We start from the raw sequence: 115,036 nt of genomic DNA, 5'->3' as shown, positions 1-115,036 counted from the left end.
CCCACAGGTCCAGCGGTTGCGGGTATTCGATACCGGGTTGCGGAAAGACGATCTTGACGTACCGGTCCACATAGTCATTGTTGACGTACCCGGCGAACCCTGGTCCGCCTGCGATGATCCGGACCATGTGCGGGGAAAGTTGTTCTCTGCGCAGGACCGTCAGGTCGGTCTGGGGACGCGAGTTCCGGGTGGCGGTGGTGGCGGCGGGGACGGAAGTCATGCAGCTAAGCCTAACCAAGAACCCTGGCCGGGAGCTCCGGATGGAAGCCTGTTACGGCAGCGGCGGCAGTTCCCAGTCGACCGTCCCGTTGCCCTGCTCCTGCAGCAGGGCGTTGGCTCGGCTAAAGGGCCGCGATCCGAAGAACCCGCGCGAGGCCGAGAGCGGGCTGGGGTGGGCGCTGGCGATCACGGCAGCGGAGCCCAGCAGCGGCCGCACGGATTCGGCATCCTTCCCCCACAGGATCACCACAAGGGGAGCGCGGCCAGCGCCGGAGGCGGACGGGCGGTCCGCGACTGCCCGGATGGCCGCCGCTGTGACAGCCTCCCAGCCCTTGTTCCGGTGCGAGCCAGCCGCGCCTGCCCGGACACTGAGCACCCTGTTCAGCAGCAGTACGCCCTGCTCCGACCAGCGGCTAAGGTCCCCGTGGACGCGCGGCGGGACGCCGAGATCGGCCTGAAGTTCCTTGTAGATGTTTGCCAGGCTGCGGGGGATCGGCCGGGTGGCGCCGTCCACGGCGAAGGACAGCCCTACGGCGTGCCCCGGCGTCGGATAGGGATCCTGCCCTACTACCAGCACCCGGACACCGGCGAGCGGCTGGCGGAAGGCCCGCAGCAGGTCTGGCGGCGACGGCAGCACACCATGCCCGGCGGCCATTTCGCCGGCGAGGAAGGTGAGCGCCTCCCGCAACTGTGCCTCGACCGGTGCCAGCGCTTCCGCCCAGTCCGGAGCGACCAGCTCGGTCAGCGGCCGGTGCGCCAGGTCCGCGAACCGGATGCCGTCTGCGGCTTCGGGTTCCAGCTCGAACAGCGCGTCGGAATTAGATTCGGAGGGAAGTTCGGAATTGGACACAGCCCCCATTCTTCCGCAACTGCCGTCCGCTCCGGCACCCCGCCAAATGACAACCCTGTTATTCGGCCGTAGCATGGGATTGACTTTTACCGGACTCTTACCGGAACCAGCAAGTTTTTTCGGAATCAACCAGGAGTGTGCCGTGGCCGAAACAGCGCAAGAGCACGTGCCCGCGGAGGATTCCGCCGGATTCCCCGCTGCCGGCGGGGACCTGGGTGGGGTGTCTGCGGAGTCTCCGCTCAGCGTCCGCGACCAGCAGATGCTGGCCCTGGAGCGGCAGTGGTGGAAGTACGCGGGGGCCAAGGAACAGGCCATCCGCGAGCTGTTCGATCTGTCCGCCACGCACTACTACCAGATCCTCAATGCCCTCATCGACACCGAGGACGCTCTGGCCCACGATCCCATGCTGGTCAAGAGATTGCGTAGACTACGTACATCACGCCAACGTGCCCGCACTGCCCGCCGTCTGGGAACAGATTCGTAAAGTAGCGTCACGAGCAGCCGGATACGCACGTCCTGTTGCGTCCGTTCCGGCCTCGGGCACCCCGTATGAAATCAGCAAGGACGTCGTTTCACCATGACCAAATACGCTCGGGATGAATTTGATCGGGTCCCGGAGACCTCTACCCGGCAGGGTGTCCACCGGGCCGTCGCCGGATCACGCCGGCGGAGCCTGGCGCCCATCTTGGCGGCCGGCTTTGTGGCCCTGGCCATTGGCCTGGTTGCCTTTCTGATCCTGCCGAAGCTTGGTTTCTCCGGAGGCCAGGCCGCGGCCGTGACAGCCGGTGACAGCGCGTCAGCATTTGCCAGCAGCAGCGCGTCCGCATCGAGCCCTGCTAGCCCCAGCCCCGCGCAGACGAGCCCGGAACCCGCCGGCGCAACGCCGTCGGCAACGCCTTCAGCGACGCCCAGCGCCACAGCCGCCGGTGTGGACAAGGCGCAGCCGGTGACGATCTACAACGGGACCACCACCGCTGGCCTCGCCACCCGCGTCGGCGGCACCGTCAGCTCTGCCGGCTGGACCGTCGGCCAGACAGGGAACTGGGGCGGTGTCCCGCAGCAGACGTCGGTGATTTTCTACAACGGCGTGGAGCAAAAGGGCAATGCCGAGGCGCTCGGAACGCTCCTGGGCATCGACACGCTCGTGGACTCCGCCGAGTTCAACTTGCCCCTCGTCGTTGTGCTGGGACCCGGCTTCCAGTAGTCATTTCCGGTTACGCCTCAATAACTATTCGACGGCGGACCTGCCCGCCGTCGGCGTTCCTGAGGGACGCTGTGGGTACAGTATCTGCGGATTTCTCTTCGCAGTCCGCGGCGCACATCGAGGTGGGCCGCACGCAAGCTAGCTGAAAGTGTGGACACCATGGCACTGGGAACCGTCAAATGGTTCAACGCCGAGAAGGGCTACGGCTTCATCACCGTGGACGGTTCCGAGAACGACGTCTTCGTGCACTGGTCCGCGATCGTCGGGGAAGGCTACCGCGCCCTGGACGAGGGCCAGCGGGTGGAGCTGGAAGTCGGCGAGGGCGAAAAGGGCCCGCAGGCTGAAAGTGTCCGGCCCGCCTAGTGGCACTTGCTTTCGTTAAGAACGCCCCGCGGGACGCGGCAGGTCGCCCAGGAAGAACTTTGCCGCTGCGCCGCGCCCTAGTGGCTGGCACACTCGCGGCCGTGTCCCTGACGGGCTGCCTGGGACCTGCAGGCAGCGCCCGCGTGGCCAGCGCCGACGCCAGCGGCGACGGCACCCTGCGCATAGGGCTGATCCTGGACAACACGGGGCGGCAGGCCTTCCTCAACGCCCCACAGTTGGCGGCCGCCAAACTCGCCGTCAAGGAGATCAACGCGGCCGGTGGCCACAAGGGCAAGCTTGTGGAGCTGCTACCGGAAACCATCAGCACGGACACGGCTGCCCAGGCGAAAGCGCTGGTCGCCAGCAAAGCCGACGTCGTCATCGGTCCGACCGATTCCAGCCGCGCCCCTGCCGCGATCGACGTGCTGGCCAACGCCAAGGTAGCCGTCATCTCGCCGGCCAACTCTGCCAGCGGGCTCAGCAACTACAAGAGCGGCGGCTACTATTTCCGCACCTCGGCGGCCGACATCGCACAGGCCTCCGTCCTCGCCAAGCTGGCCCAAGACGGCGGCGCCAAGACCCTGGCCGTGCTACACGAGGAAGGCGACTACGGCAAGGTCGTCGCCTCCGCCGTCGCCGGTGCGGCGAAACAGTCCGGGCTCGACGTCGTGGCGGACGCGGAGTTCACTCCCGGCCAGGCACAGCAGGCTGCCGCCACCGCCAAGGCCGCAAATCCCGACGCCGTCGTCCTGGTCTCACGCGACGGCGCGCAGGGTGCCATCGCCGAACTGAACAACGCCGGTCTGGCCGGGAAAAAACTTGTCCTCAGCGACGCGGCCGTCAGCCGGTACGGCTCCGGAGTGGGCACGCGGGCGCTGGAGGGCGCACGCGGGGTCCTGCCCGGCGTGTTCCCCTCCGCCAGCTTCCAGAAGGACCTTGTTGCCGTTGACCCCGGGCTGAAGGACATGGTGTTTGCCGCCGAGACGTACGACGCCGTCATCCTCGCCGCCGTCGCTGCCGCCGCGGCCGAAGACGACGCCGGAACCTCCATTGCGGCATCCCTCGTCGGGGTCTCCGGCGGAACGGCGGCAGCTGGCGGAAATGCCGCGGGCGCCGGTCAGCCCGCCGGCCAGCCGCCGAGTGAGTCGTGCACGAGCTACCAGGCCTGCGTGGACGTCCTCCATGCGGGCAAGCGCCCGGACTATGACGGCCAGTCCGGACGGATCAAGTTTGATTCCCACGGGGACATCACCGAAGCGAACTACATGGTCTACACCTACGGCGAGGACAACCTGCCCACAATGACCGGCACGGAGAGCGCCAGCAGCAGTGGCGGCTGATCGCTCCTAGCGTATTGTGCCCGCGTGGCGGGCGGTTTGGGCCGGGCACTGCTTGCACTCTCCCCGGGGGAGTGCTAATTATTGATTTAGCACTCCAGCGCACTGACTGCTAACACGACGCCCGGTTCGCCCGGCCGTGAAGTGGGGCAGCCGGTCCAGGAGCTAAAGGAACACCTTGCTGGGGTGAGATCCCGGACCCAGCGGCATACAGAGGCCGCGGGGTAGGGATCGTCCGTCGCGGGCACCACAGCGAAGGTTCATTCTTAACGACTGTCCCGAAAGGACTACTGCCGTTATGGCCAAGATCATTGCATTTGATGAAGAGGCACGCCGCGGTCTTGAGCGGGGCCTGAACATCCTCGCCGACGCCGTCAAGGTCACCCTCGGCCCGCGGGGACGCAACGTCGTCCTCGAAAAGAAGTGGGGCGCCCCCACGATCACCAACGATGGTGTTTCCATCGCCAAGGAGATCGAGCTGGACGACCCTTACGAGAAGATCGGCGCCGAGCTGGTCAAGGAAGTTGCCAAGAAGACGGATGACGTCGCAGGCGACGGCACCACCACGGCAACTGTGCTCGCACAGGCCCTGGTCAAGGAAGGCCTGCGCAACGTCGCGGCCGGCGCTGACCCGCTGTCCCTCAAGCGCGGCATCGAGAAGGCTGTTGACGCCGTGACGGTCGAGCTCCTGGCGTCCGCCAAGGAAATCGAGACCAAGGAAGAGATCGCCGCCACCGCGTCCATCTCCGCTGGCGACAACGAGATCGGCGCCCTGATCGCCGAAGCCCTCGACAAGGTCGGCAAGGAAGGCGTCATCACGGTCGAGGAGTCGAACACGTTCGGCCTCGAGCTGGAGCTGACCGAAGGCATGCGCTTCGACAAGGGCTACATCTCCGCCTACTTCGTCACCGACGCCGAGCGCCAGGAAACGGTCCTTGAGGATCCGTACATCCTGATCGTCAACTCCAAGATCTCCAACGTCAAGGAACTGGTTGCTGTCCTGGAAAAGGTCATGCAGTCTTCCAAGCCGCTGCTGATCATTGCCGAAGACATCGAGGGCGAGGCCCTGGCCACCCTGATCGTCAACAAGATCCGCGGCACCTTCAAGTCCGTCGCCGTCAAGGCCCCGGGCTTCGGCGACCGTCGCAAGGCGCAGCTGGCCGACATCGCCATCCTCACCGGTGGCCAGGTCATCTCCGAGGAAGTCGGCCTCAAGCTTGAGACCGCCGGACTCGAACTCCTTGGCAAGGCCCGCAAGGTTGTTGTCACCAAGGACGAGACCACGATCGTCGAAGGTGCCGGCGACGCCGACCAGATCGCCGGCCGCGTGTCCCAGATCCGCGCCGAGATCGAGAACTCGGATTCCGACTACGACCGCGAGAAGCTGCAGGAGCGCCTGGCCAAGCTGGCCGGCGGCGTTGCAGTCATCAAGGCCGGTGCCGCAACCGAGGTCGAGCTCAAGGAACGCAAGCACCGCATTGAGGACGCTGTCCGCAACGCCAAGGCTGCTGTCGAAGAGGGCATCGTCGCCGGCGGTGGCGTTGCCCTGATCCAGGCCGGCGCCAAGGCGTTCGCGAACCTGCAGCTCTCCGGTGACGAGGCAACGGGCGCGAACATCGTCCGCGTTGCCATCGACGCGCCGCTGAAGCAGATCGCCTTCAACGCCGGCCTCGAGCCCGGCGTCGTGGTGGACAAGGTCCGCGGCCTGCCCGCAGGCCACGGCCTCAACGCAGCCACCGGCGAGTACGTCGACCTGCTGGCCGCTGGCATCAACGACCCGGTCAAGGTAACCCGCTCTGCCCTTCAGAACGCGGCTTCCATCGCCGGCCTGTTCCTCACCACCGAGGCCGTTGTAGCCGACAAGCCCGAGAAGGCTGGCGCCCAGATGGGCGGCGGCGACGACATGGGCGGCATGGGCGGCATGGGCGGTTTCTAACCACCCGCGCTAGCCTCCACCGGCTGTTCGACGACGGCGGTCCCACCTTCGGGTGGGGCCGCTGTTGGCTTTAATGCAGCCCCGGCCAGCAACCTTCCGCCGTTGTTGCGGTGGGTGTCGGCAGGGTCTGGCAGGATAGGTCAGTGACGATTACAGCAGCGGCCGACGGTTCGGCCTTAGGAAATCCCGGCCCGGCCGGCTGGGCCTGGTACGTGAACGACGACTGCTGGCGGGCCGGCGGGTGGCCCCACGGTACGAACAACCAGGGCGAACTGATGGCGGTGCTTGACCTGTTCCGGGCCACGGCACACATGCCCGGGGAAGACCTGCTGATCCTCTGTGACAGCCAGTACGTCATCAATGCGGTGACCAAGTGGATGCCGGGCTGGAAGCGCAAGGGCTGGCGCAAGGCCGACGGCAAGCCGGTTCTGAACGTGGACCTCCTCAAGGACATCGACCAGGCGCTCGTGGGCCGCAAGTACACCTTCGAGTGGGTGCGGGGCCATGCCGGGCACGAGCTCAACGAAGCGGCCGACGTCCGTGCCCGGGCAGCGGCCACGGCGTACCAGCAGGGCGTGGCGGTCCGGCAGGGTCCCGGGTTCGGGACGCCCGAGGGCCAGCCGCCGGAGGGCAAGGCACAGCAGGACCAGACCCGGCAGGGCGAGACGACGCCGGCCGGCCAGGCTGGTTCCGCGATGCCGCAGGCCACCCAGCAGACGGCCCCAAGGACAGCCCCAGCGCAGGCCGCAACCCGCGCGCAGTCGGCCCCGGCGCCTTCCGGCCAGCAGGAACTCTTTGGCGCACCAGGGAGCTACGACGAACCGGACCTCTTCAGCGAACTCGAAGAGGAACCGGCCGTGACCCTGGCGGAGACCAGCCCCGAAGCCGTCGTCGAGTCCCTCGAGCGCGAACTGCTCCGCCCGGAAACCCGGGCGGACCTGGGCCGCACAGGCGTCCTGCTCCATCCGGACTTCACCGAGATCGGCAGCTCCGGCCGGCTCTGGACTCGCGACGCCATGATGATGTCCCTTGAGGACAACCCGGGCGGGCCCGTGGAGCTCGAGCTGCTGGGCGCGGACCGGCTGGGCGAGAAGACCATGCTCCTGACCTACCGCAGCCACACCCGCGAGGGATCAGCCCTACGGAGCTCCCTGTGGGTCCTTGAAGGCGCGCAATGGCGGCTGCGCTTCCACCAGGGCACACCCGAAGCCTGACGCCCCGAGAGGCTCACGTGAAGCGCTGCGCATTGCCCAGTTCCGCCTGCGCATAGGTGGCGGCGGCGGAATTCAGCGCGAGGTTTATGGACGCCAGGGAAGCCTCGACCCTGCCCTGGGTCAGCGTCCACTCGGCCACCAGGGTTTGGAAATTTGTCGCCGCGGAGCCGCGCCAGCTGCCCTGGAGTTCGTCCAGCCCTCGTTTCATGGCCTGTACGTCGGCGCTGATCCGCTCCACCGTGGCCTGCACGTTGGCGGACTTGAGCTGCAGGAGCTCCGTATCGACGGAGATGATGCTCATGGGATTGCCTCTCGAAATGGTCGGGAGGCAGCCGCAGGCCCGGCGGAGCACGGTGAACGTCAGCAGTGGGGTCTGTGATGTGAGTCTGCAGTGAAGGCGTGTGGGGGAGCGGCTGCCTCGTCCGGAATTTCCGGACACCTCGAGCGTATGCGGGCAGTGCACCGGCCGGACACCGCCGCCGGCCCCTATGTGGACAAACCTGCTGCGGACAGTTCCGTGGCGTCTTCGTCCAGGAACGGGATGCTGACCACCAGTGTGGCACCGCCCCCGTCAGTCTCCCCGACCTGCACGGACCCGGAATGCGAGCCGACGATGGCGGCCACGATCGCCAGGCCAAGTCCGCTGCCGCCGGTCTCCCTGGTCCGGGACGTGTCCGCCCGGTAGAAGCGCTCAAAAATGCGGGCCGCCTCGTCCTCCGGGACACCCGGTCCGTGGTCTCGTACCTCGATCACGGACTGCCGTGCTCCGTCCGGTGCAGTCCGGGTCCCGACGCCAATTTCGATCGGCGTGCCTTCCGGCGTGTACCGCAGGGCATTGCCGACCAGGTTGCTGACCACCTGGCGCAGCTTGGCTTCGTCCCCCAGTACCGGGGCGGGGGCGGGGGCCGCGCCGTCGAGCCCGGTGAGGGTGATGGTGCGGCTGCGGTCGCTCGCCTGGGTGTCCACCACGGCGTCGTTGGCCAGCAGCAGCAGATCTGCGGGTTTCTGCTGCAGCGGGCGCTGCTCATCGATCCTGGCCAGAAGGAGCAGGTCTTCCACCATGGCCCCCATGCGCTTGGCTTCGCTTTCGATCCGCCCCATCGCCGTGGCCACGTCCTCCGGGGTGGACAGCGCCCCGTGCCGGTACAGCTCGGAGAACCCGCGAATGGTCACCAGCGGGGTGCGCAGCTCGTGCGAAGCGTCGGCGGCGAAGCGACGCATCCGTTCCTCGGACGCCATCCGCGCGGCGAACGCTGTCTCAATGTGCGCGAGCATGGCATTGAGCGAACTGCCCAGCCTCCCCACCTCGGTGTTGGGGTTTTCGATTTCCACGCGTCTGGAGAGGTCTCCGGCGGCGATCGCGGCGGCCGTCTTCTCCACCCGGGCCAGCGGCCGGAAAGAGCGCGAGACGGTCCACGTGGCGATGAAGAAAGCCAGCACAAGCGTCAGCAGACCCACCCCCACCACCACCAGGGCCGCATGTTCCATGACGGAATCGACGGGATCCAGGGGCAGCCCGATGACCACCACCGCGCTGCGCTGGTTGTTGTCCACGACGCTCAGGGCTACCACCCTCCAGTTGCCGCCCTCGGTCCCGCGGACCTGGAAGGGTATCTGCTGGCGTTCCCGGGCCTCGACCGCGGAAAAAGTGCTGATGGCGGGGTGGGAGTCCTTGTCGCCGCCAAACGGGATTGCTGGGAGGCCCGGGCTGAGGAGCATCAGTGAGTAGTCGGTGGGAATGGTGGAGCTGGCCTCCTGCAGCTGGGTGAAGGACTTCTCCAGCCGCACGGAGTCGACGGCGGCCCGGAGTTTGTCATCCACCTGTCCCTGCAGGAAGCTGTGGAGCAGCGTCAGCGTGCCCGCCCCAGTGGCCGTGAGGGCCACCAGCATCAGCGCCATCATGATGGCCACGAGCTGCGACCGCAGCGAGGCCGATTTCCAGCGGTGCAGCAAGGTCAGCGCTTCTCGGCGGTCCGCAGAACGTAGCCGACGCCGCGCTTGGTTTGGATTAGTGCCGGGGCATCGGGATCGATATCCACCTTGCGGCGCAGGTAGGAGATGTAGGACTCCACGATCGAGGCATCGCCGTTGAAGTCGTACTCCCACACATGGTCGAGGATCTGGGCCTTGGACAGGACCCGGTTCGGGTTGAGCATGAGGTAGCGCAGGAGCTTGAACTCGGTGGGGGACAGCTCGATCACGGTGCCGCCGCGGCGGACCTCGTGGGCGTCGTCGTCGAGCTGGAGGTCATCGACCCGGATCACGGCGTCGTCGTCGACCTGGGGCTGCGTGCGCCGGAGCACCGCGCGGATGCGGGCCACCACCTCGTCGAGGCTGAAGGGTTTGGTGACGTAATCGTCCCCGCCCACGGTCAGGCCCGTGACCTTGTCCTCGGTGTCGTCCTTGGCTGTGAGGAACAGGACCGGGAAGTGTTTGCCGGCGGCGCGCAGGCGGCGGGTGACGGTGAAGCCGTCCATGTCCGGCAGCATGACGTCAAGAACTGCCAGATCGGGGGCGTGCAGCTCCGCGGCGGCAAGGGCCTCGCGCCCGCTGCCAGCCGAGACAACTTCAAAACCGGCGAAGCGCAGGGACGTTGATAGCAGCTCGCGGATGTTCGGTTCATCATCGACGACGAGCAGCTTGGCTTCGGGTCCGTTCTTTTTCATGTTCCCATGATGCTCCCAGACTCTGGGAGTTTTCTGAACGGCGGATGGGTGTTGCATGGGTCGTGCCTGTTGCGGCACGCCCAGGCGCCACCCGGGGCCCGGGCCTTCTGACTAGCCGGCGGTGCCGACGTCCTTGGCGTCCATGATCCTGTAGGCATAGCCCTGCTCGGCGAGGAAACGCTGCCGCTTCGCGGCGAAGTCCTGATCGAGGGTGTCGCGGGCCACCAGCGAGTAGAACCGCGCGGATCGGCCGTCTTTCTTCGGACGCAGCAGCCGGCCTAGGCGCTGGGCCTCCTCCTGGCGGGAACCGAACGAACCGGAGACCTGGATCGCCACCGACGCCTCGGGCAGGTCAATGGAGAAGTTGGCCACCTTGGACACCACCAGGGTCTGCACCTCGCCGGCGCGGAAGGCATCGAAGAGCCGCTGGCGTTCCTTGACCGACGTGTCGCCCTTGATGACCGGCGCGTTGAGGCGCTCGCCGATCTCGTCGAGCTGGTCGATGTACTGCCCGATCACCAGGAGCTGCTCGCCGGCGTGTTCGGCGACAAGTTCTTCCACCACCCGGGTCTTGGTCTCGGAGGTGGCGCACAGGCGGTATTTGTCGGCGTCCTCTGCCATGGCATAGGCCACCCGTTCGTCGCGGGGCAGGTCCACCCGGACCTCCACGCAATCGGCGGGGGCGATATAGCCCTGGTTCTCGATGTCCTTCCACGGCGCGTCGTAGCGCTTCGGGCCGATCAGGCTGAAGACCTCGCCCTCCCGCCCGTCCTCCCGCACCAACGTGGCGGTGAGCCCGAGCCGGCGCCGGGCCTGCAGGTCCGCCGTCATCCGGAAGATAGGCGCCGGCAGCAGGTGGACCTCGTCGTAGATGATCAGGCCCCAGTCGTTGCCGTCCACGAGCTCCAGGTGCGGGTACAGGCCGCCGCGCTTCGTGGTCAGGACCTGGTAGGTGGCGATCGTGACTGGACGGACTTCCTTGACGGAGCCGGAGTACTCGCCGATCTCCTCCTCGGTCAGCGACGTGCGCTTGATGAGTTCGTCCTTCCACTGCCGCGCGGCGACGGTGTTGGTCACCAGGATCAGCGTGGTGGTGGAGCTAGTCGCCATGGCGGCAGCCCCGACCAGCGTCTTGCCGGCGCCGCAGGGCAGGACGACGACGCCGCTGCCGCCGGCCCAGAAGTTCTCCGCTGCCAGTTGCTGGTAGGGCCGCAGCTTCCAGCCCGATTCGTTGAGCATGATGGGGTGCGGCGTGCCGTCCACGTAGCCGGCCAGGTCTTCAGCCGGCCAGCCAATCTTGAGCAGCAGCTGCTTGAGCTGGCCGCGCTGGGAAGAATGCACCACCACCGTCTCGCCGTCGATCCGCGGCCCGAGCAACGGGGCGATCTTCTTGGCGCGGCTGACTTCTTCCAGCACCGGGTAGTCGGACGTGCGCATGACCAGGCCGTGCTGCGGGTCCTTTTCCAGCCGGAGCCGGCCGTACCGGGACATGGTTTCTTCGACGTCGATCAGCAGGGAATGCGGCACCGGGAACCGGGAGTACGTGAGCAGGGTGTCCAGCACCTTTTCGGCGTCCAGCCCCGCCGCCCGGGCGTTCCACAGCCCCAGCGGCGTCAACCGGTAGCTGTGTACATGCTCCGGCGCACGTTCCAGCTCGGCGAAGGCCGCGATGGCGTGCCGGGCCTCGGTTGCGAGTTCGTGGTCGACCTCCAGCAGGATGGTCTTGTCACTCTGGACGATCAGGGGCCCGTCATTCACTGAAACAATTCCTCTGTAGCTTCTACGTCGATAATCCGGTGGATGGACAGGACCCGCTCGATCTCCTTCTCCGGATCGAACACCCGCACCCGCCCGCCGTTCACAGCTACCGGAACAACCGTCTCGCGGCTGGCATTCCCCATGCTGTCCACGACATTCATGACCACCCGCTGCCTGAGGCGGATCGCCTTCAGGAGCGTTTCCAGTCCCAGCTGCGTCGCTTCCTCGCTGCCGGGGGCAGCCGCCGGCGAGTGAGCCCCGGGACCACGCGCCCGGGACCCGTCACCGCGCAACACGGCCAGTTGGGCGTCGATGTCGGCCTCCGGCGGAGCGGTCCGCGGGGCCGTGTAGACCGGCCGGCCGCTGCCGGCGCCCGAGGTGCTGCGGCGCAGCCCGACGACGGCGGATACTGCTTCCTCCAGGACGGGGGCGAGGCCCAGGCCCCTGAGGATCTGGGCGGTTTCCCGGGGTGCGGCGTGTGAGACCACCACGGTGGGCGCGATACGCACCAGCCCGAGGCCGGCGGCGGCCGGGGCATTGAGCAGTTCGAGCAGGGCAGTCTCGTCCTCGCATTGGATAAAACTGGCCGCCGCCCCCACGCGGAGCCGGGAGTGCCGCGCGGCGGTGTCTTCGATGAGGTACTGGAGTGGCTGCGGGACGGCGGTGGCCGAATGCTGGCGCAGGAAGCCCAGGATCGCCGCGGCATCCTGGCCGGCGTCGAGGGCCCGGCGGACGGAGGGGACGGAGAAACGGTAGATGGTGGCCGGTCCCTGCCCCTCGGCCGTGGCCATAGTCAGGAGCCGTTCGCTCAGTTCGGGGTCGAGGTAGCCCGGCGCCACCGCCGTCAGATCCGCCTGTAGCAACACGTGCTGCAGCGCTGCCGGCAAGTGCTCACCCAGGATCCCCAACGCCTCATCCGGCTGTTCGGCGGCGATCGCGGCCCCCAGCTGGCTGAGGGCGCCGGAACCGATCAGGCCCAGCATCTCGGCTTCTGTGAGGATGCCGCGGATCAGCGAGCTGAAACGCCGGGCCATCCGGGGCTGCGTCCACTCGGCCCGCTCCAGCACAGCGGCGGCATTGAGGACCGGGGCCTGCCCGTCGGGTGCCGCGGCTTCGAGGGTAAGTTCATGCAGGATTTCCAGGACCCGTTTGCGGACCACCGGCGCGTCAGGCCGCTGCGCCTCGGCAGAGAGCGCATTGATGGTGGTCCCGGCCGCGCCCCGGTGGCCTGCCATGCCCTGGACAGCAGCATTCACGGGCTGGCCCACGAGGGAGGGCGCGCGCTCGCTGGCCAGCCAGGCATTGACCAGCCACAGCCATTGTTCCTGCCGCGGCAACGCCAGCCACTCCAGCTGCGGCGGCTGCACCCATGCAGAACTGTCGACGTCCAGCCGCAGCAGGCCGCCCATGGCGCAGAACTCCGCCAGAAGGCCGGCCTCGTGCACGTCGATCCGGAGCGAGTCTGCCAGCCGCTTCATCTCCCGGACCCCGACGCCCCCGCTGCGCAGCGTCGCCAGGGGCTGTTCGCGCACGGCATAGAGCACTTCGCCCACCAGCCGCAGAGTCTCGGCAATAGCTCCCAACGCGGCGTTCCGGCGCAGCCCTGCGCTCGTGTGGCCAAGGTGGGGGAGAGGCGGCGCCAGGGAAAAACTCTCGACGACGAACCCGCCGCGCAGCGAGACTCCGACGCTATGGGGAAGTTCGACGTGCGCGGCGTCCAGCGGCACCAGCAGCCCCCGGGCCAGCAGCCAGTCCACAGGGCCGACGTCGGAGCTTTCGTGGAGCACGGACGCCCGGCGCTGTGCCTGCGGAACGGCGCCCATGGCCCAGTTTCCGAACCTGGCCAGCAAGGCGCCCGTCCGATCCGGCGCGGTGGTCAGGATTTGCTGCAGCGATTCCGGTGTTGCCGTCCAGTGCTGCAGGGACAGGGCCGCCTCCATCGGCGTCGTAGCGGGGGAGATGGACGCCCCGCCGCGGTGCAGTTCCCCCACCAGCTGCACCACGCGCTGCGCAAATGCCGGCTGGAGCCGCACGAGTTCGGTGTAGCTGCGCCCCAGCCCCGCAGGGTAGATGCCGATCACATCCTTGAGGCTGCCCACCGGAAGGTAGTGGCGCTGCCTGGCGGCGGCGGGAGCGGCACCGTGCGGCGGGTCGGCGCGGTGGACCAGGGCCAGTTCCTGCAGGGAATGGAGCAGGCGGTCGATGGCGGCAGCGGAGGAGCCGCAAATCAGTTTCTTCAGCATCGCCGCGGAGGCGCTGTGCCCGGTATCGGAGTTGGTGCACAGGTGCAGGGTTTCCAGGACCTGCATCTGCGGGCGGTTGAGCCGCTCGAGCGCCCGCTGGACGCTGACTCGTCCGCTGGCGCGGGCTGCGAGGGCGGCGAAGTCCGGGACGCCGGGAGAAATCAGGTCCGGCCGCGCGGAAAACAGGGCCCGCAACGATTCGTCGCTTCGTGCCTGAAGTTCCTTGCTCAGCGCGCGGATGAGGGACATCGCTCCAACGTTACCTTTCGCCGGGCCTGCGCGGGCGGCGCCGTGCTGCCACCGCGTCCACAACGAGGGCCAGCATGAGCAGGAATGCCACCGGGAGCCCGTAGAGGGCAGCCGAGGTAATCCAGGCAGGCGCCACGACATTGTTCGACGCCATGGCCATGACAGCGCCGACGGCAGCGAGGGACAGCACAGCAAGCGTGGCCGCGATGATCATCAGAGGCCGCCGGGATCGCATGAGTGTCATGTGGGCAACGCTAACAGTCCAGCATCGCCCGCGCCTCAAGCCGCTATATTGAACCAGGCAGGATAACCTTGGAGATACAGACCAACACGGTCCGGGCAGTCATACCCTGAACCCGCGTATCCATGCGGATGCGGTGACCGCCGGCCGTGTCCCCGCAGAACGAAGAAGGTTGATTACGTGCCTACCGGCAAGGTCAAGTGGTATGACAAGGAAAAAGGCTTCGGATTCCTCGCGGGCGAGGACGGCCAGGAAGTCTTCCTGCCCAAGTCCGCGCTGCCCGAGGGCATCACGGAACTCAAGGCCGGAACGCGCGTTGAATTTGGTGTAGCCGACGGCCGCAAGGGCGCCCAGGCGCTCGGCCTGCGCGTGCTGGACAAGACGCCGTCCATCGCCAAGGCAAAGCGGCCCAGTGCCAGGGACCTTGCCCCGCTGGTGCAGGACCTCGTCAGCGTGCTGGACAACCTGTCCGGAACCTTGTCCGCGGGCAAGTACCCGGAAGGCAACAAGGGCAAGGCGATCGCAGCGGCCCTCCGCAAGGTTGCCGACGAGCTGGATGTATAAGGCTCTTGATGACTCAGGAACCTGATCAGTTGCCGGCGTCGGATGCCGGATCCGCCCTGCCCGCCGATTCCAAGGGAACCGGCTCAAAGCAGGGAAACCGCCCCCGCGCCGGCGTGCCCGTCTGGCGCACCGGCAAGCCTGACGCCTTCCTGGCCGCCGCCGTCGACGTCGCCCGCACTGCGGTGGAAGGCATTGCCCCCGCAGAGCAGGTCGGCGAGCACCTCGGTGCCCGCAGCGAAGGCGACCGCCTGGTGACCCACCTCTTCGAATCCAGGCTGCCCGGGTATCTGGGCTGGCAGTGGTACGCCGTGCTGACCCGCAACTCGCGGTCCAAGGTGGTCACGGTGGACGAACTCGGCCTCCTGCCGTCCGAAGACTCCATCCTGGCGCCGGCCTGGATTCCGTGGGCTGAGCGGGTCCGCCCGGAAGACGCGCAAGATGACGAGGCCGCCGACGAGGCGTCCGGCTCAGAAACGCCGTCGCAGGCATCCGACACCGGCGCCGACCCGCAGAACGATGCGGTGACCGACGAGCCCGACGACGACGAGACCGAAGGCGCGGAAACCGACGACGACGAGCGGGAACGCTCCGCGGACGAGGCCGACTAGCGGTTGACAGCGTCTAGGAGCGTGTCTGGGGAGGGCTGGGGCTGATGTCCACGTTCAAGTCCCTGCACATCCTGAACTATCGCATCTGGTTCCTCGGTGCGCTCATCTCCAACATCGGCACCTGGATGCAGCGCACTGCCCAGGACTGGCTGGTGTTCGCCCACCTGACGGCGCACGATGCCGGCGCGGTGGGGATCACCATGGCACTGCAGCTGGGTCCGCAGCTCTTCCTGGCGCCCGTAGCCGGACTTCTCGCCGATCGCTTCAACCGTAAGCGGCTCCTGGTGCTGACCCAATCTGCCATGGCGCTGCTGAGCGCCGGACTGGGCGTCCTGGTGGTCTCGGGCGCCGCCCAACTCTGGCACGTCTACGCTTTCGCCCTCATGCTCGGGGTGGTCTCCGCCCTGGACGCTCCCGTGCGGCAGACCTTCGTTTCGGAACTGGTCCGGGACGACTACCTCCCCAACGCCGTGGCACTGAACAGCGCTTCCTTTAACGTCGCCCGGATGATCGGCCCGGCAGTCGCCGGCGTGCTCACTGCCGTCGTGGGGCCCGGCTGGGTCTTCCTCATCAACACGCTGACCTTCGTCGCCATGTTGCTGAGCCTGGCGAAAATCCCTGCCGCGTCGCTGCGGCAGCTGCCTCGGGCACGGGCGGGCAAGGGCAGGATCCGGGAGGGCCTGCGCTACGTCCGGTTCCGCCCGGACCTCATCGTGGTGCTCGTGGCGATCTTCATCGTGGGAACCCTGGGGCTGAATTTCGCCCTGTTTATCGCGGCCATGGTGGGTACGGAATTCGGCCTCGACGCCGGGGCCTTCGGCCTGATGAATTCCATCATGGCCATCGGTTCGGTCGCCGGCGCGCTGTTGTCCGCCGGCCGCGGCAAGCCACGGATGCGGTTCATCTTCGGGGCGGCGGGGGCTTTCGGCGTGACCTCGGGCATCGCCGCAATGGCCCCAAACTACTTCTGGTACGGCGTCGCACTGGTGCCCGTGGGGCTGTTCGCGATCACCATGATGACGAGCGCCAACGCGTACGTCCAGACCACCACGGACCCCGCGATGCGGGGCCGGGTGATGGCGCTCTATATGGCAATATTCATGGGCGGAACCCCCATTGGGGCGCCGCTGGTCGGCTGGGTGGCAAACACCGCCGGCCCCCGCTGGTCCATGGCGGTTGCGGCGGGATCCGGTCTGCTGGCGGCCCTGATCGGGCTGGTGTGGATCATCCGGGCCAAGCACCTGCGGATCCACTTCAACCGCCGAGCACACGGGCTGCGGTACCTTCGCGTCGAAAGCGGGACCGGCGCCGCCAGCCCGGGTTCCCGGCAGGCCGGGCCGCAGGGTGGGCCGCCGGCCGGACGTGCCTGAAAACGACGGCGGCGCCGCCACAGCCTACGTTTTGATAGGCCGTGAGGACGCCGCCGGACGCGGAGGCTACTTCTTCAGTTCCGCCACGACGAAATCGATGCACTCGAGCAGCGCCGAGACATCGTCCGGCTCGATCGCCACAAAGGTGGCGATGCGCAGTTGGTTGCGGCCCAGCTTGCGGTACGGCTCGGTGTCGACGACGCCGTTTGCGCGCAGCACCTTGGCGATGGCCGAGGCATCGATCGATTCGTCGAAGTCGATCGTGGCGATCACGTTGGACCGGTCCTCGGCCTTGGCCACGAACGGCGTGGCGTAGCCGGACGCCTCGGCCCAGCGGTAGATGCGGCCGGCGGAATCCGCGGTGCGGCCGGCTGCGAAGTCCAGGCCGCCGTTGGCGTTGAGCCACTGCACCTGGGCATCCAGGGTCACCAGGGTGGCCAGCGCCGGGGTGTTGTAGGTCTGGTTCAGCCGGGAGTTGTCGATCGCCGTCTGGAGGTCCAGGAAGTCGGGGATCCAGCGGCTGCCTGCCTTGATCCGGGCCGCCCGCTCAAGCGCCGCGGGGGAGAATAGGCCAAGCCACAGGCCGCCGTCGGACGCGAAGTTCTTCTGCGGCGCAAAGTAGTACACATCGGACTCCGCCACGTCCACGTCCAGCCCTCCCGCGGCCGATGTCGCGTCGACCAGCACCAGCGAGCCCTCGTCAGCGCCCGCCACGCGCTGGACGGGGGCCGCCACGCCGGTTGAGGTTTCGTTCTGCGGCCACGCATAGACGTCGACGCCGGCCTCCGCCCGGGGGGAGGGGCGGGTGCCGGGTTCGGCCTTGATGATGGAGGACTCTGCGAGGAATGGCGCCTTGTTGGTGGCGGAGGCAAATTTTGAGCCGAACTCACCAAAGGACAGGTGCTGCGCCCTGTTCTCCACGAGTCCGAAGCTGGCAATGTCCCAGAACGCGGTGGATCCGCCCACGCCGAGCACCACTTCGTACCCTTCGGGCGCGCGGAAGAATTCGCTGAGGCCGCTGCGTACCGAGCCGACCAGGTTCTTTACCGGTGCCTGGCGGTGCGAAGTCCCCAGCAGCTTCGCCGATGCGGCGAGGGCGTCCAGCTGTTCCGGTCGGACCTTGGACGGACCGGCGCCGAACCGTCCGTCCTTGGGCAGGAGGTTGGCGGGGATCGTGATGCTGGTGTTGCTCACAGTGGCTCCAATATTCGGCTGGTTCGTGGCGTGGCTGAGAGGTGGCCTGGCAGGGATGGCTACAACGGACACCCCTTTTCATTCTTCCTGTTTTATTCTGCCTGACAGCCCACTGCGATTCGGAAATAGCCCTGTCATAGTCCTGTCATTGAGACGCCCGGAAACGGCCGGACTGCGGCACCGGGAGGGCAGCCCCGGTCCGAACGAAATATTATCCGGAGTAATTCAAAATAGGCTAGGCTGGCATGCGAACGTACGCGGTTCTCGCCAGGGCGCATCCTGCATGCAGCCCGCACGCGGTACGGTGGGAATGACGCTAGGACTGCGCTCGAGGAGCTGAGCTGAATGACGGATCTGATCGATACCACGGAGATGTATCTTCGGACCATTCTGGAACTTGAAGAAGAAAACATCGTTGCCCTCCGCGCCCGCATCGCAGAACGGCTTCGCCACTCCGGCCCCACTGTTTCCCAGACCATCGGCCGCATGGAACGTGACGGGCTTGTGGTTGTTTCGGGCGACCGGCATCTTGAACTGACCGAAACAGGGCGGAAACGCGCAATCGGCGTCATGCGCAAGCACCGCCTTGCGGAGCGCCTGCTCGCGGACGTGATCGGACTCGACTGGGCCTACGTCCATGAGGAAGCGTGCCGCTGGGAGCATGTCATGAGCGAACGCGTCGAGCGCAGAATCTTCGAGATGCTCGACCACCCGACCGTTTCGCCCTACGGAAACCCCATTCCGGGGCTTGCGGATCTTGGTGGTGTGCCCAATGGTGCTCCCACGGATAGGGCCGTGAACCTGCTGGAGGCCATGGCCGGCTACGGTGCTGGTTCGCGGATCACGGTCAACCGGCTCGCGGAACCGATCCAGGTGGAGCCGGAGCTTCTTACCCAGCTCGACGAGGGTGGAATCCGCCCCGGTGCCCTTCTCTCGCTGGAGCGGGTGGGGGAGTACATCTCGGTCCGCGTCCCCGATATCGAGGGCGCACTGGAGCTGCCGCCCGAGGTTGCCGCGCACGTCTTCGTAACTGTGGCCTGACCAGCAATAACTCGTCGGTCATGGGACGACCCATGAGTTCTGCACAATTGCGATTACGGATTTATTACCGGGCGGCTTAATCGCCTATAGTTAGTGGCCAGTACCGATACCAAAGCGTTACCTGATCCGAAGCCGAGCCCTGCCAGCGGATCAGTCGCGGAACCATCTCCTGGCAGGGGCGGGGGAACCACTTTCGGCTGCTACTTCAGCAGCCTTGGGGTGAAGTCCGTCAGCGGCAAGCAGCTTCCACCGAAGGATCCCCTGGGATGCCCCTGTGCCTGGCTGCTTGCAACGGCGGACCGGGTCTTTGATCTCTCTGACCCGAATCCGACAGCTAACTTCGCAGGCTCTCCAGAGAGGAACCGTTCTTGACCACCCAGACCGCCAGGGGCCGTCGCCGCGCGACCGGTCCCGCTCCGGAGCCGCGTCCCGTCGTCGAGCATATGGCCGAACGCCCGCGCGACGCGCACCGCGATGAACGGCGTCGCCGGCGCAGTCCGTTCCGCCAGGTAACGGAGTTTGCCTCGGCCAGCGGGGTCGGCCAGAAGGCCGGTATTGCCCTGGCCGCAACCGGTCTGGTTCTTACGGTGACGGTCCCCGTCACGAGCCCGGTGATGGCCTCCAACACCGCCGGATCCGGCGCTCTGTCCGCTGCCGTGCAGCCCGATGTCACGGCCGCCGCGGCCGCAAAGGTCGACTTCAGCCGGACCGCCGTCACCACCAAGGGCGATCCGGATGGGAAGCTAAAGCAGCTGCTCAGCGCCCAGTCTGTGGGCAGTATCACTCGCGCGGCTTCGGCAGGCACCCTTGGCGCGCCGCTGGATCATCTGGTCACGGCTTCGCCCTTCGGCTACCGTGTCAGCCCGATCACCGGGGGCGCGGGGGAGTTCCACCGCGGCCAGGATTTCGCTGCCCAGTGCGGCACGGCGGTCCATGCGGCTGCCAGCGGCACTGTGACGTTCAACGGATGGCATCCCTTCGGCGGTGGAAACCGGGTGGTCATTGACCACGGCAACGGCCTGGAGACCACGTACAACCACCTGTCCTCGGCCTCGGTCAAGGTCGGCCAGAAGGTGTCGCGCGGTGACGTCATCGCGATGAGCGGGACCACCGGCGCCTCCACGGGCTGCCACCTCCACTTTGAAGTGATGGTCAACGGCGAAGTCGTTGACCCCCTCGGCTGGCTCTAAATAGACGATGGGCCGCTCTCAAGTGCTTGTGACACGCCGTGATCTGAATGTGACATTGGGCCCGGACTCCTGTAGGGTTTGAAGCACGCCAACTTTTCCGAAGTTGGCGCTCTTGAGTGGATTGCCTAGCTCTGCCACCGCTCAAGGTCCGTTCGCATTACATCGTCTGGCAGGGGCGGGGGAACCAATTTTGGCCTTCGAAAGAAGGCCTTGGGGTTAAGTCGCAAAGCTTCCCAGGAAGCAGCGCGGCCGGGTGACTCCCATCCGAATCCGACAGCTCACCTCGTAGGCATTGGGAGAGGCTACTTTCGTGTCTTCACGCCACAATTCTGCGCGCATGCGCACCGGCGAGGTTCTTTCGAGCCCGCTGGAATCCACATCACGTGCCGCCCTTGTCGGCGCCCGGATTGGATCACGTTCCGCAGGCTCAATCTCTACCGAGTCCGGACCGCATGCAGTTTCCGCTTTTGGCGCGTCTTCGCAGTACACCCTTCGCTAAGTAACCCATTTCGGGGCGATCCGGCGTACCCCCAAGATGCCGGAGCGTCCTCAAACCGTGCCCGAAAGCGCGCGGTCCAAGGATCACGAAAGAGAGAACTTAATGACTACTCGTGCAACCGTTGCACGGCACCGCGCCGAGGTCACCAAGACCAACTCGCTGGCTGTTATTGCCAAGGCTGTCGGCGACAACGCCGGCGGCATGGGCCGTCAGGCCGCGGTCATCGCCGCAGCCTCCGGTCTGGTTCTGACCAGCGGAATCGCAGCCAACGCTGCTGAGACCAATGTTCAGCGCGAATCCACCTCCGCTTCGGCCCTGGAAGTCCAGTCCGCTGCTCCGGCCACCATCTCGGCCGCGTCCACCATCGCGATCTCCTACGAGAAGCCCGCTGTGACCACGTCGCCGGCTCCGGTCGTCGAGGCTCCCAAGCCCGTCGTGAAGGTCCAGGACTCCACTGCCACCCGCGCCGGTGGCACCGCGCTGGGCGTCAGCGGCGGCGTCGCTGCCCAGGCTCCCGCCGGCATCGGAAGCGGCGCCGGCGCGACCATCGCTGCCGCTGCCTACGCACAGCTCGGCGTGGCGCAGGACTGCACCGCCCTCGCCACCAACGCCCTGGCCGCGGCCGGCATCCACTACCACGGCTGGCCGGCAGGCTACCTGTCCCTCGGCCGCACCGTCAGCGCTGCCGAGGCACGCCCGGGCGACCTCGCCTACTACCAGAACGGCGGCGTGGGCATGGCTCACATCGCGGTTTACGTCGGCAACGGCATGGCAGTCCACGGCGGCTGGAACGGCGGCACCACCGCGCTGTACAGCGTAAACGTCGGCTCCGGCCCGGTCTTCATCCGCGTCGGCGGCTAAGTAAGACCCGCAGCACCTTCGAAAGACCCCCGCCTGTTGGCGGGGGTCTTTTGCGTTGCCGTGCAGTGAACTTTCCGCGCTGAGGACATCACCGACGAAAAAATATTCGGTGATCCGGCACCCGAGTGTTTACTCTTGTGTAATCGATCCATAGCCCGACCATGCAGAGGGCAGCCGGCCCTCGTGCCGCTGGCGGGTGCGGCCGTGAAGAGGTATGCGGATGCGCACTCTCGTTCTGAATGCTGGATATGAACCCCTGGCGGTCATCACCTTCCGCCGGGCGCTCGTCCTTGTCCTCACCGGAAAGGCCAGCGTGGTGGCCGAAGGGGACGACCCCGTTGTCGGACCCCAGGACATTCTGGGCCGCCCGTCCGTGATCCTGCTCAACCGCTACATCCGGCCGAGATACAACACCATGACAACGGTGAGCCGTCGCGGTGTGCTCCGACGCGATGCCCACCGCTGCGCCTACTGCGGCAAGGCTGCCCACACCATCGACCACGTCCAGCCAAAATCCCGGGGCGGGGCCGATTCCTGGGAGAACCTGGTGGCGGCGTGCCTGCGGTGCAACAACGCCAAGAGCGACCACACGCCAGCGGAGATGGGCTGGAAGCTTGGGTTTGTTCCGGGCCCACCCAAGGGCGCCATCTGGCAGATCAAAGAACTCGAGAAGCCGACGCCGGCCTGGGATCCGTTCCTGCTGCCTGAATCAGCTGCCTGAACAGTTGTTCCCTGACCCAGCTCCCTGAACTGTGTTGCCCGTACTGCCGCCTGAACGTCTGAGGGGCCCGCCACGCCTCATTCGCCGGCAGCGGCCGCCGCGCTAGGCTGAACCGGTGGAATTCGATGCCATCATTCTCGCCGGGGGGCGGTCCTCCCGCCTGGGCGGCGTGCCCAAATCCGGGCTGATCTACGACGGCGCAACCCTCCTTGAGCGGTCACTGCGCGCCGCGGGCGCTGCGGGACGCATCGTCGTCGTCGGGCCCGACCCCGGCGACCTGCCCGAAGGCGTGCTGACCTGCAGGGAAGACCCGCCCTTCGCGGGGCCCGCCGCGGCCATCGCCGCGGGCCTGGCCGCGCTGGCCGCCCACCAGGCCGGCGGGGACCAAGCAGCCGCACCGTCACCGTTCACCCTGGTTCTTGCCTGTGACATGCCGCGCTCGGCCGAGGCGGTCCGCGCCCTGGCCGCAGCACTGGGCGAACCGCTGGCCGCCTCTGCCGCAGTCGCGCCGGAACGGGCGCCGGAACGGGCGCCAGAACGGGAAGGCAGCGACGGGGTCATGGCCGTCTCGACCGACGGCCGGAAGCAACCACTCGCAGGGTTTTATGGCACGGCCGTGCTACAACGTTGCGTCGCGGACGCCGCGGGCAGGAGCGGCCTGGAAAACGCGTCCGTCTTCGCCCTTCTTGCTAGGCTGGACGTGCGGGAAGTTCGCGTTCCCCCCGGTTCCACAGATGATGTTGACACCTGGGATGACGCGTCCGCATTGGGGGTATCCGGGAGGATTCCAGACCACGGTCCGGGCCCCGGTCTGGAACTCCGCAGCTGAACTCGACCATGGAGGCAAACGGTGAAGAGCCAGGATGAAACGCTTGAAGACTGGTGCCGTGCCCTGCTCCAGGCCCTGGAGCTGGAAGGCGTTGAGATTGACGTGAACGAGGTTCTCGCCTTGGCCGGGGTGGCCGCCCACTCCGTGGTGCGCCCGGCGGCGCCGCTGACCACATTCATTGCCGGCTTTGCCGCCGGTCTGGCCTCCGGCTCGGGGCAGGCCACGGATTCGGTGTCCATGGAGGCCGCGATGGCCGTGGCGCGCCGGCTCGCCAAAGACTACGCAGCCGCCGAAGCTTCCGGGGCATGACGGATACGGCCCCGGACGGCAGCGGACCCCTCGCCGCCGCAGGGGGTGATGCAGTCAGAGATGGCGGTGGAGATGCAGGCGGAAATGGAGTCAGAGATGGGGTCCGAGGCGGCCTCGAAGACGGCCCCATAGGCCCCGGCATCCAGACGGATCCAGACATCGCGGAGGGGTACACTGCCGGCCAGGACACGACGGACCAGAATGCAGGGGACCCGGACGCGGCGGATACTGGCCAGGACACAGTCGACGACGACGAGTCAGAGGAGCCGCACAGGCACCTGGCCCACACGTGGCAGGAGGCCCGGCAACTCGCGTTCGACTGTGCCGCTCCCATCCCGGCCGCCCCCGTCCCGCTCCGGCAGGCGCTGGGCCGGACCCTCGCCGCGGACGTCGTCGCCCTGCAGGACATGCCCCATTACGCCTCCTCTGCCATGGACGGCTGGGCGGTCAACGGCAGCGGTCCCTGGATCCTGGCCGAACCCATCCAGAGGCTGGCACCCCATCAGGCAAGCCCGATTGCCACCGGCGGCCTCATTCCGGCCGGGGCCAAGGCGGTGCTGCGCAGCGAAAGCGGCGTCATCGACGCCGACGAGGACGGCCTGCCCGTCCTGAAACTGGGCGGCTCCGCGAAACCCGGCGACCCTCGGAACGGGGACCACATCAGGAAAGCGGGGGAGGAAGCCGCCGCCGGAGACCTCCTGATTAGAGGTGGCACCGTCCTGAATCCCGCGCATCTGGCTCTCGCCGCGCTGGCCGGAAGCGACACCCTTCCGGTGCTCGGCAGGGCCGTGGTGCGGCTCGTCCTCACCGGCTCGGAGGTCGTGACGTCCGGGATGCCGGCTCCCGGTCAGGTTCGGGACACCTTCGGACCCCAACTGGCAGCCGTGGTGGGAGTGCTCGGCGGGATCTGCACCGAGGAAGTGAAAATCGGCGACACCTACGCCGAATGGCTCGCCGCGCTCGAGGATACAGATCCTGCCGCAGAGAGCCTGCCTGCCGACGTCGTCATCACCACCGGCGGCACGGGCCGCTCCGGAACGGACCACCTCCGGCGTTCGGTCGCCGAGCTCGGCGGACGCCTGCTGATCGACGGGGTGGCCATGCGCCCGGGCCACCCCGCCGTGCTGGCCGAACTGCCGGACGGCCGGTACATTCTCGGCCTACCGGGAAACCCGCTAGCGGCCATGATGGCACTGTCCACGATCGGAGCCCCGCTCCTCGCGGCCTTGGGGCACGGGCCCATCCCACCACTCAGCGAGGTGCCCTGCGGCTCGACGATTGACGCCGATCCGGGCCGGACGCGGCTCATGCCCTTCCGGCTGCTCTATGGGATGGCGTCGCCGGCGCAGCACACCGGCCCGGGCATGATGCGGGGCTTGGCCGCCGCCGACGGCGTGCTGGTTGTCCAGCCCCACGGCGTGCAGCTGGGGGAACTGGTCCCCGCCTTCGCACTCCCGTGGGGTGCGCCGCTGCCTGACCCTGCGCCCGCGCCCGCCGCGCAGAAGCCGGCGGCGAAGCGGACCGCCAGGAAGACCACGGCCAGCGACGGGCCGGTGGACTGGAGCGCCCTCCTGGGCTGAGCCCAGGTTGAACTCTGGTTGAGCTCTGGTGGAGCTCTGGCCCGCTGCGCTGGCTTCAGGATCAGGCACTTACAATGATGGAACCAGCCAAAGAATCACCACAACCGCACAACATGTTGCATAGGAGCACCGGATGGGCCGTGTCACGCAGCGCCGCAAGGTGCACAAGATCGTCCTCGACGGGTCCCCGCAGGCCCTCGAATTCCCGGTCCGGCACCGGGAAGACGTCCTCGCCGTCGAGGAACCGCTGGAAATCCGGCTCGGAAATATGTCTTTTTCCGTCACCATGCGGACGCCGGGCAATGACTTCGACCTCGTCGCAGGGTTCCTCGTCTCAGAAGGGATCATCTGGGCCCCCGAACAGCTGGTCTCGCTCAGGTTTTGCGCCGGCGAAGACGCCGACGGCATTCAAACCTTCAACGTCGTGGAGGCTCAACTCCGGCCCGACGTCGTCCGGCCTGAGACCGGACGAAACGTCTTTACCTCCAGTTCCTGCGGGATATGCGGGACGGACTCGATCGATGCCGTGCGCAAGTCCTCGCACTACAGCCCGGCACAGGATCCGTTGACAGTTCCGGTGGAAACGCTCGCGGCCCTCCCGGACACCCTCAGGTCCGCCCAGGAGGTCTTTGACGTCACCGGTGGCGTGCACGCCGCCGGACTCTTCAGGATTTCCGACGACGGCTCGGCCGAGCTGCTGTGCCTGCGCGAAGACGTCGGACGGCACAACGCGGTGGACAAGGTGGTGGGCTGGGCGCTCCGCGAAGGCCTGCTGCCGCTCCGGGGCACCGTGCTACAGGTGTCCGGCAGGGCATCGTTCGAGCTCGTCCAAAAGGCGGCCCTCGCCGGAATCCCGGTCCTTGCCGCCGTCAGTGCCCCCTCCAGCCTGGCCGTCGAGCTGGCCGACGCCAGCGGTATGACACTGGCCGGCTTCAGCCGCCGGACCAGCCTAAACGTCTACGCTGGCCAGCAGCGCGTCGCGGTTCCGGCCCCCGCGGCCGGCTGACGGCAACACTTGGCCAACAGGTTCCCCACGGCGTAAGTTTTATCCATCGATTGGAGCCAATCGGACCACCAGCGCTGAAGAGGATCACATTGCACGACGACCGCCGTCTTACGGAAGTCCGGCTGGACCGCTTTCTGCGTGACCGCATCGCCCCGGCCGTCTACCCGCGCAGCATCCCGTTGACCCTGAGCAGCTGGGACGCGCCGGACGAACCCGTGCCGGCGCTGGAGGCCCTGCGGCAGGAGTTCACGGCGCAGGAACACGGCGCGGCGTGGGGCCGGCCCTGGAGCACCAAGTGGCTCCGGCTCCGGGGTGAGGTGCCGGAGGGTTGGGGAACCACAGCTGGCACGTCGGTGGAAATCCTCGTTGACCTGGGTTTCAGGGGCGATCTCCCGGGCTTCCAGTGCGAAGGCATCGCCTGGCGGTCCGACGGGACCATCATCAAGGCCATTTCGCCACGGAACCAGTACATCCCGCTCAAGCTCCTGGGCTCGGGCATGGCGGTCGACTTCTACGTCGAAGCCGCGGCCAACCCCGACCTGTCCCAGAACTGGACCTTCGCCGCCACCCCCTACGGCGACAAAGCGACGTCGGGCAATGAACCGAAATACCGGCTCGGCCGGATCGCCATCGCCGAACGCAACCAGACCGTCTGGGAACTGCAGCAGGACATCCTCACCCTGGCCGGGCTGATGCACGAGCTGCCCATGGAGCTGCCCCGCCGCCACGAAATCCTGCGGGCGCTCGAACGCATGCTGGACATCATGGACCCCGACGACGTTGCCGGTACCGCAGCGGCCGGACGGACGGCCCTCACCGACGTTCTGTCCCGGCCGGCCTACGCCTCGGCGCACCAACTCGTGGCCACGGGCCATGCCCACATCGATTCGGCCTGGTTGTGGCCGGTACGGGAAACAATCCGCAAGTGCGCCCGGACGTTCTCCAACGTCGTCGCGCTGATGGACGAGCATCCCGATTTCATTTTTTCGTGTTCCTCGGCCCAACAGCTCGCGTGGATGAAAGAGTACTATCCGGAACTCTTCGGGCGCATCCGGGACAAGGTCCGCGCCGGACAGTTCGTTCCCGTCGGCGGGATGTGGGTCGAATCAGACTCCAACATGCCCGGCGGCGAGGCCATGGCACGGCAGTTCCTCGAGGGCAAGAGCTTTTTCCTGGCCGAATTCGGGGTGGAATGCGAGGAAGCGTGGCTCCCGGACACGTTCGGGTATTCCGCGGCGCTGCCGCAGATCATCAAGGCCGCGGGCAGCCGCTGGTTCCTGACGCAGAAGATCTCATGGAACCAGGTCAACAAGATGCCCCACCACACCTTCAACTGGGAGGGAATCGACGGCTCCCGTATCTTCACCCATTTCCCGCCGGTGGACACCTACAACTCCGATCTCGGTGCCCGGGACTTGGCGCACGCAGAACGGAACTACCGGGACCACGGCCGCGGAGGCACCTCGCTGGTTCCGTTCGGCTACGGCGACGGCGGCGGCGGGCCAACACGCGAGATGCTGGCCGCGGCACAGCGCACGGCGGACCTGGAGGGGGCCCCGAAAGTGCGGCTCGGCTCGGCAGCCAGCTTCTTTGGCCAGGCCCAGGCCGAGTATGAGCCCCTGCCGGTCTGGGTGGGGGAGATGTATCTGGAACTGCACCGCGGCACCTACACCAGCCAGGCCAGGACCAAGCTGGGAAACCGGCGCAGCGAGCACCTTCTCCGGGAGGCAGAACTCTGGTGCGCCACCGCGGCAGTGCGTGCCGGGCACAACTACCCGGCGGCGGAGCTCAAGCGCCTCTGGCAACTGGTCCTGCTGCAGCAGTTCCATGACATCCTGCCTGGAAGTTCCATCGCATGGGTCCACCAGGACGCCGAACGGAACTACGCCGCCGTCGAACGGGGTCTTGAAGCGATCATCGCCGACGCTGCGGCTGCGGCGCTCGGCTCCGGCAGCCGGGAGTTCCTCCTCAACGCTGCCCCGCAGGAGCGCCGGGGCGTGCCTGCCCTGGCCGTTGCGGAGCCGGTCCGGCCCGGGCAGCCGGTAGAGGTCACCGAAGCGGACGGCGGCTACATCCTGGACAACGGCATCATCCGGGCAGTGGTGGATGCCAACGGACTGCTGGCCTCGCTCACAGACCGCGCCACGGGACGCGAGGCGATTGCTCCCGGTGAGTTCGGCAACCTCCTGGAACTCCACCGGGACACACCGAATGAATGGGACGCGTGGGACATCGACGCCTTCTACCGCAGGAACGTTGTCCGACTGGTCGGGGCGCATTCGGTGACACTGGAGCGCGACCCCCGAGCGGAAAGCCCCGACGCCGTCGTGGTGGTGGAGCGGTTGGCAGGCTCCTCGCCTCTGACCCAACGGATAACACTCGCGGCGGGCGCCGACTCGCTCGCGATCACCACTGAGGTGGACTGGCAGGAGAGAGAAAAACTGCTCAAGCTGGGATTTGCCTTGGACGTCAAAGCAGACCGCTCGGCGGCAGAGACGCAGTTCGGGCACGTGTTCCGCCCCACCCATGTCAACACGTCCTGGGAAGCTGCGAAATTCGAGATCTGCGCCCACCGCTGGATCCACGTCGCCGAGCCCGGCTACGGGGTGGCCATCTCCAACGCTTCCAGCTACGGCCACGACGTCACCCGCAACGTCCGGGAGGACGACGGCGGGACCACCACCACAGTGCGGCTTTCGCTCCTGCGGGCCCCGCAGTTCCCGGATCCGTCCGCGGACCAGGGCAGGCACGAGCTTCGCGTCACGATCCGCCCGGGCGCCACCATCGCGGACGCCGTCGAGGAGGGCTACCGCACCAATCTGGCCCCGCGGGTGGTGCAGGGGGCCCACGGTGTGGAGCCGCTGGTAACCGTGGTCAACCGGGCCCTCGTGGTTGAAGCGGTCAAACTCGCTGAAGACGGCTCCGGCGACGTGATTGTCCGGGTGTACGAATCCTTGGGAGAGCGCTCAACAGGTCTCCTGAAGGCTAATTTCCCGGTCCGCGGGCTGCACGCCGTGGACCTGTTGGAACGGCCCGTCGACGCCCCGGGCGTGACGGCAGGCCCCGACTCCGCCGAGCTCACGCTGCGGCCGTTCCAGCTGGTCACGCTTCGGTTTGTCCGCTGACGGCTTGGGGCCGACTGTCCCGACCTCCCGCAGGGACAAGCCCGCCGGGACAACACCCGCCGGGACAACACCCGAGGGTAAAACCTGAAACTCCCTTAAACAGGCTGAGTGGGAGCGGTCCTTGCGGACCGCTACCACTCATCCCCCCAATGGCGCTTGGACGGCTGCCTCTGCCTCGCACGGCTGACTTCCGTACACGAAGCGATTGCCGCTTTCACACATTCATGATTCTTTCACGGTCTAATGATTTTGTGAATGCCTATCGCTGGTTCTTGCGTAATGTTGCGCCATTGTTGCCAGTTTTCTTGGCGGCGAGCCCGGAAGCCCAGAACAGACCGAGGCCCAGGACATAGCCCACGACGGCCAAATAGTTGACGGTCTGCTGCGCGAGGAGCCAGGTTTCGGGGCCGAAGGAGGCGGGGAGGCTCAAAGTGGTGGCGATGGCGCCGAGGCATGTCAGGAGGGCTGCGGCACGCACCAGCCGCGGCAACTGGCTCCTGGTGGTGGCTAGCAATGCCGGCAGCAGTGCGAGGGAAACGAAGGCAGGATAAGTGCGCCCTGCCGCGGCATAGAACGGCGCCAGGACGGCGTTGCGTCCACCGTTGTCCGTGATGCCGAGCATGCCGGCCGAGGACCCGCGGGTGTCCATGAGGAAGAAGGTCAGGGCCACGGCGGCAGCACTGACCGCCAGGGCCCAGCGTCCGGGCGGCCCCGCGATGAGGTGGTAGCCGCGCTCGTCTGTCAGTCCCTGCGCCACGCGCAAACCGACCAGCAGGACGGCGGCGAACACGAGGAAACGCAAGATCAGGTGGGTGAGGTTCCATCCGCCCAGCGCCGCGTCGATCGCCACGTAGGGGCCGGGCACCGAGAGCAGGCTGCACAGGGTGGCGAGAAACAGTATCCAGAAAACGGTCCTGTTGCGCCCCCGGATCGCATCCGGGAGGCGGAGCAGGAGCACCACGGTACAGATGATCAGCGTGCCCCACTGGAGGGTTGCAATCATTCCGTGTTCTCCCACATCGCTTGCCTGCTCAGCCCCAAGATGGTCAGGTCATGCCAGCTTGCTTCTTAGTCGCCCGCTTAGCAAGCGTCTTGGCCAACCAGATCAGGGACAGTCCCAGGACGATGCACAGGACGGCCGAGTAGTTCAGGACGAACCGCATGAATCCGAGGGACGGGGGAATGACCGGAGAGAGCAGGCTCAGGGTGATGGCCACGGTGCCCAGCGCGAGCAATGCCGCGCTGGACCGGACGAGGACCGGGAGGCGGCTGCGCAGGGTCCGCACCATGGCCGGAAATAGGGCCACGGTGATGAACGCCGGGTAGAGTCGCCCGGCGGCCCCGTAATACTCCACCAGGGCGGCATTGCGGTCACTCTTGGCGGCCAGGGCCACCAGCCCGGCCGAGGAGCCGGCAGTGTCCATCATGAAGAAGACGGCCGCCACCGCGGCCGAGGCACCCGCGGCTACTACGATTCCAATAGGGCCGGTGATGAGCCGCAGGGCGTCGTCGGCGCTGAAGCCCCGGGCCAGCCGGAATCCCAGGAAGAAGATGCCGGCGAAAATGATGAAGCGCAGCACCAGGTTGGCGATGTTCAGGCCTCCCAGGACGTGGTCCACGGCCTCATACGGGGCATCGATGCTGAGCAGGATTGCCAAGGTCATTAGCGCAAAGATGGCGAACAGGGACCGGTTTTCGCCTCGGAGGACGCTGGGCACGCGGGCGAGCGTGGCGGCGCTGCAGACCCCCAGCGTGGTCCACTGCAGCGTCGTGATCATCCGAGGTTCTCCCAAATTTTTTCTGTTTGTGCTTGCTCCTGCTCGTGGCGCCGCAGCGCTTTGCCGAGCGCCTGAAGCCGCTCCCCGGCCAGGACACTAAGTTCTCCATCGGAGAGGGCATCCAACGCGGCCTGCTTGGCCCCTGGCGTCCAGCCGGCCTCAGCCTCTGTTATCAAGCCCGTGGCGACGAGCCCGCCCGTGAAGCCTACGCCCGCCGCTCGGGCGGTCGCGACCGCCAGCTCGGGGGAGAGCCTGTTGGCTGTGAGCTGGGCCGAGTAATTTTGCGGTGCGACGCCGGTGGCAGCCGAAACCCGGTGACGCAACTCACCGTCGTCAATCGCGTCCACCCAGTTCCGGACGGAAGTGGCGTGCGGGGCGGGTGTCAACGCCGGGGTCATGGAGCTGCCGTGGTCGCCGTAGCCTCCGTAGGCGGGGGAGGAACGGGAAATGACTCCGCGCAAGAGGTCCATGGTGGCAACCTGGCTGACGAGTTCGGCCGGGGTGGGTTGCTGCGGCGCGGCGGTGAGGTCCGCATAGTGGTCGAAGGAGCCGAGTTCCACCAGCGGACTCAAATCCAGGGCCCGGCTGATGCTGACCAGGGTGGATTCGGCCACTTTCCCGCGCACTAGCTGCTGGGCAAGGGTGGTGCGCTTGATCCCGGAGATCCTACAGATATCGGCTGTGCTCGCCGATGGGGCAACCCGATGAAGCCAGAGTTGGAACGCCTTTGCGGGTAGTGGCATCTAGGGCTTCCTGCGGAGTCGATGGGCAGTATGGCTACTGGCATGCGGTGGGGCAGCGGAGATTGAGGCGGGGCGTGGAAGCGGTGCGGCGGTGTGGGCTGTGATTTTACGTGAGGTCCTAATTCAACTATGCTAAATGGTCGAACCCGCTGGTCCGTACACCCCCCAAGTCCGGACCGGCGGGTTCTTCTATGCCCGGCTGGTTTTCGGCCGCCGGGACGGGCGGGTTCTGCCCGTCGGGGCGGTCCGTTTGGGCCGCAGTGAGAGGATTAACTAATGACTGCAACCCTTGTTGCCAAGGACCTTTCCGGTGGTCACGATCACCGCACACTCTTCTCAAAGCTGTCCCTGACCGTAGCACCCGGAGACGTCGTCGGCGTCGTGGGCGCCAACGGTGCCGGTAAGTCCACCCTGCTGCGCCTGCTGGCCGGCGTCGACGATCCGCAGGAAGGCACCGTGAGCCTGGCACCCTCCGACGCCTTCGTGGGCTGGCTGCCGCAGGAACACGAACGGATCGCCGGCGAAACCGTCGGCGAATATATCGCCCGGCGCACAGGCTGCGCGCAGGCCACCCTGGAGATGGAGTCCACCGCAGAGGCGCTGGGCTCCGGCGCGCCCGGCTCCGATGACGCCTACTCGCTGGCCTTCGACCGCTGGATGGCCTCCGGCGCCGCCGACCTGGAGGACCGCATCCCGTCCGTCCTGGCGGACCTTGGCCTTGAGGTGGGGCCCGACGCCGGAATGACCGGACTCTCCGGCGGCCAGGCGGCCCGCGTGGCGCTCGCCGCCCTGCTGCTGAGCCGGTTCGACATCGTGCTCCTGGACGAACCCACCAATGACCTGGACCTGAACGGCCTGGCCAAGCTGGAGGCCTTCGTGCAGGGCCTCCGCGGCGGCGCCGTCCTGGTCTCGCATGACCGCGAGTTCCTGGCACGCTGCGTCACCACCATCGTGGAACTGGACCTCGCCCAGAACTCGGTGGCGGTCTACGACGGCGGCTACGAGGCTTACCTGGAGGAACGCGCCGTGGCCCGCCGGCACGCCCGGGAACGCTTCGAGGAATACGCCAACACCAAGGCCGACCTCGTTTCCCGGGCCCGCACACAGCGCGAATGGAGCTCCCAGGGCGTGCGGAATGCCATGAAGAAAAACCCGGACAATGACAAGATCCGGCGCGCCGCCAGCACCGAGTCCTCCGAGAAGCAGGGCCAGAAGGTCCGGCAGATGGAGTCCCGCATCGCGCGGCTTGAAGAAGTTGAAGAGCCGCGCAAGGAATGGCAGCTGCAGTTCAGCATCGGGGCGGCCCCCCGCTCCAGCGCCGTCGTGGCCACCCTGCGCGACGCCGTCGCACAGCAGGGCGGCTTCACCCTGGGCCCGGTGAACCTGCAGCTGAACGCGGGGGAGCGGATCGGGATCACCGGCCCCAACGGCGCCGGCAAATCCACCCTGCTCCGGCTCCTGCTCGGCGTCCAGCAGCCCGACTCCGGTGACGCCTCCATGGGTGCGTCCGTGGCCGTCGGCGAGATCGACCAGGCGCGTGGCCTGCTGGCCGGCGAGCTATTGCTGTCAGACGCCGTCGAAGCCGTGCTGACCGAGCAGACCCCGGCGGAGGTGCGCACCCTGCTGGCCAAGTTCGGCCTCAAAGCCGATCACACCGGCCGGTCCGTCGATTCCCTCTCACCGGGGGAACGGACCCGGGCAGCCCTGGCGCTGCTGCAGGCCCGCGGCGTGAACCTGCTGGTGCTGGACGAACCCACCAACCACCTCGACCTGCCGGCCATTGAACAGCTCGAGGAAGCCCTCGACAGTTACGACGGCGCACTGCTGCTGGTCACCCACGACCGCCGGCTGCTGGAAAACGTCCGCCTCGACGCGCGCTGGAACGTCACGAACGGCGTCGTCACCGAACTGCACTCCGATGCCCCGAAAGGCAACACCAAATGAGCATGGACCGGGTCGCCTGGAGTTCCCTCTACAACATCACCCGCGCCTCCAGCGGGTCCAAGCCGTTCTCCAAGGAGACGCTGAAGCGCGTCTTCAGTTTTGCCCGCCCCCACCGCGGCAAACTGATCGCATTCGTGCTGCTGTCCATCGTGATGGCGTTCCTGGCTGTCGCCACCCCGGTCCTCGCCGGGCAGGTGGTTGACGAGATCATCGCCCACGCGGATACCGGAACGGTGATCTGGCTTGCTGTCCTGATCGCCATCGTCGCCGTGGCAGAGGCGGGGCTGGGCCTCGTGACGCGCTGGCTGTCCTCCACGATCGGCGAAGGCGTGATCGTGGACCTGCGTACCAAGGTCTTCGACCACGTCCAGAAGATGCCGATCGCGTTCTTCACCAGAACGCGGACTGGGGCCCTGGTCAGCCGGCTGAACAACGATGTCATTGGTGCGCAGTCGGCCTTCGCCGGCACGCTCTCCGGCGTGGTCAGCAATGTCGTGGCCCTGGCGCTGACCCTTGCGGTGATGCTGAACAAGTCGTGGCTGGTGACAGTGCTCGCCATGATCCTGCTGCCGATCTTCCTGATCCCGGCCCGCCGCATGGGCTCCAAACTGGCCGATCTGCGGCGCGAAGCCGCCGAACACAACGCCACCATGGGCACCCAGATGACCGAGCGCTTCTCCGCGCCCGGCGCCACCCTGGTCAAGCTCTTCGGCCGCCCAGACGAGGAATCTCGAGAGTTCGCCCTCCGGGCCGGCCGGGTCCGGGACATCGGCGTCCGCACCGCCATGCTGCAGTTCACCTTTGTCACGGCGTTGACGCTGGTCTCGGCCCTGGCCCTGGCCCTGGTCTACGGACTGGGTGGCTCGCTGGCACTCTCCGGGCAACTGGCCGCGGGCGACGTCGTGGTGCTCGCGCTGCTGCTCACCCGCCTGTACGCGCCGCTTACGGCACTGTCGAGCGCACGGGTGGAAGTCATGAGCGCCCTGGTCAGCTTCGAGCGCGTCTTTGAGATCCTGGACCTCAAGCCGCTCATCCAGCAGAAGCCGGACGCCGTGGCTTCCCCGCCGGGTCCGCTCTCGGTGGAGTTCGACGATGTCCGTTTCGCCTACCCCTCGGCAGAGAAGGTCTCGCTGGCCTCCCTGGAGGATGTGCTGACCCTGGACACCCGAGGCGGCGAGGAAGTGCTGCACGGCATCAGCTTCCGGGTGGAGCCCGGGCAGACGGTGGCCCTGGTCGGCTCCTCGGGAGCGGGCAAGTCCACCATCGCGCAGCTCCTTTCGCGCCTGTACGACGTCGACTCCGGCGCCATCCGCTTCGGCGGCACCACGCCCGGCACCGACGTGGACGTCCGCGACCTCACGTTCGACTCGATGCGCGCCACGCTCGGCATGGTGACGCAGGACGGGCATCTGTTCCACGAGAGCATCGCCTCCAACCTGCGCCTGGCCCGGCCGGAGGCCACCGAGGAGCAGATGTGGGATGCGCTGCGGCGTGCCCGGCTCGAAGACATGATCCGTTCCCTGCCCGATGGCCTGGACACCGTGGTGGGGGAGCGCGGCTACCGGCTCTCGGGCGGCGAGCGGCAACGCCTGACGATCGCCCGGCTGCTCATCGCGCAGCCTCGGGTGGTCATCCTGGACGAGGCCACCGCCGCGCTGGACTCCACCAACGAGGCCGCCGTCCAGGAGGCGCTGGGCGCCGCGCTGGAAGGCCGCACAGCCGTCGTGATCGCGCACAGGCTCTCGACGATCCGCGCAGCCGACGCGATCCTCGTAGTGGAGGACGGATCGATCGTGGAGCGCGGTACGCACCGGGAGCTCCTCGCCGCCGGGGGCCGCTATGCGGAGCTGTACCGGACACAGTTCTCCGAGGCCACTGCTGTCGCCGAGGAGGCTGTGCCCGGGTAACTGGGCTGGGGTGCTTGGAGGCCGGCGCCCGGGGGCCGTTTTGGGGACCCGTGCGGTGCCGGGCCTAGCCCGCTGACGGTTTGGCGGACAGGGCAGGCAGCACATGGTCGGTCAGCAGTGGTGCGAGGTCGCCGGGCAGCTCGGCGGCGAGGTCCAGCCAGCGGATCTCGGCGATTTCGGCCGACGGCCGGGCGCTCCACACCCCGGGAGCGGTGAAGACGGTGGCCTCAATCTGGGTGGCCGCCTCGTTGGCGGCGTCCGCCAGCCAGCAGCCCAGCAGGTCCAGCCGGTCCGGGGCGAGCACGATCCCGACTTCTTCCTGGAGCTCACGGGCCGCAGCCTGGGCCGCCGTTTCGCCCGGCTCGGGTTTGCCGCCGGGATGCATGAACTTGTCCGTGCCCCGTTTGCGCACGGTCAGGAGCCGTCCGGAGCGATCAAAGACGCAGACGGCCGAAACGACGATGCGCGGGTTCACTCCGCGCCCCTTGCGTCCTGAGCTGCATCGAGTGCTGCACCGTGCGATGCGTCGGGTGCCGGGCCTGGTCCTGCTTCCAGCCGTTGCAGGACGGACTCCAGCAGCTGGTCCTTGGCGGGCCCGGTGACGTCCCAGCGGTAGCCGCATTCGTCTGGCCCGACGAACTTGTACGTCACGCGGTACGTGTCAGGGTCGCACCAGTGCATGTCATGGTTGGCCTGCCCGGCGAAGCCCATGCGGTGGAAAGGGCGGCCGTCAGGGAAAAACACCTCCAGCACATCGGGCGTGTCGGCCGGCTGCAACAGATATTCCCGGCTCGCCGGGCCGGTGAACGGCGCACGGCCCAAGGATGCCCCGTCCAAGGGTTCCCACTGCACGGTGCCCTCTTCACGCCACAACAGGCCGCCGTCGTCGAGGGCAGTGAAGCGGACGACGCCGGTGAAGGTTCCGCTTATCCCGGTGCTGCGGTCCAGCAGGGTGCGGGCGACGGACCAGGAGCCGCGCAGGTAGGCGCGGAGGTCAAAGCCCGGGCCCGTGTCCGGGGTTTCGTCCGGGGCAGGAATGTTCAAGTGCCCTCGATTGGAATCGAACCAACGACACCGGCTTTAGGAGAGCCGTGCTCTATCCACTGAGCTACGAGGGCGGGCATCCGCGTGCGGGCGGCCAGGGGCCGGTCCGGTCGGACACGGATATAAGCATACAAGGTGAGCGCGCGTACTACGCTCTTGGCATGACTGCAGGAACCACCGAGCTTTCCGCCGGAGCCCTCTACTACCCGGATGTGGCCGCGACACGGTTTTACGTCGGTGCCTTGGCGAAGCTGAGCGTGCTGCAGTATTTCGTGGCGGAGGCGGCCGTGATCGGCGCCTGGGCGGGAGAGGAACCATACAGCCGCCGCACCGGCTACATCAGCGACCTCGGGGCCCTGGCGTGCGGGGATTTCGGCGGCCGGGACGTCTGCTCGCCGGCGCATCTGCTGGTGAACGCGTCCTTTGTGATTCAAGGCCTCGGCATGGTGGTCGGTGCCCTGCTGCTCGGCTCGGCGCTGATGTGCTGTGCTGCGCGGCCCGGCGTGCCCATCCGGCGCGGCCGGGGGCCGGGCCGGGCGCGCTGGGGCGCCGGGGTGGTGGCAGCGGCCGCTGCCCGGATGCTGACCGGCACCGCCGGGGCAGGAACGATCATCGTGGGCCTGGTGCCAGAAGACACGGGATCGGCTTGGCATGTGGCCGGCGCCCTGATGTACTTCGCGGCCGGGGCCCTGGCGCTCCTGGTCCTCGGCTGGCTTTGGCTGCGGCAGACGCCACTCGGGTGGTTCATCCTGGCCTGCGGCGCCGTGTCACTGGCGGCACTCATTGCGGGCGGGCTGACGGGCATGCACGTGCCGGAACCAGGCACCCTGGAGCGGCTCATGGGATACCCCATAACGCTTGGCATCGCAGCGGCCGGCCTCGTCATCGCCCAGCGGGTCCAGCACGAACGCACAGTGCGCAAGCTTGCTCGGGCCCAGGCCCGCTGAGGCGGGCCCCCGCCGATCCGGGGTCTGACGCGCGTCAGCGGGCCCACAAGGGGCCCTGACGCGCGTCAGCGGGCCTGCTGACGCAGGCCCSCCGACGATAGCCGGATGGAGCCGGGCCTCTAGGGAGCCGGCGCAGCAGTCGCCGTCGCCTTGGCCATGATCTTCATGAGTTCCTCGTCCCGCAGCTTGGACCACGGCGACTCCGGCGATCCCTGCAGCGCAGCCTCGGGACTGTCGGTTTGGGTCCACCATTTTGCTTCGAAGACCCGGCCTTCGAACAGCACCCGGTCGCCCTTGCGGTAGACCTTGGCCGGCTGCCACGCCGGGGCCGTGCCGGCCGGGGCCGTCAGCTGCGGCGTCGGCCTGTCTGCGGCCAGGACCGGACCAATGATGCGCCAGGGGGTCGCGGTGCCTTGCAGGACGGGATCATCCGGGGTGTCAGCGCGGGTCCACCATTTGGCCTCGTACACGTTTGAATGCCACACGATCCGCTCGCCAGCGGCGTAGGCGGTGTTTTCTGACCACACCGGATACGGGCTGGTGGAGGGGTTGTCGCTGACAGCCGGGACCGGGGTCTGGGCAGCCGCAGCGGCCGGGGACGCTGACGGGCTGGCCATGACGCCCGCGCCGAGGATCGTGGCGAAGGATGAGCTTCCCTGGTCCACGCCGCTGCAGCCATCTGAGACCTTCGTGACGTCGGGGAAATTCTGGCTGCAGGTGCGGTCACGGTTCAGGGACCACATGGAAAGCCTGCCGATTCCGTGGGCGCTTGTGTACGCGCTGAGCTCCTGCGCGTCTTTGAGTGTGAAAATCTCGCCGGCGATGTCGTTCTGGCCGATCATCGGCGTCAGGCCGACCTTGCGCCATACGGTTTCGCTGCCGAGTTCGCTGCCGGCCGCCTGGTACAAACCGGTCAGCTGCCGGTGGGTGGCTTCCGCGGCGGACGCCGCGTTCTCAAACATGGACCGGCCCGGCAACTTGCTCCCGCCGTAGTCCATGGTCATGGCGTTCACTCCGGCGAGGTCGACGCCTGCGGCAATCATCCGTTTCACGGCGTCTGTGCCCGCCGTCGTGAGGCCGTTGGGATCAGCCGGCAGGGTCAGCCAGACGCTCAGGGACTTGCCGTCGCGCTGGCGGTCCTTCTGCAGCGCGGCGACGGCGGTGGACCGCCGTTCTATGGCTGCCGCGTTGGAAAGGGCCTCGCCTTCCACGTCCAGATCGATGCTGCTGACGTTGTAGCGGTCGACGACGGTGCCGTAGGCCGCCTTCAGCTTGGCAGGATCTGTGCAGCTCACGGCAAGTTCCTGGTTGGTCAGGCCGCCAAAGGATACGGCCACGGTGCCGCCGAGTTGCTGCAGGCGTGCCACGCGCCGGTCCAAGTCCAGCGCGGACGCGGCGTCGGAGGGTGAGTAGGCGGCGCCCCAGGAAGGCGCGCACGGATCCTTGGGGTCGGCGACAACGAAGGACAGTACGACGTTTTGGGCTTCCTTGGAGACCGGGGCCTCGAAGGCGTACCGCGGGGTGGCTGTGACGTCCACATATCCGGAGAAAACGGACGGGATGGCCTCGGCTGCCCTTACATCCTGGAAGTTGCCCCACGCGGCCACGCCGCTGGCGGCGGCAGCAACCACGGCGCCAATGAGCACGCCCAGCCGGACTGCCGATAGTTTGCGGCCTGGGAATCGTTCGGACACAGGGCCCCCCTCGTGCGTCTTTAGTTGGACAGCCGGGCACGCGCCCGCTGCCGGTATAAGCCTGTGTAATTTCCGGGGTGTCTGATGTCCGGCAAGCGTCTGACCTTGCATTATCATAAGGGCACTCACCGGAACATTCCGGTGCGGCGTGCGGGTTTTGCCGTAGGCGCGCGCCAATCTGCCGACTTTGCAGTCTTATGGGGACTAATGCCAGATCAGCTTGTCTTGCCGCGCGTAGAAGCGGAAAGCGTTATCACCGAACAAAAGGGTGCGGTCCGGCGCCGTCAATGGGGGGCCGAGCGGCGTTCCGAGCCGCTGTCCATTGTTCATCCGAGACCGTCCCGGCGCAAAATAATCCTTGGCCGACTGGGAATTCTCACCACGCTGGCGGCCTGGATAACTTACGTCATTTCGACAATTCTGAAAGAACTCGCTGACAACCCCAATGCAGGTTTCAGGTTTCAGTTTGAGACGGTTTCCTATCTTGTCGTCGTAACATTCCTGACATTTTCTGCCCTCATGTATCTCCTGGCCCGGCAGGGGGCCCTTTATCGGTTCCGCGACCACAGCAGGGTGCCGCGCGGCGAGCTGGACCGGCACTTCGCCGACTATTCCGAGGGCATCACGGTGTTGGTGCCCTCGTACGCGGAAGAACCCCAGGTGGTGCGCGCCACGCTCTGGTCCGCGGCCCTGCAAGAGTTCCCGGATCTCAAGGTGGTCCTGCTCCTCGATGATCCGCCGCACCCCTCGGACCTCGGCGACGCGGCCCGGCTGGACAAAACCCGTGCGCTGACCGCGGAGATCGCCGCCGAGCTCAGCGTCCCGGCCGCCCGCTTCAACGCCGCCCTGGCCGATTTCCGGCGCCGGGGTAAGCCGGCCGGACCCGGCCAGGCTGCCGAGGTGGCTCTGCTGATCGCCGAATATGAGGCAGCCGCCGCATGGCTTGAATCGATGGCGGCCGGCGAAACAGTCGAGGACCACGTCGACGAATTCTTTGTCGACCTCGTACTGATGGGCCTGGCCCGCGAGCTGAGGCTCGTGCTCCTGGGACTGAACGGCGCACTGGCCCAGCAGACCTCGCCGCCGCGCTCGCGGATCGAAGAGTTGTACCTGCGGCTGACCTGGATCTTCAACGTCTCCACCGAAACGTTCGAACGCAAGAAGTACGCCAGCCTGTCACACGAGGCGAACAAGGCCATGAACCTCAACGCCTACATTTCGCTGATGGGCCACACCTGGCACAAGGAAACCACCGCCGACGGCGTGGTCCTGCGCAAGGTGGCGGACGGCGTCGTTCCTGCCACGGACGCCGAGATGATGGAGGTCCGTGACACGACCTATCTGTTGACGCTCGACGCCGATTCGCTGCTTCTGCGGGACTACTGCCTCCGGCTGGTCTACTTCCTGGAATCGGCCGGGAACGAGCGCGTCGCGGTGACCCAGACGCCGTACTCTTCCTTCCGTGGCGCCCCCACCCGCATCGAGCGGGTCGCCGGAGCCACGACTGACCTCCAGCACATCCTCCACCAGGGCATGAGCTATTACGGTGCGACCTTCTGGGTGGGCGCCAACGCCGTCATCCGCAAGCGCTCCCTGGAGGACATCGTCGAGGTGGAGACCACTGGCGGCTTCGAGATCCGGACCTACATCCAGGACCGGACCGTCATTGAAGACACCGAGTCCAGCATCGACCTCGGCCAGCACGGCTGGACCCTGGTGAACTATCCGGAACGGCTCAGCTACAGCGCCACGCCCCCGGACTTCGGCTCGCTCGTGGTCCAGCGCCGGCGCTGGGCAAATGGCGGCCTGCTGATCCTGCCCAAGCTGTGGGTCCAGCTCCGGCAGCACAGGTCCGAGCGCCGCGCGATCCTGTTCCGGGAGGTGCTGCTCCGGGTGAACTACATGGCGTCCATCGCCTGGGCAAGCTTCGGCCTCGTCTTCCTCCTGGCCTACCCCTATGACAGCCGGCTGCTGAGCCCGATCGTGTTCCTCGCGGCCCTGCCGTACTTCCTCGCCATGGGCAGCGACCTGCGCGATTGCGGGCACCGCTTCAGCGACATCCTCCGGATCTACGGCTTCAACCTGGTGCTGCTGCCGGTCAACCTGGCGGGCGTGCTGAAGTCGCTGCAGCAGGCAGTCACCGGTGACAAGATTCCCTTCGCCCGCACCCCCAAGGTCAAGGACCGCACAGCGGCCCCGGCAATCTACGTCCTCACGCCGTATGCGATTGTCGCCTTCTCATTGCTGACCGTCTGGCGCGACGCGCAAGTAGGGAACTGGGGCAACGTGGCCTTCGCCACCGTCAACGCCGTCCTGGCCGCGGGCGCGATCCGGGCCTACATCGGAGTCTTCAACTCCGCGGTGGATATCTTCCTCGGGATGGTTAACTGGCTGTATGTCAGCCCCCGGCCCAAGAAAGTGCAGGAGAGCCCCGTGATTGCCAAGACTGCAGAGGAAGTCGACTGGGAAACGATTCTCTATCACGGCGACCGACGGCTGAACCGTGACCTCCGGGGCTCCGCGGACCGCCGACGTCGGATTGCGGTCCGATGACGCTCGAGGCCCTGGCCGGGCCGGACGAACGGCTGCCGGAGGGGGCGCTGGCTGATGAGCAGTTGCCTGAGGCGGCGTCGCCTGAGGCGGCGTCGCCCGACGAGGCAGCCGGCGCCGCGGTCGGCGCCGTCGCCGGCACCATCCCGGGTCCGGCGGCCGTTGCAGCGGCCCGGGCGATCGACGGGGCCTTCGTGGATGGCCTTGCCAGCCGTGCCATCGGCGTGCGGATGCTCGACGGCGGAATCATCGAGGTCCTGCTGCCCGCCAACCAAGAGATCGAGGGTCCCGAGGCGCGCATCGCCGGTGAAACCGTCCGTTCCCTCGCCGCGGGACGGCGGATGCCGGTGCTCTTGGTGATCACCGGCGTCGTCGGCGTCAATATGGAGGCGCGGCAGGTTTACAGCGGTTCCATAGCGGCAACGGCGTTCGCGCTGGTAGGCGAGAGCCCGGTGGACCGGGTCATTGCCCACTACCTCCTGCGATCCAGAAGCGAGACGATCCCCGCGCAGTTCTTCACCTCAGAGTCCGCGGCCGTCGAATGGCTAAGGCAGCATGTCCGTGAAGAATGAGGCGCCGGACCCCAGGCTGCACGCCCTCGTGGAAGGCATCGTGCGGATCGCCGGGGGCGATCTGAGCACCAGGATCCCGCATTCCGGAGCGCGTGACGACGTGGCCGCGGTCATTGCCGGCATTAACTTGATGGCCGATGACCTGCAGACCATCTACCAGGAGCTGGAGGACCGGGTCGAAAGCCGCACGGCCATGCTGCGGGCCGCGCAGGTGGAACTCGAACGCATGGCGCTCACTGACCCCCTGACCCAACTCGCCAACCGGACTGCACTGAACTCGGTCCTGAGCCATGCCCTGGCGGAGTCCTCGCGCGGCGAGATGCCGCCGGCACTGCTGATTCTCGATCTCGATTCCTTCAAGGGCATTAACGACACTCTGGGGCACAGTGCCGGCGACGACGTCCTGCGGGTCATCGCGCGCCGCCTCCAGAACGCCGTCCGCGAGACGGATACCGTGGCGCGCCTCGGCGGCGACGAATTCGCCGTCATGCTGCCGAAGTCCAATCTGGTCCGGGCACGGAGAGTGGCGAACAGGATCCTCACGGCGCTCAGTGAGAGCCTCGACGTCGGTGACCTGAAAATCACCTGCGGAACGAGCATCGGCCTGCGGATCGCGGAACCCGGCCAGTCCGTTGACGATCTGGTCATGGAGGCCGACACGGCGATGTACGCGGCCAAGGCACAGCCGCACAGCAGCATCAAAGTGTTCGAACCCGCCCTGCTGTACGCCCGCCGGCTGCAGAGCGTCATGATTACGGAAATGCGCGAAGCCATCCTGCAGGACCAGCTGACCCTGCACTACCAGCCGGTGGTGGACCTCGCCTCGGGCCGGATCGAGGGCGTCGAGGCGCTGGTCCGGTGGAACCATCCGGAACGTGGTCTTCTCATGCCGGATCAGTTTATTCCCCTGGCCGAGGAAACCGGCATGATCGTTGACCTGGGCCACTGGGTGCTGCGCAATGCAGTGCGTCAATTACGGCAATGGCAGCAGGAACAGCAGGTGGACAGCACGTTCAACGTCCGCGTCAACATTTCCACCACCGAACTTCAAAATCTCGAACTGATCGAACATGTGCGCGACATCCTCAGGGAGACTGGCGTGGATGCATCAAACCTGATCGTGGAACTGACGGAGTCGATGGCCGTCAACGGCGGGGACGTGGACCAGTATTCGCTCAACGGCCTGCGGCGCCTCGGGGTCCAGCTCGAGATCGATGACTTCGGCACCGGCTATTCCTCCATCAGCTACCTGCGCAAGCTGCCGGTGAACGTGGTCAAGATCGACCGGAGCCTGATCAGCGGCCTGGGCGACGACGAGGAGCAGCGGGACTTCGTGGCCGCGGTGCTGCATCTGATCCACGCCTGCGGACTCAAGGCGCTGGCCGAGGGCATCGAGACGGCGGAGCAGGCCGACGTGCTCCGGGAGATGGGCTGCGGCAGCGGCCAGGGCTACTATTTCGGCCGGCCGGCCCCGGCGGCGGAGATTATGGCGTTGATTGGCGGGGGTAAATAGCGTTTGTGGCTCCGGGCCTGATGGTTGTTGCGCGATGCAGGCCGAAGGTTAAACAACGACGGCGGGTGTCGGAATCAGTTCCGACACCCGCCGCCTGTCAATGCAGTCTCCGTTACTTCTTGATGGAGTCCGGCCACCAGCCGATAGCGGCGACCGTGCTCTGTCCGGAGGTGTCAGCTGCAGCAGAAATCGCTGCGGAGGCAGACAGACCAGCGGCGGCCAACGCACCGGCGACGAGGAGTGTTGCAAGGGTCTTCTTCATTAGGACTCCTGATACGTAAGAGGCTGATGTGACTCATGTGACATGTGGTGCAGATTTAGTATAGGGCTAAACGACACGCCGTTGTATAACGTTTCGTTCCGCAATGAATGGTTTCGTGTTATTCGCGCGAAGCTGCGGAAGTCCTGAGTCAATATTGCGCAGGTCTTGCTTGCGCGGTTTGTTCGTTTCCGCTCCCGCGGCAACGGATAATTGAGACATGCAACAAAGCTCCGTTTCTCCCTCGTACGCCGCTGCAGAGCTGCAGGCGCGCGAACACCGGTCCAGCCACGACTTCCGCGAGGCAGCGAACGCCGCACGGGCGGCGGCAGACATTGCCAGTGCCGAGGGTGATTCGTCTTCGTGGTGGCACATGACGTTGTTCCGGGCCGAGAGCCTCATTGCCGCCGGAGACATTGAAGCCTGTGCGGAACTTGCCGGCACGTTGATCGCGGAACCCCAGGACGGCAACCGGCAGCTCCAGGCTCAGGTGCACATCCTCCTGGCCCTGACCCGCCGGGGCATGGGTCTGCTCGAAGAGGCCGCCGACGAGGCCAGAATCGCGGCGGATCTCATGAAAGGCGAGGACGACGTCGAGATCGCAGTCAAGGCCCGGCAGGCGCTCATTGCGGCCCTCGCCGACAGCGGAAGGCTTGACGAAGCGTGGGCGGAAAGCCTCATCATGGCCGACGTCATTTCGGGTGAAGTCGATGATCAGTTGGTGGGCAAAGCGTACTGGGTCATCGGTAATGTCGCGTTTCTTTGCAGCAAAATCGCCGAGGGGCTGCATTATCACGAGCTCGCGGCCGGCACTTTTTCACCGGCTCGAAACCTCAATGTTTGGGCCAAATTCAACAAGGCCTCCGCGGCCATGCGCCTCGCCGCCGACGTTGCGGATTCGGACACGCTGCGCTGTATTGAACGTGCGGAACTCGCCACCGACGTCATTGGCGGCACCGAAGAAGATCACATATTGCTCAAGCTGAACCGCGGCCACTGGAATTTCCTGGCGGGGGATCAGAAATCGGCGGTTGATACTCTTGATGAGATTTTCCCGGTCCCCGAAAAGACGTCGCCGCAAATACTGGGCGAGGCATATCTGCTTCTGGGCCGCTCCCACGCCGCCTTAGGAAACTCGGTCGAGGCTCGAAACTATCTGCTGGAGGCCGCCGATCAGTTTGAAAAGGCAGGCGCTCCGCAGCGTGCTGAGCAGGCCCTTGAATTCCTAAACGACGTGCCCTGACCCTCCGCTGACGTGGACACGCACTCTGCTGGCCGTGAGGACTGGGCAAGCCCCTCGCACAGACGGGTGGACCTGCCCTAACCAGGGCTTAAAGCTGGACATGCTCTCCGCTGGCGATGAGGACTATGCATGTCTCAGGCACGGGTGGGTGGACGTGCCCAGTCTGGGGCTGGGGTGGACATGCCCTCCTTTGGCGGTGAGGACTGGACATAACAGCAGAATGTCCACGGGGCGGGCCTAGCATGGACATGCCCCGTGTTCTAGGCCGAGTGCGAGGGATGAGTCCAGGGGCCGCGACTAAGGCTGGACATGTCCCATGTTCTAGGCCCGAGCGCGAGGGAAGACTTCAGCGGCCGTGGCTAAGGCTGGACATGCCCCGTGGCAGGTGAAGCAGCGGCAGCTTTGCGGCCCAGGAATACGGCCGCGCCGCCGGCGACGAGGCTCAGCGCCAGGAGTGCCCAGCCGGCCACGGTGAGCATGGATGCCAGCGCGACCTGACCGCCGTCGAGGGTTCCGGCGGACATCATTGCATCGATCACGGTGTTGCCCCACAGCCTGACCGCCGCGAAGATCAGCGGCAACGCCCACAGCGCCCAGCGCAGGGATTTCCGGGCCACGTTGGTTCCGATCAGCAGCAGCCAGGTGAAGCCAAAGATCAGCGGGAAGAGCATGCCGGCCGTCTTGTGGACGTAGTTCAGTTGGCCCTTGGCGTCGGCGTCCATGGCCGCGCGCAACTGCTCCACGAAGCCCTGGTCGAAGCCGCCGATCAACGAATCCGGCATGGGCTGCCCGCCCGACAATTGCGTGAGCTGGTTGAGCGTGAGCAGGTGGAGATACCAGAACAGGAACAGGCTGGCCACGACGCCGGCGATCACAATCAGATTGCTGTTGCTCTGTGCCTTCTGCGGTGTCCGGGCGGTGCTCGGATTGATCACTGGGGGGAGGTGGTGCTGGGGGACCGCCGCGTTAGCGCCGTGCTTTTTGATCCGCTGCGCGGGTGTCTTGGCCATGGCTCCATTATCGCCCGTCCTGCACAGCCGCCCTGCACAAGCTCTCTGACGCCTCCCGGCACCGCATTCGTGCATCGGCTGTTCAGTGCCAGCGGGCGCCGATAGTCTGGGACGCGTGACCGAACTAGGAAAACACCGGCTTGGCCGGCATAGCACCGCAGATCTCGACCCGTCGCTGGACGACTACCAACTGGCCGAGGCCCTGGTCCGTGAGGCCGGCACCCTCGCGCTGTTGATGCGGCAGGCGGGGCTTGAGGGCAAGCAGAAGACGTCGGTCTCGGACGTCGTCACGGCCGCCGACCACGCCGCCGAGTCGTACGTGCTCGAACAACTTCGGCGCTGCCGGCCCGATGACTCTGTCCTGGGCGAAGAGGGCGCCTCCGTGGCGGGCAGCAGCGGCCGGACCTGGGTCATTGATCCGGTCGACGGGACTTTCAACTTCCTGCATGGGTCCACATACTGGTGCTCGGCCATTGCCCTGAAGGATTCCTCCGGTGCAGGGCTCGGCGCCATCTTCCAGCCGGAGGAGGACAAACTCTGGCTCGGCGGGACGTCCCGGGCGGCAACGCTCAACGGCGAAAAACTTGTCTCGTTCCTCCCCGGCGCATCCGGAGGCGCGGGGCGTTCTGACACGCCGCTGTCAGAACTCGGCGCGGCAACGTACATCCACCCGACCTGGCTTGCCGATCCAATGTGTGCCGTGCCCTGGCACGCAGCCGCGACGTCGGCAGCGGCGCTTCGCATGTTCGGGTCCGGCTCCTGCGATCTCGGCCGGGTCGCGGACGGTGAACTCGGGTGCTGGTTCCAGCACAGCTGCCCTGAGTGGGACTGGCTGCCCGGAAAGGCGATCGTAGAGGCGGCCGGGGGCGCCACCGACGTCGTTCGCGTCAACGGACTCAACTGGTTCATCGCGGGAGGCACGACGGCGGTGCGGCAGGTGCGTGCCGCGCTCAGTTCCGGGGCCGTGAGCTAGGCGTCCCGCCAGCTGGACCTGGCCGGAGGGCATGCTCATTCTTTGCTGCCATCTTTGTGGGACATGCTCATTCTTTGCTGCTGGGGCTGGGCATAAGGGGACTATGTCCACTGGGCGCGGGCGGCGGAGGGCATGCGCGTCGCGCCGGCTTGTGTCCGGGGGACATGCTCATTCGTCAGCGAGGTTCCATGGAATATGCTCATTCTTTGCCGCCAGGGCGGGAAGTCTCCGTGGGGGATGCTCGTTCTTCGCGGCTAGCGCTGAGCATATGGAGACTATGTCCACTGGGCGCGGGCAAGGGAGCGCATGCTCGCTCCGCCGCACACCCTCCATAGGACAAGCTCACTCTCTAGCGGAGTCTCCGTGGGAACTAGTGAACTGTCCGTGGGACATGCTCATTCTTAGAGGCCAGAGCTGTGCTTAAGGGGATTATGTCCACTCGGCGCGGGCTGCGGAGGGCATGCCCACTCCCTAGCTAAGTGTCCGGGGGACAGGCTCATTCCTAGCGGCCAGCGCTGGGCATACGGGGATTATGTCCTCTGGGCGCGGGCAGGGGAGGGCATGTCCACAGGGGCGGACGCGGCCGTCAGTGGCACCGCCTAGACTTGTTAACACCATGGATATGTTGTTTGACCCTTACGCCGACGGACCCTTCCAAGCTGCCTCCAGAACGGCGGCGGCCACAAAATCGTCCCTCGGAACAGGTGCGGCCGCGGTGGGTTCCGCTCCCGGCTGGGGCGCAAACAGCGCAGGCAACGGCCCGAGCAGCGATCGCCACGAGGGCGGCCACGAGGGGGACCGTCCGCGGCTCCCGAGCGCCAGCGAACTCCTGGAGGGGCTGAACCCCCAGCAGGAAGAAGCGGTCAAGCATGCCGGCAGTGCCCTGCTGATCGTGGCCGGTGCGGGCTCGGGCAAAACCCGCGTGCTCAGTAACCGGATCGCGTACCTTATCGCCACCCGTCGGGCGCACCACGGCGAGATCCTGGCCATCACCTTCACCAACAAGGCCGCGGCCGAAATGCGGGAACGGATCGAGGCACTGGTCGGCGGCCGGGCCAAGACCATGTGGATCTCCACCTTCCACTCCTCCTGCGTCCGGATCCTGCGCCGCGAGGCCAAGAATGTCGGGCTGAACTCCAACTTCTCGATCTACGACTCCGCGGACTCACTGCGCCTGATCACGCTGGTGGCCAAGAACCTGGATCTGGACCCCAAGCGCTTCGCACCCAAGGCCATCCAGCACAAGATTTCCGCGCTCAAGAACGAGCTGATCGACGCCGACAGCTACTCCTCCAGCGCCAACCACAACGATCCCTTCGAGCAGGCCGTCGCCGAGGTCTTCAAGGGGTATACCCAGCGCCTGCGCCAGGCCAACGCGATGGACTTCGATGACCTGATCGCCGAGACGGTCTACATGTTCCGGGCCTTCCCCGCGCTCGCCGACTCCTACCGGCGCCGCTTCCGGCACGTCCTCGTCGACGAATACCAGGACACCAACCACGCCCAGTACGCCCTGGTGCGCGAGATCGTCGGCGAGGGCCCCGACGCCGCCGAGCTCACCGTCGTCGGCGATTCCGACCAGTCCATCTACGCGTTCCGCGGCGCGGACATCCGCAACATCGTGGAGTTCGAGAAGGACTACCCGGACGCCCGCACCATCAAGCTCGAACAGAACTATCGCTCCACCCAGACCATCCTCAGCGCCGCCAACTCGGTGATCTCCCGCAATCCCAACCGGCCGGAGAAGCGGCTCTGGACGGCCGAGGGCGACGGCGAGAAGATCGTCGGCTACGTCGGCGAGAATGAACACGACGAGGCCCAGTTCATCGCGAAGGAGATCGACCGGCTCCAGGACGAGGGCAACCTGCGCCCCGGCGACGTCGCCATTTTCTACCGCACCAACGCCCAGTCCCGCTCGATCGAGGACGTCCTGGTCCGGGTGGGCCTGCCGTACAAGGTGGTCGGCGGCACCCGCTTCTACGAGCGCAAGGAGATCAAGGACGCCCTCGCCTACCTCCGGGTGCTGGTCAACCCGGACGACGACGTCAACCTCCGCCGCATCCTCAACGAACCCAAGCGCGGGATCGGTGACCGTGCCGAAGGGGCGGTGGCCTCCCTCGCGCAGCGGGACCGGATTTCCTTCATGGCCGCCGCGCGCCGCGCCGACGAGGCCCCCGGCATGGCGACACGCTCGGTCAACGCCGTGCTGGGCTTCGTGAAACTCCTCGATGACCTCGCCGAGGTGGCCTCCGGCTCCGGCGCTTCCGCGGCGCTGGAAGCCGTACTGGAACAGACCGGCTACCTCGCCGGGCTGCGTTCCAGCACCGACCCGCAGGACGAATCGCGGGTGGAGAACCTTGCCGAGCTGGTTGCCGTGGTCCGGGAATACGAACGCGACAACCCCGAAGGCTCGCTTGGAGCCTTCCTGGAGCAGGTATCGCTCGTGGCGGACGCGGACCAGATCCCGGACGCGCCCGGGGCCGACATCGATGCCGCCGTCGCCGAGGCCAAGCGGCTCGGCGTCGTCACACTGATGACCCTGCACACTGCCAAGGGCCTGGAATTCCCGGTCGTGTTCCTCACCGGCATGGAGCACGGACTGTTCCCGCACCAGCGCTCCGCCACCGATCCCAAGGAACTGGCCGAGGAACGCCGGCTGGCTTATGTGGGCCTGACCCGGGCCCGGAAGCGGCTGTACCTGACCCGCTCCGAGGTGCGCAGCATGTGGGGCCAGAGCCAGTACAACCCCGCGAGCCAGTTCATCGAGGAGATCCCGGCCGAGCTCGTCGAATGGAAGCGCGAAGGCGCCAGCCGCCAGAGCGGGGGCTGGGGGAGCGGCGCCGGGATCGGCTCCAGCCGGTACGGCGGATCGTTCTGGGGTGCCGGGACCGCCCGCGGCGCCGGTGCCGGCCCGTCCGCGGGCTTCAACGCCGAGGTACCCGCCGCGGTGGCCAAGAACAGGGTCCAGCCGCAGAAGGAAGTCGTCGCCGTCAGCGTGGGGGACAAGGTCAACCACACGGCCTTCGGCAACGGCACCGTGCTGGCGGTTGAGGGCGCAGGGGACAAGACGGTCGCCAAGGTGAAGTTCGACGTCGGCGAGAAGCGGCTGCTGTTGCGCTACGCGCCGCTGACCAAGCTGGACGCCTAGCTGGCCGCGCAGCTCGCCGCATAGGGGAGCTGGGAGCGGACCCGGGAGACGGGGCCGCGCCGGTACGCTACGCCGCCGGCGCCGCCTGCTTGCGCGTTCGTTACGAAAGCGCATCTGCAGCGGCCCCCTCGGCCTCCTGCACGCCGTCGGACACCCCAAAAACCGCGTAATCTAGCGGTTTTTCTACGCTCCATAGAATAGTGTCCTTACTCACATAACCGGTACTCTGGAACGGGCTGGTCCGATCGAAGGACTAGAGTTCCCAGAGGAGCATTGCGCCGTGTGGCTCGTTTCCAAGCTTGTCGCAGGGTGCGTTTATTCCGCAGCCCGGTAACCGCGAGTACGTGGGGTCCGGCTGTACAGAAACTACTTCGACGTAGAAGGACACTAAACCGTGGACCTGTTTGAATATCAGGCGCGCGATATGTTCGAGGCGCACGGTGTACCCGTGCTTGCTGGCATCGTGGCGCACACCCCTGAAGAAGCAAAGGCAGCTGCCGAGAAAATCGGCGGCGTAACTGTCGTAAAGGCGCAGGTCAAGGCCGGAGGCCGCGGCAAGGCCGGCGGCGTCAAGGTCGCGAAGACCGCTGACGACGCGTTTGAACACTCCACCAACATCCTCGGGATGGACATCAAGGGCCACACCGTTCACCGTGTGATGATCGCCCAGGGTGCAGACATCGCCGAGGAATACTACTTCTCGGTTCTCCTGGATCGGGCAAACCGCAACTACCTGGCCATGTGCTCGGTTGAAGGCGGCATGGAAATCGAGCAGCTCGCCGTTGAGCGCCCCGAGGCCCTTGCCAAGATCGCGATCGACCCGGCCGTAGGCATCGACCAGGCCAAGGCCGACGAAATCGTCGCCGCTGCGGGCTTCGCCGAGGAACTGCGCGGCAAGGTCGCCAGCGTAATCCTGAAGCTCTGGGACGTTTTCAAGAAGGAAGACGCCACCCTCGTGGAGGTCAACCCGCTGGTCCTGACCGGCGCCGGTGACATCGTTGCCCTCGACGGCAAGGTCTCCCTCGACGAGAACGCCGACTTCCGTCACCCCAAGCACGCTCACCTTGAAGACAAGGACGCGGCTGACCCCCTCGAGGCCAAGGCCAAGGCGCAGGACCTCAACTACGTCAAGCTGGACGGCGAAGTCGGCATCATCGGTAACGGTGCCGGCCTGGTCATGTCCACCCTCGACGTCGTTGCTTACGCCGGCGAGCACCACGGCAACGTCAAGCCCGCCAACTTCCTGGACATCGGCGGTGGAGCTTCTGCCGAGGTCATGGCAGCAGGCCTCGACGTCATCCTGGGCGACCCGCAGGTCAAGTCCGTCTTCGTCAACGTCTTCGGCGGCATTACCGCCTGTGACGCCGTCGCCAAGGGCATCGTCGGTGCACTGGCCGAGCTGGGCCACTCCGCGAACAAGCCGCTGGTAGTCCGCCTCGACGGCAACAACGTTGAGGAAGGCCGCCGCATCCTGGCCGAGGCCAACCACCCGCTGGTTACTCTGGCCGCCACCATGGACGAGGGCGCCGACAAGGCTGCCGAGCTCGCCAACGCAGCGAAGTAGAGGGACTCGACTATGTCTATTTATCTGAACAAGGACTCCAAGGTCATCGTCCAGGGCATCACCGGGGGCGAAGGCACCAAGCACACCGCACTGATGCTCAAGGCCGGCACCAACGTTGTTGGCGGCGTCAACGCCCGTAAGGCCGGCACCACGGTCCTGCACGGCGACGCCGAGATCACCGTTTTCGGCACCGTCAAGGAAGCCATGGCGGAAACCGGCGCTGACGTTTCCATCGTCTTCGTGCCGCCGGCATTCACCAAGGACGCCGTCGTTGAAGCCATCGAGGCCGGCATCGGCCTCGTCGTGGTCATCACCGAAGGCGTGCCGGTCCAGGACTCCGCCGAGTTCTGGGCACTGGCCCAGTCCAAGGTCGACGCCAACGGCAAGCAGGTCACCCGGATCATCGGACCGAACTGCCCCGGCATCATCACCCCGGGTGAGGCCCTCGTCGGCATCACGCCTGCGAACATCACGGGCAAGGGCCCCATCGGCCTCGTCTCCAAGTCCGGCACCCTGACTTACCAGATGATGTACGAACTGCGCGACCTCGGCTTCTCCACCGCCATCGGCATCGGCGGCGACCCCGTCATCGGCACCACCCACATCGATGCCCTCGAAGCCTTCGAAGCTGACCCGGAGACCAAGGCGATCGTCATGATCGGCGAAATCGGTGGCGACGCCGAAGAGCGTGCCGCCGACTACATCAAGGCGCACGTCACGAAGCCGGTTGTTGGCTACGTGGCTGGCTTCACCGCTCCGGAAGGCAAGACCATGGGCCACGCAGGCGCCATCGTTTCGGGTTCCGCGGGCACCGCGCAGGCCAAGAAGGAAGCCCTCGAGGCTGCCGGCGTCAAGGTCGGCAAGACGCCGTCCGAGACCGCCAAGCTCCTGCGCGAGGTCTTCGCGACCCTCTAGGTCCCAGCACCACAGAAATACAGCACCACAGCAAAACAGCAACGCGGGGTCACTTGCGGCCCATTCCACTCGGTGGCATGGGCGTGAAGTGACCCCGCGTTGCTTCTTTAAGTACGACGGCTCTAGTACGACGGCGGCAGGCCACCTTCCAGGCAAAGGTGGCCTGCCGCCGTCGTACTTTTTGGCTCTTTGAGTCCGGACCCGCGCGGTCCTAAACCTTCGCACCGCTGAGTAGCTCATCCAGCCGCTCGTAGCCCTCGGTCATGCCGCCCTCCATGCCGGACTGCGCCATGCCGTCGCGTGCCTCCTGCGTGGGGTAGACGGAATGGCCACGGATGCGGCTCCGTCCATTGCCGAGGTCCTCGAAGGTCAGGTACTCGATGCTCACCACGTCGGGGTAGCCATCGAATTCGAAGGTCTGGATGGCGAACTCGTTCTCGCGGACTGTGTGGAAGACTCCGTTGAAGCCGTAGGAGGTGCCGTCCGGGTCGAGGTGGGTGTAGCGGTAGCTGCCGCCGGTGCGGAAATCGTAGTGGTCGATGTCCATCTTCAGCCGCCGCGGACCGAGCCACTGGGCCACGAGCTCCGGGTCCTTGTGCGCCCGGAAGACCTCGGAAACGGGGAACTCGAATTCCCGCTGGTAATCGATGAAGGGCAGACCCTCGGGGACTGTCAGTGTCAGTGCGTTGCTCATGATGTGTCCTTTGCCTGTGTGCCGCCACGGGCGGCGCGGTTTTCAAGCACGGCGTCAAGGCTGCGAAATTGCCCTTCGCGGACCAGCCGGTACTGGTCGATCCAGGCGGTGAGCGCCTCCAGCCGTGCGGGGTTCAGATGCACGGGCCGGCGCTGGGCGTCACGGGTGCGCGTGACGAGCTGCGCCTGCTCGAGGACCTGGATGTGTTTCGAGACCGCCTGTTTGGTGATCGCGAAAGGCTCCGCCAGTTCGTTGACGGTGGCCGGGCCCCGGCTGAGCCGGGCAATGATGCGGCGGCGGACCGGATCGGCGAGGGCCAGGAAGGCCGCGTCGAGCTCGCCGTCGTCGCGTGTTTCCACTCGGTGTCCCACCTCCTCGTCCCATGGTCCGCCCAGCAGGATCTCTGCCCGGCCGGGTGCTGATCAACTCCTGCATAATCAACGATCTAGTTGATCAACCTCTAGGTTGTTAACGCTACTCCTGGCCGTTCGCCCGCGCAATACCCCAACGCGGGGTCACTTAGCGCCCATCCCGGGCTCCGCAATGGGCGCTAAGTGACCCCGCGTTGCTGTATGCCGGCGGGGACACCCTTGCCTGACTCTGCATTAGTTTGTTAGTATGTCAGGACAAACTACCGAAGGAGATGCGAGTGCCTCTCGTGCGAATCGACGTCAATCAGGGCCGCAGCGCGGAGCAGCTCCGCGGCCTCAGCCAGGGAATCCATGCCGCGATCGTGGCTGAATTTGGCATTCCGGAGCGGGACTACTTCCACGTGCTGACGGAACATCCCGCGGGGCAGATTGTCGCCCAGGATGCCGGGCTTGGCTTTGAGCGGACGCCGGATGTGGTGATGATCCAGATCTTCACCCAGGCCGGGCGCAGTCAGGCCACCAAGCAGTCCCTGTTTGCCGCCATTGCGGACCGGCTGGCCGCCGCGGGGGTCGCCGGCGGGGACGTTTTCATCGGTTATGTCGAGAACACTGCGGGGGACTGGTCGTTTGGTTTTGGGCAGGCGCAGTATGTCACCGGCGAACTTGGGGTCCCCGGCAGGTAGCCGCAGCGGCGCTTCTTGCGCCGTCACCACACCCGCGCGGCGGGGCCCATCGGACCCTCCGTGTCATGTTGTAAATATGTCAGTACAAACCTTTGACAGTACATGGATTCTAGGGCAAAGTAGTGGTTGTGGCCAGGCTCACGCCGGCCCCTAAGCACCGAAGCTCAGGCTGCGCAAAGGTACCGAGTTCACACCAGAAAGGTCCACGATCACCGTGACCCACGAACTGCTCACGATCGGGCGAATCAGTGTTGATATCTACCCGAACGACATCGGGGTGGATCTGGAGGATGTCACGTCCTTCGGAAAGTATCTTGGCGGATCCCCGTCCAACGTAGCGGTGGCCGCTGCCCGCCACGGCCGGCGCGCCGCCGTCATCACCCGCACCGGCGACGACGCCTTCGGCAAATATCTGCACCGCGAACTGCGCAAGTTCAATGTGGACGACTCCTTCGTCACGGCGGTCAAGGAATGGCCCACCGCGGTCACGTTCTGCGCGATCAAGCCGCCGGAAGACTTCCCGCTCTACTTCTACGGACGCTTCCCCACGGCACCGGACCTGCAGATCAAGGCCGAGGAGCTGGACCTGGACGCGATTAAGGACGCCGGAATCTTCTGGTCCACCGTCACCGGCCTGTGCCAGGAGCCCAGCCGTACCGCCCACCTCGCGGCCCACGAGGCGCGGCCCCGCACCAAGCTGAAGCCCGGCCAGTTCACCATCCTGGACCTCGATTACCGGCCGATGTTCTGGGCCTCCGAGGAAGAAGCGCGGGAGCAGGTCGCCAAGATCCTGCCGCATGTCACCGTCGCGATTGGCAACGACAAGGAATGCGCCGTCGCCGTCGGCGAGGGCACCCCGGACGAACAGGCGGACCGGCTGCTCGCGGCCGGCGTCGAAATTGCCGTCGTGAAGCTGGGCACGGAAGGGGTCATGGCCAAGACCCGCACCGAGCGGGTGGTCTCCGCCCCGGTGCCGGTGGAAACCGTCAACGGCCTCGGCGCCGGCGACTCCTTCGGCGGCGCCTTCTGCCACGGACTGCTCTCCGGCTGGCCGCTGGCCCAGGTCCTTGATTTTGCCAACGCCGCCGGCGCCCTTGTCGCCTCCCGCCTGTCCTGCGCCGATGCGATGCCGACTCCCGAGGAAGTCACCGGACTGCTCGCCGAGCGCGGCCGCCTGGTGCCGGGCACCTACGCCACCGAAGGAGCAGCACTGTGAGTGTCAATCCAGCCGCCGCCACCCTCTCGGTGAGCGATGATCCCCGCCGGTACGAGCACCTGAGCATCATCCGTCTCGAAGACCCGGAAGCGATCGCCCGTGCCGCCAAGGCCCGGCGCCGCCACCCCGGCGTCAGGGCACGCAGGCAGAACTTCATCGTCGCCGCCGACCATCCCGCCCGCGGAGCACTCGCGGTTGGCAGCGATCCCGTGGCCATGGCGGACCGCCGCCAGCTCCTGGACCGCCTGCAGATCGCCCTGGCCAACCCGGACGTGGATGGTGTTCTGGCTTCGCCGGACATCATGGACGATCTGCTCCTGCTCGGCGCGCTCGAGGGCAAGCTGCTCTTCGGCTCGATGAACCGTGGCGGCCTTGCCGGGCTGGTGAACGAATTCGATGACCGCTTTACCGGCCACACCGCGGCCGCGCTCAAGGCCCTGGGCGCTGACGGCGGCAAGATGCTCACCCGCATCTGCCTCGGTGACCCGGACACGGTGGCCACCCTGGAAGCGACCGCGAGGGCCATCGACTCCCTCGCCGAACGCAAGCTGATCGCCATGGTGGAACCGTTCCTCTCCGTCCGCGAGAACGGCAAGGCCCGCAACGACCTCTCCACCAACGCCGTCATCAAATCGGTGGCCATCGCCGAAGGCCTCGGCGCGACCAGCGCCTACACCTGGATGAAGCTGCCTGTGGTGGCCGAGATGGAACGTGTCATGGCGTCCACCACCATGCCCACGGTGCTCCTTGGCGGCGACCCGGAGGGCAGCCAGGACGACGTGTTCTCCAGCTGGCAGGCAGCACTCGCGTTGCCCGGAGTCCAGGGCCTCACCGTCGGCCGGACCCTGCTCTATCCGCAGGACGGCGACGTCGCCGGAGCCGTGGCAACCGCTGCCTCACTGCTGCACCAGACCAAATCCACCCGCACCGAATCCAGCCGCACCACAACCACGCACGCCGAGTCAGGCCGCACCGAGTCCGCCCGCACCGAAGAAGTATCGGAGTAACTTCCCATGGGAACCAGCACTGCCTCAGGAACACGCAGAATGACAGTCGCCCAGGCCGTCGTCGAATACCTGTCCAAGCAGTACACCGTCGATTCGGTTGGCGGCCAGGACTTCCGGGAACGCCTGATTCCCGGCACGTTCGGCATCTTTGGCCACGGCAACGTTGCCGGCGTCGGCCAGGCGCTAAAGCAGTACCAGCAGCTCGATCCGGCCATCATGCCGTACTACCAGGGCCGCAACGAACAGGCCCAGTCCCACCAGGCGGTCGGCTTCGCCCGGCACACCCGGCGCCGCCAGACGTTCGCGATCAGCACCTCGATCGGCCCGGGGTCCTCGAACCTGCTCACCGGCGCGGCGCTGGCAACCACCAACCGGCTGCCGGTCCTGCTGCTGCCGAGCGACACATTCGCCACCCGCGCCGCCGACCCCGTGCTGCAGCAGCTCGAACAGCCCTACGCCTACGACATCACCGTCAACGACGCCTTCCGGCCGCTGTCGAAGTTCTTCGACCGCGTCTCGAGGCCCGAGCAACTGTTCTCCGCGTTCCACCACGGACTCCGCGTCCTCACCGACCCGGCCGAGACAGGCGCGGTCACGATCTCGCTGCCGCAGGACGTCCAGGCCGAAGCCTTCGACGTGCCCGAGGAGTTCCTTGCCGAACGCGAATGGCGGATTCGCCGCCCGGAGGCCGACGACGAGGACATCCGCCGCGCCGCCGACGCGATCCGGGCCGCCAAGCGCCCGCTGATCATCGCCGGCGGCGGCGTGCTCTACGCCTACGCCAACGAGGAACTCGCCAAGTTCGCCGAGCTGACCGGCATCCCGGTGGGCAACACCCAGGCCGGCGTCGGCGTCCTGCCTTGGGACCACAAGTTCTCCCTCGGCGCGATCGGCTCCACCGGCACGACGGCGGCGAACGCCTTCGCCGCCGAAGCGGACCTGATCATCGGCATCGGCACCCGCTACGAGGACTTCACCACCGCGTCCCGGACGGCGTTCCAGAACCCGAGAGTGTTGTTCATCAACATCAACGTCGCCGCGATCGACGCCTACAAGCACGGCACCTCGCTGCCGATCGTCGCGGATGCCCGCAAGGCCCTGGTGAAGCTGAACCAGGCCCTCGGCGGCTACCGCATCGGCGCGGACCTCGAGCAGCAGATCGCGAACGAGAAGAAGCGCTGGGACGCCACGGTGGACGAAGCCTTCGACACCCGCTTCACGCCGCTGCCGGCGCAGAACGAGATCATCGGCGCCACAAACCGGGCCATGGACGCCCAGGACGTCGTCATCTGTGCCGCCGGCTCGCTCCCCGGGGACCTGCACAAGATGTGGCGCGTCCGGGACCCGTTCGGCTACCACGTCGAATACGCCTACTCCTGCATGGGCTACGAGATCCCGGGCGGCCTCGGCGTCAAGCGCGCGGCCCTGGCCGAAGCCGCCAAGGGCGGGGCGCAGCGCGACGTCGTGGTCATGGTGGGCGACGGCTCCTACCTGATGATGCACACCGAACTCGTCACCGCCGTCGCCGAGCGGATCAAGCTGATCGTGGTCCTGATCCAGAACCACGGCTACGCCTCGATCGGCTCGCTCTCCGAATCCCTCGGCTCCCAGCGCTTCGGCACCCAGTACCGGGCCCTGGACGAGGAGCACCACAGCTTCGACGACGGCGACCGGCTTCCGGTGGACCTGGCCCTGAACGCCGAAAGCCTCGGCGTGAAGGTGATCCGGATCGAACCGGGGGAGAAGGTCATCGCGGAGCTCGAGCAGGCTATCCGCGACGCCAAGGCTGCCCCCGAACGCGGCGGCCCCATCGTCATCCACGTCGAATCCGACCCGCTGCTGGATGCCCCCAGCTCCGAGTCGTGGTGGGACGTTCCGGTCTCCCAGGTCTCCGAGCTCGACTCCACGAAACAGGCCTTCCAGACCTACACCGACCACAAGGCCCGCCAGCGCAAGCTGCTCGGCTGAACCCCCTCGAACTTCAATCACTCAAGGAAGAGTCCCATGACTGCCACCACTGACCAGACCACCCAGACCCAGAGCACCAAAACCATCCAGCACTTCATCAACGGCGCGGAAACCGCCGGCGTGGGCACCCGCACCCAGCCCGTCTACAACCCCGCCACCGGCGCTGTCTCGGGCGAGCTGCGGCTGGCCAACCGCGAGGATCTGGACGCGACCGTCGCCGCCGCCCGCGCCGCCGCCGATTCCTGGGGCGACATCTCCCTGGCCAAGCGCACCGCCGTGCTGTTCAAGTTCCGTGAGCTCGTCGCCTCCCACGTGGACGAACTCGCCGAACTGATCACCGCCGAGCACGGCAAGGTCCTCTCCGACGCCAAGGGCGAGATCGGCCGCGGCCTGGAGGTCATCGAGTTCGCCTGCGGCATCCCGCAGCTGCTCAAGGGCGACTACTCGGACCAGGTCTCCACCGGCATCGACGTCTTCTCCTTCCGCGAGCCGCTCGGCGTCGTCGCCGGCATCACCCCGTTCAACTTCCCGGTCATGGTGCCCCTGTGGATGGCCCCGATGGCGATCGCCACCGGCAACGCCTTCATCCTCAAGCCCTCCGAACGCGACCCCTCCGCCTCCATGCTGCTCGCCAAGCTGTGGAAGGACGCGGGCCTGCCCGACGGCGTCTTCCAGGTCCTGCACGGCGACAAGGGAACCGTCGACGGCCTGCTGACCCACCCGGACGTGGACGGCATCTCCTTCGTCGGCTCCACCCCGATCGCCCGCTACGTGCACGAGACCGCCACCGCCCACGGCAAGCGCGTCCAGGCCCTGGGAGGGGCGAAGAACCACGCGATCATCCTGCCCGACGCCGATCTCGACAACGCCGCCGACCACCTCGCCGCCGCGGCCTTCGGCTCCGCCGGCGAGCGCTGCATGGCCATCTCCGTCGCCGTCGCCGTCGGCGAAGCTGCAGACCTGCTGGTCAAGAAGGTCGAAGAGCGCGCCCTGGCCGTCAAGGTCAAGAACGGCACCGAACCGGACGCGGACATGGGACCCGTCATCACCCCGGCGTCCAAGGAACGGATCGTGAAGATCGTCACCGAAGCCGAAACCGCCGGTGCCGCCATGGTGGTGGACGGCCGCGACCTCGTGGTCCCCGGCCACGAGGACGGCTTCTGGGTCGGCCCCACGGTCCTTGACCATGTCAAGACCGAAATGACCGCCTACACCGAGGAAATCTTCGGACCCGTCCTGGTCGTGGTCCGGGTGGAGGACCTCGATGCCGGCATCGCGCTGATCAACTCCAACCCTTACGGCAACGGCACCGCGATCTTCACCTCTTCCGGCGCCGCGGCCCGGAAGTTCCAGCGCTCCGTCACCGTGGGCATGATCGGCATCAACGTCCCGCTGCCGGTGCCCGTGGCCTACCACTCCTTCGGCGGCTGGAAGGCCTCGCTGTTCGGCGACAAGCACATCTACGGCCCCGAAGGCGTCTCCTTCTACACCCGAGGCAAGGTGGTCACCTCCCGCTGGCCCGAACCGACCCACGCCTCCGGCGCCTCCTACAACTTCCCGTCCAACTGACTGCGCAACTGACGCCTCGACCAACCACGATCGACTGCTCCGTAACCGTCGTTTTGAGCGTCCAAAACGGCACCTGTGGAGCAACCGATGAGAAGGAATCGACATGACTGAGAACAAGCTGATCATCGGCACCGCGCCGGACTCCTGGGGTGTCTGGTTCCCGGATGACCCCCAGCAGACACCGTGGGAGCGGTTCCTCGACGAGGTGGCCGAATCCGGCTACAAATGGATCGAACTGGGCCCCTACGGCTACCTCCCCACCGATCCGGCACGCCTCGCCGAAGAGCTCAAACAGCGCGACCTCAAGATCTCGGCCGGCACCGTTTTCACCGCCTTCCACCGCGGCCTGGATCAGTGGGACACAGCGTGGGAACCGGCCCGCAAGGTCGCCGAACTCACCGCCGCGATGGGCGGGGAACACATGGTGGTCATCCCGGCGATGTGGCGCGACGACGTCACCGGGGAAGCCGTGGAAAGCAGGACACTCAGCGACAAGGCCTGGAGCGACCTCTTCGCCGGCCACAACCGGCTGGGCAAGACGCTCCTGGAGGACTTTGGCCTGAAGCAACAGTTCCACTCGCACGCCGATTCCCACGTCGGCGCGCAGAAGGACATTGAAACCCTTCTCGCCGCCACGGACGCCAAGTACCTCAACCTCTGCCTGGATACCGGCCACGCCGAATACTGCGGAGCCTCCAGTCTCGACCTGATCAAGAACTACCCGGACCGGATCGGCTACCTGCACCTGAAGCAGATCAACCCGGACATCCTCAAAAAGGTCAACGCGGAAAACATGACCTGGGCCGCCGCCAACCTGGCCGGCGTCATGACCGAACCGCCGAACGGCCTGCCGGACCTGCGCGCCGTCATCGAAGCCGTGGAGGCGCTGAACCGGCCGATCTTTGGCATTGTGGAACAGGACATGTACCCCGTGGCCTTCGACGTCCCGATGCCGATCGCCAAGCGCACCCGCAATTACCTGCTCTCCTGCGGCTCCCGCACGGCCGTCAACTAGAACCGAAGGAAACCACCATGACAAAGATCCTCCGCGTGGCCGTCATCGGCGCCGGCCGTATGGGCGCAGACCACATCCAGCGGCTCAACACCCGCATCCACGGCGCTGAAGTCGCCGCCGTCGTCGACGTCGACCTCGCCCGGGCGCAGGCCGCCATCGAAGGCATTCCCGGCGCCGTCGCCCTCGCAGATGCCGGGGAAGCCCTCAACAACGGCGACGTCAACGCCGTACTGATCGCCACCCCCGGTTTCCTGCACGAGGACATCCTGCTCAAGGCAATCGCCCAGGACATCCCGATCCTGTGCGAGAAGCCGCTCACCCCGGATGCCGAGTCCTCCTGGAAGATGGTCGAGGCAGAGCAGAAGCTGGGCCACAAGCGCATCCAGGTCGGCTTCATGCGCCGCTTCGACGCCGAATACGCCGCCCTGGGCAAGATCATCCGCGACTCCGAACTCGGCGAGCTGCTCATGCTGCACCACCAGCACCGGAACCCCACCACCCCGGCGGGCTTCACCAACGAGATGCTGATCAACGACTCCGTGGTGCACGAATTCGACGCCATCCGCTACTTCACCGGCGAGGAAATCACGTCCGTCCAGGTCCGCCTCGGCAAGGCCACGCGGAACGCGCCGGCCGGGCAGCACGACCCGCAGCACGTGCTGATCGAGACCGAGTCCGGCGTCCTGGCCGACGTCGAGATCTACGTCAACGCGAAGTTCGGCTACGAGGTGGCCACCCAGGCCTCCTTCGAGGACGGCATCGTCAGCATCGGCGGAGACAAAGGCCCCTACACCCGCAGCAACGGCCGCTGGGGCGGCGAGGTCACCCCCGGCTTCGAGGAGCGCTTCGGTGCAGCGTACGACGTCGAGATCCAGTCCTGGGTGGACGCCGCCCTGCGCGATGAGATCGGCGGCCCCACCGCCTGGGACGGCTACGCCACGGCCGCATGCTGCGAGGCAGGCGTCGAGGCGCAGAAGAACGGCGAAAAGGTCGCCGTGAAGCTCAACGCCAAGCCCGCGCTCTACCGCTAGGAACCCTGCCGGCCGGCCGCCTTCTCCTGCAAAGAACGAAGCGCCGGCCGGCTGCACGCCCGCCAGATCCACCATGGAGTGCTTAACGTGAAAATCGCCCTTGACCCCACCCCGTTCCACCACAGCCACGGACTCCTGGAGTTTCCGCGCGTGGTGGCCGACCTCGGCTACAAGTACATGCAGCTGACCCCGCACGCCGATTTCATCCCGTTCTACAACCATCCGAAGGCCGACGACGAGCTCGTGGGCCAGCTCAAGGCGGCCTGCAACGACGCGGACATAGAAATCGCCTCGGTGCTGCCGGTGCTGCGCTGGTCGGGGCCGGATGAGGACGCACGGGAGGCCGCCGTCCGCTACTGGAAGCGCGCCATCCAGATCACGGTGGACCTGGGCGTGAGCACCATGAACACCGAGTTCAGCGGCCGGCCGGAAAAGGCCGAGGAATCCGAGCGGGCCTTCTACCGCTCCATGGAGGAACTGCTCCCCATCATCGAGCGGGAGGGGATCGACCTGCTGATCGACCCGCACCCGGACGACTTCGTCGAGGAGGGCCTGGCAGCGATCCGGGTGATCCGCGGGCTGAACTCGAAGAATGTGGGCCTGGTCTACGTGGCCTCGCACAGCTTCCACATGAAGAACGCACCGCTGGAGATCATGCGGGCCGCCGGCGACAAGCTGCGCCTGGTCCACGTCGCCGACACCATGGACCACCACGCCTCACACGGGCTCCGGTACATCACCAACCCGCCCGGGAACCCCGTCCGGGTGCACCAGCACCTGAAGATCGGCGACGGCGACGTCAACTGGGACGAGTTCTTCGGCGGCCTGCAGGAGATCGGCTTCCTGGACCGTGACGACACGGTGATGGTGTCCAGCGTCTTCGCCGAGGACGACAACGCCGCCGAAGTTTCCCGGTACCAGCTGGAGACCATGAAGCAGCGCGTCGCCAAGGCGAGCCGTTGACGTTTCCGATCGAACGGTAGAAAGCCCCGCCCCGGCACTACCCAACTGTGACTGGCAACAGGGGCCGTTATGAGGACTCATAACGGCCCCTGCTGCCAGCTGGTTGGGCGCCGCTGGGCGGGGCTTTTCTGCGTTTCGCGCGCTAGACCATGGTGGCGCTGCTGCGTTCTCGCGCTAGACCGGGGCGTGCAGGCGGGGGAGGGCGTCAACCAGCGGCGCCAGTTCCGGCACCTCCTGGGCCTCGGCCAGCGCCCGCTCCAGCGTGGCGTCGTGGACCGGCCTGCTCTGCTCGAGCAGCGTGATGCCGCTGGGGGTGAGCTCGGTGTAAATTCCGCGGCGGTCATCCGCGCACAGGATCCGAGTCAGGAGGCCGCGGTCTTCGAGCCGGTTGACCAGGCGCGTGGTGGCGCTCGCGCTCAACGCGGTGGCGCGGGCCAGCTGCTGCATCCGCATGTGCCAGCCGTCCTGCCGGCTCAGCGCGTCCAGCACGGTGTACTCCACCACGGAGAGCTGCGCCTCGCCCTGCAGGGACCGCTCCAGCTCGGACTCGATCAGCCCGTGCAGGGCCGCCAGGGTCCGCCAGCCTTGCGCCCGGACCTCGACGGCGTCGTCCTTGATGCCCATCAGGTGTTTCCCTTCAACTCGCGTGCCCGGCGGGGGTGCTGCCGGACACATCAAATAATAGTTGCTTGCGCGCTATATCTGCTTGTGCAACAATAAATAACGCGTCTGCAACTACTAGCCTACGCGCCATATCTCTTTCCGTACAGCTTTGTAAGGAGCACCTCCATGCCTGTTGGCCTGATAGCCCTCGCCCTCGGCGGGTTCGGCATCGGACTCACCGAGTTCGTCATCATGGGCCTGCTGCCGCAAGTGGCCGCAGACTTCCACGTCACCGAGGCCACCGCGGGCTGGCTCATCTCCGGCTATGCGCTCGCCGTCGTGGTCGGGGCGCTGGGCCTCACGGCGGCGGTGACGCGCTTCGAACGCAAGCCGGTGCTGGCCGTGCTGATGGTGCTCTTCATCGCGGGCAACCTCGTCTCGGCGCTCGCGCCCGATTATTCGATGATGATGACCGGCCGCATCATTGCCGCGCTCTCGCACGGCGCGTTCTTCGGCATCGGCGCGGTGGTGGCCGCCAGCATGGTGGCGCCCACCAAGAAGGCCGGCGCGATTGCCATCATGTTCACCGGCCTGACCGCCGCGAACGTGCTCGGTGTCCCGTTCGGCACCATGCTGGGCCAGGCCGCGGGCTGGCGCTCCACGTTCTGGGCGATCACGGTTATTGGCGTCCTGGCACTGGCCGGCATTCTCGCCCTGGTGCCGAAAACGGGAGCAGGCGAGACCGCAGCTGGTTCTGCCCCTGGTTCGGCCGCAAATTCGGGCGGCCTGCGCGGCGAGCTCCGGGCCTTCCGGTCCGGCCAGGTCTGGCTCTCCATCCTTGTCACCATCCTCGGCTACGGCGGCATGTTCGGCGCCTTCACCTACATTGCCTTCACCCTTACCGAGGTCACAGGCTTCTCCGCCACCATGGTCCCGTGGCTGCTGATCCTCTTCGGCCTCGGGCTCTTCATCGGCAACACCGTGGGCGGCAAGGCGGCCGACAAGAATGTGGACCGCACCCTCGTGGTAGTGCTCGCCATCCTGGTGGTGGTGCTCGTGGTCTTCGCCCTGACCGCCGGCAACCAGCCGGTGACCATCGCCTCCATGGTGTTGCTGGGCGGGTTCGGCTTCGCCACGGTTCCGGGGTTGCAGATGCGCGTCATGAAGTACGCCAGCAGCGCCCCCACCCTGGCCTCCGGCGCCAACATCGGCGCCTTCAACGTCGGCAATGCCCTGGGTGCCTGGATGGGCGGCGTCACCATCACCGCCGGCCTCGGCTACACCTCCCCCATCTGGGCCGGCGCCGGAATCACCCTGCTGGGCCTGGCGGTGATGGCGTTCGCGGCAGCCGCTGCAAAGAAGCACGACGCCGACCTGCCGGGAACCGGCGGATCAACTGTTCCCGCCGTTCCCGCCGTTGCCGGGGCGGAAACCAGCACAGACCTTCCCGTCACCGAGGCGGCAGCCGTTGCCCGCTGACCGGCCGACTACAACAACAACACCAGGAGACATCATGAACTCAATCCCGAATATCGTCCTCAACAACGGGGTGCGGATGCCACGGTTGGGCTTCGGCGTCTTTCAAATTCCCGATGCCGAGACCACCGAGGCCGTAGCCGCGGCGCTCGCGGCCGGCTACCGGAGCATCGACACGGCTGCCATCTACGGAAACGAAACCGGAACTGGCCGCGCGCTCGCCGAATCCGGCATCGCCCGGGAGGACCTTTTCATCACGTCCAAGCTCTGGATCGACGACCTCGGCTACGAGCCGGCCCTTGCCGCCTTCGACGCGAGCCTGGCCAAGCTGGGTCTCGACTACCTGGATCTTTACCTGATCCACTGGCCCGCGCCGGCGTCGGACCGGTATGCCGACTCCTGGCTGGCCCTTGAGAAACTCCTTGCCGACGGCCGGGTCAGGGCCATCGGCGTCTCCAATTTCGAGCCGGGGCACCTGCAGCGGCTCATCGACCTGGGCGGAACGGTGCCGGCCATCAACCAGGTGGAGCTGCACCCGGCCCTGCAGCAGCACGACGTGACGGTGTTCAACGCGGCGCAGGGCATTGCGACGGAGGCCTGGAGCCCGTTGGCCCAGGGTGCCCTGCTGGCAGATCCGGCCATCAGGGAGATCGCTGCCCGGCACGGCAGAACCCCGGCGCAAATCATTCTGCGCTGGCACCTGCAGCAGGGAAGGATCGTCATCCCGAAGTCAGTGACACCGGCCAGGATCCGGGAAAACCTGGAGGTGTTCGACTTTGACTTGACCGAGGCCGAACTGGCCGCCGTGAATGTCCTTGACCGGAACGGGCGCACCGGACCAGACCCGGCCACGTTTAACGGCTAACCGTCCGTGCTATCCGGGCCTGTGCGGACCTGCGACAGCCGGCCCAGCGGGCGCAGCGGTAGCCGGCCTAGCGAACTCGCGGCCTAGCGGCCAAACGGCAGCCGCGGGTCCGGGTTCTGGCCCTCCCAGGTCTGGCGGATCCAGCCATGGTGCGGATCATCGCTGATGAGCCACGCCCGGACCGGGCCCGGACCGGCCATGACGTTGAGGTAATACAGGTCGTAGCCGGGGGCGGCCATGGCAGGCCCGTGCCAGCCGTACGGCACCAGGACCACGTCGCCGGTCCGGACCTCGGCCGCAACGTCGATGGGCCGGTCGTCGGAGGCGTAGACGCGCTGGTAGCCGATGGCGTCGTCGGCGCCCGGGCGCTGCGGTGCTCCGGGCGTCACACGGGTTTCGAAGTAGTAGATCTCCTCAAGATTGGTCTCGCCGTCCTTCTCCTCGTCGTGCTTGTGCGGGGGATAGGAGGACCAGTTTCCGGCCGGGGTGAGGACCTCGCAGACGATGAAACGGTCCGCCTCCAGCGCGGCGGGGGTGCCGAAGTTGTGGACCTGGCGGGAGCAGTTGCCCGCTCCGCGCAGTTCCACCGGCGTCTCGGCGGCGGTGATGAGGCGGGTCGGGTAGGAGGCTTTGGCCGGCGCGGTGGCCACCGCCACCCGTCCGCCGTCGGGCGAAGTGATGGCTACTGCCTTGCCGGCTCCGGTGTAGAGCACATCGCTGGGGCCGCTGAAGACGCTGTCCCGGCCGGCCAGAGCGTAGTCCTGCCCGTCCACGGTGGCCACGAAGGAGCCGCCCAGCGGGATCACGATGCGTTCCTCCGCCGCGGCGTCCAGTCCGACAGCGCCGCCGGCCGCCAGCGTGGCGACCTTCAGCCCGGTGTGTGCCCAGCCGTCCACCTCCAGTCCCGAATCTGACGTCCCGATCGAAATGTCCCACTTGCCTTCGGCTGCGGTGCCGAGCGGATAGACCCAGGTGGCCATGGAAGTTGCCCTTTCGTTGTCGCGCCGGAGGAGGGCGCGTGTGTGTGCGGGGTTGGAACCGGTGGCGTTCGGAGCTGGCGCCTGACTCGACGCCCTACCGGTCGGCGCCGACCGTTGAGCTCTTATCTCTGAACTCTTACCTTTGGACCAGTGTCATTTCGAAGCTGTAGGAATCCGCCCGGTAGACGTGGTGGCCGGTTTCCACATTGCGCCCGGTGTCGTCCACGGCGGTCCGCTCCATGGTGACCAGGGCGGAGCCGGGCGTGGTCTCAAGCAGCGGCGCCTGGTAGTCGTTGGCGATCATGGCGCCGATCCGCTGCGAGGCCAGGCGGAAGTTCACGCCGCCGTTGCGCAGGATGGCGTAGAGGCCCTGCGCGCCCAGGCTTGCCTCATCGATGGCGGTGATGTCGTCCCGCACCCAGTTCTCCATCAGGGCCAGCGGCTTGCCGCCCACTTTCCGGAGCCTGGTGAAGTGGTAGACCTTGGCGCCGGCCGGAAGGTGCAGCGCCGTCCGGGTCACGGCGTCCGCCTCCTCGTGCGAGAAGCTGAGCACGTCGGTGGTGGGCTTGCTGCCGTTGTTGGTCAGGTCGTCGTAGAGGCTGGAGAGTTCCAGAGGGCGGCGGACCTGGCTGGAGACCACCTGGGTGCCGACTCCGCGCTTGCGGACCAGGAGGCCGGAGCGGACCAGCTCATCCATGGCTTTGCGCATGGTGGGCCGGGAAAGGTTCAGCTGGGCGGCCAGGTCGATCTCATTTTCCAGCCGGCTGCCGGGCTCCAGCAGCCCCGTGTGTATCGCAGCCTCGATGCCCTGCACCACCTGGTGGTACAGGGGCACCGGGGAAGAACGGTCGATCCGCAGATTTAGTTGATTCGCCACCGGGCGTGCTCCCTTGTGCTCCGCGGCGGCCGAAGGGCCAGCCGGTCTGCGTATGTCAGGCTATGTTCGCTTGATAGGACATACTGCCTTTTTCTGATAGTAGCAGGGCCGCCGCGGGGAGCCAAGGACCGCCCTGAGGGGCCAGAAGGGTAGAGGCTGGGCGGGCACTACGGGAACGCTCTGGTTCGCAAATTTGGCCATCTCTTCACGTTGCGTTACGTCAAAACATCCTAATGTCAGGACAAACTATTGACAACTGTGATTGGAGTCACCATGATCGGTGGTAGATGGCTCACAGACCGACGCGATGAAGCGGCCGGCGTGGCCCGGAATCGAAGGAGATTGATCGTGACCAAGTTCTCGTGGCGGAAAGCGACCCTCGTGGCGGCCGTTGTACCCATGCTGGCCCTGAGCGCGTGTTCCAGCACCGGCGGCAAGCCCGCTGACACAGGAAATGCAGCCGGTGGCGGCCAGGTTGCCTCGACGCCACGGATTAAGATCGCCTTAATTACCCACGCCGCAGCGGGCGACACGTTCTGGGACATTGTTCGCAAGGGCGCCGAGGAGGCATCGGCCAAGGACAACGTTGAGCTTCTCTACACGTCCGATCCGGAAGCCGGGCGCCAGGCCCAACTCATCCAGCAGGCTGTCGACCAGAAAGTCGACGGCATCGCGGTCACGCTCGCCAAGCCCGAAGCCCTCAAAGACGCCCTGAAGAAGGCCACCGACGCCGGAATCCCGATTGTGAGCCTCAACGCCGGCGAGGATGTCTCTGCGCAGCTGGGGGCGTTCACGCACTTCGGCTCGAACGAAAAGCTCGCCGGTGAGGCGGTCGGCACCCGGCTCGCGGCGGAGAACTTCAAGCACCCGGTCTGCGTGATTCAGGAGCAGGGCCACGTCGGACTTGAAGCCCGGTGCGCCGGCGTCAAGGCGAAGGTGCCCGGAACGGAGATCCTTTACGTCGACGGCAAGGACATGACCTCCGTTCAGTCCACCGCCACTGCCAAGCTCCAGGCGTCCAAGGACGCCGACGTCATCATCGGCCTCGGCGCACCCATCACCCTGACTCTCCTCAAGTCGGTCGCTGACGCCGGCAGCTCTGCCAAGGTTGCCAGTTTCGACCTGAACGCAGAACTCGCCCAGAAGATCGTGGATGGTGCAGTTCTGTTCACCGTGGATCAGCAGCCGTGGCTGCAAGGCTACGGCGCTATTGACGCGCTGTGGCAGAAAAAGCGCGGCGGCTTCAGCATCGGCGGCGGCCAGCCTGTCCTGACCGGTCCCGCGATCGTCGACAAATCAAATGCGGCCGATGTCCTGAAGTTCGCCCAGCAGGGTATCCGCTAAAAGCCCGCTGGCCGGGCCGGTGTATGCCGGCCCGGCAGCAAGGAGAATTCTCATGACCGTCACCCAGACCAAGACAGAGTCAGCGGCGCCCGATGAGCGCGTCGCCAAGCGCAGTCCGTTCCAGAAACTTCTCGGACGTCCCGAGGTCGGTGCCCTGGTGGGCGCGATCGTCCTCTTCATCTTCTTCGCGTTGGTGTCCCCGACGTTTACCCAGCCCGGTGCCCTGGCCACCATCCTGTACGGTTCCTCCACGATCGGGATCATGGCGGTGGGGGTGTCCTTGCTGATGATCGGCGGGGAGTTCGACCTTTCCACCGGCGTCGCGGTGATCACCTCGGCGCTGACGGCGTCGCTGTTCAGCTGGAACTTCAGCACGAACGTCTGGGTCGGCGTCGGCCTGGCCCTGGTGGTCTCCCTGTCCATCGGCTTCATCAACGGCTGGATCCTGATCAAGACCAAGCTGCCGTCCTTCATCGTCACCCTGGCCACGTTCCTGATGCTGACCGGCCTGAACCTGGGCCTGACCCGGCTGATCGGCGGCTCGGTCTCCTCACCCTCGATCGCCAACATGGACGGCTTCGACTCGGCCCGGGCGGTCTTCGCGTCCTCCGTGAACATCGGCGGGGTCGAGGTCAAAATCACGGTGTTCATCTGGTTCGCGCTGGTCGCGGTGGCCACCTGGGTGCTGATGCGGACCCGGGTGGGGAACTGGATCTTCGCCGTCGGCGGGGACGCGAACGCGGCCCGCGCCGTGGGCGTGCCGGTCAAGGCCACCAAGATCGGGTTGTTCATGGCCGTGGGCTTCTGCGCCTGGATCCTGGGCATGCACAACCTCTTCGCCTTCGACACCGTGCAGTCCGGCGAGGGCGTGGGCAACGAGTTCCTCTACATCATCGCCGCGGTGATCGGCGGCTGCCTCCTCACCGGCGGCTACGGCTCGGCAATCGGCGGCGCGATCGGCGCGTTCATCTTCGGTATGGCCAACAAGGGCATCGTCTACGCGCAGTGGAACCCGGACTGGTTCAAGTTCTTCCTGGGCCTGATGCTGCTGCTGGCCACCATCGTCAACCTCATCGTCAAGCGCCGCGCGGAACTCAAGTAAGGGCCGGAGAGAACCATGAATGCCAAAGAGATCGACCAGCAGACCCTGCTGCAGAACGAACAGGACCCCCTCACCCACACCCCCGTGCACCTGCTCTCCCTCGACGGGGTCGCCAAGCACTACGGCAATATCATCGCCCTGTCCGACGTCACGATGGCCGTGGACAACGGCCGCGTCACGTGCGTGCTGGGCGATAACGGCGCCGGCAAATCCACGCTGATCAAGATCATCGCCGGTCTGCATCAGCACGACGCCGGGGTGCTGAAGGTGATGGGCGAGGACCGGAAATTCGCCTCGCCCCGGGACGCCCTGGACGTCGGGATCGCCACCGTCTACCAGGACCTCGCGGTGGTGCCGCTGATGCCGATCTGGCGGAACTTCTTCCTCGGCTCCGAACTGACCTCCGGCTTTGGCCCGTTCAAGAGCATGGATGTCGAGAAGATGAAGGACATCACGCTCAAGGAACTCGCCGCGATGGGCATCGACCTGCGCGATGTGGAGCAGCCCATCGGCCAGCTCTCCGGCGGTGAACGCCAGTGCGTCGCGATCGCCCGGGCCGTGTACTTCGGCGCGAAGGTCCTGATCCTGGACGAGCCCACCGCGGCCCTGGGCGTGAAGCAGTCCGGCGTGGTGCTGCGCTACATCCTGCAGGCCCGCGACCGCGGCCTCGGCGTCATCTTCATCACCCACAACCCGCACCACGCCTTCCCCGTCGGGGACCGCTTCCTGCTGCTCAAACGCGGCAAATCGATCGGCTACTACGACAAGAAAGACATCACCCTCGACGAACTCACCGCCCAAATGGCCGGCGGCGCCGAACTCGCCGAACTCGCCCACGAACTCGAACAACTCGGCGGCCACGGCGACATCGTCAAGGAAGTCCAGGGCGACGTCGCCGACGTGTCCCAGACGACCGGCAAGACCTACGAATAACTGCCGTCCCAAACCTGAAAGGACAAGCCTTTGGCTTACCTCAACCGCAACGCGTCCGACGCCGCCCAGCCAGTGCGGATCGGGCTCATCGGCTCCGGCTGGATGGGCGCCTTCCACGCCGAGAGCATCGCCCGCCGTGTCCCCGGCGCCGTCCTTGCCGCCATCGCCGATCCCAACCTTGAATCCGCCGGGGCGCTGGCAGGTGCCCTGGGCGCCGCGAAGGTGACCGCCGACGCCGCCGATCTCCTGGCCGACCCGGAGATTGACGCCGTCGTCATCGCCAGCCCGGCGCGTTTCCACTCCTCCCTGATCGGCCAGGCCGCAGCCGCCGGGAAGCACGTCTTCTGCGAGAAGCCCTCAGGGCTGGGACTCGAGGAGCTCGACGCGGCCCTGGCCGCCGTCGACGCTGCCGGGGTGCACTTCCAGATCGGCTTCAACCGCCGGTACGCCGCGGACTTCCAAGCAGCCAAGAAGGACCTTGCCGCCGGAATCGCGGGGGAGCCGCAACTGCTGCGTTCCCTGACCCGGGACCCGGGCACCGGAAGCATAGGCCACGCCGCAAGGATCCCGGCGTGGACCATCTTCCTGGAGACCCTGATCCACGACTTCGACACCCTGAACTGGTTCAACGAGGGCGCCGAGCCCGTCGAGGTGTACGCCGTCGCTGACGCGCTCGTGGAACCGGACCTGCGCGAGAAGGGGTTCCTGGACACCGCCGTCGTGACCATCCGCTACAGCAACGGCGCGATCGCCGTCGCCGAGGCAAACTTCAGCGCGCTGTACGGCTACGACATCCGCGGGGAGGTCTTCGGCTCCAAGGGCATGGTCCAGGCCGGCCGCGCCACCGAAACCACCGCCCGCCGGTTCACCGCCGAGGGGATGTCTGCCGACACGCCACGGCTGAACGTCGAGCTCTTCCGGCAGGCCTACACTGACGAGCTCGTGGACTTCGCGGACGCCGTGCGCGCCCAGCGGGACGGCCGGCGTGACGGAACAGAGTCCGAATCGAAGACTGAGCCGGCGCCGAAGCCCTTCAGCCTCACCCCGGGAGCCTCTGACGCCCGGCGCGCGCTGGCCATGGCGCTGGCCTGCATCGAGTCGGTCAAGCAGGGCACGCCGGTGGCTGTCAACGAGAAGGCGGTCCTCTGATGCGGCTCGCCGTTTGCGCTGAAATGGTCTTCACCGACCTGCCGTTCACGGAGCGTGTGCGCCGGCTCCACGACGCCGGCTTCGACGTCGAACTCTGGGACTCGCGGTCCAAAGACATCGGCGCGCTCAAGGCCACCGGCGCGGTGTTTTCCTCCATGACCGGATACACCTCCGGCAGCCTGGTGGATCCGGATACGGCGGACGACGTGGTCCGGACTGCCGAGTCCCTGATTCCAACCGCCCGGGAGCTTGGCGTCAGCCGGCTGGTGGTCCACCCGGCGGAACTCGTCGACGGCCGCGCGGCCAGGCCGGTCTACCGGTCCAGCGGCCACATGTGGGCCACCGGCGCCCGGACCCTGGAACGGCTCGGGCAGCTCGGTGAAAAGTACGGCGTGACGTTCTGCCTCGAAAACCTCAACACCATCCGGGACCACCCCGGCATCCCGCTGGCCCGTGCCAAGGACACGCTGGCGCTCGTGCAGGCCGCCGGGCACCCTAACGCCAGGCTCATGCTGGATCTGTACCACGCCCAGATGGGGGAAGGGAACCTGGTGGAGCTCGTCCGGAGCGCCCTGCCGTACCTTGGCGAAATCCAGGTGGCCGACGTTCCCGGCCGCTGTGAACCCGGCACCGGGGAAATCAACTACGCGGCCGTCGCCAGGGCGCTCGTGGACGCAGGCTATGAAGGAACCGTGGGCATGGAAGCGTGGGCCAGTGGCGACAGTTATGCGGCCCTGGAGGCCTTCCGTTCAGCGTTCACCGTGACCGCAAAGGCAGCCGCACGAAGGACGTCGTGCTCGGACTCGTCGGGGTCGGGCGAATCGGCGTCATGCACGCCAACAACATCGCCGCCCTCAACGAGGTCCTGAACCCGCAGGGCATCAACGTCCGGCTCCGGCTCACCGACGTCGCCGAAGAGCATGCCCGGACGGTGGCCTCCGGTCTCGGCGCCGAATTCCTGCCGTCGGCCCAGGCTCTCCTTGGCTCCGGGCCGGACGGCCTCGTCATCGCCACCGGAACGGGAACCCACCCCGAGCTCATCAAGGCGGGTGTGGACGCCGGGATCCCGGTCTTTTGCGAGAAGCCCGTGGCCCTGAACGTGGCCGATGCCCTGCCAGTGCTCGACTACATCCGGGACCGGCAGGGCGTGGTGCAGATCGGGCATCAGCGCCGGTTCGACGCCGGCTATCTGGAGGCCCGCCGCGCCTACCAGGCCGGTGAGCTGGGCTGGATCCATTCCCTGCGCGCGGTCACCTGCGACATGACGCCGCCACCGGTCGAGTTCCTGGCCAGTTCAGGCGGGCTGTTCCGGGACTGCTCGGTCCACGATTTCGACATCCTGCGCTGGCTGACGGGCCGCGAAATCGTCGAGGTCTACGCCAAGGGCTCCAACAACGGGGATCCGGCCATTGGCGAGGCTGGCGATGTGGACACGGCCCTCGCGCTGGTGACGTTCGACGACGGCACCGTTGGAACGGTGTCTGCCACCCGCTACAACGGGGCGGGCCACGACGTCCGGCTGGAAATCCAGGGCTCCCGGAGTTCGCTGATGGTGGGTCTGGACGACAAGGCCGCTCTCGCCTCCGCCGAAGCGGGGATCGCGTTCCCCACCGGGAAACCGCACCTGACCTTTGCCGAGCGGTTCGAGCCGGCGTACCGGTCCGAGATGGCTGCCTTCGTCGAGCTGATCCTTGGCCGTCGGGAGAACCCCTGCACCCCGGAAGACGCCGTGGCGGCGTCCCGGGTGGCTGATGCCGCGCAGGAGTCGCTGGCCACCGGTGTCCCGGTCCGCGTGGCCCTGAGCGTCGCCCGGTGAGCGCCGCCCGGTGAGCGCCGCCCCCGGTGAGCTGCTGCGGCCGACCGCCAGCTGACCGGAGCCTCGGGATCGCATGCCCGGGATCAAGCGCAGTGAAACGGAAACCCCGGGGCCCCAGGCCCCGGGGTTTCCCGTTATCTGCCCTCAATCCCGGGTGCGGCACACGTCCACGAACGCCCGGAACGGCTCGAGCCGTTCCCCGGCCGGGAGCTCCAGTGCCTCGGGGTGCCACTGGACCGAGGCCACCCAGCGCTCCGGATCCTCCAGCGCCTCGACCGTCCCGTCCTCGGCCACCGCCGTCACCTGCAACTTTCCTGCCACCCGGGCCACGGCCTGATGGTGGCCGGAGGCGATCTTCACGCTCACGGCACCGGACCCGCCCCCGTACAGGGCGGCCACCTTGGAGCCGGCCTCGACCACTACCTCGTGCCAGGCCCACGGGCCGCACCCGTGCACCGGCGCGGGCTCGTGGTGCACCACTGCCCCCGGCGCCATGTCCTGGATCAGCGTCCCGCCGTAGAGCACGTTGAGCAGCTGATGCCCGCGGCAAATGCCGAGCACGGGCAGCCCGGCGTCGATCGCAAGACGTGCCACGGCGAGATCCAACGCGTCCTGGGCCTGGTTGACGTCGTAGCAGAGATCGGTTTGTGCCTCGCCGTAGAGGCCGGGGTCGAGGTCGCCGCCGCCGGGAAGAACGACGCCGTCAAGGGACGCCAGCGCCGCGGCGAGGCCGCCGTCGTCGGGCCCCGCAGCGGTGAGCAGCACCGGTTCGCCGCCGCCTTCACGCAGCAGCTCCACGATGCACTCGAACAATCCGTTGGCTTCCGCCACGCGCGGGTCGGGATCGGCGGAGCTGCTGAGGCGGACGGGAACGCCGATGCGCGGCCGGCCGCCGGAGAGGTTGCGGGAAGTCTGCATGCCTCATTCTGCAACATGATCCCGGACTAGGATTGCCAGATGAACGCCCGCTATCTCGTGTCCCGCAGCCGGTACATCGCCGCTGCCCCCGGTACCATCTTCGACGTACTCGCCACGCCGGCCCTGCACAGCGTGACTGACGGCTCGGGCACCGTGAAGGGCGCCCAGCCGCGCGGACCCAGGCGGCTGTACCTCGGTGCCAGGTTCGGCATGGAAATGAACATGCGGGTGAACTACAAGATCCTCAATAGGGTCTGCGAATTCGAGGAAGGCCGCCGGATCGCGTGGCGGCACTTCTACGGCCATGTGTGGCGCTACCTGCTCGAACCGTCCACGGGCCCGGACGGCACTGCCGGCACGCTGGTCACCGAACAGTGGGATGCGCGGCGTGTCCGCGGCAAGAGCATGCTCCGGCTGGCCGGTTATCTGCGCCGCCATCCGGCCAACCTGGAACAGACGTTGGCCAAGCTGGACGCCTACATGGCCGCGCACCCGGACTTGGGTAATGTGGAGGGCAGCACGAAACGCGACTGAAGGTGGGAACTGGGATGGGCCGCAGGACTCTGGTCGACGATCTCGTCGACGGCCTGCTAAACGACATCCTTGACGGAAAGCTCCAGCCCCACAGCACGATTCCGCCGGAAGCAGATATCGCCAAGGCTTACGGCGTCAGCCGGCTGACCGTGCGCGAAGCCCTCAAGGCGCTCCGCGCACAAAACATCCTCTATGTGAAGGCCGGCAGGGGAACCTTCGTCAACCCCACGGACAACTGGACCGGCCTGGACGCGATCTTCAAGGCCGCTTCCCACGGCAACGCGGCCGATCAGGTCTCGGTGGGCCTGATCGAGATGCGGCGCATGGTGGAGACCGGGGCCGCCGCGCTGGCCGCCAAACGCTACACACCGGAGCACGCCGAGCGGATGCGCGAGTGCATCGAGGACATGAAGCGCTTCCACGAGTCAGGCGACCTGGACCGCTTCGTCGAAGCGGACATTGGCTTCCACGACGCCGTCCTGAGGGCCTCCGGCAACCCGTTCGTCCGTGCCCTGTTCGGCCAGCTGGGCCAGCTTTTGTACATCACCCGCCGCGAGACGTCGGCTGTCGGTGTGATCCAGCAGCATGCCATCGATTACCACCAGCGGGTCATGGACAGCATCCTCAGCGGCGACGCCGAGCGCTCGCGGCAGGCGATGGATGAGCACATGGACCAGACCAATGCGGACTACGAACGGTACGTGCGGGGCGCCAAGTCCTGACGTCCGCCCCCGGGCCATTGACGTAACCCGAATCACATTCTAAGATCGTGCCTAGTCCTTGAATCAGATGTCTGACATCTGACTCAACAAGATTCCTGCAGCACGCGCTTCCAGGCGGGCAGGATGACCACCCCCATTCAAGCCATTTTCTGACCCGGCACAGCCGCAGGGCAGGAAAACACGTAAGAAGGTCGATGATGACTTCATTAGCCCCCAAGTCCTTCGGACTCGGCGAACTGGGCGACCGTACGCTGCGCAAGGTCCGCCGCCGCGTCATGCCCTTGATTGTCCTGCTCTACTTCGTTGCCTATTTGGACCGCAACAACGTCGGATTCGCCAAGCTCACCATGAGCGAGGACATCGGCCTGAACTCCGCCGCTTACGGTCTGGGCGCCGGCATCTTCTTCCTCGGTTACGCCCTCCTCGAGGTTCCCAGCAACGCGGGCATGTACCGGTTCGGGGCCAGGAAGTGGCTGGCCCGCATCCTGATCACGTGGGGCATCTTCGCCACCGCCATGTGCCTGGTGAACGGTGAAAGTACCTACTTCATCGTCCGGTTCCTGCTCGGTGCCGCCGAGGCCGGCTTCTTCCCTGCGATCCTGTTCTACCTGACGCTGTGGTTCCCCGCCGCGCAGCGCGTCACCGTGCTGGGCATCTTCATCCTCGCCCAGCCTGTCTCCAATGCGCTCGGCGCCCCGGTCTCCGGGCTCCTCCTGCAGATGGACGGCGTCATGGGCCTCCAGGGCTGGCAGTGGCTCTACATCATCGAAGGCATCCCGGCGATCGCGCTGGGCCTTCTGACGCCCATCCTCATGACGGACCGCCCGCGGGACGCCAAATGGCTCGACGCCGACGAGCGCAACTGGCTCACCGCCACCATGGACGCCGAACTGGCCGCCAAGTCACAGTCGGGCAAGCACAACTTCCTGGCCGGCCTCAAGGACAAGCGCACCCTGGTCTACTCGGCCCTGTACTTCGGCCTGGTGTGCGGGATCTACGGCCTGGGTCTGTGGATGCCCACCATCGTCGCGGCCCTGGGCAATTTCTCCACCGCCGAGGTCGGCTTCATCGTCTTCATCCCCTATGCCGTGGCCGCCGTATTCGTCTACTTCTGGAGCAAGCGCGCGGACCGGACGGGCAAGCGGGCCTGGCACTCCGCGGTCAGCATGGTGCTCGCAGGCGTGGGACTCCTCGCCGCCGGCTACCTGCTCCCGGTCAACCCAATCCTTGCGATGATCGGCCTGACAGTCTCGGCCATGGGGATCTACGGGGCCATCGCCCCCTTCCTCTCGATGCCCTCCGCCGCCCTGACCGGTGCGGCCGCCGCCTCCGGTCTGGCCTTGGTGAACTCCCTCGGAAACCTCGGCGGCTTCATCTCCCCGTACGCCGTCGGCCTCCTCAAGGACGCCACCGGCAGCAACCAGAGCGGGCTGCTGTTCCTGTCCCTGTGCCTGTTCCTCACCGCCGTGGCCACCTACCTCTACGCCCGCAGGCGCCCGGAGGGCGACGCCGCCCTTGACCCCGCGGTCGCAGCGGCTGCCGCCGTCGTCGCCCCGGCCAAAGCACTCTGATCCCCAAGATCCCGAACTCCCCGAAAAGGAACCTCCTTCATGACTTCAATTACCCCCTTCCCCACTGAACGCACCGTGGTCCTGACCGGTGCCGCGTCAGCCCGCGGCATTGGCCGCGCCGCCGCCGACCGTCTGGCCAGCGAGGGCTGGTCCATCGTCATCCTGGACATCAATGCCGAGGATGCTGCCGCAGCTGCCGCCGAGATCGGTTCCAACCGCGCGGTCAAGGCCATCGGCGTCGGCGCCGACGTCTCGGACGCCGCTTCGGTGGACCGGGCCATCACCGAGGTCGAGGGCGCGCTGCCCCCGATCGTGGCCCTGGCCAACCTGGCCGGTATCAGTTCCCCGACGACGTTCATGGAAACCACAGTCGAGGAATGGGACAAGGTCTTCGCCATCAACATGCGCGGATCCTTCATCGTCTCCCAGCGGGTGCTAAAGGGCATGATCGAGCGCAAGCTTGGCCGGATCGTGAGCATCTCCTCGATTTCGGCCCAGCGGGGTGGCGGCACCTACTCCAAGGTCGCGTACAGCGCTTCCAAGGCCGGGATCATCGGATTCACCCGTGCCCTGGCCCGCGAGGTGGGCGAATTCGGCGTCACCGTCAACGCCATCGCCCCCGGCCCCATCGACACCGACATCATGGGCGGCACGCTGAGCGAGGACCGCAAGGCTCAGATGTCCGAGGGCATCATGATGGGACGCGTCGGCAGCCGCGAGGAAGTGGCGGCCCTGATCGCCTTCCTGCTCGGCCCGGACGCCGGTTACATCACCGCGGCCACGTATGACATCAACGGCGGCCTCCAGGTCTCCTGACCTGCCCGCACCCAACCTGCACGCACCCCCGTTGCGGTATCACTTTGGGGTCCTAAAATCCCTGAATGGCCGCCCAGAGTGATAGCGCAACGGGTGTCAGGAGCGCAACGGGGGTCAGAGATCCTTGCGGCACTGGGCGTGGCCGAGCTGGTAGAGCCCGTTCAGGTCGCCGTCGGCAAGCCCGTCCGGGGCCCCGATCTCCGGGTACATCAGCTGGGCCGGGTCATCCACATGCTCCAGGCCCATCACGTGGCCGAGTTCGTGCAGGATCACGGCCGTGGCATAGGCCGCACCCTCGGGCCGGTCCAGGTCTTCCGCGATTTGCGGGGCGTCCAGTTCCAGGCTGCCGGTCACAAAGCTCTTGGGACCGTCGCCAAAACTGAAGTGCGTGCTGCCGCCGGTGCCGATCACCGGGCCTTTAAGCTGCGGGGCATGCTCCGGCGTGGTCCAGGCGATCAGTAGCGGCGCCCACCGGTCCCCGTAAAGATTCTTCTGGTAGGGCGCGCGGGTTGGCGAGGGCGCCTCGGATGTAGGGCCGCCATTGATGAACTTGATCCCGGTGGCCTCCGAGATCGTCCGGATGGAGTCTTCCACGAGCCGCTCGGCGCCCTGCGGGGCCAGGGCGGCATTGATGACGTAGTGCAGCGGCCGGCATGGCGAATACCCCACCGGAGTGCCGTCGCCGTTCGTCGCGAGGAACTTGTAGGAGGTGCTGGCGGTCTCCGGTTTCCGGGGCGTGCCGAGGGGTTTGTCCTGCTCCTCGAGCCCGGGCGGGGGAGTGTCCGTCCGGTCCCCATCGGCCGGCAGGGCAGGCTGGCCGGATGCCTGGCCGGACCGTGGTGCCACCGGCTGGGCACGGCCTGCGTTGTCCCCTGCTTCGTGTCCCGTTCCGCGGGGGACCTCGAAGAGGCCGGTGAATCGAGGGTCGCCGTAGACGAGCCCTGCCGTGAGGAAGGCCCCGCCGGCGATCACCGCGGCGGCGGTAAGGTTCCTGGCAACCCGCAGCGCCGTGGCGCCCCGGCTGTGTCGCGGCCCCCGGTCCCGAAATTCAGGACCTTCCACTAGCCAACCACGGCGCCAAAGGCCATGCCCAGCAAGTACGTCACGCCGGCTGCGCCCATGCCGATGGCCAGTTGGCGCAGGCCGCGGGTGGCGGGCGAGGTGCCCGAGAGCAGGCCCACGACGCCGCCGGTGAGCAGCAGCGCCAAACCGACCAGGGAAGCCGAAACCACCAGTGCGGCGATTCCCGTCATCCCCAGCAGGAAGGGAATGATGGGGATGATGGCGCCGGACGCGAAGAAGCAGAAGCTCGACGCCGCCGCGCCCCACGCGGTGCCGACAGCCTCGTGCTGGTCCCCGTTTTCGGGCAGTTCCGGGCGCAGCGATAGGCTCGGATCGCAGTCGCAGTCCAGCAGGCCCATCCGCTCCGCGACGCGGTGCTCGGCGGCCTCCCGGGACATGCCGCGCGCCAGGTAAACGAGCAAGAGCTCGTTGTGCTCGATATCCAGCAGCGGCGCCGCCGCCAACGTGATCTGGGTGGGACGCGTCGCGGCGAGGAGCTCCCGCTGCGACCGCACGGAAATGAACTCGCCTGCCCCCATGGACAGTGCGCCGGCCAGCAGCCCGGCCACTCCGCTCAGGAGCACCACCTGGCTCCCCACGCCCGAGGCCGCCATGCCCATGACGAGGGACAGGTTGCTGACCAGCCCGTCGTTGGCGCCGAAGACGGCAGCCCGGAACGTTCCCGCCAGCCGGTTGCGGCCCCGGGTGGCCAGTCCGCGGACCACTTCCTCATGGATCTGCTCGTCGGCGACCATGGCCGGGGTAGCGAACGTTTCAGTGGCGTAGGGGGAGCGGCTCTCCGCCCGCTGGGCCAGGGCCAAGACGAAGACCGAGCCAAAATGCCGGGCCAGGAAGCCCAGGAACCGGCTCCGCAGTGAGGCATGCCGGTCCTTGCCAGCGTGCTCGCCCAGCAACTGGATCCAGTGCGCCTCATGGCGTCCCTCGGCCTCGGCCAGGGCCAGCAGGATGGCGCGCTCCTCGCCGGAACGGTTCTGCGCCAGGTCCCGGTAGACGGCCGCCTCGGCACGCTCATCGGCGAGATACTGGCGCCAGCGCTTGATGTCCGCGGCGCTCGGATCTGCGCTCGGATCTGGGCTGGAAGCTGGGCTTGGTGCGGTGACGGGAGTTGCGCCGGAGGCAGGGGAGGCGTGCGGCGGGGCGGGACGCGGGTCCGTGCTGCGGGCCGAAGCGGCTTGTGTCGGGTGTTGCTGCGAAGAATCGTTGCATTCCGATTCGGTGTGCTGAGACACGAAAAACTCCTGGGTTTGGTCGGGCGTGGTCCGGCCCCATTGCGACTCCAGAGTACCCCGTAATTCCGCGCTTTTCCGGCTGGCAATCCTCAGTGGAAAGTTTAGGGAGGCCGCAACTGGCCTGCCGCGGCGGGGCCCTCTGTCGCTGCTTTCCGCCAGCAATTGTGAGCCCTTGACCGTCCGTTTTCGCGGTGGTCGAATGAAACCCAGGGCGGGTTCCCCGGGGCCTTGCCACCACCGACGCCGCATGGAGGTTGCATCATGGATAGCACCGCATCACACCCCATCCAGCCGGCCAGGGAGTCACTCGAGTCCGATCCCGCCTACGACTATGCCGAGGACGCGCCCGTCAGTGATGCCGCGGAGACCGAGGACGAGGAGCTTCTCCAGGAGGCTGATCGGCTCATTCCGCTGGACGCGGAGGACTTCCTGGGCGACGAGAAACCGGTGGTGCCTCTGGAGGGGGAAGAATTCCTGGAACCCGAAGAGAACGAGTGAATCCCGCGGACTCTTAGGTGCCTTAAAGGCCGACGGCGGCGCCCCCGGAAGGGGAGCGCCGCCGTCGACCGTTAACTCGCCGTCAGGACCCAGTGGGTCAGGACTATAGGCGTCAGGAACCTAGTGCGACGGAACCGAAATGTGTTCGCTCTCGGATGCCTCGCCGGCAACTCGCCGCTGCCAGTTCTTCATGACGGCGGAATCCGTCGGCTTAGTCAGCAGGGACACGACGATGTAGACGACAGCGGATGCCGCGAGGCCGTAGTAGATCGGCTCGTTGGCGTAGATGCCGTCCAGCGGTACTTCGGCGTTGATTTCCAGCACGATCATTGTGCCGAGCGTGATGACCGTACCGACCGCCATGGACGCGGCGGCGGCCACGCCGGTGCCGCGCTTCCAGACCAGGCCGCCGAGGATGGCCACGAGCAGGCCGCCGACCAGGATGTCGTAGGCAATGGTCAGGGCGGCGACGACGTCCTTGGTGATGATGGCGATGACGATAGCCACGATGCCGAGTCCCAGGACCCACATGCGGTTGGCGCGGACGTCGTGCTCCGGGTTGTCCGTGTCGTCGGTGTTGATGGTCTTGCCGAACCAGCCGGCGACGAACGGGACCACATCGGCGCGGGCCACGGTGGCGGCCGCGATCAAGGCGCCGGAGGCGGTGGACATCATGGCGGCGACGGCGGCGGCGAGCACGAGGCCGCCGATGCCGATGGGCAGCAGGTGGGTGGCGACCTCGGCGTAGACAACGTCCTTGCCGAGGGCCTTGACGTCGATGTTCGGCAGCGCAACCCGGGCGCCGAGGCCGATCAGGGCGCCGGCAGCGCCGTAGAGGATGCAGTAGACGCCGGCGGTGGCGCCGCCCCAGCGGGCAACAGTTGGGGTCTTGGCGGTGAAGACGCGTTGCCAGATGTCCTGGCCGATCAGCAGGCCGAGGGTGTAGACGACAAAGTAGGTGATGATCGTCTGGACGCCGATGCCGTCAATCTGGAAGAAGCTGGCGTCAACACGGGCACGGATGCCGTCGAGGCCGCCGGCGGCGTTGAGCGTGAACGGCAGCATCAGCACGAAGATGCCGACGGTCTTGATGACGAACTGGACCTGGTCGGCCAGGGTGATGGACCACATGCCGCCGATGGTCGAGTAGACCAATACGATTGCCCCGCCGACGGCGATGGCGAGGGCACGGTCCCAGCCGAAGAGCACCACGAAGATGGTGGCGTAGGCGCTGGTGGAGGTGGCGCAGAGCATCAGCGTGTAGGCGAGCATCACGATGCCGGAGGTCTGCGTGGACTTACTGCCGTAGCGCAGGGTCAGCATCTGGGACACGGTGTAGATCTTCAGCTTTTGAATGGTGGGGGCGAAGAGCAGGCTCAGCAGCAGGACGCCGGCGCCGATTGCCACGACGAGCCACATGCCGGAGATGCCGAACTTGTAGCCCAGGCCCACCCCGCCGACAGTGGAGGCGCCGCCCAGGACGACGGCGGCCATGGTGCCGGTGTAGAGGAACGGGCCGAGGCGTCGGCCGGCGACGAGGAAGTCGCTATTGTTCTTGGTGCGGGACTTGCCCCACCATCCGAACGCCAGCATGGCGGCCAGGTACACCACCACGATTGCGATGTTGACGAAACTTGCGTCCATTAAGGGCTCCTTGGAGCTGGTTGGCAGCGGATGCGCATTGCCGGGCCTCAACAGTGTGTTCGGCAAGGCTGCTGCTGCGTGAAGTGGTTGGTGGAGGATGTCCGTCGGAACCTCCGGTATTGCCCAATAGGCAACACATGTTGCCAAAAAGAGTATGTTGTGACCCCGGTAACAGTCAAGGCGCAGCGCGTGCTGCCGCCGCATCCGCGTCACGAAGGCCCGCTCCCGCTAGGATTGCTCCAATGATGGGGCCAAGCGGCCGGCCGTGAAAGGTTCCTAAATGAAGGCTCTACCAGTTGAACCGAGCAATGTTCCCGTTGCCATCGGTTCGCGGATCCGCGCCGCCAGGCAGTCCCAGCGGCTCACCATTGAACAGGTCGCAGACGCCACCGGGCTCACCAAGGGATTCCTGAGCCGGGTTGAACGGGACCTCACATCGCCCTCGGTCGCTTCCTTGGTGACGCTGTGCCAGGTCCTGTCCATCTCGATCGGCGACCTCTTTGCCGCACCCGAAACGCACCTCACGAAGCAGAACGAGGGCCCCCGCATTTCCCTCGGCGGTGAGGGAATCGTCGAGCGGCTGCTGACCGCTCGCTCCGAGCGCCGCGTCCAGATCATCCAGGCTGTGATTGAGCCGCGCGGGCGCGGCGAGTCCGAACTCTATGCCGTGGACTGCGACGTCGACGTCCTGCACGTGGTCAAGGGAAGCATCCGGCTGATCCTCACCAATGAGGAATTCGAGCTCAGCACCGGGGACACTGTGACGTTCCCCGGCCGGGAACCCCACACCTGGGTCAACCCCACCGACGACGCCGTCGAGGTTCTGTGGGTGCTGGTCCCTGCCGCCAGCCGCTGAGGTCATAGGCGGGCCTGGCTGCGTTCCGGTGCCGGGTGCCGCCGCACTCCTTCCCGGTTGCTAAGCCGACGGGGGCCGCGGGCCAGCGCCCAGTCCCGGAATCTAGCGGGTGGTCCGCGGCCGGCCCGGAGGCAAGTGGGCAGGAAAGTCACGGTCTGCGCGGGGTCCGGCTCAGCACGGCTCGAATTTCAGCGATGACACGCTCCGGCTCAAACCAGATGTGCTCCGGCATGTACCTCAGCACGGCAAACCCGTTGACCGTGGAGGCGTTGTTTCGCCCCAGGTCCCGGCGCATGGCCTCGCGGTCGGAATGGAATGCGTAGCCGTCCACTTCCACGATGAGGAATCCCTCAATCAGGAAGTCGACCCGGCCGATTCCCGGGAGCTGGACTTGGGTGTCGAAGCCGATTCCGTTTGCCTTGAAGAGATGCTGGGCATCTACCTCCACGATTGACTCGGCGCGTAAATCCACCTGCCGCAGGGCCTGGAGTACCAGACCTGACCGGTCGCCGATGAGCTGGGCCTTCAGCAATTCGAGGGGAACGCCATGTAAGCGCATGGCTGATGTCGCCAGGGCTGTTGATGCGGGCGGCCTCAAGCACGACAGGGCATGCAGCGCAACGTCCCCGACCGCGGCCACTGGCAGCTGGGCAGGGCCATCGAACCTGATGGTCCGGTGCCTGATGAAGCCGGTTCCGTGGCCGTGGTTGCAGGCCAGATGATGCTGGGCCGGAAGGTCTCTAAGCCACAGGCCGTAGTGCGCGGCCGCACTGGCACAGGTGACCCGGGCATTGTGCCGAATGGCCGCAGCAAGCTCCGGCTGGCACTCGGCGAGCATGAACACTCCTCGCCTGGGTTGGCGTGCCCCCGCCCTCGTCAGCCCGACGATGTCCGTCCGGGAGTATCCCGCGGCCAAAAACTGGCTGGTCCGGGCGACTCCGCCGAGCTGTGCAAGGTAGTTGATGGGGTCCATGTCGCCAGTCCACAGGGCCGGCCTGAACCATGGAAGACGGCAATGGGGCTATGTGGGCATGGGGTCAAGCGGACAGGGGGCTCTGCTGGCAATTCGGCGGTTGCGAATTCACCGGCGGGCGCTGCCTGCCTTCCTTCCCGGTTGCCCGGCGCGCGCGCAGCTCCGCGGCCGGGAAAAGCTCTGGATCCCGGGGCGGGGCCAGGGACGGGTGTGGAGCAACCGGGAAGGAGCGCCGACCGGCCACCTGGGGTTCTGGTGAGACTTACGTCACATGCCGGAAATCTGCCGGAAACGGCAATTTAATGCCCGGGGCCTCCATGTAACGTGCCGGCAAGAATCGGAATGCCTTCCCGAAACACGTCGTGGGTAGCGTCATCTGCGGGGGGACGCACAACAGTCCCAAAACGTCACATGGTCTCGCCGAATCGGCGCCTCGTAGCGCCGGCACTCGAGGAAGGCTCCCGCTATGAAGTTCTCTGTGCTTGCAGTAGGAATGGCAGTAGATCCGCAGGTCCTTGACCCCGGATCGACCGCGTGGATGCTCACGGCGTCCGCGCTGGTCCTCCTGATGACCCCCGGGCTTGCGTTCTTCTACGGCGGGCTCGTCAGAATGAAGTCCGTCCTCAACATCATGATGATGAGCTTCGGCGCCATGGGCGTGGTGGCCGTCGTCTGGGCCCTGTGGGGTTACGGACTGGCCTTCGGCCCGGATGCGTTGGGCGGATTCGTCGGGGATCCCTTCACTAATTTCGGCCTGAGCGGGCTGACCACCAGCATCGGCACCAAGGCCGCAGGCCTGCCGGACATGATCTTCGTCGGCTTCCAGGCCACGTTCGCCATCATCACCGTCGCGCTCATCAGCGGGGCGGTGGCCGAACGCGTCAGGTTCGGACCCTGGCTGCTCTTTGCCGCCCTCTGGGTCACACTCGTCTACGCGCCGATCGCGCACTGGGTCTGGGGCGGCGGCCTCTTTGGACCCACCGGCATCATCGGCAGCAAGATCTCTGCCCTGGACTTCGCCGGCGGCACGGTGGTCCACATGAACGCCGGCATAGCCGGACTCATGCTGGCGGTGGTTCTGGGCAAGCGGCTGGGCTTCATGAAGGACCCCAACATCCGTCCGCACAACCTGCCGTTCGTCATGCTCGGCGCGGGACTGCTCTGGTTCGGCTGGTTCGGCTTCAACGCCGGCTCGGAACTGGCCGCCGACGCCACGGCCGCCCTGGCCTGGACCAACACGCTGCTTGCCACCAGCGCCGCCCTGCTGGGCTGGCTGCTCGTCGAGCGGCTGCGCGACGGGCATGCCACCTCGCTCGGGGCCGCCTCGGGTGCCGTCGCGGGACTCGTGGCAGTCACCCCGGCCTGCGGCTTCATCGACCCCGTCGGAGCGATCCTGATCGGAGTGATCGCCGGAGTCGTCTGCGCGCTCGCCGTCGGGCTGAAATTCAAGATCGGACTCGACGACTCCCTGGACGTCGTGGCTGTGCACTTCGTTGGCGGCCTGTGGGGGACCCTGGCCCTGGGCTTCTTCGCGCTGCCGTCCGCCAAGACCGGCGGCGGCCTTTTCTACGGCGGCGGCCTGGCGCAGTTCTGGCCACAGATCCTTACCGCGCTGATTGTCACGGCATGGAGCGCCGTCATGACCACCCTGATTGGCTTCGCGATCCACAAGAGCATCGGCATGCGCGTTTCCGAGGCCAACGAGCTCTCCGGCATCGACGTGACGGAACACGCCGAAACGGCGTACGAACTCCTCATGGTCGGCGGCAGCTTCCGCCCCGGTGACCCGCATGCCAGGACAGATGCTGCCCATGCCCAGGCCGAAGGTCAGGCCCAGACCCCAGCCCACGCCCAGGCCGAAGGTGAGGCCGCGCGCGGCAAGGTGTCGTCATGAAGCTCGTGACGGCCATTGTGCGGCCGGAGCGGGTTGACGCCGTCAGCGCGGCCCTGGAGCGGTCCGGAGTCAACGGCCTGACTGTGAGCCAGGCCAGCGGCTACGGCCGGCAGCGGGGCCACATCGAGGTGTACCGGGGTGCCGAGTACAGCTCCGACCTGCTGCCAAAAGTGCGGCTGGAAGTCCTCGTCAATGAGGACGCCCTCGGCGCCGTCATGGCAGCCATTGAAGAGGGCGGACGCACGGGCCACTTCGGCGACGGCAAGATCTGGATCATTGACGTGCGCGACGCCGTCCGCGTGCGGACGGGGGAGCGGGGCGCCTCGGCCATCGCGTGAGGCCGCTGGTAACGCCATTGGTAAACAAATGATGCGCAATGCGAAACTTCGAGTGTATGATGGCTGTCACAACCGTCGGTCAATCCTCGAAGGAGAGGCTTCTTTTGGAAGAGCTGCGCATCGAGGCCAATGGCAACCTTGGCCCCATCGATTCATCCCGCGTCCCACGCTACGCCGGGGCTGCCACATATGCCCGCCTGCCGCGCCTGGACCAGGTGGCCAAGGCTGACGTCACGGTGGTCGGCGTGCCGTTCGACTCCGGCGTCTCCTACCGCCCCGGCGCCCGCTTCGGGTCCAACCACATCCGCGAGGCCAGCCGTCTGTTGCGCCCGTACAACCCGGCCTGGGACGTCAGCCCCTTCGAGAACATCCAAGTTGCCGACGCCGGTGACATGGCGGTCAACCCGTTCAACATCAACGATGCCATCGAAACCATCCAGCAGAACGCCCTGGACCTGACGGCGTCCGGCAGCAAGCTGCTGACCCTCGGCGGCGACCACACCATCGCCCTGCCGCTGCTGCGCGCCGCTGCCGAGCGCGCCGGCGGCCCCATCGCCATGCTGCACTTCGATGCCCACCTGGACACGTGGGATACCTACTTTGGTGCCGAATACACCCACGGCACCCCGTTCCGCCGCGCCGTCGAGGAAGGCATCCTGGACACCGAGGCCATCAGCCACATCGGCACCCGCGGCCCGCTTTATGGCAAGAAGGACCTCGACGACGACCACCGCTTCGGCTTCGGCATTGTCACGTCCTCGGATGTCTACTACCAGGGCGTCCTGGAGACAGTGGCCAAGGTCCGGGACCGGATCGGGAACCGCCCGCTCTACATTTCGGTGGACATCGACGTCCTTGACCCCGCGCACGCGCCCGGCACCGGCACGCCGGAAGCGGGCGGCCTCACCAGCCGCGAACTGCTGGAAATCATCCGCGGGTTCCGCGGCATGAACCTGGTCGGCGCCGACGTCGTCGAGGTCGCCCCGGCCTACGACCACGCCGAGATCACCGGCGTGGCGGCAAGCCACGTCGCCTACGAACTCGTGACCCTGATGGCGGACCTCGCCGTCGAAGGGGACCGCTTCGGCGCACCGAACGGCTACGCTGCCCAGGCCCTCGGCCAGGAATCCCGCCGCCCCGCCGGCTTCGGCTCCTCTGTGACTTCGCGATGACCGGCGTGCGCAACGGCGGAGACCTCGTCGTCGAGACCCTTGAGGCGCTCGGCGCCAAGACCGTCTTCGGCATCCCGGGCCAGCATGCCCTGGGCCTGTTCGATGCCATGGGCCGCGGAAACCTGCACTTCGTCTCCTCCCGGGTCGAGAACAACTCGGCCTTCGCCGCGGACGGCTACTCCCGCGCCACCGGCGAGGTCGGCGTGCTGTTCCTCTCCACTGGTCCCGGCGCGCTGACGTCCCTGGCCGGGCTGCAGGAGGCCTACGCCACCGGCGTGCCCATGGTCGTTGTCGCGAGCCAGATCCCGCTCGATGGCCTCGGCGCCCGCCGCAAGGGCATGCTGCACCAGCTCGATGACCAGAAGGCCTCGGCCGCGAACGTCACCAAGTCCCAACGGCTGATCCAGCACGCCTCCGGCATCCCCTCGGCCATCCAGGACGCCTGGACCGAGGCGATCTCCTCGCCGCAAGGCCCGGTTTGGCTGGAAATCCCGCAGAACGTGCTGCTGGACCCCATTATGGTGCCGCCGGTGGAGGACGCCCTCGCCGAAGCGGCCGACAACCCGCCCCGGGTGGAGCTGGTCCGGGAAGCCGTCAAATGGCTCTCGACGGCGGAACGTCCCGCCATCATCGCCGGCGGCGGCACCCGCCGCGGCCGGGCCGAGAAATCGCTGCTCTCGATTGCGGAGAAGCTGCGGGCACCGGTCATCTGCACACCCGGCGGCAACGGCGCGTTCCCCTGGAACCACGAGCTCTCGCTGCAGTCCTGGATCGAGGACCAGCACATGACGGACGTGTTGCAGGACGCCGACGTGCTGATCGTCATCGGCTCCTCCCTGGGCGAGGTCACCTCCAACTACTTCACCTTTGAACCGCGCGGACGGATCATCCAGATCGACGCCGAACCCCGGGTCCTGGAGTCCAACCGCCCCGGCCTGGGCATCCGGGCCGACGCCGGCCAGGCCCTCGCCGCCCTCGACGAGGCCCTGATCGAACCGCACGGCGAACGCGCCGACTGGCACGGCACCTCTCCCGAGGCCCTGGTCAAGGACACCTTGGCCAAGGTCACCGCCCGGCTCGAGTCCCAGGACCTCGGCAAGGAACTGAAGTTCATGGCCGACATCCGCGAGGCCGTTCCCGCGGCGATGCAGACGTTCTGGGACATGACCATCTCCGCCTACTGGGGCTGGAGCTGCTGGGACGCCCGCGAGGGCCAGTTCCACTCCGCGCAGGGCGCCGGCGGGCTGGGCTTCGGCTTCCCCGCGGCGATCGGCGGTGCCGTCGGGCTGGAAACCACCGGGACGCCCGGCGGTTCGGCCCGGGTGCTGGCCGTCTCCGGCGACGGCTCGGCCATGTACTCCATTTCCGAGCTCGCCACCGCCAAGCAGCACAACGTCCCGGTCACCTGGCTGATCGTGGACGACGGCGGCTACGGCATCCTGCGTGAATACATGGTGGGAGCCTTCGGCAAGGCCACGGCCACCGAGCTCGCCCGGCCCGACTTCGTCAAGCTGGCCGAGGCATTCGGCGTCCCGGCCGTCCGGGTGGCCCCCGAGGACGTCGGGGACGCCCTGAAAGCCGGCTTCGCCGCGGACGGCCCCAACGTCGTCGCCCCTCAYSRTGAGGGGCAGACCGGCCGGTCCGCGTTTGTCGTTAAGCCCCCTTTCGGCGCGCCACTTCGGGACCCGCATGGCACCCCCCACGGCACCTCTCACAACAGAGTTAGTTTCCCGAAGTAACCAATTTAAGATATAGTTGCCTTGGGCAAACAAAAGAGGGGTGTCCATCATGTCAGTTGAAACCAACGCTGCAGCCAAACTCGTCTACCAAATTTTCGACCTCCAGCGCGCCGTCCGCTGCGTAGCCGCCGCCAGCCTGCGCGGGCAGGACACCGGAGTGGCGCTTCAGGGCGTTCTTCGCTTTGTGGGGGAGGGCGAATCCCGGGCCACGCATCTTGCGGAACGGCTCGGCGTCAGCGCGCCGGTCCTCAGCCGGCACATCGCCGAGCTCGAGGAGCACGGCTATGTTGTCCGCCGGCCGGACCCCGAAGACGGCCGCGCACAGCTGATCGCCCTGTCCGCCACCGGCGCGGAGAAACTGCGCGTCATCGAGGACCAGCGGACGGCCGCCCTCCAGGGCTTGCTGCAGGACTGGAGCCAGGACGACGTCGAACTGACGGCGCGCACCCTCGAAAAACTTGCTGAGTCCCTCAGGACTTCAGCCCGGGCAACGACGGCCGGACCCACGAATACGACCGAAATTGTTGAGGAGTAGATATATGGCTAGCCACGCTGCCGCCACGGGGCCGGATACCGCGCCGTTGAACCCTGCGCCGCTGAACACAGCGCCGTCGGACCTGCCGCGGATGGCGCCCCGGGCATCCCACCCCGCCGCAGCACCTGCGGAGATGACCCACCGCCAGATCATGGAGGCCCTCACCGGGCTGCTGGCGGCGTTCTTCACCGCCATCCTGAGCAGCACGATCGTAGCCAACGCGCTGCCCACCATCATGTCCGAGCTCAAGGGGACCCAGACGGACTTCGCCTGGGTGATCACCGCCGCGCTCCTGGCCAACGCCGCCACCACGCCGATCTGGGGCAAGCTGGCGGACCTCTTCAACAAGAAGGTCCTTGTCCAGCTGAGCATCGTGATCTTCGTGGCCGGCTCCGTCATGGCCGGACTGTCAGAGACCATCCCGCTGCTGCTGACCGCCCGTGTCATCCAGGGCATCGCCATGGGCGGGCTCACCGCTCTGGCCCAGGCCATCATCGGCTCCATGATCCCGCCGCGTGACCGCGGAAAATACTCCGGCTACATGGGCGGCGTCATGGCCGTGGGCACTGCCGGCGGCCCGCTGCTCGGCGGCTTCATTGTCGACAGCCCGCTGGGGTGGCGCTGGACCTTCTTCGTCTGCGTCCCGCTCGCGGTGGTGGCGCTCATCCTGCTGCAGGTCACCCTGAAAATCCAGCACGTCAAGCGCCCGGCCAAGATCGACTGGCTCGGCTCCATCCTCTTGACCTCCGGCGTCAGCCTGCTGCTCATCTGGGTCTCCTTCGCCGGCAACCCGGACTACTACGACTGGTGGTCGTGGCAGTCCGTCGCCATGGTGGGCGGCGGCGTCGTGCTCCTGGGCCTGCTGGTGCTGGTGGAATCCAGGGTGGCGCAGCCCATCATCCCGCTCAACATCATCTCGGAGCGGACCACCGCCCTCGCGATCCTCGCCTCGGTGGCCGTTGGCGTGGGCATGTTCGGCTCCTCGACATTCCTCGGCCAGTACTTCCAGGTGGCACGCGGTGCGAGCCCCACCGAGGCCGGTCTGCTCACGCTGCCCATGATCGCAGGCAACCTGATCGGTTCGGTCGCCTCGGGAATGCTCATCAGCCGCACCGGCAAGTGGAAGCGGTATCTGGTGGCGGGAGCCATCCTGCTGATCGGTGGCCTCGGCCTGGCCGGCAGCATGGACCACACCACTGACCTGTGGCTGACGGGTATCTACACGGCCATCCTTGGCGTTGGTCTGGGCCTGCTGATGCAGAACCTCGTGCTCGCTGTCCAGAATACGGTCCAGGCCAAGGACATCGGCACTGCCAGCGCCTCCGTTGCCTTCTTCCGGTCCGTCGGCGGAGCAATCGGCGTCTCGGTCCTCGGCGCCGTGCTGGGCAACCGGGTCAAGGTGCTCGTGGTGGAGGGACTCGCATCCGCCGGAATCAAGGTTCCGGCCGGATCTGCCGGTGCAAGCATGGACCTCAAGGACATGCCGGCACCGATCCGCGACATCATGCGGGCTGCGTATGGCGACGCGATCGCTGAGGTCTTCCTGATCTCTGCGATCATCGGCCTCGTGGCGCTGGTTGCCATCCTGTTCATCAAGGAACGCCCGCTGCGCCGCACAGTCGATGTCCGTCCGGAGCCCGCCGAGCAAGCAGGGGACGCAGCCACCGATGCCGCTGTGGGCGTCTCCGGAGGAGCGGCGGTAACGGTTTTGGCGGGTACTTTGCGGAACGGCTCGGACGACGCCGTCGGGGCAGTTGCGTCCGACGGCGGCATCGTGGACCTGGACCGGGAATTCATCGAGGTACTCAGCCGGGAGCGCGCCGAATCCCGCTTCCCCGATGCCGCCCGCCGGGAAGCCGACCTTGGCTACCGGGCCGGCGCCGGCTCCGGCCAGGACTCCGCTCTCTCGGAGTCCGGTGCGGCGGAACTCAGTGCGGACCGGGCGGCCGATAGGGAGGGTGCCCGGCAGCGGGCCCGGACCCTGGTGGCCGAAAACCCGACCCAGGCCGCCGACGTCGTACCCGTCCTGCTGCAGACCCAGCAGCTGCTGGCGGAACAACAGCTCCAGCTGGCGGACGCCCTGCTCGCCGTGCATGAGCAGGCCGCCGAGCAGCGTGCGATCGCTGCGGAACAGGCCCGTGTTGCCGCAGAGCTCACGGTCCTGCGCCGCCAGCTTGCCAAGGAGCGCAAGATGCAACGCGCGGCGGCCGACTACATCGCCACCCACGGCCGGCACCGCACCGAGTAGCGCCGGCCGGCAGTACCGGACAGCCTGGCACCGCATTTGTGCGGTGCCAGGCTGTGTACTGCTGGTGCCGGATCCCAGAGGTCCCGCGGCCGCCTCAGGGCAGCAGCGGGGCCTCTGCGCAGCCGGGGGGCCTTCGTGCTGCTGGCCATCGTGCGACCTGCATTTGCGCGGCAGGGCCGCCGGAACGCTGCGGACAGAGGCTTAAGTACGTCGTTTGGATGATGTTCAGTGTCCCGTGTTCCACCCGGCCGGGGGATTTCGTAGAGTTGGGTGGCTAATGGCTGTCGGTCCCCTGGGATAGTCTCCAATCAGCTTTCCAATGAACTTTGATTTGTTCGGTTTTTGTTGGTCTTTGTTCGGTCTTCGTAAATTTCAGTCTTCGTAAGGACTCGTGGGCATGCTCGTCACTCTCATGCGGCGCTATTCCAAGCCGTATCTGCCATACATCGCGGCTGTGGTCATCTTTCAATTGGCTTCGACCATCGCGGCGTTGTACCTACCCAGCCTCAATGCCCAGATCATCGACGAGGGCGTCTCCCGCGGCGACACGGACTACATCTGGCGCACCGGCGGGGTCATGCTCGGCGTCTCCTTGATCCAGGTGGCCACCGCGATCGCCGGCGTCTACTTCGGCTCGAAGGCTGCGATGGCGTTCGGCCGTGACCTGCGCCGCGGCGTCTTCCGCAAGGTGAGCAGCTTCTCGGCGCGGGACGTCAACCTCTTCGGCGCCCCCACCCTGATCACCCGTGGCACCAACGACGTGCAGCAAGTCCAGATGCTCATGCTCATGGCCCTGAACTTCATGGTGGCCACGCCCATCATGTGCATCGGCGGGATCTTCATGGCCCTGCGCGAGGACCTCAACCTGTCCTGGCTCGTCTGGGTTTCCGTGCCCCTGCTCGTCGTAGTGGTGGGCTACCTTGTGGTCCGCCTGATGCCGCTCTTCCGTTCCATGCAGGAGAAGATCGACCGGCTCAACGGTGTCCTCCGCGAGCAGATCATCGGCATCCGCGTGGTCCGGGCCTTCGTGCGCGAACCCCACGAGGCCGAGCGCTTCGGGGCGGCCAACAAGGACCTCACCGACGTCTCGCTGAAGATCGGATCCTTGTTTGTGCTGATGTTCCCCGCCATCGGCATGATCCTGCACGTCTCAACGGCCGCCGTGCTGTGGTTCGGTGGCCAGCGCGTCGATGCCGGCGAAATGCAGGTCGGCTCACTGACCGCCTTCCTCCAGTATCTGTTGCAGATCCTCATGGCCGTCATGATGGGTACCTTCATGGCCATGATGATTCCCCGCGCCTCAGTCTGCGCCGACCGGATCGGCGAAGTGCTCGACGTCGAACCCTCAATCCACGAATCGCTCACACCGGTGGCGCCGGCCGCACGGTCCGGTCGCGTGGAATTCCGCAACGTGACCTTCGCCTACCCCGGCGCCGAGGCGCCCGTGCTGAGCGACATCAGCTTTACGGCAGAGCCCGGACAGACGGTGGCGATCATCGGCTCCACAGGCGCCGGCAAGTCGAGCCTGCTTGCCCTGCTGCCGCGGCTCTACGACGCCGAGTCGGGTGAGGTCCTGCTCGACGGCGTCCCCGTCACCCAGCTGGACCGGGCCCAGATCACCCAGCGCGTGGCCATGGTGCCGCAACGGCCCTACCTGTTCTCCGGAACCATTGAGCACAACCTGCGCTTCGGCAAGCCCGAGGCCACGGACACGGACCTGTGGGAGGCCCTCACGGTCGCCCAGGCCGCGGATTTCGTTCGCGAAAAGAAGGGCGGCCTGGCATCGCGGATCGCCCAGGGCGGCACCAACGTCTCGGGCGGCCAGCGGCAGCGGCTGTGCATCGCCCGCGCCCTCGTCACCGAGCCCAAGGTCTTCCTGTTTGACGACTCGTTCTCAGCCCTTGACGTCGCCACCGATGCCAGGCTCCGCCGCGCGCTCAAGGCCAAGACGGCCGATGCCACGGTGATCATCGTCGGCCAGCGTGTCTCCACCATCGCCGATGCGGACCAGATCCTGGTGCTGGACAACGGCAGGATCGTGGACCGCGGAACACATGAGGAACTATTGGAAAGCTCCAGCACCTATCAGGAAATCGTCGAATCCCAGCTGAGCGCGGAGGCAGTGGCATGAGCACCAACGAGAAAGTCTCCACCACTTCGGCCGCCGCAGCCGACACGACCGCAACCGACACCACCGCGGCCGGGACTGCCGGAACCGACCTGATGGACGACGACTTCATCGAGGAGGAGTACACGCCCGGCGAAGCCGACGGCGGCATGTTCGGCGGTGTGCCGGCCAAGAAGGCCCAGCACTTCTGGCCCTCAGCCAAACGGCTCATGGGGCTGCTGAAACCCGAGCGCGCCGGCATCATCGTCGTGCTCGCCATGGTGACGGTCGCCGTCGTCCTCAACGTCATTGCCCCGAGGATCCTGGGCCAGGCCATGGACGTGATCTTCGCGGGAGTGGTCGGCAAGCAGCTCCCGGCCGGTGCCACCAAGGAGCAGTTCATCGACGGACTGCGCTCCCAAGGCCAGAACAACTTCGCCGACATGCTGGCCAAGATGGACGTAGTCCCGGGCACGGGCATCGATTTCCAGAAGCTCGCGTTCCTCATCAGCGTGGTGCTGGTGATGTACTTCGTCGCCAACATCTTCCTGTGGCTCCAGGGCTATGTCCTGAACCTGCTTGTCATGCGCGTGGTCCGTAACCTGCGTGATGACACCGAGAAGAAACTCAACAAGCTCCCGCTGAACTACTTCGACACCCGCCAGCGCGGAGACATCCTCTCCCGCGTCACCAATGACGTCGACAACATCCAGCAGGCGCTCCAGCAGGCCTTCGCGCAGCTCGTGAACTCTGCCCTGACGGTGATCGGGATCGTGATCATGATGTTCATCGTGTCCTGGCAGCTGGCCCTGATCGCGCTTGTCGCCCTGCCGCTCTCCGGCGTGGCCGCCGGCATTATCGGCGCCCGCAGCCAGAAGCTCTTCGCCGCCCAGTGGAAGAACACCGGTGAGCTCAACGGCCAGATCGAGGAATCGTTCTCCGGCCACGACCTGGTCCGCGTGTTCGGCCGCGACGCCGACATGCTGGCCCGCTTCGACGAGCGCAACGAGGAACTGTACAAGGCCAGCTTCGGGGCCCAGTTCGTCTCCGGCATGATCATGCCGGTCATGCAGTTTGTTTCCTACCTCAGCTATGTGGGGATCGCCGTCGTCGGTGGGCTGCGCGTGGCATCCGGTGCCATGAGCCTGGGTGACGCCACAGCGTTCATCCAGTACTCGCGCGAGTTCACCCAGCCGCTGGGCCAGATGGCCGGCATGGCTAACATGCTGCAGTCCGGCGTCGCCTCAGCCGAGCGGGTCTTCGAATTCCTCGACGCCGACGAGCAGGACGCCGAGACCGCCACCGAGCACCTCCCGGCGAAGACCGACGGACACGTCGAATTCCAGCACGTCACCTTCAGCTACACGCCGGACAGGCCGCTGATCGAGGACCTGTCCTTCACGGCCGAACCCGGGCACACGGTGGCGATCGTGGGACCGACCGGCGCGGGCAAGACCACCTTGGTCAACCTCGTGATGCGCTTCTACGAACTCAATGCCGGCAGCATCACCTTGGACGGGGTGGACATCACCAGGCTGAGCCGTTCGGAGCTGCGCGCCAAGGTGGGCATGGTGCTCCAGGATGCCTGGTTGTTCGGCGGAACCATCTACGAGAACATCCGTTACGGCAAGCTGGACGCCACCGAGGACCAGATCATGGCCGCGGCCAAGGCCACCTTCGTGGACCGCTTCGTCCGCGCGCTGCCGGACGGTTACAACACGGTCATCGACGAAGAAGGCAACAACGTCAGCGCCGGCGAAAAGCAGCTGATCACCATTGCCCGGGCCTTCGTGGCGAACCCGTCGCTGCTGATCCTGGACGAGGCCACGAGTTCCGTGGATACCCGCACCGAAGCCCTGGTCCAGAAGGCCATGGCCGCATTGCGCACGGAGCGCACCAGCTTCGTCATCGCCCACCGCCTCTCCACCATCCGGGATGCGGACACCATCCTTGTCATGGAGGACGGGCAGATCGTTGAGCAGGGCCGGCACGCCCAGCTGCTGGCCATGGAGGGCGCGTACTACCGGCTGTACATGTCCCAATTCGCCGGCGAGGACGCGGACGCGGCTTTGCTGGATCCCGCGGAGGACTCGACGGCGGTGCACAGCTGAGCGCCGTCGGGCGCCCTGCCGGCGGCGGCGTCGCCGGGGAAGCCCCCACGGAGGAGGGGCCAGCCACGGAGCCACGGCGCCTCGAGGTGGAGGTGCCGATGCGCTGGAGCGACATGGATGCCTATGGGCATATCAACAACGTCCAGATTGTCCGGATCCTGGAGGAAGCACGGATCGCGGCGTTCGGGCCGCCCCGGGGCGCCGGGCTGCCCGGAACCGAACCCCTGGTGTCGCTCTTCAACGACATCCCGGAAGGGACGCTGGCGCTCGTGGTCGAGCACAAGATCAGGTACGTCAGGACGCTGGAATACCGGAATGTGCCGGCCGTCGTCCAGTTGTGGATCGGGGCGGTCAAGGGGGCCAGCTTCGACATCCACTACCTGGTGCAGGATCCTGTCACGCGGGAGGACTGCGTCCGGGCCACGAGCCACCTGGCCTTCGTCGATGAGGCAACCGGCCGGGTGCTGCGGCTGACGCCGGAGCAGAAGGAGCGGCTGGCCCCGTACACCCGCTCCCACCCGGTCCCATAGCCTCTACCACCGTGCCGGTGGGGCTCCTACAATGAACAACTCCGGACGCTCTAAGGAGGCGTGGTCGCTGTGAACATGGGCAAGAACATGCACAAGAGGCACACCCGCAAGAAGAATTGGAAAGAACTCTCGCCGATGGCAAGGTTCGGTACAATCGTGGCGGCCACCGTTCAGCTGACGCTGCTCATTGCTGCCCAGACGGACATCAATCGGAGGCCGGCCGAGGAGATCCGGGGCAACAAGGCGCTGTGGCGGTTTGCCACCTTTGTGAACTTCATTGGGCCGGCCACGTATTTCACCGTCGGTGTGAAGCACCGGGCTGGCGCGAAGTAGGGGCAGAAGTCCGCTTGCCTGCGGTCTACTGAACGGTAGCTTTGGGGCGGCGTTAAATGCGCGCGTTCAGTTTAAGCCTGTAAATTGAACGTATGACCCCAGCCAAGAAGCCTGCCCTGCACCGTGCCCTCGGCATCTCCAAGGAGATAGAAGACGCGGCGTGGTTTGTGCTGGGGCCCGGATTGCTGGGCAAAGCGTCCGCCCTGGACGGCCGCACCAAAACATGGTCAGTCCAGGCCGCCGCGGAGTTGCTGGAACGCCTTGAACGCGGCGTTCCCGATCCCAAGGCGCCGATGATGACCAACCTGCGCCAGAACCTGGAAGATGCCACCCGCGGGGCGAAGCAATTGGCCGTGGAGCTACTCTTCCTCCAGTCCCTGCCGCTGGCCCACGAGGTCAAGTCCCTGAAGGTCAAGCGGGCTCGCGTGGCCGAGGCGGCGTCCTGGCTGGAGCCTCCGCTGGAGCTCCCCGACGAGCTCTACGCGGGCATGACGGACCACGGCGTGATCCGGGACCGGACCGCGGAATTCAACTGGACCATCTGGGACCACCTGAAATGGCTCTGCCGCTTCGTGAAGCACGTCGCACAGCGGCCGGCCCACGTCGTCCAGACTGCGGTCAAGGATCCGCTGGCCTTCCACCGGCTGGTCGCCGGGACCCCGGATGACCAGCCGGCCATCCGCCGCAGCATCGAGTTCCTGGTCTGGCCCAGCTACTTCGAACCCGTGGTGGCCGACGTCGAACGGCAGGAAATCCGCGACGCCTTTGCATCCCTGGTGGGCGGGGCCAAGGGGGACAGCGACGAGGACATTTCGGCGGACATCCACAGGATCCGCCTGCACCTGGACCAGCAGGCCGGGCAGCGGATCGACTGGTACTCCCGCCAGCTGGTGAGCCAGTGGCGGAAGGTCGGCGACCCCGGCCGCCGCGCCTGGCTTTTGCGCACCCACCACGAGAACGCCGAGCTGCTGGGGGAGTGGCGCGACGAGGAAGCGGTGACGCTCGACGTCGAACACCTCCGCCTGCTGGACCCCGGCGTTTCGGCCGGGCTGGTCCAGAACGCGGTGGACGAGGACTACAAGCACCTCGGTTACGTGGAGCGCGAGGACACCAAGACCGCCGTCTTCGCCTTCCTGACCGTCATGAAGCCGGGTGACCTCGCGCTGTACCAGAGTTCGGGCAAGGTCCGGATCGGTGTGGTCCTCGGCGAACCGGAGCATGGAAAGGACAATCGCCAGCTCCGCCGCAAGGTCCGCTGGTTCGATGAGGAGCACGACGCCACCGGGCTACCCCGCCACGTGCAGCGGCAGCTGACCACGTCCGGCAACATCGTGGACATCACCCGGGTGATCCAGGCGCTCGAGGCGCTCCTGCCGGCAGAAGCGGAAGCCGAGGACGGAGACGGCGCCGAGCCGGCTGCCGCCGTCGAACCTGCCTATGAGGGTTTCCGGCCGCTGACGCCGGAGTTCGCCGCGTCCCTGCACATGGACCTGGACCCGCTGCAGGAAATCGCCGAACTCCTCGAGGAGAACCGGCAGCTGGTGCTCTACGGTCCGCCGGGAACGGGCAAGACGTACCTGGCCAAGCACCTCGCCGCCGAGCTCGCCGGCGACACGACGGACGAGCGGGTCAAGCTGGTCCAGTTCCACCCGTCGTACGCCTACGAGGACTTCTTCGAGGGTTTCCGTCCGGACAAGACGGACGAGGGCCAGGTGTCCTTCAAGCTCGTGGCAGGCCCGCTGCGCCGGCTCGCCGAGGAAGCTGCCAAGCCGGGAAACGAGAGCAAGCCGTACTTCCTGATCATCGACGAGATGAACCGGGCAAACCTCGCCAAGGTGTTCGGCGAGCTGTACTTCCTGCTCGAATACCGCGATGACCGCATCTACCTCCAATACAGCCCCAACGAGCCGTTCACCCTGCCGGACAACCTTTACATCATCGGTACCATGAACACCGCGGACCGTTCCATCGCGATGATGGACGCGGCCATCCGGCGGCGGTTCTCCTTCATCGAGCTGCATCCGAAGACCGAACCTGTGAAGGGCTCGCTGCTGCGTTTCCTCCAGGCCCGCGACCTGGACACGACCCCGGCCTTGCTGCTTGACGCCTTGAACGACGCCATCGACGAGTGGGACCGCGACCTCATGATCGGGCCCTCCTACTTCATGAAAAAGTCTGCCCAGACGCCCAAGGGACTGCGCAGAATCTGGAAGTACGAGCTGATGCCGCTGCTGGAGGAGCACTATCACGGCCAGCTCAACCGCGCCCAGCTCGAGGAACGGTTCGGACTGGAGCAACTCCTGGGCCGCCTGGCGCATGCCTAGGCTGGCCGGGGACGCGGTAGCGCTGGACCGTAGTCCGTCGGAGAGGGCCTCCTCGAACCACGGTTCGGCTGGGCGCACTCCCTCGGACAGGGGTTCGGCCAAGTCGGGTTCGGCCAAGGTGAGTTCGGCAGGGCGGGGTCTTTCCGGACGCGGCGGCGCGGCGGAGCCCTGCCGTCACATTGTCCTGGACGAGCTCTCCGCCGGCGTCGTGGAGCGGCTTGATCCGGACACCGCGGCCTACGTCAACGCCAGCGGCCTGGCAAAGGCCTCCCCGATGGGCATGGGACTGTACCGGATCGAACCGGTGGGGAGCGTGGGCTCCGTGCGGACCCACGCCGTGCAGCTGGAGGTGCGGCCGAAGGGACGGCTCGGGCTGAGCCGGCTGCTGTTCCTGCTCGGTTACGCGGGGGACCAGGGTTTCCGGGACGAGTCGGTCGCCGCGGTGGAGCACACCGACCTTTGGAGCGCCCTGGCCGAATCCCTGGCGCAGCTCGCGGACCGGGCGCTGAGCCGGGGTGTGCTGCAGGGCTATCTCATGGTGGAAGAATCCCTCCGGACCGTTAAGGGCCGGATCCGGATGTCGGACCAGATTTCCCGCCGCCCGGGGATGCTGGTCCCGCTGGAAGTCTCCTATGACGAGTTCACCGAGGACATCGCGGAGAACCGGATTCTGCGCGCCGCGCTGGAACGGATGTCCCAGGTGCCGCGCGTGCGGCCGGAAGTCCTGAGCCGGCTGCGCCAGCTGAAGGGAAAGCTCGACGCCGTGACGCGCCTGCAGTCCGGCGCGCCGCTGCCGCAGTGGCGGCCCAGCCGGATGAACACGCGCTACCACGCGGCCCTCCGGCTCGCCGAGCTGATCCTGCGGAACGCGTCGGCTGAGGCCGGTGACGGCAAGCAGCAGTCGGCGTCGTTTGTGGTGGACATGGCCAAGGTGTTCGAGGACTTCGTGGGGGTGGCCCTGCGCGAAGCCATGGCCGCCCATCCCGGGGAAATGCGGTTGAGGTACAACGCGCTGCTGAACGAGGCCGTCCGCGACTCGGACCGGATTGTGGTCCAGCCGGGGGCCGTCCACTTCCTCGGCGGCCGGCCCGTGATGGTGTACGACGCGAAGTACAAGGCCGCGGCTGACGCGGGCGCGTCACTCTCGGGCGACCACTACCGGATGCTCGCCTACTGCACATCCTTGCGGGTGCCGACGGCATGGATCATTTACCCCGGAGCAGGGGAAATCAAGCTGCGCCGGATTCTCAATACCGACATAGACATTGTCGAGTTCCCGCTGGATCTGTCCCTGCCGCCGTCGGAAATCCTGGCCTCCGTGGCAGATCTTGCCCAGCAGTCCTGGGGCGAAGTGCTCCGGCAGGCCACTATCGCGCGTTAGTCCAGCTAAACCGTTCGGCCAGCTAAACCGTTCAGCCAGCTAGGCGGATGCTTGCTGGTCTGCCACTGTCCGCAAATGTCCCAGGAGCGCCTTTTCCGGCTGGCCCGGGTTGTTCGCGACATGCCACTGAAGTTTCTCCCGCACGTCAGCTTCTTCCGGATCAGTGCCCGCGAGGACGTCGTGGATGATCGAGGTTGCCTGCCGGCGCAGCGGCTCCAGATCAGGGTCCGCGCCGCGGAAGTGGCGGGGCCGGGGCCGAATGGCGCGGTGTTTGGTGTGGCCGAAGCGGGAGAACTGAAGAACTGTGGAGCTGGAATCTGCTGGCGTAGCAGCCGTGTCGGACTCGTCGTTGGACATCAGCAAGTGCGGCATCGTGCGCTCTCCCGTATTTGCAGTACGCAGTGGTACTGACCGAATAATTCCCTAAGTCCCCCGGAGTCGAATATTAGCTGAGCCTGCTCAGCCTGCAACGGAAGCTGGCAGCGCGACACGCAGGATTTCTTCCGGTCATCGGATGTCCTCAGGAGGGTTCGTCCGTTGGCAGCTCCCGTGGCAGGCCTCTGAGGAACGCGTCCAGCCGGAGCTCCAAGGCCGATCGGTCCTTCAGCTCGCACTCCCACACCGTGAGCACTTCCCAGCCCTCACGCTCGAGCTGAAGCCGCTGGGCGGCGTCGCGGTTCCGGGTTCGCGTGCGCTTGGTTTCCCAGAACTCGGCATTTGCTTGGGGTGCATGCTGCCCTACCCGGCAGTCATGGAAGTGCCAGAAGCAGCCGTTGATGAAGATGACTTTGTGGCGGCCGGCGAAGACGAGATCGGGGTTGCCCGGGAGTTTGCCGCCATTTGCCGCGCCATGCAGGCGATAGCGGTATCCCCTCGCGTGCAGCAGCCTGCGGACCAGCATTTCCGGTTTGGTGTTCTTACCCCGGATCCGGGACATGTTCCAGCTGCGCCGCTCCGGAGTCAGCTTGTCCGCCATCATTTAAGTCTAGGCGGCCGCCAAGCCGTGGCGCTTGCCGGGCTGTATCAACGACGGCGGGCAGCTAGCGGGCAGCTGGCGGGGCCGACAGCCGCCGTCGGGCGCTAGATCTCCCGCTCTGGGTGTTCGCCAAACTGGAAGTGGCGTCCGCTGACCGAAGTCGGTGTGATTTCCACGTAGAAGTCCTTCAACGTGGGAACCCAGGGTTTTAGTCCGAGGGCCTCGGCGTCGGCGATGTCTGCCGACTGATCGAGTACCCGCGCAGTGCCGCGCAGGACCACGGACCACGCTTCCTCGGATAGGATTCCGTCGGTTTCGAAGAGCACCTTGGAATTGATGGTGAGCTCGGCCAGTTTGTTGCCCGGGGCGGTGCGGAGGAACAATTTCCGTCCGCTGGCCGCGTAGTTCACCGGGAAGATGTCAGGTTCTCCGGCGACAGTGACCACCAGCCTGCCGTGTTTCGTGCTGTCTATCAGTTTCCAGGATTGCTCGTCGTCCAGCTTGAGGATGGGATTGCCGTCTTCGTGTTCAAACATCATGGGTTCATTGTTCTGTCCGCGATAGGGACATGGCTAGGGGCTAAAGGACTCATGACGGGTGGGCTGCCGGTTTGTGGGGGCGAAGCGCAGCCTGTGGATAAACTTGACCAGCAAAATGTGATCTCAGTTACCCTTAAGCCATTCGGCTTTCAAGTGTCTTGATTTTCTATCGGGGGAGTAGCTGACCATGACATCTCGCACCTCGCTTTCTGGCATCTGGCGAGCCTGTGCGGTCGCTTTGGTGTCGATCTCCTTGGTGTCTGTCACGGCGTGCAGCGGGGGCGGAACGCCGCCGCCCGGATCTCCATCGCCTGCTGAATCGCAAGGCCCGTCAGCATCGTCCACTACAAGTGCAGTTCCCACGCCCACAGCCAGCTATAAGCCGGCCGACGCATCGGGAAGGGCACAGAACGTTCCGGTTCCCCAACTGCCGGAAGCTGCGAAGGCGAAGACGAAGGCAGGCCTTGAGGCGTTTGCCCGGTACTGGTTCCAACTACTCAGCTACGGGTATGAAACGGGTGATATTTCCCGGCTTGCCCCGATAACTAGTGCGGAGTGCCGTGCCTGCGAGAAGGCCAAGGCAGTCATGTCAGGATGGCATGAGGGCGGAAGATGGCTCGCAGGCGGCAAAATGCAAACGCCGTCTATCAGCACCACGTTCAAGGTTGCCCCGGACGGAAACTACCAAGTAGCGATCCAAGCCTCCCAAGCGGCGCTTTCGTACTACAACGCCGATGGCACCTTGCAACAGGCTTCCGCTAAGCCGGAGGATACAGGCAACCTCATGTTGGCGGTTTTCAAGAACGGGGCCTGGTACGTGAACAACATTCAGCGAATCGTCGGCTAGCCCGGTGGGACGATCGTTGTGGAATCGGGGACTTGCTATTGCTGTGCTGATTCTTGTCGCCATGTCTTTGCAAGTCTCCGCATACGCCGACGATCAGCCGCCGCCCATAGTCGGGGACTGGGGTGAAGATACTGTTGATGTCGGTGGCTGGAAGGCCGATCCATCAACAGGGGAATTCGTATGGTCTCAGCCAGGAATCCCCTCCACCGACCCCTTCCAATACAAATACGAGCTCCAATGCCACTTGGGCGGAGGCGACTTTGACGCCGATTGTCTCGCCCGAGCGGTGGACTGTTCGAGCGGCCCAGACGGAAAGCCCGGCATTCCCGTTGTCTGGTTAAAGGCGCCGGCGGGCGTGCCCAATCCGACATGGTCATTTCACTCCGGCCCAACCTGTCTCTTCGATCCCAGGCCCGAGGACCTGCTTCCTAGAATTGCCGCAATGATCCAGCGAGAGTTCCAGCGGCTTCCGATATCTGCTGGAAGTGCCACGGCCCAACCCAGCCCCAACACCCTGCGCGGAGCAGAGACTAACTTCTTTGCCAGCGCTGCAGATCAGCAGTTCGACATCACGATCCTGGCTCAGGCCGTCCACGTCGTTGCCAAGCCCGTGGAATACTCCTGGAGTTATGGGGATGGCACTACGTTGGGCCCGCAAACGGCGGCCGGCGGACCGCTTCCGCAGGACCGCTGGGGCGAGAAAACCCTGACAAGCCACGTCTACGCCCAGACCGGCAACTTCCCCGTGGTTCTGACAACGCATTTCCAAGGCACCTACTCCCTCAATGGCGGCCCACCCCTTCCCATCCCCGGCCGAGGCTCCTTCAGTTCGCCGCCGCAGACCGTCAGCGTTTGGCGTTCGATCACCAGGAATTACGCCGACACATGCCTGCAGAACCCCCGAGGCCAGGGCTGCCCCGGCGTCGCCGCTCCGTCTCCCTAGTGCGTCGCCGCTCCGTCTCCCTAGTGCGCAGCCGCGCCTGCTCCCGAGCGCTGAGTCCCGGTGTTGCTCCCAGGTGGCTAGCGCGGGCGGCCCGACAATTCACCCCAACGGTGGCTCCACGTCTCGTGGCTATGCTCGCAGCTCCCGGTCCACCCGTTCCATCCGGGCGCTCACAAGCTGGCACCGGGGATCGTTCGGTCCGATCAGCGCCGCCGCGGCAGCAGCAGTCGCCGTATCGGAAGATCCCATGTCGCTTGTGCACCACTGCAGCATTAGCCGGGCATCACCGCTGGACCGGATGGACGCTCCTACGGCTGCGTTCAGTTCGTCCCGCATGAACCCAACTGCCAGATTGGCCGAACGGGTGAGGAGTTTTGCCGAGTAGGCCGTAAATGCCTCGGCAACCCGCCCGTCCCGCAGATGCGCGGCCACGACTGAAGCATCCGTGGCGACGTTGACCGTTGAATAGAACCGGTAGGGGTTTGCTTCCAAGACATCGCCCAGGATGTTGCGTATCCGGTGCATCTCGGTCCGGATCGCGGCGCCGGTGCCCGTGTCACCATGGATCTCGTACGCCAGTTCATCGGCGCTCCAGCCCTGGTCACGTGAGGCCAGCAGGGCCATGATCTCGGCACGCCGCAGCGTCAGCGGGCGCCTGCTGCCGCCGTCGAGCGCCGCGGACGGCGCGTCTCCCAAGAGCCGCAGCACCAGCTGCGACTGGGCGCCGTCGCGCCGTGCTCGCTGGTCGCGTGGTGCCGAGTGCCCTGGGGGCCGGGCATCGCCGTTGGGAACCGCAGCCGATCTCAGCAGCTCCTCTGCAAGCCGCACTCCACAACGCACCAGCCGCAGGCTGTCCGGCGTGACCGACTCGAACGGTCCGGAGACATCTAGGACGCCGACGATTTCGCCCGACAAGGGGTCGCGAATCGGAGATGCAGTACAAGCCCAATCATGATGGGTCCGCACGAGGTGCTCGGCCGAGAAGAGCTGCGCCGGGGCGCCGGTTACCAAAGCCTCGCTGATGGCGTTGGTGCCAACCCCGGACTCGGACCAATCCGCACCCTCCACGAACTCCAGCGAGTCTGCAAGCCGCAATGCGTGTTTGCTGCCAACACGCCATAGCACTTCGCCCTCGTGATCGGTCACGATCAGCAAATGGCGCCCGGTGACGGTTTCATCGGCCAGCAACTGCGAGAGCGCAGGCATCACCGCGGCCAGCCGATGGCCAGCACTGAGGGAGCGCGCCTCGGAAACTTCATGCCGGTGCAGCGGCCGGTGCCGGTCCGGATTGATACCCAACGCGAGGGAACGCTGCCAGGACTTGATAAGCGAAGGGGACAGGTGCGGATCCGGATGGCCGGAAATGGTGGCCTCGTGCGCCGCCCGAAGAGTTCGGGCGTACTCCGCCGGCGCGGAAAACCTGAGGTCTGAGGGATACGTAATGGAGCCATTGCCCTGCCGCATGCTCATTCTCCCAACTCGCCCTCGAATCGTCGCACCCGGCAGGTTCTCGGCCGCCGTCGTCTCCCGCGCGCGCCGGCCGACAGCTTGAGAGCTCCGTGTAACCCGATTGTAACCCCCTGCCATCTTTACTTGTGATGCGGGTCACCGCGTGGTCTAGGCGTCACGCAACGGGAACGACCCACTGTCAGCAATGGAAAGAGGAATCATGCCTGAGACACCAAACGGCGTCGTCGGGGCGTGGCTGGCGCAGTTCGATGAGGCGCTGCGCAGCCACAACACGGACGCCGCACTGGAACTTTTCGACGACGATTCGTACTGGCGCGACTTCGTCTCCTTCACCTGGAACCTCAAGACACTCGAAGGCAAAGCAGCCATCGGCCGCATGCTCGACGCCACCCTGGACGACGTCCAGCCCAGTAACTGGACCCTCGCCGAGGACGCCACCGGGGATGCGGCGAATGCAGAGGCCTGGGTAAATTTCGAGACCGCCCAAGCCAGGGGCTACGCCCATTTGCGCCTCCGAAATGGCAAGTGCTGGACCCTGCTCACCACCATGCAGGAGCTTAAGGGCTTCGAGGAGAGGAGGGGCCCCAACCGGGAGAAGGGGGTCGCCCATGAGATCACCAAGGGCCGCAAATCCTGGTTGGAACTGAAGGAAGAGCAAGAAGCGCGACTGGGCTACGAAGACCAGCCCTACACCGTCATCATCGGCGGCGGACAAGGCGGAATCGGACTGGGGGCGCGGCTGCGGAGACTCGGCGTGCCCACCATCATCATCGAAAAGAATGAGCGCCCGGGCGACTCGTGGCGCAACCGCTACAAGTCCCTCCACCTGCACGATCCGGTGTGGTACGACCACCTTCCCTACATAAAGTTCCCCGACGACTGGCCGGTTTTCGCGGCCAAGGACAAGATCGGCGACTGGCTGGAAAACTACACACGGATCATGGAACTGAACTACTGGTCCAAGACCGAGTGCACCAACGCCCGCTTCGACGAATCGTCCCAGGAGTGGGTGGTGGAGGTGATGCGCGACGGCGAACCGGTCACCCTGCGCCCCAAACAGCTTGTCTTCGCCCTGGGTGTTTCGGGGTACCCCAGCGTCCCCGCATTCGACGGCGCCGAGTCCTTCCTGGGGGAGCAGTACCACTCGTCCAAGCACCCGGGCGGTGGAGACTGGACCGGCAAGAAGGCCGTGGTCATCGGCTCCAATAATTCAGCCCACGATATCTGTGCCGACCTCTGGGAGCATGGGGCCGATGTCACCATGGTCCAGAGGTCCTCCACTCATATTGCCCGCAGTGAGTCCCTCATGGACCTTGCGCTGGGCGATCTGTATTCCGAAAAGGCACTCGCCAACGGCGTCACCACGGAGAAAGCCGATCTGCTGTTTGCGTCGTTGCCGTACCGGATTCTGCCCGAAGCCCAGATCCCTGTTTATGCGGAGATGGCCAAGCGGGACGCCGGCTTCTATTCCCAGCTGGAGGCAGCAGGCTTTGACCTGGACTTCGGCGTTGACGGTTCCGGCCTGTTCCTGAAGTACCTGAGGCGCGGTTCCGGCTACTACATCGACGTCGGTGCCTCGCAGCTCATCATCGACGGTCGGGTCAAGCTCGCCAACGGCGAGGTCAGCAAGATCACCGGCAACTCCGTCGTGATGGCCAACGGAACCGAACTGGATGCAGACGTCATCATCTACGCCACCGGCTATGGGTCGATGAACGGCTGGTTGGCTGATTTGGTCTCGCCCGAGGTAGCCGACGCCGTCGGCAAGTGCTGGGGTTTCGGATCAGATACGCCCAAAGATCCGGGCCCGTGGGAGGGGGAACTGCGCAATATGTGGAAGCCCACAAACGTGGAGAACCTCTGGATCCATGGCGGCAATCTGCACCAGAGCCGTCACTACTCCACCTATCTGGCCCTGCAGCTCAAAGCAAGGATGGAAGGACTCCCAACGCCGGTCTTCGAGCTGCAGCCCACACACCACACGCGCTGAGTACACCTGCTGACACACGGGTCGTGACAATCCCAGACACGGCCACCAGACTGGGGTTACGGCCCCGTCGTGAGAACCCACCGACATTCCGTGGATGCGTCTGACCGGGCGCATCCACGGCCTGGAATGCGAAGGTTAAACATCATGAAAGCAGCACGATTCCACGCCCGCGAGGATCTCCGGATCGAAGATGTTCAAGAGCCGGAGCTGCGTCCGGGAACGGTGAAGATCGCCGTAGCCTGGTGCGGTATCTGCGGCACCGACCTCCATGAATTCCTCGAAGGACCTATTTTCACCCCGCCGCCCGGCCACCCCCACGTTCTTACTCACGAGGCCGCCCCGGTCACCCTGGGGCACGAGTTCTCCGGCACCGTTGAAGAACTTGGTGAAGGCGTCAGCGGTCTGGCCGTCGGAGACAACGTCGTCGTTGAGCCGTACGTCGTTTGCAATGAATGCGGTCCCTGCCGCAGCGGACACTACAACCTGTGTACAAAGTTGGGCTTCATCGGTTTGGCGGGCGGCGGTGGCGGCCTGAGCGAGAAAGTTGTTGTCGACACGCGTTGGGTGCACCCTGTCGGCGACATCCCCCTGGACGAGGCCGCACTTATCGAACCCCTCGCCGTGGCGTATCACGCCGTCGGCAGGAGCGGCCTCAAGGCCGGGGACGTCGCCGTCGTCGGGGGTGCGGGACCCATTGGGCTCCTGACCGCCGCGGTCCTCAAAGGGATCGGCATCACCACGATCGTTACTGAGCTGTCGGCCGCCCGCAAGGACAAGGCGACTTCGTCCGGGGTAGCGGATCACGTTCTCGACCCCAGTACCGACGACGTCAAGGCGCGCGTCTTGGAATTGACCAACGGTGCAGGGGCCAATGCGGCGTTTGAATGTGCAGGCGTGAATGCCGTGTTGGACACGATGCTCGACGTCGTGAAGCCCGCTGGCGTCGTCGTCAACGTCTCGATCTGGGGACACCCGGCCACAGTGGATATGCAGAAAGTGGTGCTGAAGGAAATCGATCTGCGCGGCACCATCGCTTACTGCGGCGATCATGAAGCCGCCATCAAGCTCGTCCAGGAAGGAAAAGTCGACCTGAAACCCTTCATCACCGGAAGAATCGCCCTGGACGACTTGGTGGATAAGGGGTTCGACACGCTGATCAACCACAACGACACCGCGGTGAAGATCATCGTCCACCCGTCGTGATCCGAGTCTCAGATGGAATAGTTGCAAACGCTGTGCAGTTACCCCAAGTGAACCAATCCATTGTGAAAGGAACTGCGCATGCTGTTTTCCCCGATGACCCTCGGCGAGCTGGAACTACCCAACCGACTCGTGATGGCGCCGCTTACCCGCGTACGCTCGGGCAACGAAGGAATCCCCGGCCCGCTGGTGGTCGAACATTACCGCCAGCGCGCCTCGCTTGGCCTGATCGTCAGTGAGGGCACGTACCCCAGCAACGCCGGCCGAGGCTTCCCGGGCCAGCCCGGACTGGTGACGGACGAGCAGCTGGCGGGCTGGGCCAACGTCACCGCCGCCGTACACGCTGAGGGCGGCCGCATCTTCGCCCAGGTCATGCACGCCGGCCGGGTTACCCACCAGGACACCACCGGTGGCTACGAGGTAGTCGCACCCAGTGCCATTGCCATCGACGGCGAGACCCGTACGTACAAGGGCAAGCAGGCGTTCCCCGTACCGCACGCCCTGACCACCGCGGAACTGCCGGGCATCGTCGAGGAATTCGTGACGGCTTCCCGCAAGGCCGTAGAGGCCGGGTTCGACGGCGTCGAACTCCACTCGGCCAACGGTTACCTGTTGCACGAGTTCCTCACTCCGGCCGCCAACCAGCGCGACGACATCTACGGCGGCTCCCCGGAGAACCGGGCGCGCTTCGTGATCGAAGTTACCCGGGCCGTAGTAGACGCCATCGGCGCGGACCGCGTAGGCATCCGCATCTCCCCGGAGCACAATGTCCAGGGTGCCCTCGAACTCGACGCAGCAGACGTCCAGGCCACCTACGCCCACCTTGTGGACGCTCTGGCTCCCCTGAAGCTGGCCTACCTCAGCATCCTGCACAAGAACCCCACCAGCGAGCTGGTCCAAGACCTGCGTGCACGATTCAACGGAACGTTCCTGGTCAACACCGGCTTCGGCATCGTCACCACGCGCGACGAGGCCACCGCACTGGTGGCGAACGGCCACGCTGACGCCGTCGTCGTCGGGCGCCCGGCCATCGCCAACCCGGACCTGGTCCGCCGCTGGCGCGAAGGCCTGCCGGTCAACGAGGCGAATCCGGCCACGTTCTACACCGACGGCGCCGAGGGCTACACCGACTACCCGGCCTACCAGAACTAGGCAGCGGCAGCACCTCCACCACTGGACATGTCCAGCCGAGGCAACAAAGAGTGGGCAGAACACCGTTCTGCCCACTCTTTGGGTTAAAGAATGCGCATGTCCCGTCCTATAGGATCTGAAGATGCAACCAGCTTCCTCCGGGAGTCGCCCTGAGGGCCACTACGCGGGCCGTCCCGTCAGCCGCCAGGTCCTCGCCGACCACGTCTATGAAGAGCTTTTGGCGTCGCTGATGGACGGACGGCTCGAGCCCGGGGCAGCCGTGAGTATCGATGGAACCGCCCGGGAGCTCAATGTTTCGCCGACGCCGGTGCGGGAGGCGCTTGCCCGGCTCGAACACACCGGAATGGTTCGACGCGTCGCGCTCAAGGGATACCGGGTTGCGCCGATGTTCACCCAGGAGGACTTCGCCGAACTCATGGAAGCACGACTTGCCATTGAGCCCGTGAACGCCCGGTTGGCGTGCGCCCGGCAGACGCCGGCGCACCATGCCGAGCTGGCCAAGGCCGTCACCGACCTTACAAAGGCGCCGCGGGGCCCGTCGTTTGTCGAATACCGTGACTATCTGGAAGCCGATGAGCGGTTCCACCGGTTGATCGCGGAGCAGACCGGCAACCAGTTCATGGTTGCCGCCTATGCCGCCCTCGGCGGGCAGGTCCAGCGCTTCCGCCTGTTCGGCGGCGTGGGCATCACGGACGCGGAACAGGCGATCGCCGAGCACCAAGCGGTCCTGGACGCGCTGTCCACCGGTGACCCGGAGAAGGCCGCAGCCGCCATGGCCGAGCACGTGCAGAATGTGCGCGGCCGCGCCATCGCGGACGCTCCCGCAGAATAAGGCCCGTTCCGGAGACTTCGGGAGACTTCCAGAGAACTTCCGCAGGCCTTCGTGAGGCATCCCCGCGGCCGACCTGCAAATAACTTTCTTGTGACCCTCTTCACAATCAGATCGAATACCCTATAGGATCTTCGATTGTGACGGCTACGGTGCCGGCATGGGGAGTCACAAGGGAGTGAATAGTGCAAACAGAAACTTTGGCCGCAGGGCCCAAGGAGTCAGCAACACGCCGCACCATCAAGAATCTGCGGTGGTGGATCCTCGGCTGGGCCTTGGCCGCCGGCATCGTCAACTACATGGACCGCAGCGCAATCTCCATCGCCGCACCGCAACTGATCAAAGACTTCGGCATGACCCGGACGGACATTGGCCTCCTGGGTACCGTGTTCTCTTGGACCTACGCCTTTGCCCAGCTGCCCGCTGGCTGGCTCGTGGACAAGCTGGGTGCCCGCCGGATGTACTTCCTGGCAATCGCGGGCTGGAGCATCGCAACCGCGCTGATGGCCATCGGCGGCAAGATGTGGCAGTTCATCACCTTCCGGTTCCTGCTCGGCATCACCGAAGCCCCGAACGGTCCGGCGTCGGCCAAGCTCACCGCTGACTGGTTCCCGCGGGCCGAACGCGGCCAGGCCACCGCCATCTGGGACAGCGGCTCCAAATGGGGACCCGCCATCGCTCCGCCCATCCTGACCGCCATCATGCTCGCCTTCGGCTGGCAGGCCATCTTCATCTTCCTCGGCGTCGCAGGCCTCGTGCTGGCGCTGGCGTTCTTCCTGTACTACCGCGCTCCCGAGGAGCACAAGCGCATCAGCGCCAAGGAACTGGATTACATCGAAAGCCAGCGCACCACCCAGCTCCTGACAGCCAAGAAGGTCTCCTGGCTCGGTCTCTTCAAGCACCGCCAGATCTGGGGCATGATGGCCGGCTTCTTCTGCGTCATCTGGATCTGGAACATCTTCATCGTCTTCCTGCCGCTGTACCTGCAGGAAGAACGCGGCGCCAGCATTGCCAGCTCCGGCTGGCTCGCGGCCGTCCCGTACCTCGGCGCAGCCATCCTCGGCATCACCGGCGGCTGGGTCATGACGCGCTACTCGAAGAAGGCAGGCCGCGATCCGCTGCTGGCCAAGCGCCATGTGATGTCCGTAGCCGCGATTGCCGCCGGCATCCTGATCTGCCTCATCCCGTTCGTGGATTCCCTCCCGCTCGCTATCGCCGTCATGACCGTGGCCCTGGGCTTCGTCGCCACCATGCAGGCAGCCGCCTGGGCCATGCCCGGCGACATCGTGGACAACTCCCAGGTCGCCTCGGTCGGTGCCATCCAGAACTTCGGCGGCTACTTCGGCGGCGCCTTTGCCCCGCTGCTGACCGGCGTGATCGCCGACGCCACCGGCTCCTACGCGCCGTCCTTCGTGATCGGCGGCATCATCGCGGCCCTGGCCGCCGTGGCATACACCGTGCTGGTCCGCGAACCCATCAAGGACAAGACCGCAGTACTGCAGACAGAAAGCTGAACCGGCGCATGAGCACAGCAACAAATGCATTGACGACGACGGCGGTCGCCACCTCGGCGGCCGCCCCGGCGGCGGGACCCGCCAATGCTGGGACCGCGGCGGCGGGAACCACCCGACGGCCGTTCACCGTGGCCGTCACGGCCGACGCTGCGCGGCCCGACGGAAGCTCCATTCACGGGGACTTGGGGCTGCAGCGGCTCAGCGAGAACGGCATCAGCTGGAGCGTCCTGCCCAGCTACACGGACCCGGTTCCGCTGCCCGACCTCGCCGGGGTCCAGGCCGTGCTGTCGCTGGGACACATCGCCTTCGACTCACGCACCGTGGACCACGCTCCGGACCTGAGACTGATCGCCCGGTTCGGGGCCGGCTACGAAACCATCGACTTGGACGCCTGCACCCGTGCCGGCGTCGTTGTCACCAACACGCCTGATGCCATCCGACGGCCGTTGGCGGTAGCGGGGCTGACGCTGCTCCTGGCGCTCTCGCACAAGCTCCTGGCCAAGGACCGGCTGACCCGGACCTCGGACTGGGCGCAACGCGAGCACTACCGCGGCGCGCCACTGGTGGGGCAGACGGTCGGCATCGTGGGCTTCGGCAGCGTGGGCGCCGAACTTGCCCGCCTGCTGGCGCCGCTTGGGATGAACGTGGTGGGCAACAACCGCAGCGGCCGCCATGCGGAGGCCGCCGGGCTCGGCGTCGAGTTGCTGGGCCTGGAGGAGCTCCTGGAGCGCTCGGACTACGTGGTGCTCTGCGCCGCGCTGACCCCGGCGACCGAGAAACTGATCGACACCGCCGCGTTGGCCCGGATGAAGAAAGGCGCCTACCTGATCAACATCGGCCGCGGAAAGCTCGTGGACACCGACGCCCTCCGGGACGCCCTTCGGGAGGGGCAGATCGCCGGCGCCGGCCTGGACGTCTTCGAGCCGGAGCCGCTGCTTCCCGACGACGAGCTCCTGACCCTGGACAACGTGGTGCTGTCCCCGCATTCCCTGTGCTGGACCGAGGACTTCACCCGGGACGTCTCATCCAGCGCCATTGACTCCATCCTGGCCGTCGCGGCGGGGGAGCGGCCCGCCAATGTCCTGAATCCGGAGGTCTTCTCAACCGCGGCCTTCACCGCAAAGGGCGGGTAACCCTAGATGTGACCTTGACAACATCCCCCCGGATAGTAGATCCTATAGGAAACAGGATTCCACGAAGGAGTGAACCCATGGCTTACACAGCCGACAACTGGCCCATCACCGCAGCGCTCCTGCAGTTCCCGGGAACCGACGCGCAGGGTAACCACGTCAACGACGCCGACGCCACGGCCTGGGCCGAGGTCTTCACCGAGGTCAGGGACGCCGGCTTTGCCGACGCCGACCTCACCGACAGCTG

102 protein-coding genes, 1 tRNA gene, 1 pseudogene and 2 riboswitches (1 of these 106 cut by a window edge) are annotated in these 115,036 nt (G+C 66.4%); of the genes and pseudogenes, 72 read left to right on the top strand and 32 right to left on the bottom strand.

Features of this window, described 5'->3' with window-relative positions:
- Together AC1DEM_RS14635 and AC1DEM_RS14630 are read right to left on the bottom strand one after the other, a co-directional pair.
- A protein-coding gene (locus tag AC1DEM_RS14635) for a siderophore-interacting protein (protein ID WP_476885038.1) crosses the window boundary here: on the bottom strand, positions 1-220 show its 5' portion. 620 nt of this gene lie to the left of the window's left edge; only the first 220 of its 840 coding nucleotides appear in the window; the start codon lies at positions 218-220; its stop codon lies beyond the left edge, outside the window.
- A gap of 51 nt (positions 221-271) precedes the next feature.
- Entirely contained in the window at positions 272-1,078 is an 807-nt protein-coding gene (locus AC1DEM_RS14630) for a uracil-DNA glycosylase (RefSeq protein WP_476885037.1), read from the bottom strand.
- Positions 1,079-1,211: 133 nt separating this feature from the next.
- Here AC1DEM_RS14630 and AC1DEM_RS14625 point away from each other — a divergent pair, with 133 nt between their 5' ends.
- From AC1DEM_RS14625 to AC1DEM_RS14600, 6 genes are all read left to right on the top strand, one after another.
- Complete coding sequence (locus AC1DEM_RS14625; RefSeq protein ID WP_476885036.1) at positions 1,212-1,553, top strand: DUF3263 domain-containing protein; 342 nt, start codon at positions 1,212-1,214, stop codon at positions 1,551-1,553.
- 93 nt (positions 1,554-1,646) lie between these two features.
- Positions 1,647-2,273, top strand: coding sequence for a LytR C-terminal domain-containing protein (locus tag AC1DEM_RS14620; RefSeq protein WP_476885035.1), 627 nt, complete (start codon positions 1,647-1,649; stop codon positions 2,271-2,273).
- A gap of 159 nt (positions 2,274-2,432) precedes the next feature.
- The gene (locus AC1DEM_RS14615) at positions 2,433-2,636 is read left to right on the top strand and encodes a cold-shock protein (protein WP_026266832.1); all 204 of its coding nucleotides are present in this window, start codon (positions 2,433-2,435) and stop codon (positions 2,634-2,636) included.
- 101 nt (positions 2,637-2,737) lie between these two features.
- Positions 2,738-3,976: an ABC transporter substrate-binding protein gene (locus AC1DEM_RS14610; protein ID WP_476885034.1), complete on the top strand. Its 1,239-nt coding sequence runs from the start codon at positions 2,738-2,740 to the stop codon at positions 3,974-3,976.
- A 295-nt stretch (positions 3,977-4,271) separates the two neighbouring features.
- Positions 4,272-5,909, top strand: a complete 1,638-nt coding sequence (gene groL / locus AC1DEM_RS14605; protein WP_229993821.1) for a chaperonin GroEL — start codon at positions 4,272-4,274, stop codon at positions 5,907-5,909.
- Positions 5,910-6,052: 143 nt separating this feature from the next.
- On the top strand, positions 6,053-7,123 hold the full coding sequence (locus AC1DEM_RS14600) for an RNase H family protein (RefSeq protein WP_476885033.1): 1,071 nt from the start codon (positions 6,053-6,055) through the stop codon (positions 7,121-7,123).
- 13 nt (positions 7,124-7,136) lie between these two features.
- Here AC1DEM_RS14600 and AC1DEM_RS14595 read toward each other — a convergent pair whose 3' ends face one another.
- The 6 genes from AC1DEM_RS14595 to AC1DEM_RS14570 all read right to left on the bottom strand — a co-directional run bounded on the left by AC1DEM_RS14595 (position 7,137) and on the right by AC1DEM_RS14570 (position 14,283).
- Positions 7,137-7,424, bottom strand: a complete 288-nt coding sequence (locus tag AC1DEM_RS14595) for a WXG100 family type VII secretion target (RefSeq protein ID WP_476885032.1) — start codon at positions 7,422-7,424, stop codon at positions 7,137-7,139.
- Between the two features lie 185 nt (positions 7,425-7,609).
- Positions 7,610-9,076, bottom strand: a complete 1,467-nt coding sequence (locus AC1DEM_RS14590; RefSeq protein ID WP_476885031.1) for a sensor histidine kinase — start codon at positions 9,074-9,076, stop codon at positions 7,610-7,612.
- Between the two features lie 2 nt (positions 9,077-9,078).
- Positions 9,079-9,789 carry a response regulator transcription factor gene (locus AC1DEM_RS14585; protein WP_229993817.1) on the bottom strand — a complete coding sequence of 237 codons (711 nt, stop codon included), beginning with the start codon at positions 9,787-9,789 and terminating at the stop codon, positions 9,079-9,081.
- 111 nt (positions 9,790-9,900) lie between these two features.
- Entirely contained in the window at positions 9,901-11,547 is a 1,647-nt protein-coding gene (locus tag AC1DEM_RS14580) for a DNA repair helicase XPB (RefSeq protein WP_476885030.1), read from the bottom strand.
- Positions 11,544-14,039 carry a helicase-associated domain-containing protein gene (locus AC1DEM_RS14575; RefSeq protein ID WP_476885029.1) on the bottom strand — a complete coding sequence of 832 codons (2,496 nt, stop codon included), beginning with the start codon at positions 14,037-14,039 and terminating at the stop codon, positions 11,544-11,546. Before AC1DEM_RS14575 ends, AC1DEM_RS14580 begins: the two co-directional genes overlap by 4 nt.
- Positions 14,040-14,049: 10 nt before the next feature.
- A complete protein-coding gene (locus AC1DEM_RS14570; protein ID WP_476885028.1) occupies positions 14,050-14,283 on the bottom strand; it encodes a hypothetical protein in 234 nt (77 codons plus the stop codon).
- A 177-nt stretch (positions 14,284-14,460) separates the two neighbouring features.
- Here AC1DEM_RS14570 and AC1DEM_RS14565 point away from each other — a divergent pair, with 177 nt between their 5' ends.
- Genes AC1DEM_RS14565 through AC1DEM_RS14555 form a run of 3 tightly spaced genes read left to right on the top strand, consistent with a single transcriptional unit; the run spans position 14,461 to position 16,822 of the window.
- Positions 14,461-14,844 carry a cold-shock protein gene (locus tag AC1DEM_RS14565; protein ID WP_018776003.1) on the top strand — a complete coding sequence of 128 codons (384 nt, stop codon included), beginning with the start codon at positions 14,461-14,463 and terminating at the stop codon, positions 14,842-14,844.
- A gap of 8 nt (positions 14,845-14,852) precedes the next feature.
- Complete coding sequence (locus AC1DEM_RS14560; RefSeq protein WP_476885027.1) at positions 14,853-15,452, top strand: DUF3027 domain-containing protein; 600 nt, start codon at positions 14,853-14,855, stop codon at positions 15,450-15,452.
- Positions 15,453-15,496: 44 nt separating this feature from the next.
- Positions 15,497-16,822 (top strand): MFS transporter, encoded by a 1,326-nt coding sequence (locus tag AC1DEM_RS14555; protein ID WP_476885026.1) that lies wholly within the window; start codon positions 15,497-15,499, stop codon positions 16,820-16,822.
- 66 nt (positions 16,823-16,888) lie between these two features.
- Here AC1DEM_RS14555 and serC read toward each other — a convergent pair whose 3' ends face one another.
- Positions 16,889-18,016: a phosphoserine transaminase gene (gene serC, locus AC1DEM_RS14550; protein ID WP_476885025.1), complete on the bottom strand. Its 1,128-nt coding sequence runs from the start codon at positions 18,014-18,016 to the stop codon at positions 16,889-16,891.
- Positions 18,017-18,361: 345 nt separating this feature from the next.
- Between serC and AC1DEM_RS14545 the strand changes: the two genes are divergently transcribed.
- The 9 genes from AC1DEM_RS14545 (at position 18,362) to AC1DEM_RS14505 (ending at position 29,177) form a co-directional block, all read left to right on the top strand.
- Positions 18,362-19,057 carry an iron-dependent transcriptional repressor DtxR gene (locus tag AC1DEM_RS14545; RefSeq protein ID WP_476885024.1) on the top strand — a complete coding sequence of 232 codons (696 nt, stop codon included), beginning with the start codon at positions 18,362-18,364 and terminating at the stop codon, positions 19,055-19,057.
- Positions 19,058-19,207: 150 nt separating this feature from the next.
- A riboswitch (cyclic di-AMP (ydaO/yuaA leader) is annotated at positions 19,208-19,421 on the top strand.
- 4 nt (positions 19,422-19,425) lie between these two features.
- Positions 19,426-20,247 carry a M23 family metallopeptidase gene (locus AC1DEM_RS14540; protein WP_476885023.1) on the top strand — a complete coding sequence of 274 codons (822 nt, stop codon included), beginning with the start codon at positions 19,426-19,428 and terminating at the stop codon, positions 20,245-20,247.
- A gap of 136 nt (positions 20,248-20,383) precedes the next feature.
- A riboswitch (cyclic di-AMP (ydaO/yuaA leader) is annotated at positions 20,384-20,553 on the top strand.
- A 295-nt stretch (positions 20,554-20,848) separates the two neighbouring features.
- The gene (locus AC1DEM_RS14535) at positions 20,849-21,607 is read left to right on the top strand and encodes an NlpC/P60 family protein (protein ID WP_476885022.1); all 759 of its coding nucleotides are present in this window, start codon (positions 20,849-20,851) and stop codon (positions 21,605-21,607) included.
- 220 nt (positions 21,608-21,827) lie between these two features.
- A complete protein-coding gene (locus tag AC1DEM_RS14530; RefSeq protein ID WP_476885021.1) occupies positions 21,828-22,328 on the top strand; it encodes an HNH endonuclease in 501 nt (166 codons plus the stop codon).
- 115 nt (positions 22,329-22,443) lie between these two features.
- Positions 22,444-23,157 (top strand): molybdenum cofactor guanylyltransferase, encoded by a 714-nt coding sequence (mobA, locus tag AC1DEM_RS14525; protein WP_476885020.1) that lies wholly within the window; start codon positions 22,444-22,446, stop codon positions 23,155-23,157.
- Between the two features lie 21 nt (positions 23,158-23,178).
- Positions 23,179-23,466 (top strand): DUF6457 domain-containing protein, encoded by a 288-nt coding sequence (locus AC1DEM_RS14520; protein ID WP_476885019.1) that lies wholly within the window; start codon positions 23,179-23,181, stop codon positions 23,464-23,466.
- Positions 23,463-25,046 (top strand): molybdopterin molybdotransferase MoeA, encoded by a 1,584-nt coding sequence (locus AC1DEM_RS14515; protein ID WP_476885018.1) that lies wholly within the window; start codon positions 23,463-23,465, stop codon positions 25,044-25,046. Before AC1DEM_RS14520 ends, AC1DEM_RS14515 begins: the two co-directional genes overlap by 4 nt.
- 133 nt (positions 25,047-25,179) lie before the next feature.
- Entirely contained in the window at positions 25,180-26,052 is an 873-nt protein-coding gene (fdhD, locus tag AC1DEM_RS14510; RefSeq protein ID WP_476885017.1) for a formate dehydrogenase accessory sulfurtransferase FdhD, read from the top strand.
- An 89-nt stretch (positions 26,053-26,141) separates the two neighbouring features.
- A complete protein-coding gene (locus tag AC1DEM_RS14505) occupies positions 26,142-29,177 on the top strand; it encodes an alpha-mannosidase (protein WP_476885016.1) in 3,036 nt (1,011 codons plus the stop codon).
- 259 nt (positions 29,178-29,436) lie between these two features.
- Here the strand turns inward: AC1DEM_RS14505 and AC1DEM_RS14500 are convergent, their stop codons facing one another.
- Genes AC1DEM_RS14500 through AC1DEM_RS14490 form a run of 3 tightly spaced genes read right to left on the bottom strand, consistent with a single transcriptional unit; the run spans position 29,437 to position 31,698 of the window.
- Positions 29,437-30,180, bottom strand: coding sequence for a hypothetical protein (locus AC1DEM_RS14500; RefSeq protein ID WP_476885015.1), 744 nt, complete (start codon positions 30,178-30,180; stop codon positions 29,437-29,439).
- 43 nt (positions 30,181-30,223) lie between these two features.
- Entirely contained in the window at positions 30,224-30,955 is a 732-nt protein-coding gene (locus AC1DEM_RS14495) for a hypothetical protein (RefSeq protein WP_476885014.1), read from the bottom strand.
- Positions 30,952-31,698, bottom strand: coding sequence for a hypothetical protein (locus tag AC1DEM_RS14490; protein ID WP_476885013.1), 747 nt, complete (start codon positions 31,696-31,698; stop codon positions 30,952-30,954). The genes AC1DEM_RS14495 and AC1DEM_RS14490 overlap by 4 nt, the downstream gene beginning before the upstream one ends.
- A 276-nt stretch (positions 31,699-31,974) precedes the next feature.
- Between AC1DEM_RS14490 and AC1DEM_RS14485 the strand changes: the two genes are divergently transcribed.
- Both AC1DEM_RS14485 and AC1DEM_RS14480 read left to right on the top strand, forming a co-directional pair.
- Positions 31,975-33,642: an ABC-F family ATP-binding cassette domain-containing protein gene (locus AC1DEM_RS14485; RefSeq protein WP_476885012.1), complete on the top strand. Its 1,668-nt coding sequence runs from the start codon at positions 31,975-31,977 to the stop codon at positions 33,640-33,642.
- Positions 33,639-35,549 (top strand): ABC transporter ATP-binding protein, encoded by a 1,911-nt coding sequence (locus tag AC1DEM_RS14480; RefSeq protein ID WP_476885011.1) that lies wholly within the window; start codon positions 33,639-33,641, stop codon positions 35,547-35,549. Before AC1DEM_RS14485 ends, AC1DEM_RS14480 begins: the two co-directional genes overlap by 4 nt.
- 64 nt (positions 35,550-35,613) lie before the next feature.
- On the opposite strand, the gene AC1DEM_RS14475 is transcribed toward AC1DEM_RS14480, so the two are convergent.
- The 3 genes from AC1DEM_RS14475 to AC1DEM_RS14465 all read right to left on the bottom strand — a co-directional run bounded on the left by AC1DEM_RS14475 (position 35,614) and on the right by AC1DEM_RS14465 (position 36,667).
- Positions 35,614-36,024 (bottom strand): NUDIX hydrolase, encoded by a 411-nt coding sequence (locus AC1DEM_RS14475; RefSeq protein WP_090582659.1) that lies wholly within the window; start codon positions 36,022-36,024, stop codon positions 35,614-35,616.
- Complete coding sequence (locus AC1DEM_RS14470) at positions 36,021-36,593, bottom strand: DUF6314 family protein (protein ID WP_476885010.1); 573 nt, start codon at positions 36,591-36,593, stop codon at positions 36,021-36,023. The genes AC1DEM_RS14475 and AC1DEM_RS14470 overlap by 4 nt, the downstream gene beginning before the upstream one ends.
- A 1-nt stretch (position 36,594) precedes the next feature.
- Positions 36,595-36,667 (bottom strand) — tRNA-Arg (locus AC1DEM_RS14465).
- An 87-nt stretch (positions 36,668-36,754) separates the two neighbouring features.
- On the opposite strand from AC1DEM_RS14465, the gene AC1DEM_RS14460 reads away from it, so the two are divergent.
- Positions 36,755-37,540 (top strand): DUF998 domain-containing protein, encoded by a 786-nt coding sequence (locus tag AC1DEM_RS14460; protein WP_476885009.1) that lies wholly within the window; start codon positions 36,755-36,757, stop codon positions 37,538-37,540.
- Positions 37,541-37,659: 119 nt separating this feature from the next.
- On the opposite strand, the gene AC1DEM_RS14455 is transcribed toward AC1DEM_RS14460, so the two are convergent.
- Positions 37,660-39,234, bottom strand: a complete 1,575-nt coding sequence (locus tag AC1DEM_RS14455; protein WP_476885008.1) for a chitinase — start codon at positions 39,232-39,234, stop codon at positions 37,660-37,662.
- A 519-nt stretch (positions 39,235-39,753) separates the two neighbouring features.
- Between AC1DEM_RS14455 and AC1DEM_RS14450 the strand changes: the two genes are divergently transcribed.
- The 3 genes from AC1DEM_RS14450 to AC1DEM_RS14440 are packed head-to-tail and all read left to right on the top strand — an operon-like array spanning position 39,754 to position 43,869.
- Positions 39,754-41,787, top strand: coding sequence for a glycosyltransferase family 2 protein (locus tag AC1DEM_RS14450; protein WP_476885007.1), 2,034 nt, complete (start codon positions 39,754-39,756; stop codon positions 41,785-41,787).
- On the top strand, positions 41,784-42,356 hold the full coding sequence (locus AC1DEM_RS14445) for a DUF7793 family protein (protein ID WP_476885006.1): 573 nt from the start codon (positions 41,784-41,786) through the stop codon (positions 42,354-42,356). Before AC1DEM_RS14450 ends, AC1DEM_RS14445 begins: the two co-directional genes overlap by 4 nt.
- A complete protein-coding gene (locus AC1DEM_RS14440; RefSeq protein WP_476885005.1) occupies positions 42,340-43,869 on the top strand; it encodes a putative bifunctional diguanylate cyclase/phosphodiesterase in 1,530 nt (509 codons plus the stop codon). Before AC1DEM_RS14445 ends, AC1DEM_RS14440 begins: the two co-directional genes overlap by 17 nt.
- 112 nt (positions 43,870-43,981) lie before the next feature.
- On the opposite strand, the gene AC1DEM_RS14435 is transcribed toward AC1DEM_RS14440, so the two are convergent.
- Positions 43,982-44,131 carry a hypothetical protein gene (locus tag AC1DEM_RS14435; protein ID WP_377987686.1) on the bottom strand — a complete coding sequence of 50 codons (150 nt, stop codon included), beginning with the start codon at positions 44,129-44,131 and terminating at the stop codon, positions 43,982-43,984.
- 217 nt (positions 44,132-44,348) lie between these two features.
- Here AC1DEM_RS14435 and AC1DEM_RS14430 point away from each other — a divergent pair, with 217 nt between their 5' ends.
- On the top strand, positions 44,349-45,371 hold the full coding sequence (locus AC1DEM_RS14430) for a tetratricopeptide repeat protein (protein ID WP_476885004.1): 1,023 nt from the start codon (positions 44,349-44,351) through the stop codon (positions 45,369-45,371).
- Positions 45,372-45,730: 359 nt separating this feature from the next.
- Here AC1DEM_RS14430 and AC1DEM_RS14425 read toward each other — a convergent pair whose 3' ends face one another.
- Positions 45,731-46,381, bottom strand: coding sequence for a hypothetical protein (locus AC1DEM_RS14425; protein ID WP_476885003.1), 651 nt, complete (start codon positions 46,379-46,381; stop codon positions 45,731-45,733).
- 115 nt (positions 46,382-46,496) lie between these two features.
- Between AC1DEM_RS14425 and AC1DEM_RS14420 the strand changes: the two genes are divergently transcribed.
- The 4 genes from AC1DEM_RS14420 to sucD all read left to right on the top strand — a co-directional run bounded on the left by AC1DEM_RS14420 (position 46,497) and on the right by sucD (position 52,981).
- Entirely contained in the window at positions 46,497-47,354 is an 858-nt protein-coding gene (locus AC1DEM_RS14420; protein ID WP_476885002.1) for an inositol monophosphatase family protein, read from the top strand.
- Between the two features lie 622 nt (positions 47,355-47,976).
- On the top strand, positions 47,977-50,502 hold the full coding sequence (gene pcrA, locus AC1DEM_RS14415) for a DNA helicase PcrA (RefSeq protein WP_476885103.1): 2,526 nt from the start codon (positions 47,977-47,979) through the stop codon (positions 50,500-50,502).
- Positions 50,503-50,896: 394 nt separating this feature from the next.
- The gene (sucC, locus tag AC1DEM_RS14410; RefSeq protein ID WP_476885001.1) at positions 50,897-52,066 is read left to right on the top strand and encodes an ADP-forming succinate--CoA ligase subunit beta; all 1,170 of its coding nucleotides are present in this window, start codon (positions 50,897-50,899) and stop codon (positions 52,064-52,066) included.
- 12 nt (positions 52,067-52,078) lie between these two features.
- A complete protein-coding gene (gene sucD, locus AC1DEM_RS14405; protein WP_028275595.1) occupies positions 52,079-52,981 on the top strand; it encodes a succinate--CoA ligase subunit alpha in 903 nt (300 codons plus the stop codon).
- 211 nt (positions 52,982-53,192) lie between these two features.
- On the opposite strand, the gene AC1DEM_RS14400 is transcribed toward sucD, so the two are convergent.
- Together AC1DEM_RS14400 and AC1DEM_RS14395 are read right to left on the bottom strand one after the other, a co-directional pair.
- On the bottom strand, positions 53,193-53,675 hold the full coding sequence (locus AC1DEM_RS14400; protein ID WP_476885000.1) for an SRPBCC family protein: 483 nt from the start codon (positions 53,673-53,675) through the stop codon (positions 53,193-53,195).
- A complete protein-coding gene (locus AC1DEM_RS14395; protein WP_476884999.1) occupies positions 53,672-54,034 on the bottom strand; it encodes an ArsR/SmtB family transcription factor in 363 nt (120 codons plus the stop codon). Before AC1DEM_RS14395 ends, AC1DEM_RS14400 begins: the two co-directional genes overlap by 4 nt.
- Before the next feature lie 290 nt (positions 54,035-54,324).
- On the opposite strand from AC1DEM_RS14395, the gene AC1DEM_RS14390 reads away from it, so the two are divergent.
- The 8 genes from AC1DEM_RS14390 to AC1DEM_RS14355 all read left to right on the top strand — a co-directional run bounded on the left by AC1DEM_RS14390 (position 54,325) and on the right by AC1DEM_RS14355 (position 63,498).
- Positions 54,325-54,729, top strand: a complete 405-nt coding sequence (locus tag AC1DEM_RS14390; protein WP_476884998.1) for a tautomerase family protein — start codon at positions 54,325-54,327, stop codon at positions 54,727-54,729.
- Positions 54,730-54,943: 214 nt separating this feature from the next.
- Entirely contained in the window at positions 54,944-55,945 is a 1,002-nt protein-coding gene (gene iolC, locus AC1DEM_RS14385; RefSeq protein WP_476884997.1) for a 5-dehydro-2-deoxygluconokinase, read from the top strand.
- The gene (locus AC1DEM_RS14380) at positions 55,942-56,952 is read left to right on the top strand and encodes a Cgl0159 family (beta/alpha)8-fold protein (RefSeq protein ID WP_476884996.1); all 1,011 of its coding nucleotides are present in this window, start codon (positions 55,942-55,944) and stop codon (positions 56,950-56,952) included. The genes iolC and AC1DEM_RS14380 overlap by 4 nt, the downstream gene beginning before the upstream one ends.
- 39 nt (positions 56,953-56,991) lie before the next feature.
- On the top strand, positions 56,992-58,920 hold the full coding sequence (gene iolD, locus AC1DEM_RS14375; RefSeq protein ID WP_476884995.1) for a 3D-(3,5/4)-trihydroxycyclohexane-1,2-dione acylhydrolase (decyclizing): 1,929 nt from the start codon (positions 56,992-56,994) through the stop codon (positions 58,918-58,920).
- A gap of 36 nt (positions 58,921-58,956) precedes the next feature.
- Positions 58,957-60,489 carry a CoA-acylating methylmalonate-semialdehyde dehydrogenase gene (locus tag AC1DEM_RS14370; RefSeq protein WP_476884994.1) on the top strand — a complete coding sequence of 511 codons (1,533 nt, stop codon included), beginning with the start codon at positions 58,957-58,959 and terminating at the stop codon, positions 60,487-60,489.
- Between the two features lie 103 nt (positions 60,490-60,592).
- On the top strand, positions 60,593-61,504 hold the full coding sequence (locus AC1DEM_RS14365) for a sugar phosphate isomerase/epimerase family protein (protein ID WP_476884993.1): 912 nt from the start codon (positions 60,593-60,595) through the stop codon (positions 61,502-61,504).
- Between the two features lie 17 nt (positions 61,505-61,521).
- Positions 61,522-62,535: a Gfo/Idh/MocA family protein gene (locus AC1DEM_RS14360; protein WP_476884992.1), complete on the top strand. Its 1,014-nt coding sequence runs from the start codon at positions 61,522-61,524 to the stop codon at positions 62,533-62,535.
- A gap of 87 nt (positions 62,536-62,622) precedes the next feature.
- Positions 62,623-63,498 (top strand): sugar phosphate isomerase/epimerase family protein, encoded by an 876-nt coding sequence (locus tag AC1DEM_RS14355; protein ID WP_476884991.1) that lies wholly within the window; start codon positions 62,623-62,625, stop codon positions 63,496-63,498.
- 174 nt (positions 63,499-63,672) lie between these two features.
- On the opposite strand, the gene AC1DEM_RS14350 is transcribed toward AC1DEM_RS14355, so the two are convergent.
- A complete protein-coding gene (locus tag AC1DEM_RS14350) occupies positions 63,673-64,122 on the bottom strand; it encodes a MarR family winged helix-turn-helix transcriptional regulator (protein ID WP_476884990.1) in 450 nt (149 codons plus the stop codon).
- Between the two features lie 165 nt (positions 64,123-64,287).
- Between AC1DEM_RS14350 and AC1DEM_RS14345 the strand changes: the two genes are divergently transcribed.
- Together AC1DEM_RS14345 and AC1DEM_RS14340 are read left to right on the top strand one after the other, a co-directional pair.
- The gene (locus AC1DEM_RS14345; protein ID WP_476884989.1) at positions 64,288-65,580 is read left to right on the top strand and encodes an MFS transporter; all 1,293 of its coding nucleotides are present in this window, start codon (positions 64,288-64,290) and stop codon (positions 65,578-65,580) included.
- 34 nt (positions 65,581-65,614) lie between these two features.
- Positions 65,615-66,442, top strand: coding sequence for an aldo/keto reductase (locus AC1DEM_RS14340; RefSeq protein ID WP_476884988.1), 828 nt, complete (start codon positions 65,615-65,617; stop codon positions 66,440-66,442).
- Positions 66,443-66,525: 83 nt separating this feature from the next.
- On the opposite strand, the gene iolB is transcribed toward AC1DEM_RS14340, so the two are convergent.
- The gene (gene iolB / locus AC1DEM_RS14335) at positions 66,526-67,422 is read right to left on the bottom strand and encodes a 5-deoxy-glucuronate isomerase (protein ID WP_476884987.1); all 897 of its coding nucleotides are present in this window, start codon (positions 67,420-67,422) and stop codon (positions 66,526-66,528) included.
- Between the two features lie 136 nt (positions 67,423-67,558).
- Positions 67,559-68,299, bottom strand: a complete 741-nt coding sequence (locus tag AC1DEM_RS14330; RefSeq protein ID WP_476884986.1) for a GntR family transcriptional regulator — start codon at positions 68,297-68,299, stop codon at positions 67,559-67,561.
- A gap of 348 nt (positions 68,300-68,647) precedes the next feature.
- Between AC1DEM_RS14330 and AC1DEM_RS14325 the strand changes: the two genes are divergently transcribed.
- From AC1DEM_RS14325 to AC1DEM_RS14300, 6 genes are read left to right on the top strand one after another with little or no spacing between them, the layout of a single operon-like run.
- Positions 68,648-69,643: a substrate-binding domain-containing protein gene (locus tag AC1DEM_RS14325; RefSeq protein ID WP_476884985.1), complete on the top strand. Its 996-nt coding sequence runs from the start codon at positions 68,648-68,650 to the stop codon at positions 69,641-69,643.
- Between the two features lie 52 nt (positions 69,644-69,695).
- On the top strand, positions 69,696-70,745 hold the full coding sequence (locus AC1DEM_RS14320; protein WP_476884984.1) for an ABC transporter permease: 1,050 nt from the start codon (positions 69,696-69,698) through the stop codon (positions 70,743-70,745).
- Between the two features lie 15 nt (positions 70,746-70,760).
- On the top strand, positions 70,761-71,678 hold the full coding sequence (locus AC1DEM_RS14315; RefSeq protein ID WP_476884983.1) for an ATP-binding cassette domain-containing protein: 918 nt from the start codon (positions 70,761-70,763) through the stop codon (positions 71,676-71,678).
- A 30-nt stretch (positions 71,679-71,708) separates the two neighbouring features.
- Positions 71,709-72,827, top strand: a complete 1,119-nt coding sequence (locus AC1DEM_RS14310) for a Gfo/Idh/MocA family oxidoreductase (protein WP_476884982.1) — start codon at positions 71,709-71,711, stop codon at positions 72,825-72,827.
- Positions 72,827-73,696, top strand: a complete 870-nt coding sequence (locus tag AC1DEM_RS14305; RefSeq protein ID WP_476884981.1) for a TIM barrel protein — start codon at positions 72,827-72,829, stop codon at positions 73,694-73,696. Before AC1DEM_RS14310 ends, AC1DEM_RS14305 begins: the two co-directional genes overlap by 1 nt.
- Positions 73,657-74,643, top strand: a complete 987-nt coding sequence (locus AC1DEM_RS14300) for a Gfo/Idh/MocA family protein (protein ID WP_476884980.1) — start codon at positions 73,657-73,659, stop codon at positions 74,641-74,643. The genes AC1DEM_RS14305 and AC1DEM_RS14300 overlap by 40 nt, the downstream gene beginning before the upstream one ends.
- Positions 74,644-74,787: 144 nt before the next feature.
- On the opposite strand, the gene AC1DEM_RS14295 is transcribed toward AC1DEM_RS14300, so the two are convergent.
- The gene (locus AC1DEM_RS14295) at positions 74,788-75,561 is read right to left on the bottom strand and encodes a gamma-glutamyl-gamma-aminobutyrate hydrolase family protein (protein ID WP_476884979.1); all 774 of its coding nucleotides are present in this window, start codon (positions 75,559-75,561) and stop codon (positions 74,788-74,790) included.
- Between the two features lie 39 nt (positions 75,562-75,600).
- Here AC1DEM_RS14295 and AC1DEM_RS14290 point away from each other — a divergent pair, with 39 nt between their 5' ends.
- The 4 genes from AC1DEM_RS14290 (at position 75,601) to AC1DEM_RS14275 (ending at position 79,204) form a co-directional block, all read left to right on the top strand.
- Complete coding sequence (locus tag AC1DEM_RS14290; protein ID WP_476884978.1) at positions 75,601-76,095, top strand: SRPBCC family protein; 495 nt, start codon at positions 75,601-75,603, stop codon at positions 76,093-76,095.
- A 14-nt stretch (positions 76,096-76,109) separates the two neighbouring features.
- A complete protein-coding gene (locus AC1DEM_RS14285) occupies positions 76,110-76,817 on the top strand; it encodes a FadR/GntR family transcriptional regulator (protein ID WP_476884977.1) in 708 nt (235 codons plus the stop codon).
- 194 nt (positions 76,818-77,011) lie between these two features.
- Positions 77,012-78,388, top strand: a complete 1,377-nt coding sequence (locus tag AC1DEM_RS14280; RefSeq protein WP_476884976.1) for an MFS transporter — start codon at positions 77,012-77,014, stop codon at positions 78,386-78,388.
- A gap of 39 nt (positions 78,389-78,427) precedes the next feature.
- On the top strand, positions 78,428-79,204 hold the full coding sequence (locus tag AC1DEM_RS14275) for an SDR family NAD(P)-dependent oxidoreductase (protein WP_476884975.1): 777 nt from the start codon (positions 78,428-78,430) through the stop codon (positions 79,202-79,204).
- Between the two features lie 114 nt (positions 79,205-79,318).
- Here AC1DEM_RS14275 and AC1DEM_RS14270 read toward each other — a convergent pair whose 3' ends face one another.
- Complete coding sequence (locus AC1DEM_RS14270; RefSeq protein ID WP_476884974.1) at positions 79,319-80,266, bottom strand: matrixin family metalloprotease; 948 nt, start codon at positions 80,264-80,266, stop codon at positions 79,319-79,321.
- Positions 80,266-81,516, bottom strand: a complete 1,251-nt coding sequence (locus tag AC1DEM_RS14265; protein ID WP_476884973.1) for a VIT1/CCC1 transporter family protein — start codon at positions 81,514-81,516, stop codon at positions 80,266-80,268. Before AC1DEM_RS14265 ends, AC1DEM_RS14270 begins: the two co-directional genes overlap by 1 nt.
- A gap of 261 nt (positions 81,517-81,777) precedes the next feature.
- On the opposite strand from AC1DEM_RS14265, the gene AC1DEM_RS14260 reads away from it, so the two are divergent.
- Positions 81,778-82,014 carry a hypothetical protein gene (locus tag AC1DEM_RS14260; protein WP_476884972.1) on the top strand — a complete coding sequence of 79 codons (237 nt, stop codon included), beginning with the start codon at positions 81,778-81,780 and terminating at the stop codon, positions 82,012-82,014.
- A gap of 120 nt (positions 82,015-82,134) precedes the next feature.
- Here the strand turns inward: AC1DEM_RS14260 and AC1DEM_RS14255 are convergent, their stop codons facing one another.
- Positions 82,135-83,658, bottom strand: coding sequence for a sodium:solute symporter family protein (locus tag AC1DEM_RS14255; RefSeq protein WP_476884971.1), 1,524 nt, complete (start codon positions 83,656-83,658; stop codon positions 82,135-82,137).
- A gap of 280 nt (positions 83,659-83,938) precedes the next feature.
- Between AC1DEM_RS14255 and AC1DEM_RS14250 the strand changes: the two genes are divergently transcribed.
- On the top strand, positions 83,939-84,514 hold the full coding sequence (locus AC1DEM_RS14250) for a helix-turn-helix domain-containing protein (protein WP_018775913.1): 576 nt from the start codon (positions 83,939-83,941) through the stop codon (positions 84,512-84,514).
- A 148-nt stretch (positions 84,515-84,662) separates the two neighbouring features.
- On the opposite strand, the gene AC1DEM_RS14245 is transcribed toward AC1DEM_RS14250, so the two are convergent.
- The gene (locus tag AC1DEM_RS14245) at positions 84,663-85,487 is read right to left on the bottom strand and encodes a DUF559 domain-containing protein (protein WP_476884970.1); all 825 of its coding nucleotides are present in this window, start codon (positions 85,485-85,487) and stop codon (positions 84,663-84,665) included.
- A gap of 466 nt (positions 85,488-85,953) precedes the next feature.
- Here AC1DEM_RS14245 and AC1DEM_RS14240 point away from each other — a divergent pair, with 466 nt between their 5' ends.
- The 12 genes from AC1DEM_RS14240 (at position 85,954) to AC1DEM_RS14185 (ending at position 102,199) form a co-directional block, all read left to right on the top strand.
- Positions 85,954-87,381 carry an ammonium transporter gene (locus tag AC1DEM_RS14240; protein ID WP_476884969.1) on the top strand — a complete coding sequence of 476 codons (1,428 nt, stop codon included), beginning with the start codon at positions 85,954-85,956 and terminating at the stop codon, positions 87,379-87,381.
- On the top strand, positions 87,378-87,719 hold the full coding sequence (locus AC1DEM_RS14235) for a P-II family nitrogen regulator (RefSeq protein ID WP_476884968.1): 342 nt from the start codon (positions 87,378-87,380) through the stop codon (positions 87,717-87,719). Before AC1DEM_RS14240 ends, AC1DEM_RS14235 begins: the two co-directional genes overlap by 4 nt.
- 104 nt (positions 87,720-87,823) lie before the next feature.
- Positions 87,824-88,891, top strand: coding sequence for an agmatinase (gene speB, locus AC1DEM_RS14230; protein ID WP_476884967.1), 1,068 nt, complete (start codon positions 87,824-87,826; stop codon positions 88,889-88,891).
- Positions 88,888-90,630, top strand: a complete 1,743-nt coding sequence (locus AC1DEM_RS14225) for a thiamine pyrophosphate-binding protein (RefSeq protein ID WP_476884966.1) — start codon at positions 88,888-88,890, stop codon at positions 90,628-90,630. Before speB ends, AC1DEM_RS14225 begins: the two co-directional genes overlap by 4 nt.
- Before the next feature lie 49 nt (positions 90,631-90,679).
- Positions 90,680-91,165 (top strand): MarR family winged helix-turn-helix transcriptional regulator, encoded by a 486-nt coding sequence (locus tag AC1DEM_RS14220; protein WP_476884965.1) that lies wholly within the window; start codon positions 90,680-90,682, stop codon positions 91,163-91,165.
- Positions 91,166-91,298: 133 nt separating this feature from the next.
- A complete protein-coding gene (locus tag AC1DEM_RS14215; protein WP_476885102.1) occupies positions 91,299-93,413 on the top strand; it encodes an MDR family MFS transporter in 2,115 nt (704 codons plus the stop codon).
- Between the two features lie 397 nt (positions 93,414-93,810).
- Positions 93,811-95,544 carry an ABC transporter ATP-binding protein gene (locus tag AC1DEM_RS14210; RefSeq protein WP_476884964.1) on the top strand — a complete coding sequence of 578 codons (1,734 nt, stop codon included), beginning with the start codon at positions 93,811-93,813 and terminating at the stop codon, positions 95,542-95,544.
- A gap of 92 nt (positions 95,545-95,636) precedes the next feature.
- Positions 95,637-97,631, top strand: coding sequence for an ABC transporter ATP-binding protein (locus tag AC1DEM_RS14205; protein WP_476885101.1), 1,995 nt, complete (start codon positions 95,637-95,639; stop codon positions 97,629-97,631).
- A 98-nt stretch (positions 97,632-97,729) separates the two neighbouring features.
- Positions 97,730-98,161 carry an acyl-CoA thioesterase gene (locus tag AC1DEM_RS14200; protein ID WP_476884963.1) on the top strand — a complete coding sequence of 144 codons (432 nt, stop codon included), beginning with the start codon at positions 97,730-97,732 and terminating at the stop codon, positions 98,159-98,161.
- Positions 98,162-98,221: 60 nt separating this feature from the next.
- Positions 98,222-98,494, top strand: a complete 273-nt coding sequence (locus AC1DEM_RS14195; protein WP_476884962.1) for a hypothetical protein — start codon at positions 98,222-98,224, stop codon at positions 98,492-98,494.
- Positions 98,495-98,586: 92 nt separating this feature from the next.
- Positions 98,587-100,818: an McrB family protein gene (locus AC1DEM_RS14190; RefSeq protein WP_476884961.1), complete on the top strand. Its 2,232-nt coding sequence runs from the start codon at positions 98,587-98,589 to the stop codon at positions 100,816-100,818.
- Positions 100,819-101,002: 184 nt separating this feature from the next.
- On the top strand, positions 101,003-102,199 hold the full coding sequence (locus tag AC1DEM_RS14185; protein WP_476885100.1) for a 5-methylcytosine restriction system specificity protein McrC: 1,197 nt from the start codon (positions 101,003-101,005) through the stop codon (positions 102,197-102,199).
- Between the two features lie 39 nt (positions 102,200-102,238).
- Here AC1DEM_RS14185 and AC1DEM_RS14180 read toward each other — a convergent pair whose 3' ends face one another.
- The 3 genes from AC1DEM_RS14180 to AC1DEM_RS14170 form a co-directional block, all read right to left on the bottom strand.
- On the bottom strand, positions 102,239-102,571 hold the full coding sequence (locus AC1DEM_RS14180; RefSeq protein WP_476884960.1) for a hypothetical protein: 333 nt from the start codon (positions 102,569-102,571) through the stop codon (positions 102,239-102,241).
- A 148-nt stretch (positions 102,572-102,719) separates the two neighbouring features.
- Positions 102,720-103,175 carry a very short patch repair endonuclease gene (locus AC1DEM_RS14175; RefSeq protein WP_476885099.1) on the bottom strand — a complete coding sequence of 152 codons (456 nt, stop codon included), beginning with the start codon at positions 103,173-103,175 and terminating at the stop codon, positions 102,720-102,722.
- Positions 103,176-103,279: 104 nt separating this feature from the next.
- Complete coding sequence (locus AC1DEM_RS14170; protein WP_476884959.1) at positions 103,280-103,714, bottom strand: pyridoxamine 5'-phosphate oxidase family protein; 435 nt, start codon at positions 103,712-103,714, stop codon at positions 103,280-103,282.
- A 187-nt stretch (positions 103,715-103,901) separates the two neighbouring features.
- On the opposite strand from AC1DEM_RS14170, the gene AC1DEM_RS14165 reads away from it, so the two are divergent.
- Entirely contained in the window at positions 103,902-104,561 is a 660-nt protein-coding gene (locus tag AC1DEM_RS14165; protein WP_476884958.1) for a DUF6318 family protein, read from the top strand.
- A gap of 442 nt (positions 104,562-105,003) precedes the next feature.
- A complete protein-coding gene (locus AC1DEM_RS14160; protein ID WP_476884957.1) occupies positions 105,004-105,504 on the top strand; it encodes a PKD domain-containing protein in 501 nt (166 codons plus the stop codon).
- A gap of 129 nt (positions 105,505-105,633) precedes the next feature.
- Here the strand turns inward: AC1DEM_RS14160 and AC1DEM_RS14155 are convergent, their stop codons facing one another.
- Positions 105,634-106,968, bottom strand: a complete 1,335-nt coding sequence (locus AC1DEM_RS14155; protein ID WP_476885098.1) for a GAF domain-containing protein — start codon at positions 106,966-106,968, stop codon at positions 105,634-105,636.
- A gap of 205 nt (positions 106,969-107,173) precedes the next feature.
- On the opposite strand from AC1DEM_RS14155, the gene AC1DEM_RS14150 reads away from it, so the two are divergent.
- From AC1DEM_RS14150 to AC1DEM_RS14120, 7 genes and pseudogenes are all read left to right on the top strand, one after another.
- On the top strand, positions 107,174-108,964 hold the full coding sequence (locus AC1DEM_RS14150) for an NAD(P)-binding domain-containing protein (protein WP_476884956.1): 1,791 nt from the start codon (positions 107,174-107,176) through the stop codon (positions 108,962-108,964).
- Between the two features lie 144 nt (positions 108,965-109,108).
- Positions 109,109-110,167 carry a 2,3-butanediol dehydrogenase gene (locus AC1DEM_RS14145; protein ID WP_476884955.1) on the top strand — a complete coding sequence of 353 codons (1,059 nt, stop codon included), beginning with the start codon at positions 109,109-109,111 and terminating at the stop codon, positions 110,165-110,167.
- Positions 110,168-110,245: 78 nt separating this feature from the next.
- Positions 110,246-111,316, top strand: a complete 1,071-nt coding sequence (locus tag AC1DEM_RS14140) for an alkene reductase (RefSeq protein WP_476884954.1) — start codon at positions 110,246-110,248, stop codon at positions 111,314-111,316.
- Between the two features lie 121 nt (positions 111,317-111,437).
- Positions 111,438-112,148 carry a GntR family transcriptional regulator gene (locus AC1DEM_RS14135; protein ID WP_476884953.1) on the top strand — a complete coding sequence of 237 codons (711 nt, stop codon included), beginning with the start codon at positions 111,438-111,440 and terminating at the stop codon, positions 112,146-112,148.
- A gap of 182 nt (positions 112,149-112,330) precedes the next feature.
- On the top strand, positions 112,331-113,659 hold the full coding sequence (locus AC1DEM_RS14130; RefSeq protein WP_476884952.1) for an MFS transporter: 1,329 nt from the start codon (positions 112,331-112,333) through the stop codon (positions 113,657-113,659).
- 8 nt (positions 113,660-113,667) lie between these two features.
- A complete protein-coding gene (locus tag AC1DEM_RS14125) occupies positions 113,668-114,792 on the top strand; it encodes a 2-hydroxyacid dehydrogenase (RefSeq protein ID WP_476884951.1) in 1,125 nt (374 codons plus the stop codon).
- Between the two features lie 77 nt (positions 114,793-114,869).
- Positions 114,870-115,036, top strand: a pseudogene (locus AC1DEM_RS14120) (sugar phosphate isomerase/epimerase); the annotation flags it as partial.

It is taken from the genome of Arthrobacter sp. 05T420, from assembly GCF_056396305.1.
This window is presented reverse-complemented; position numbering and strand designations above follow the sequence as displayed.

Coding starts and splice junctions, on each gene's coding strand:
- AC1DEM_RS14215 (WP_476885102.1), top strand. CDS start 91,299: ATGACCCACCGCCAGATCATGGAGGCCCTCACCGGGCTGCTGGCGGCG.
- AC1DEM_RS14345 (WP_476884989.1), top strand. CDS start 64,288: ATGCCTGTTGGCCTGATAGCCCTCGCCCTCGGCGGGTTCGGCATCGGA.
- AC1DEM_RS14145 (WP_476884955.1), top strand. CDS start 109,109: ATGAAAGCAGCACGATTCCACGCCCGCGAGGATCTCCGGATCGAAGAT.
- AC1DEM_RS14515 (WP_476885018.1), top strand. CDS start 23,463: ATGACGGATACGGCCCCGGACGGCAGCGGACCCCTCGCCGCCGCAGGG.
- iolD (WP_476884995.1), top strand. CDS start 56,992: ATGACAGTCGCCCAGGCCGTCGTCGAATACCTGTCCAAGCAGTACACC.
- groL (WP_229993821.1), top strand. CDS start 4,272: ATGGCCAAGATCATTGCATTTGATGAAGAGGCACGCCGCGGTCTTGAG.
- AC1DEM_RS14575 (WP_476885029.1), bottom strand. CDS start 14,039: ATGTCCCTCATCCGCGCGCTGAGCAAGGAACTTCAGGCACGAAGCGAC.
- AC1DEM_RS14175 (WP_476885099.1), bottom strand. CDS start 103,175: ATGGCGGACAAGCTGACTCCGGAGCGGCGCAGCTGGAACATGTCCCGG.
- AC1DEM_RS14220 (WP_476884965.1), top strand. CDS start 90,680: ATGTCAGTTGAAACCAACGCTGCAGCCAAACTCGTCTACCAAATTTTC.
- AC1DEM_RS14585 (WP_229993817.1), bottom strand. CDS start 9,789: ATGAAAAAGAACGGACCCGAAGCCAAGCTGCTCGTCGTCGATGATGAA.
- AC1DEM_RS14285 (WP_476884977.1), top strand. CDS start 76,110: ATGGGCCGCAGGACTCTGGTCGACGATCTCGTCGACGGCCTGCTAAAC.
- AC1DEM_RS14280 (WP_476884976.1), top strand. CDS start 77,012: ATGATGACTTCATTAGCCCCCAAGTCCTTCGGACTCGGCGAACTGGGC.
- AC1DEM_RS14370 (WP_476884994.1), top strand. CDS start 58,957: ATGACTGCCACCACTGACCAGACCACCCAGACCCAGAGCACCAAAACC.
- AC1DEM_RS14445 (WP_476885006.1), top strand. CDS start 41,784: ATGACGCTCGAGGCCCTGGCCGGGCCGGACGAACGGCTGCCGGAGGGG.
- AC1DEM_RS14620 (WP_476885035.1), top strand. CDS start 1,647: ATGACCAAATACGCTCGGGATGAATTTGATCGGGTCCCGGAGACCTCT.
- AC1DEM_RS14555 (WP_476885026.1), top strand. CDS start 15,497: ATGTCCACGTTCAAGTCCCTGCACATCCTGAACTATCGCATCTGGTTC.
- sucD (WP_028275595.1), top strand. CDS start 52,079: ATGTCTATTTATCTGAACAAGGACTCCAAGGTCATCGTCCAGGGCATC.
- AC1DEM_RS14165 (WP_476884958.1), top strand. CDS start 103,902: ATGACATCTCGCACCTCGCTTTCTGGCATCTGGCGAGCCTGTGCGGTC.
- AC1DEM_RS14615 (WP_026266832.1), top strand. CDS start 2,433: ATGGCACTGGGAACCGTCAAATGGTTCAACGCCGAGAAGGGCTACGGC.
- AC1DEM_RS14630 (WP_476885037.1), bottom strand. CDS start 1,078: ATGGGGGCTGTGTCCAATTCCGAACTTCCCTCCGAATCTAATTCCGAC.
- AC1DEM_RS14320 (WP_476884984.1), top strand. CDS start 69,696: ATGACCGTCACCCAGACCAAGACAGAGTCAGCGGCGCCCGATGAGCGC.
- AC1DEM_RS14595 (WP_476885032.1), bottom strand. CDS start 7,424: ATGAGCATCATCTCCGTCGATACGGAGCTCCTGCAGCTCAAGTCCGCC.
- AC1DEM_RS14275 (WP_476884975.1), top strand. CDS start 78,428: ATGACTTCAATTACCCCCTTCCCCACTGAACGCACCGTGGTCCTGACC.
- AC1DEM_RS14290 (WP_476884978.1), top strand. CDS start 75,601: ATGAACGCCCGCTATCTCGTGTCCCGCAGCCGGTACATCGCCGCTGCC.
- AC1DEM_RS14530 (WP_476885021.1), top strand. CDS start 21,828: ATGCGCACTCTCGTTCTGAATGCTGGATATGAACCCCTGGCGGTCATC.
- AC1DEM_RS14305 (WP_476884981.1), top strand. CDS start 72,827: ATGCGGCTCGCCGTTTGCGCTGAAATGGTCTTCACCGACCTGCCGTTC.
- AC1DEM_RS14300 (WP_476884980.1), top strand. CDS start 73,657: ATGCACGCCAACAACATCGCCGCCCTCAACGAGGTCCTGAACCCGCAG.
- iolB (WP_476884987.1), bottom strand. CDS start 67,422: ATGGCCACCTGGGTCTATCCGCTCGGCACCGCAGCCGAAGGCAAGTGG.
- AC1DEM_RS14135 (WP_476884953.1), top strand. CDS start 111,438: ATGCAACCAGCTTCCTCCGGGAGTCGCCCTGAGGGCCACTACGCGGGC.
- AC1DEM_RS14295 (WP_476884979.1), bottom strand. CDS start 75,561: ATGCAGACTTCCCGCAACCTCTCCGGCGGCCGGCCGCGCATCGGCGTT.
- AC1DEM_RS14180 (WP_476884960.1), bottom strand. CDS start 102,571: ATGCCGCACTTGCTGATGTCCAACGACGAGTCCGACACGGCTGCTACG.
- AC1DEM_RS14260 (WP_476884972.1), top strand. CDS start 81,778: ATGGATAGCACCGCATCACACCCCATCCAGCCGGCCAGGGAGTCACTC.
- AC1DEM_RS14545 (WP_476885024.1), top strand. CDS start 18,362: ATGACGGATCTGATCGATACCACGGAGATGTATCTTCGGACCATTCTG.
- AC1DEM_RS14535 (WP_476885022.1), top strand. CDS start 20,849: ATGACTACTCGTGCAACCGTTGCACGGCACCGCGCCGAGGTCACCAAG.
- AC1DEM_RS14560 (WP_476885027.1), top strand. CDS start 14,853: ATGACTCAGGAACCTGATCAGTTGCCGGCGTCGGATGCCGGATCCGCC.
- AC1DEM_RS14480 (WP_476885011.1), top strand. CDS start 33,639: ATGAGCATGGACCGGGTCGCCTGGAGTTCCCTCTACAACATCACCCGC.
- AC1DEM_RS14450 (WP_476885007.1), top strand. CDS start 39,754: ATGTATCTCCTGGCCCGGCAGGGGGCCCTTTATCGGTTCCGCGACCAC.
- AC1DEM_RS14500 (WP_476885015.1), bottom strand. CDS start 30,180: ATGATTGCAACCCTCCAGTGGGGCACGCTGATCATCTGTACCGTGGTG.
- AC1DEM_RS14205 (WP_476885101.1), top strand. CDS start 95,637: ATGGACGACGACTTCATCGAGGAGGAGTACACGCCCGGCGAAGCCGAC.
- AC1DEM_RS14570 (WP_476885028.1), bottom strand. CDS start 14,283: ATGACACTCATGCGATCCCGGCGGCCTCTGATGATCATCGCGGCCACG.
- AC1DEM_RS14350 (WP_476884990.1), bottom strand. CDS start 64,122: ATGGGCATCAAGGACGACGCCGTCGAGGTCCGGGCGCAAGGCTGGCGG.
- AC1DEM_RS14440 (WP_476885005.1), top strand. CDS start 42,340: ATGTCCGTGAAGAATGAGGCGCCGGACCCCAGGCTGCACGCCCTCGTG.
- AC1DEM_RS14190 (WP_476884961.1), top strand. CDS start 98,587: ATGACCCCAGCCAAGAAGCCTGCCCTGCACCGTGCCCTCGGCATCTCC.
- AC1DEM_RS14430 (WP_476885004.1), top strand. CDS start 44,349: ATGCAACAAAGCTCCGTTTCTCCCTCGTACGCCGCTGCAGAGCTGCAG.
- AC1DEM_RS14200 (WP_476884963.1), top strand. CDS start 97,730: ATGCGCTGGAGCGACATGGATGCCTATGGGCATATCAACAACGTCCAG.
- AC1DEM_RS14160 (WP_476884957.1), top strand. CDS start 105,004: ATGATCCAGCGAGAGTTCCAGCGGCTTCCGATATCTGCTGGAAGTGCC.
- AC1DEM_RS14250 (WP_018775913.1), top strand. CDS start 83,939: ATGAAGGCTCTACCAGTTGAACCGAGCAATGTTCCCGTTGCCATCGGT.
- AC1DEM_RS14485 (WP_476885012.1), top strand. CDS start 31,975: ATGACTGCAACCCTTGTTGCCAAGGACCTTTCCGGTGGTCACGATCAC.
- AC1DEM_RS14315 (WP_476884983.1), top strand. CDS start 70,761: ATGAATGCCAAAGAGATCGACCAGCAGACCCTGCTGCAGAACGAACAG.
- AC1DEM_RS14495 (WP_476885014.1), bottom strand. CDS start 30,955: ATGATCACGACGCTGCAGTGGACCACGCTGGGGGTCTGCAGCGCCGCC.
- AC1DEM_RS14490 (WP_476885013.1), bottom strand. CDS start 31,698: ATGCCACTACCCGCAAAGGCGTTCCAACTCTGGCTTCATCGGGTTGCC.
- AC1DEM_RS14235 (WP_476884968.1), top strand. CDS start 87,378: ATGAAGCTCGTGACGGCCATTGTGCGGCCGGAGCGGGTTGACGCCGTC.
- AC1DEM_RS14340 (WP_476884988.1), top strand. CDS start 65,615: ATGAACTCAATCCCGAATATCGTCCTCAACAACGGGGTGCGGATGCCA.
- AC1DEM_RS14125 (WP_476884951.1), top strand. CDS start 113,668: ATGAGCACAGCAACAAATGCATTGACGACGACGGCGGTCGCCACCTCG.
- AC1DEM_RS14400 (WP_476885000.1), bottom strand. CDS start 53,675: ATGAGCAACGCACTGACACTGACAGTCCCCGAGGGTCTGCCCTTCATC.
- fdhD (WP_476885017.1), top strand. CDS start 25,180: ATGGGCCGTGTCACGCAGCGCCGCAAGGTGCACAAGATCGTCCTCGAC.
- AC1DEM_RS14360 (WP_476884992.1), top strand. CDS start 61,522: ATGACAAAGATCCTCCGCGTGGCCGTCATCGGCGCCGGCCGTATGGGC.
- AC1DEM_RS14365 (WP_476884993.1), top strand. CDS start 60,593: ATGACTGAGAACAAGCTGATCATCGGCACCGCGCCGGACTCCTGGGGT.
- AC1DEM_RS14435 (WP_377987686.1), bottom strand. CDS start 44,131: ATGAAGAAGACCCTTGCAACACTCCTCGTCGCCGGTGCGTTGGCCGCC.
- AC1DEM_RS14170 (WP_476884959.1), bottom strand. CDS start 103,714: ATGATGTTTGAACACGAAGACGGCAATCCCATCCTCAAGCTGGACGAC.
- AC1DEM_RS14240 (WP_476884969.1), top strand. CDS start 85,954: ATGAAGTTCTCTGTGCTTGCAGTAGGAATGGCAGTAGATCCGCAGGTC.
- AC1DEM_RS14150 (WP_476884956.1), top strand. CDS start 107,174: ATGCCTGAGACACCAAACGGCGTCGTCGGGGCGTGGCTGGCGCAGTTC.
- AC1DEM_RS14460 (WP_476885009.1), top strand. CDS start 36,755: ATGACTGCAGGAACCACCGAGCTTTCCGCCGGAGCCCTCTACTACCCG.
- pcrA (WP_476885103.1), top strand. CDS start 47,977: ATGTTGTTTGACCCTTACGCCGACGGACCCTTCCAAGCTGCCTCCAGA.
- AC1DEM_RS14425 (WP_476885003.1), bottom strand. CDS start 46,381: ATGGCCAAGACACCCGCGCAGCGGATCAAAAAGCACGGCGCTAACGCG.
- AC1DEM_RS14245 (WP_476884970.1), bottom strand. CDS start 85,487: ATGGACCCCATCAACTACCTTGCACAGCTCGGCGGAGTCGCCCGGACC.
- AC1DEM_RS14155 (WP_476885098.1), bottom strand. CDS start 106,968: ATGCGGCAGGGCAATGGCTCCATTACGTATCCCTCAGACCTCAGGTTT.
- AC1DEM_RS14255 (WP_476884971.1), bottom strand. CDS start 83,658: ATGGACGCAAGTTTCGTCAACATCGCAATCGTGGTGGTGTACCTGGCC.
- AC1DEM_RS14140 (WP_476884954.1), top strand. CDS start 110,246: ATGCTGTTTTCCCCGATGACCCTCGGCGAGCTGGAACTACCCAACCGA.
- AC1DEM_RS14210 (WP_476884964.1), top strand. CDS start 93,811: ATGCTCGTCACTCTCATGCGGCGCTATTCCAAGCCGTATCTGCCATAC.